This window comes from Blautia sp. MB18-30 (assembly GCF_023669475.1).
Taxonomy (GTDB): domain Bacteria; phylum Bacillota; class Clostridia; order Lachnospirales; family Lachnospiraceae; genus Blautia_A; species Blautia_A fusiformis.
In genome coordinates, this window is record NZ_JAMOYY010000008.1 from 1 (window position 1) to 115,343 (window position 115,343).

100 protein-coding genes, 1 tRNA gene, 1 rRNA gene, 1 pseudogene and 1 other annotated feature (1 of these 104 running past the window's edge) are annotated in these 115,343 nt (G+C 45.1%); of the genes and pseudogenes, 91 read left to right on the forward strand and 12 right to left on the reverse strand.

What is annotated here, in order from left to right:
* The 11 genes and pseudogenes from NCY57_RS05260 to pgeF form a co-directional block, all read left to right on the forward strand.
* Window positions 1–110 (forward strand): 23S ribosomal RNA (locus NCY57_RS05260); the annotation flags it as partial.
* A 324-nt stretch (window positions 111–434) separates the two neighbouring features.
* Window positions 435–1,133 (forward strand): energy-coupled thiamine transporter ThiT, encoded by a 699-nt coding sequence (locus NCY57_RS05265; protein ID WP_022427325.1) that lies wholly within the window; start codon window positions 435–437, stop codon window positions 1,131–1,133.
* A gap of 404 nt (window positions 1,134–1,537) precedes the next feature.
* Window positions 1,538–2,069, forward strand: a pseudogene (locus NCY57_RS05270) (IS607 family transposase).
* On the forward strand, window positions 1,999–3,162 hold the full coding sequence (locus tag NCY57_RS05275) for an RNA-guided endonuclease InsQ/TnpB family protein (RefSeq protein WP_227945600.1): 1,164 nt from the start codon (window positions 1,999–2,001) through the stop codon (window positions 3,160–3,162). The pseudogene NCY57_RS05270 and the gene NCY57_RS05275 overlap by 71 nt, the downstream one beginning before the upstream one ends.
* A gap of 196 nt (window positions 3,163–3,358) precedes the next feature.
* Window positions 3,359–4,234: a methionyl aminopeptidase gene (locus tag NCY57_RS05280; protein WP_250789534.1), complete on the forward strand. Its 876-nt coding sequence runs from the start codon at window positions 3,359–3,361 to the stop codon at window positions 4,232–4,234.
* Between the two features lie 138 nt (window positions 4,235–4,372).
* Window positions 4,373–4,720 carry a 50S ribosomal protein L19 gene (gene rplS / locus NCY57_RS05285; RefSeq protein WP_015525316.1) on the forward strand — a complete coding sequence of 116 codons (348 nt, stop codon included), beginning with the start codon at window positions 4,373–4,375 and terminating at the stop codon, window positions 4,718–4,720.
* Between the two features lie 96 nt (window positions 4,721–4,816).
* Window positions 4,817–5,425 (forward strand): signal peptidase I, encoded by a 609-nt coding sequence (gene lepB, locus NCY57_RS05290; RefSeq protein ID WP_110103289.1) that lies wholly within the window; start codon window positions 4,817–4,819, stop codon window positions 5,423–5,425.
* A 42-nt stretch (window positions 5,426–5,467) separates the two neighbouring features.
* A complete protein-coding gene (gene ylqF, locus NCY57_RS05295) occupies window positions 5,468–6,325 on the forward strand; it encodes a ribosome biogenesis GTPase YlqF (protein ID WP_015525314.1) in 858 nt (285 codons plus the stop codon).
* Window positions 6,325–7,080, forward strand: a complete 756-nt coding sequence (locus NCY57_RS05300) for a ribonuclease HII (protein ID WP_129975006.1) — start codon at window positions 6,325–6,327, stop codon at window positions 7,078–7,080. Before ylqF ends, NCY57_RS05300 begins: the two co-directional genes overlap by 1 nt.
* Before the next feature lie 45 nt (window positions 7,081–7,125).
* Window positions 7,126–7,485 carry a YraN family protein gene (locus NCY57_RS05305; protein WP_059085938.1) on the forward strand — a complete coding sequence of 120 codons (360 nt, stop codon included), beginning with the start codon at window positions 7,126–7,128 and terminating at the stop codon, window positions 7,483–7,485.
* Between the two features lie 18 nt (window positions 7,486–7,503).
* Window positions 7,504–8,349 (forward strand): peptidoglycan editing factor PgeF, encoded by an 846-nt coding sequence (gene pgeF / locus NCY57_RS05310; RefSeq protein WP_173732703.1) that lies wholly within the window; start codon window positions 7,504–7,506, stop codon window positions 8,347–8,349.
* On the opposite strand, the gene NCY57_RS05315 is transcribed toward pgeF, so the two are convergent.
* On the reverse strand, window positions 8,336–9,508 hold the full coding sequence (locus NCY57_RS05315; RefSeq protein WP_250789535.1) for a ribose-phosphate pyrophosphokinase: 1,173 nt from the start codon (window positions 9,506–9,508) through the stop codon (window positions 8,336–8,338). The two genes, pgeF and NCY57_RS05315, sit on opposite strands and share 14 nt — an antisense overlap.
* A gap of 144 nt (window positions 9,509–9,652) precedes the next feature.
* Here NCY57_RS05315 and NCY57_RS05320 point away from each other — a divergent pair, with 144 nt between their 5' ends.
* Genes NCY57_RS05320 through NCY57_RS05335 form a run of 4 tightly spaced genes read left to right on the forward strand, consistent with a single transcriptional unit; the run spans window position 9,653 to window position 14,007 of the window.
* Window positions 9,653–11,038, forward strand: a complete 1,386-nt coding sequence (locus NCY57_RS05320; protein WP_118753224.1) for a DUF512 domain-containing protein — start codon at window positions 9,653–9,655, stop codon at window positions 11,036–11,038.
* Entirely contained in the window at window positions 11,001–12,326 is a 1,326-nt protein-coding gene (gene der, locus NCY57_RS05325; protein ID WP_015525309.1) for a ribosome biogenesis GTPase Der, read from the forward strand. Before NCY57_RS05320 ends, der begins: the two co-directional genes overlap by 38 nt.
* 4 nt (window positions 12,327–12,330) lie before the next feature.
* A complete protein-coding gene (gene plsY, locus NCY57_RS05330) occupies window positions 12,331–12,978 on the forward strand; it encodes a glycerol-3-phosphate 1-O-acyltransferase PlsY (protein WP_118753225.1) in 648 nt (215 codons plus the stop codon).
* Window positions 12,979–12,990: 12 nt separating this feature from the next.
* Window positions 12,991–14,007 carry an NAD(P)H-dependent glycerol-3-phosphate dehydrogenase gene (locus tag NCY57_RS05335; RefSeq protein ID WP_059085933.1) on the forward strand — a complete coding sequence of 339 codons (1,017 nt, stop codon included), beginning with the start codon at window positions 12,991–12,993 and terminating at the stop codon, window positions 14,005–14,007.
* A gap of 154 nt (window positions 14,008–14,161) precedes the next feature.
* Here NCY57_RS05335 and NCY57_RS05340 read toward each other — a convergent pair whose 3' ends face one another.
* Complete coding sequence (locus tag NCY57_RS05340; RefSeq protein WP_022426672.1) at window positions 14,162–14,989, reverse strand: aldo/keto reductase; 828 nt, start codon at window positions 14,987–14,989, stop codon at window positions 14,162–14,164.
* Window positions 14,990–15,335: 346 nt separating this feature from the next.
* On the opposite strand from NCY57_RS05340, the gene NCY57_RS05345 reads away from it, so the two are divergent.
* From NCY57_RS05345 to NCY57_RS05420, 16 genes are all read left to right on the forward strand, one after another.
* On the forward strand, window positions 15,336–15,728 hold the full coding sequence (locus NCY57_RS05345) for a hypothetical protein (protein ID WP_015525305.1): 393 nt from the start codon (window positions 15,336–15,338) through the stop codon (window positions 15,726–15,728).
* Window positions 15,729–15,792: 64 nt separating this feature from the next.
* The gene (locus NCY57_RS05350; protein ID WP_015525304.1) at window positions 15,793–15,975 is read left to right on the forward strand and encodes a CooT family nickel-binding protein; all 183 of its coding nucleotides are present in this window, start codon (window positions 15,793–15,795) and stop codon (window positions 15,973–15,975) included.
* A 34-nt stretch (window positions 15,976–16,009) separates the two neighbouring features.
* Window positions 16,010–16,942, forward strand: a complete 933-nt coding sequence (locus NCY57_RS05355) for a methylenetetrahydrofolate reductase (RefSeq protein WP_015525303.1) — start codon at window positions 16,010–16,012, stop codon at window positions 16,940–16,942.
* Window positions 16,943–17,054: 112 nt separating this feature from the next.
* Window positions 17,055–17,825 carry an ATP-binding protein gene (locus tag NCY57_RS05360; RefSeq protein WP_044960447.1) on the forward strand — a complete coding sequence of 257 codons (771 nt, stop codon included), beginning with the start codon at window positions 17,055–17,057 and terminating at the stop codon, window positions 17,823–17,825.
* 117 nt (window positions 17,826–17,942) lie between these two features.
* Window positions 17,943–19,835, forward strand: coding sequence for an anaerobic carbon-monoxide dehydrogenase catalytic subunit (gene cooS, locus NCY57_RS05365; protein WP_021650183.1), 1,893 nt, complete (start codon window positions 17,943–17,945; stop codon window positions 19,833–19,835).
* 44 nt (window positions 19,836–19,879) lie between these two features.
* On the forward strand, window positions 19,880–20,653 hold the full coding sequence (locus NCY57_RS05370; protein WP_118514473.1) for an ATP-binding protein: 774 nt from the start codon (window positions 19,880–19,882) through the stop codon (window positions 20,651–20,653).
* Window positions 20,654–20,670: 17 nt separating this feature from the next.
* A complete protein-coding gene (gene acsB / locus NCY57_RS05375) occupies window positions 20,671–22,800 on the forward strand; it encodes an acetyl-CoA decarbonylase/synthase complex subunit alpha/beta (RefSeq protein ID WP_250789536.1) in 2,130 nt (709 codons plus the stop codon).
* Between the two features lie 172 nt (window positions 22,801–22,972).
* Entirely contained in the window at window positions 22,973–23,914 is a 942-nt protein-coding gene (acsD, locus tag NCY57_RS05380) for an acetyl-CoA decarbonylase/synthase complex subunit delta (RefSeq protein ID WP_015525297.1), read from the forward strand.
* Window positions 23,915–23,935: 21 nt separating this feature from the next.
* Window positions 23,936–25,282, forward strand: coding sequence for an acetyl-CoA decarbonylase/synthase complex subunit gamma (gene acsC, locus NCY57_RS05385; protein WP_015525296.1), 1,347 nt, complete (start codon window positions 23,936–23,938; stop codon window positions 25,280–25,282).
* Window positions 25,283–25,392: 110 nt separating this feature from the next.
* Window positions 25,393–26,178, forward strand: coding sequence for a carbon monoxide dehydrogenase/acetyl-CoA synthase methytransferase subunit (acsE, locus tag NCY57_RS05390; RefSeq protein WP_015525295.1), 786 nt, complete (start codon window positions 25,393–25,395; stop codon window positions 26,176–26,178).
* A 148-nt stretch (window positions 26,179–26,326) separates the two neighbouring features.
* Window positions 26,327–28,267: a corrinoid activation/regeneration protein AcsV gene (gene acsV, locus NCY57_RS05395; RefSeq protein ID WP_250789537.1), complete on the forward strand. Its 1,941-nt coding sequence runs from the start codon at window positions 26,327–26,329 to the stop codon at window positions 28,265–28,267.
* A 27-nt stretch (window positions 28,268–28,294) separates the two neighbouring features.
* Complete coding sequence (locus NCY57_RS05400) at window positions 28,295–28,957, forward strand: DUF3786 domain-containing protein (protein WP_022427073.1); 663 nt, start codon at window positions 28,295–28,297, stop codon at window positions 28,955–28,957.
* A gap of 98 nt (window positions 28,958–29,055) precedes the next feature.
* On the forward strand, window positions 29,056–30,741 hold the full coding sequence (locus tag NCY57_RS05405; RefSeq protein WP_250789538.1) for a formate--tetrahydrofolate ligase: 1,686 nt from the start codon (window positions 29,056–29,058) through the stop codon (window positions 30,739–30,741).
* 99 nt (window positions 30,742–30,840) lie between these two features.
* Window positions 30,841–31,470: a cyclodeaminase/cyclohydrolase family protein gene (locus NCY57_RS05410; protein ID WP_021977714.1), complete on the forward strand. Its 630-nt coding sequence runs from the start codon at window positions 30,841–30,843 to the stop codon at window positions 31,468–31,470.
* Between the two features lie 14 nt (window positions 31,471–31,484).
* On the forward strand, window positions 31,485–32,336 hold the full coding sequence (locus tag NCY57_RS05415) for a bifunctional 5,10-methylenetetrahydrofolate dehydrogenase/5,10-methenyltetrahydrofolate cyclohydrolase (protein ID WP_250789539.1): 852 nt from the start codon (window positions 31,485–31,487) through the stop codon (window positions 32,334–32,336).
* Window positions 32,337–32,366: 30 nt separating this feature from the next.
* Window positions 32,367–33,128 carry a glucosaminidase domain-containing protein gene (locus NCY57_RS05420; RefSeq protein ID WP_330638976.1) on the forward strand — a complete coding sequence of 254 codons (762 nt, stop codon included), beginning with the start codon at window positions 32,367–32,369 and terminating at the stop codon, window positions 33,126–33,128.
* 455 nt (window positions 33,129–33,583) lie between these two features.
* Here the strand turns inward: NCY57_RS05420 and NCY57_RS05425 are convergent, their stop codons facing one another.
* Entirely contained in the window at window positions 33,584–35,092 is a 1,509-nt protein-coding gene (locus tag NCY57_RS05425; RefSeq protein ID WP_250789540.1) for a 4Fe-4S dicluster domain-containing protein, read from the reverse strand.
* Between the two features lie 399 nt (window positions 35,093–35,491).
* Here NCY57_RS05425 and NCY57_RS05430 point away from each other — a divergent pair, with 399 nt between their 5' ends.
* The 4 genes from NCY57_RS05430 (at window position 35,492) to spoIVA (ending at window position 41,166) form a co-directional block, all read left to right on the forward strand.
* Window positions 35,492–35,971 carry a complex I 24 kDa subunit family protein gene (locus NCY57_RS05430; RefSeq protein ID WP_021977710.1) on the forward strand — a complete coding sequence of 160 codons (480 nt, stop codon included), beginning with the start codon at window positions 35,492–35,494 and terminating at the stop codon, window positions 35,969–35,971.
* Window positions 35,968–37,839 (forward strand): NADH-quinone oxidoreductase subunit NuoF, encoded by a 1,872-nt coding sequence (locus NCY57_RS05435; RefSeq protein WP_021977709.1) that lies wholly within the window; start codon window positions 35,968–35,970, stop codon window positions 37,837–37,839. The genes NCY57_RS05430 and NCY57_RS05435 overlap by 4 nt, the downstream gene beginning before the upstream one ends.
* A gap of 15 nt (window positions 37,840–37,854) precedes the next feature.
* Window positions 37,855–39,552, forward strand: coding sequence for a [FeFe] hydrogenase, group A (locus NCY57_RS05440; RefSeq protein ID WP_015525283.1), 1,698 nt, complete (start codon window positions 37,855–37,857; stop codon window positions 39,550–39,552).
* 144 nt (window positions 39,553–39,696) lie between these two features.
* The gene (gene spoIVA / locus NCY57_RS05445; RefSeq protein WP_015525282.1) at window positions 39,697–41,166 is read left to right on the forward strand and encodes a stage IV sporulation protein A; all 1,470 of its coding nucleotides are present in this window, start codon (window positions 39,697–39,699) and stop codon (window positions 41,164–41,166) included.
* A 36-nt stretch (window positions 41,167–41,202) separates the two neighbouring features.
* On the opposite strand, the gene NCY57_RS05450 is transcribed toward spoIVA, so the two are convergent.
* Window positions 41,203–41,364 (reverse strand): hypothetical protein, encoded by a 162-nt coding sequence (locus tag NCY57_RS05450; protein ID WP_015525281.1) that lies wholly within the window; start codon window positions 41,362–41,364, stop codon window positions 41,203–41,205.
* A 140-nt stretch (window positions 41,365–41,504) separates the two neighbouring features.
* On the opposite strand from NCY57_RS05450, the gene NCY57_RS05455 reads away from it, so the two are divergent.
* The 8 genes from NCY57_RS05455 (at window position 41,505) to NCY57_RS05490 (ending at window position 50,191) form a co-directional block, all read left to right on the forward strand.
* A complete protein-coding gene (locus NCY57_RS05455) occupies window positions 41,505–42,335 on the forward strand; it encodes a transglutaminase domain-containing protein (protein WP_158526449.1) in 831 nt (276 codons plus the stop codon).
* 16 nt (window positions 42,336–42,351) lie between these two features.
* Window positions 42,352–43,014 (forward strand): hypothetical protein, encoded by a 663-nt coding sequence (locus NCY57_RS05460; protein WP_129975026.1) that lies wholly within the window; start codon window positions 42,352–42,354, stop codon window positions 43,012–43,014.
* A 132-nt stretch (window positions 43,015–43,146) separates the two neighbouring features.
* On the forward strand, window positions 43,147–44,439 hold the full coding sequence (locus tag NCY57_RS05465) for an MBOAT family O-acyltransferase (protein WP_330383065.1): 1,293 nt from the start codon (window positions 43,147–43,149) through the stop codon (window positions 44,437–44,439).
* A gap of 15 nt (window positions 44,440–44,454) precedes the next feature.
* The gene (locus tag NCY57_RS05470) at window positions 44,455–45,852 is read left to right on the forward strand and encodes an alginate O-acetyltransferase AlgX-related protein (protein WP_173739429.1); all 1,398 of its coding nucleotides are present in this window, start codon (window positions 44,455–44,457) and stop codon (window positions 45,850–45,852) included.
* Window positions 45,853–45,867: 15 nt separating this feature from the next.
* On the forward strand, window positions 45,868–46,857 hold the full coding sequence (locus NCY57_RS05475) for an SH3 domain-containing protein (protein WP_059085919.1): 990 nt from the start codon (window positions 45,868–45,870) through the stop codon (window positions 46,855–46,857).
* A 28-nt stretch (window positions 46,858–46,885) separates the two neighbouring features.
* Window positions 46,886–47,845 (forward strand): transglutaminase-like domain-containing protein, encoded by a 960-nt coding sequence (locus NCY57_RS05480; RefSeq protein WP_021653022.1) that lies wholly within the window; start codon window positions 46,886–46,888, stop codon window positions 47,843–47,845.
* 146 nt (window positions 47,846–47,991) lie between these two features.
* On the forward strand, window positions 47,992–48,816 hold the full coding sequence (locus tag NCY57_RS05485; protein ID WP_015525272.1) for a S8 family peptidase: 825 nt from the start codon (window positions 47,992–47,994) through the stop codon (window positions 48,814–48,816).
* Window positions 48,817–48,979: 163 nt separating this feature from the next.
* On the forward strand, window positions 48,980–50,191 hold the full coding sequence (locus tag NCY57_RS05490; protein ID WP_059085918.1) for an NADP-dependent isocitrate dehydrogenase: 1,212 nt from the start codon (window positions 48,980–48,982) through the stop codon (window positions 50,189–50,191).
* 122 nt (window positions 50,192–50,313) lie between these two features.
* Here the strand turns inward: NCY57_RS05490 and NCY57_RS05495 are convergent, their stop codons facing one another.
* Window positions 50,314–51,111 carry a sirohydrochlorin cobaltochelatase gene (locus tag NCY57_RS05495; protein WP_110103277.1) on the reverse strand — a complete coding sequence of 266 codons (798 nt, stop codon included), beginning with the start codon at window positions 51,109–51,111 and terminating at the stop codon, window positions 50,314–50,316.
* Between the two features lie 201 nt (window positions 51,112–51,312).
* On the opposite strand from NCY57_RS05495, the gene hemA reads away from it, so the two are divergent.
* The 7 genes from hemA to NCY57_RS05530 all read left to right on the forward strand — a co-directional run bounded on the left by hemA (window position 51,313) and on the right by NCY57_RS05530 (window position 58,942).
* The gene (hemA, locus tag NCY57_RS05500) at window positions 51,313–52,542 is read left to right on the forward strand and encodes a glutamyl-tRNA reductase (RefSeq protein WP_173739430.1); all 1,230 of its coding nucleotides are present in this window, start codon (window positions 51,313–51,315) and stop codon (window positions 52,540–52,542) included.
* A complete protein-coding gene (locus NCY57_RS05505; RefSeq protein ID WP_173739431.1) occupies window positions 52,532–53,023 on the forward strand; it encodes a precorrin-2 dehydrogenase/sirohydrochlorin ferrochelatase family protein in 492 nt (163 codons plus the stop codon). Before hemA ends, NCY57_RS05505 begins: the two co-directional genes overlap by 11 nt.
* Window positions 53,010–53,903 carry a hydroxymethylbilane synthase gene (gene hemC, locus NCY57_RS05510; RefSeq protein WP_334297613.1) on the forward strand — a complete coding sequence of 298 codons (894 nt, stop codon included), beginning with the start codon at window positions 53,010–53,012 and terminating at the stop codon, window positions 53,901–53,903. The genes NCY57_RS05505 and hemC overlap by 14 nt, the downstream gene beginning before the upstream one ends.
* Window positions 53,900–55,405, forward strand: coding sequence for a uroporphyrinogen-III C-methyltransferase (gene cobA / locus NCY57_RS05515; protein ID WP_110103275.1), 1,506 nt, complete (start codon window positions 53,900–53,902; stop codon window positions 55,403–55,405). Before hemC ends, cobA begins: the two co-directional genes overlap by 4 nt.
* Before the next feature lie 2 nt (window positions 55,406–55,407).
* Complete coding sequence (gene hemB / locus NCY57_RS05520) at window positions 55,408–56,391, forward strand: porphobilinogen synthase (protein WP_022426908.1); 984 nt, start codon at window positions 55,408–55,410, stop codon at window positions 56,389–56,391.
* A complete protein-coding gene (hemL, locus tag NCY57_RS05525; RefSeq protein WP_015525262.1) occupies window positions 56,391–57,671 on the forward strand; it encodes a glutamate-1-semialdehyde 2,1-aminomutase in 1,281 nt (426 codons plus the stop codon). The genes hemB and hemL overlap by 1 nt, the downstream gene beginning before the upstream one ends.
* Window positions 57,672–57,859: 188 nt before the next feature.
* Window positions 57,860–58,942: a lactonase family protein gene (locus tag NCY57_RS05530; protein ID WP_022426906.1), complete on the forward strand. Its 1,083-nt coding sequence runs from the start codon at window positions 57,860–57,862 to the stop codon at window positions 58,940–58,942.
* A 128-nt stretch (window positions 58,943–59,070) separates the two neighbouring features.
* Here NCY57_RS05530 and aroC read toward each other — a convergent pair whose 3' ends face one another.
* Window positions 59,071–60,165: a chorismate synthase gene (aroC, locus tag NCY57_RS05535; protein ID WP_022426905.1), complete on the reverse strand. Its 1,095-nt coding sequence runs from the start codon at window positions 60,163–60,165 to the stop codon at window positions 59,071–59,073.
* A 226-nt stretch (window positions 60,166–60,391) separates the two neighbouring features.
* Between aroC and NCY57_RS05540 the strand changes: the two genes are divergently transcribed.
* From NCY57_RS05540 to NCY57_RS05555, 4 genes are read left to right on the forward strand one after another with little or no spacing between them, the layout of a single operon-like run.
* Window positions 60,392–61,333: a magnesium transporter CorA family protein gene (locus tag NCY57_RS05540; RefSeq protein WP_022426904.1), complete on the forward strand. Its 942-nt coding sequence runs from the start codon at window positions 60,392–60,394 to the stop codon at window positions 61,331–61,333.
* A 30-nt stretch (window positions 61,334–61,363) separates the two neighbouring features.
* Window positions 61,364–62,254: a hypothetical protein gene (locus NCY57_RS05545; RefSeq protein WP_059085913.1), complete on the forward strand. Its 891-nt coding sequence runs from the start codon at window positions 61,364–61,366 to the stop codon at window positions 62,252–62,254.
* 27 nt (window positions 62,255–62,281) lie between these two features.
* Complete coding sequence (gene pyk / locus NCY57_RS05550) at window positions 62,282–63,718, forward strand: pyruvate kinase (protein WP_059085912.1); 1,437 nt, start codon at window positions 62,282–62,284, stop codon at window positions 63,716–63,718.
* Between the two features lie 52 nt (window positions 63,719–63,770).
* Window positions 63,771–65,060 (forward strand): diaminopimelate decarboxylase, encoded by a 1,290-nt coding sequence (locus NCY57_RS05555; protein ID WP_059085911.1) that lies wholly within the window; start codon window positions 63,771–63,773, stop codon window positions 65,058–65,060.
* Window positions 65,061–65,186: 126 nt separating this feature from the next.
* On the opposite strand, the gene NCY57_RS05560 is transcribed toward NCY57_RS05555, so the two are convergent.
* Together NCY57_RS05560 and NCY57_RS05565 are read right to left on the reverse strand one after the other, a co-directional pair.
* Window positions 65,187–66,563: an MATE family efflux transporter gene (locus NCY57_RS05560; RefSeq protein WP_114002555.1), complete on the reverse strand. Its 1,377-nt coding sequence runs from the start codon at window positions 66,561–66,563 to the stop codon at window positions 65,187–65,189.
* A 77-nt stretch (window positions 66,564–66,640) separates the two neighbouring features.
* A tRNA-Leu gene (locus NCY57_RS05565) sits at window positions 66,641–66,722 on the reverse strand.
* Between the two features lie 221 nt (window positions 66,723–66,943).
* Here NCY57_RS05565 and ftsH point away from each other — a divergent pair.
* Window positions 66,944–68,809, forward strand: a complete 1,866-nt coding sequence (ftsH, locus tag NCY57_RS05570; protein ID WP_015525255.1) for an ATP-dependent zinc metalloprotease FtsH — start codon at window positions 66,944–66,946, stop codon at window positions 68,807–68,809.
* A 278-nt stretch (window positions 68,810–69,087) separates the two neighbouring features.
* On the opposite strand, the gene NCY57_RS05575 is transcribed toward ftsH, so the two are convergent.
* On the reverse strand, window positions 69,088–69,957 hold the full coding sequence (locus NCY57_RS05575) for a DegV family protein (RefSeq protein WP_044962134.1): 870 nt from the start codon (window positions 69,955–69,957) through the stop codon (window positions 69,088–69,090).
* 194 nt (window positions 69,958–70,151) lie between these two features.
* Between NCY57_RS05575 and NCY57_RS05580 the strand changes: the two genes are divergently transcribed.
* From NCY57_RS05580 to NCY57_RS05625, 10 genes are all read left to right on the forward strand, one after another.
* Window positions 70,152–70,535, forward strand: a complete 384-nt coding sequence (locus NCY57_RS05580; protein WP_021652535.1) for an anti-sigma factor family protein — start codon at window positions 70,152–70,154, stop codon at window positions 70,533–70,535.
* Window positions 70,536–70,537: 2 nt separating this feature from the next.
* Window positions 70,538–73,177: a DNA polymerase I gene (polA, locus tag NCY57_RS05585; protein ID WP_250789541.1), complete on the forward strand. Its 2,640-nt coding sequence runs from the start codon at window positions 70,538–70,540 to the stop codon at window positions 73,175–73,177.
* A complete protein-coding gene (gene coaE, locus NCY57_RS05590; protein WP_015525251.1) occupies window positions 73,178–73,777 on the forward strand; it encodes a dephospho-CoA kinase in 600 nt (199 codons plus the stop codon).
* Window positions 73,764–74,561 carry an MBL fold metallo-hydrolase gene (locus NCY57_RS05595; RefSeq protein ID WP_015525250.1) on the forward strand — a complete coding sequence of 266 codons (798 nt, stop codon included), beginning with the start codon at window positions 73,764–73,766 and terminating at the stop codon, window positions 74,559–74,561. Before coaE ends, NCY57_RS05595 begins: the two co-directional genes overlap by 14 nt.
* Window positions 74,562–74,574: 13 nt before the next feature.
* Entirely contained in the window at window positions 74,575–74,847 is a 273-nt protein-coding gene (locus NCY57_RS05600; protein WP_015525249.1) for an ACT domain-containing protein, read from the forward strand.
* 70 nt (window positions 74,848–74,917) lie between these two features.
* The gene (locus NCY57_RS05605; protein ID WP_015525248.1) at window positions 74,918–76,282 is read left to right on the forward strand and encodes a PFL family protein; all 1,365 of its coding nucleotides are present in this window, start codon (window positions 74,918–74,920) and stop codon (window positions 76,280–76,282) included.
* A 58-nt stretch (window positions 76,283–76,340) separates the two neighbouring features.
* Window positions 76,341–76,591: a binding site (T-box leader), on the forward strand.
* Between the two features lie 132 nt (window positions 76,592–76,723).
* Complete coding sequence (locus tag NCY57_RS05610) at window positions 76,724–77,752, forward strand: ABC transporter substrate-binding protein (RefSeq protein WP_021652537.1); 1,029 nt, start codon at window positions 76,724–76,726, stop codon at window positions 77,750–77,752.
* A gap of 72 nt (window positions 77,753–77,824) precedes the next feature.
* Window positions 77,825–78,736: an ABC transporter permease gene (locus NCY57_RS05615; RefSeq protein WP_110103268.1), complete on the forward strand. Its 912-nt coding sequence runs from the start codon at window positions 77,825–77,827 to the stop codon at window positions 78,734–78,736.
* A 3-nt stretch (window positions 78,737–78,739) separates the two neighbouring features.
* Entirely contained in the window at window positions 78,740–79,528 is a 789-nt protein-coding gene (locus NCY57_RS05620; protein ID WP_015525247.1) for an ABC transporter ATP-binding protein, read from the forward strand.
* Window positions 79,529–79,746: 218 nt separating this feature from the next.
* Window positions 79,747–80,907, forward strand: coding sequence for a pyridoxal phosphate-dependent aminotransferase (locus NCY57_RS05625; protein ID WP_110103264.1), 1,161 nt, complete (start codon window positions 79,747–79,749; stop codon window positions 80,905–80,907).
* A 75-nt stretch (window positions 80,908–80,982) separates the two neighbouring features.
* On the opposite strand, the gene NCY57_RS05630 is transcribed toward NCY57_RS05625, so the two are convergent.
* Window positions 80,983–82,257 carry a tRNA(Met) cytidine acetate ligase gene (locus NCY57_RS05630; protein ID WP_129975052.1) on the reverse strand — a complete coding sequence of 425 codons (1,275 nt, stop codon included), beginning with the start codon at window positions 82,255–82,257 and terminating at the stop codon, window positions 80,983–80,985.
* 399 nt (window positions 82,258–82,656) lie between these two features.
* Here NCY57_RS05630 and pta point away from each other — a divergent pair, with 399 nt between their 5' ends.
* The 7 genes from pta to NCY57_RS16905 all read left to right on the forward strand — a co-directional run bounded on the left by pta (window position 82,657) and on the right by NCY57_RS16905 (window position 90,058).
* Window positions 82,657–83,664: a phosphate acetyltransferase gene (pta, locus tag NCY57_RS05635; RefSeq protein ID WP_015525244.1), complete on the forward strand. Its 1,008-nt coding sequence runs from the start codon at window positions 82,657–82,659 to the stop codon at window positions 83,662–83,664.
* A gap of 27 nt (window positions 83,665–83,691) precedes the next feature.
* Window positions 83,692–84,882, forward strand: coding sequence for an acetate/propionate family kinase (locus NCY57_RS05640; RefSeq protein ID WP_118369303.1), 1,191 nt, complete (start codon window positions 83,692–83,694; stop codon window positions 84,880–84,882).
* Between the two features lie 251 nt (window positions 84,883–85,133).
* On the forward strand, window positions 85,134–85,661 hold the full coding sequence (locus NCY57_RS05645) for a YceD family protein (protein ID WP_129975054.1): 528 nt from the start codon (window positions 85,134–85,136) through the stop codon (window positions 85,659–85,661).
* Between the two features lie 3 nt (window positions 85,662–85,664).
* Entirely contained in the window at window positions 85,665–85,847 is a 183-nt protein-coding gene (rpmF, locus tag NCY57_RS05650; RefSeq protein ID WP_015525241.1) for a 50S ribosomal protein L32, read from the forward strand.
* Window positions 85,848–85,943: 96 nt separating this feature from the next.
* Window positions 85,944–87,311, forward strand: coding sequence for an MATE family efflux transporter (locus tag NCY57_RS05655; RefSeq protein WP_250789542.1), 1,368 nt, complete (start codon window positions 85,944–85,946; stop codon window positions 87,309–87,311).
* Between the two features lie 163 nt (window positions 87,312–87,474).
* Window positions 87,475–88,149 (forward strand): hypothetical protein, encoded by a 675-nt coding sequence (locus NCY57_RS05660; protein ID WP_173739435.1) that lies wholly within the window; start codon window positions 87,475–87,477, stop codon window positions 88,147–88,149.
* On the forward strand, window positions 88,124–90,058 hold the full coding sequence (locus tag NCY57_RS16905) for a sensor histidine kinase (protein ID WP_173739436.1): 1,935 nt from the start codon (window positions 88,124–88,126) through the stop codon (window positions 90,056–90,058). The genes NCY57_RS05660 and NCY57_RS16905 overlap by 26 nt, the downstream gene beginning before the upstream one ends.
* On the opposite strand, the gene NCY57_RS05670 is transcribed toward NCY57_RS16905, so the two are convergent.
* Window positions 89,997–90,725 carry a LytR/AlgR family response regulator transcription factor gene (locus tag NCY57_RS05670; protein WP_129975062.1) on the reverse strand — a complete coding sequence of 243 codons (729 nt, stop codon included), beginning with the start codon at window positions 90,723–90,725 and terminating at the stop codon, window positions 89,997–89,999. The two genes, NCY57_RS16905 and NCY57_RS05670, sit on opposite strands and share 62 nt — an antisense overlap.
* 497 nt (window positions 90,726–91,222) lie before the next feature.
* On the opposite strand from NCY57_RS05670, the gene NCY57_RS05675 reads away from it, so the two are divergent.
* From NCY57_RS05675 to NCY57_RS05730, 12 genes are all read left to right on the forward strand, one after another.
* Entirely contained in the window at window positions 91,223–93,058 is a 1,836-nt protein-coding gene (locus NCY57_RS05675) for an ABC-F family ATP-binding cassette domain-containing protein (RefSeq protein ID WP_250789543.1), read from the forward strand.
* A gap of 230 nt (window positions 93,059–93,288) precedes the next feature.
* On the forward strand, window positions 93,289–94,335 hold the full coding sequence (plsX, locus tag NCY57_RS05680; RefSeq protein ID WP_173739437.1) for a phosphate acyltransferase PlsX: 1,047 nt from the start codon (window positions 93,289–93,291) through the stop codon (window positions 94,333–94,335).
* A gap of 48 nt (window positions 94,336–94,383) precedes the next feature.
* Complete coding sequence (locus NCY57_RS05685; protein ID WP_021652554.1) at window positions 94,384–94,632, forward strand: acyl carrier protein; 249 nt, start codon at window positions 94,384–94,386, stop codon at window positions 94,630–94,632.
* Window positions 94,622–95,302, forward strand: a complete 681-nt coding sequence (gene rnc, locus NCY57_RS05690) for a ribonuclease III (protein WP_173739438.1) — start codon at window positions 94,622–94,624, stop codon at window positions 95,300–95,302. The genes NCY57_RS05685 and rnc overlap by 11 nt, the downstream gene beginning before the upstream one ends.
* Window positions 95,303–95,315: 13 nt before the next feature.
* Window positions 95,316–98,876 (forward strand): chromosome segregation protein SMC, encoded by a 3,561-nt coding sequence (gene smc / locus NCY57_RS05695; RefSeq protein WP_173739439.1) that lies wholly within the window; start codon window positions 95,316–95,318, stop codon window positions 98,874–98,876.
* Between the two features lie 18 nt (window positions 98,877–98,894).
* Window positions 98,895–99,833, forward strand: a complete 939-nt coding sequence (gene ftsY, locus NCY57_RS05700) for a signal recognition particle-docking protein FtsY (RefSeq protein ID WP_015525230.1) — start codon at window positions 98,895–98,897, stop codon at window positions 99,831–99,833.
* A gap of 6 nt (window positions 99,834–99,839) precedes the next feature.
* Window positions 99,840–101,051, forward strand: a complete 1,212-nt coding sequence (gene ilvA / locus NCY57_RS05705; RefSeq protein ID WP_015525229.1) for a threonine ammonia-lyase — start codon at window positions 99,840–99,842, stop codon at window positions 101,049–101,051.
* A gap of 107 nt (window positions 101,052–101,158) precedes the next feature.
* Window positions 101,159–102,997, forward strand: a complete 1,839-nt coding sequence (glmS, locus tag NCY57_RS05710) for a glutamine--fructose-6-phosphate transaminase (isomerizing) (RefSeq protein ID WP_114002546.1) — start codon at window positions 101,159–101,161, stop codon at window positions 102,995–102,997.
* A gap of 383 nt (window positions 102,998–103,380) precedes the next feature.
* A complete protein-coding gene (locus NCY57_RS05715; RefSeq protein WP_173739440.1) occupies window positions 103,381–105,234 on the forward strand; it encodes a DNA cytosine methyltransferase in 1,854 nt (617 codons plus the stop codon).
* 252 nt (window positions 105,235–105,486) lie between these two features.
* A complete protein-coding gene (locus NCY57_RS05720) occupies window positions 105,487–107,295 on the forward strand; it encodes a Na/Pi cotransporter family protein (RefSeq protein WP_173739441.1) in 1,809 nt (602 codons plus the stop codon).
* 315 nt (window positions 107,296–107,610) lie between these two features.
* Entirely contained in the window at window positions 107,611–108,417 is an 807-nt protein-coding gene (locus NCY57_RS05725) for an alpha/beta hydrolase (protein WP_173739442.1), read from the forward strand.
* A 131-nt stretch (window positions 108,418–108,548) separates the two neighbouring features.
* Window positions 108,549–109,373: a TrmH family RNA methyltransferase gene (locus tag NCY57_RS05730; protein WP_022426508.1), complete on the forward strand. Its 825-nt coding sequence runs from the start codon at window positions 108,549–108,551 to the stop codon at window positions 109,371–109,373.
* A 23-nt stretch (window positions 109,374–109,396) separates the two neighbouring features.
* On the opposite strand, the gene NCY57_RS05735 is transcribed toward NCY57_RS05730, so the two are convergent.
* Window positions 109,397–110,935 (reverse strand): PucR family transcriptional regulator, encoded by a 1,539-nt coding sequence (locus tag NCY57_RS05735; RefSeq protein ID WP_022426507.1) that lies wholly within the window; start codon window positions 110,933–110,935, stop codon window positions 109,397–109,399.
* 200 nt (window positions 110,936–111,135) lie between these two features.
* Here NCY57_RS05735 and NCY57_RS05740 point away from each other — a divergent pair, with 200 nt between their 5' ends.
* The 7 genes from NCY57_RS05740 to trmD form a co-directional block, all read left to right on the forward strand.
* Window positions 111,136–112,131 carry a uroporphyrinogen decarboxylase family protein gene (locus NCY57_RS05740; protein WP_021652564.1) on the forward strand — a complete coding sequence of 332 codons (996 nt, stop codon included), beginning with the start codon at window positions 111,136–111,138 and terminating at the stop codon, window positions 112,129–112,131.
* 183 nt (window positions 112,132–112,314) lie between these two features.
* Window positions 112,315–112,638 (forward strand): YlxM family DNA-binding protein, encoded by a 324-nt coding sequence (gene ylxM / locus NCY57_RS05745; RefSeq protein ID WP_015525222.1) that lies wholly within the window; start codon window positions 112,315–112,317, stop codon window positions 112,636–112,638.
* A gap of 3 nt (window positions 112,639–112,641) precedes the next feature.
* Complete coding sequence (gene ffh / locus NCY57_RS05750; protein WP_015525221.1) at window positions 112,642–113,994, forward strand: signal recognition particle protein; 1,353 nt, start codon at window positions 112,642–112,644, stop codon at window positions 113,992–113,994.
* Window positions 113,995–114,039: 45 nt separating this feature from the next.
* A complete protein-coding gene (gene rpsP / locus NCY57_RS05755) occupies window positions 114,040–114,285 on the forward strand; it encodes a 30S ribosomal protein S16 (protein WP_015525220.1) in 246 nt (81 codons plus the stop codon).
* Window positions 114,286–114,340: 55 nt separating this feature from the next.
* A complete protein-coding gene (locus NCY57_RS05760; RefSeq protein WP_015525219.1) occupies window positions 114,341–114,571 on the forward strand; it encodes a KH domain-containing protein in 231 nt (76 codons plus the stop codon).
* A 59-nt stretch (window positions 114,572–114,630) separates the two neighbouring features.
* Complete coding sequence (gene rimM, locus NCY57_RS05765) at window positions 114,631–115,137, forward strand: ribosome maturation factor RimM (RefSeq protein WP_022426506.1); 507 nt, start codon at window positions 114,631–114,633, stop codon at window positions 115,135–115,137.
* A protein-coding gene (trmD, locus tag NCY57_RS05770; RefSeq protein WP_173739443.1) for a tRNA (guanosine(37)-N1)-methyltransferase TrmD crosses the window boundary here: on the forward strand, window positions 115,138–115,343 show its start. The gene runs 547 nt beyond the window's last position; the window shows 206 of its 753 coding nt (coding positions 1–206); the start codon lies at window positions 115,138–115,140; the stop codon falls past the right edge of the window.

The following is a 115,343-nucleotide window of genomic DNA, read 5'->3' on the forward strand; positions in this document are numbered from 1 at the left end:
CCATTCTTATGAAGTAAACCCCCTTGAAGACGACGAGGTAGATAGGGCAGAGGTGGAAGTGTGGTAACACATGGAGCTGACTGTTACTAATCGGGTGAGGGCTTGACCAACCAGCCGAGGAAGCGGGGATACCCCCCGCTGTAGTATCGGTACGCAGGTTAAATTTGATTCAAAAAGTTTGATTAACCATCAACAAAGCATGTATGTAGTTTTTAAGGTACAAAGGGAAAGAGGAAAGCAGGAGAAAAATCAGTACATGGATTTTTCTCCTGTTTTTATTATATATAATCATACATCTCCCACCATTTACATCTCTTTTTCCATATGCTACAATAGGTAAGACCAAAGGAGCCTGACCAGGCTGTGAGGAGGTGCAGGCTTTGACCTTTGAACTTGATTTGGGCAATTTCATCGTAAGGAGGAAAGAAAAGAGTATGTTTAATTTTCTTGTGACTGCCGAAGGCGGTCTCACAACGGCAGGATATGCCGTATCTGTTATTGCAGTCCTGATTTTGATAATTCTGGTAGCAGTATTACTTCAGAAAAACACATCTGCATTAAAATTTACCACACAGCAGCTGGTTACCTGTGCAGTAGCATTGGCACTTGCATATGTAACTTCCTACATTAAGATATTTAAACTGCCATTTGGCGGATCTGTGACCTTGTTCAGTATGTTGTTTATTGTTCTGATCGGTTACTGGTATGGCATTAAGGTAGGAATTCTTACCGGTCTTGTATATGGGATTTTTCAGTTCCTCCAGGAGCCATATGTCCTTTCATTTTTTCAGGTATGCTGTGATTACATTCTGGCATTTGGAGCCATGGGGCTTTCCGGATTATTTACAAAATCCAGAAAACATGGTCTTCTTAAAGCATACATACTAGCAATTCTGGCAAGAGGGGCATTCCATGCACTTGGCGGATATCTTTATTGGATGGATTATATGCCGGATAATTTCCCGAAGTCTCTGACAGCTTTGTATCCGATTATTTACAATTACAGTTATATTCTTCTGGAAGGTGTACTGACGATCGTAGTAATTTCTATTCCGGCAGTATCCCGTGCACTTGGGCGAATGCGAATAATGGCAACTGGTGGAAACCGACAATCTGCAGCCACCGAAAAATAATTAATACAGACACATAAATAAAAATAGATCGTTCAAGCTACTACGATCTTTTTTTATTGAAAAATCACAAAAAGTTATATAAAACAAACCAAAAACACAAAGAATACTTTTCACCTAAAGAAAGTTGTGCTATGATAATCAGGCGGAATAATTTCCCATTCAAACGGATGAAGGCAAGTCCCCACCTACAGTTTATTGCTTTTCGCAACCACATAGGAGACTTCTTTGATTCGGTTAAAATATTTCAGACAGATATAACATATCTGAACATATAAAATACAAAAGAAAAAGCAGCCATACAGTTGCGAAAAGGAGAATATCTTAAGTAATCAAATTTGTTGACTAATGTGATCAAATGTGTTTAAAAGTACTCAAAAGAGTAAATTATTATGAACACATCAAATATCACAAATTACAAGCCAAAAGATTTTGCTGAACTGTTAGGTGTATCTGTAAAAACATTACAGCGTTGGGATAGAGACGGAACTCTAAAGGCAAACCGAACTCCAACTGATAGACGTTATTACACTTATGACCAATATCTGCAATTCAAAGGAATAAGTACTGAAGATGACCAACGTCAGGTAGTTATTTATGCCAGGGTATCTACAAGAAATCAAAAAGATGATTTACAAAACTAGGTTGCATTTTTACGACAGTTTTGTAATGCCAAAGGTATTATTGTAGACCAGTGTATTGAAGATTATGGAAGTGGCCTTAATTACAATCGTAAAAGTGGAACGAATTATTAGATGAAGTGATGGAACAAAAAATCAAAACCTCGTGCAGGATATTGTTTCAATACTCCATGTGTTCTCTTGCAGGTTGTACGGACTTCGTAAGTATAAAAAACAAATAGAAAGGGATGTGGAAATTGCTAAAGAGCTTCAAGACGGAAATAAATCCGTCAGAGGAACAGAAAGTCAAGATTCATAAGACGATAGGAACTTGTAGATTTATTTATAATTTCTATCTTGCCCATAATAAAGAACTTTACAACAACGGTGAAAAGTTTATGAGCAGTAACAGGTTTAGAGTCTGGCTTAACAATGAATATCTTTCTGAGCATCCGGAGTATTCGTGGATCAAGGAAGCTTATTCAAAAGCAGTAACACAGTCAGTAAATAATGGACAAACTGCTTTTACAAGATTTTTCAATCACGAGAGTGCTTTTCCTAAGTTCAAAAAGAAAGGCAGATCTGATGTAAAGATGTATTTTGTAAAGAATAATCCAAAGGATTGTCGTTGCGAAAGGCATAGAATCAATATTCCGTCACTTGGTTGGGTCCGTATCAAAGAAAAAGGATATATTCCAACAACTAAAGACGGATATGTGGTTAAAAGTGGCACGGTCTCAATGAAAGCTGACAGATACTATGTTTCAGTTCTTGTAGAAATTTCTGATAACAAGATTGCTGATAATTCCAATGCAGGAATTGGCATAGACTTGGGATTAAAGGATTTTGCCATTGTTTCTAATGGTAAGACTTATAAGAACATCAACAAGTCAGCAAGACTGAAAAAGCTTGAGAAACAACTTATTCGGGAACAGAGATGTCTCTCCCATAAGTATGAAAATCTAAAGAAAGGAGAAGTCACTCAAAGGGCGAATATACAAAAACAAAAACTCAAGGTACAGAAACTTCATCATAAGATAGATAATATCCGTACTGATTACATTAACAAGACAATCACTGAGATAGTGAAAACCAAGCCATCTTATATAACGATCGAGGACTTAAATGTAAATGGTATGATGAAGAATCGACATCTTTCAAAAGCAGTTGCATCACAAAAGTTTTATGAATTTAGAACAAAGCTGCAAATCAAATGCAATGAAAATGGGATCGAACTTCGAATAGTAGATAGATGGTATCCATCATCTAAAACCTGTCACTGCTGTGGCGCTATCAAAAAAGATTTAAAGCTTTCAGATAGAATATTCAAATGCAGTTGCGGTTATGTCGAAGACAGAGATCTCAATGCTGCACTTAATTTGAGAGATGCAATAACTTACGAAGTTGCATAACTAAAACGCAAACGTAAGTATGTACCGAAGGCTATTTTCGGGAATTTACGACTGCGGAGTGTACAAGAACTTGTGAGTAGATATGATTTCGGTCAATCAAAAACATACACGGTGAAGCAGTAAGTAGAACTCGTGAGAGTCTACGTTATCTCGATGTGAGTATATTTACACATATTTTGAGTGGCAGAAGAAAAAGATGTCTAAAAAAATTGAACGAAATGATCCCTGCTGGTGTGGAAGCGGAAAAAAATATAAAAAATGTCATGAAGCATTTGATGAAAAAATAGAACTCATGAAAAAGAAGGGGTATGCAGTTCTTGACCATGATCTGATCAAGACACCTGCACAGATCGAGAAGATCAAAGAGAGCTGCAAGATCAATGTTGCAGTTCTTGATTATGTTGCAGAGCATATCGGACCAGGCGTGACGACACAGCAGATTGATGACTGGGTACATGAAGAAACAGTACGTCATGGCGGAATTCCGGCACCACTTAATTATGAAGGTTTTCCAAAAAGCGTATGTACATCTATCAACGAGGTAGTATGCCACGGAATCCCGGATGAAGAAATTGTCTTAAAAGAAGGTGATATTGTCAATGTAGATGTATCCACCATTTATCAGGGATATTTTTCTGATTCCTCCCGTATGTTCTGTATTGGACAGGTAAGTCCGGAGAAGGAGAAGCTTGTCCGTGTGACAAAAGAATGCATAGAGCTTGGCCTTGAACAGGTAAAACCATGGACACCGATCGGAAATATGGGAAGTGCTGTACACAAACATGCAGTGGAAAACGGCTATACAGTTGTGAGAGAAATTGGCGGACATGGTGTAGGTCTTGAGTTTCATGAAGATCCATGGGTAAGCTACACATCTAAGGAAGATTCAGGTGTACTCATGGTACCAGGAATGATCTTTACTATTGAACCAATGGTCAATATGGGATCTGATGAAATCTATACAGATGAGATCGATGACTGGACAGTGAGGACAGAGGATGGTCTGCCATCGGCACAGTGGGAGATCATGGTCCTTGTCACAGAAACAGGACATGAGGTCCTTTGCTGGTAAAATCCATCGAAAATCCGGAAAAAAAGTCCTTGCAATGAGAAGTTATCTAGTGTATAATCACATATGTTGTGAAAAAAGATGGTCCTCTGTTACAATATGTGTATTAAGAACATCCAGTATAATTAAGGAGAGAAAGAAATGAACGAAATTATTAAGAACATTGAGTCCGCTCAGCTGAAAGCTGAAGTACCGCAGTTCCGCGTAGGAGACACAGTAAGAGTACACGCACTGATCAAAGAGGGAACACGTGAGCGTGTTCAGATCTTCGAGGGTACAGTACTTAAGAGACAGGGTGGAAGCACAAGAGAGACTTTCACAGTAAGAAAGAGCTCCAACGGTGTTGGTGTTGAGAAAACATGGCCGCTTCATTCCCCACATGTAGTTAAGGTTGAGGTTATCCGTCATGGTAAAGTACGCCGTGCGAAACTGAACTACCTGAGAGATCGTGTAGGTAAAGCAGCTAAGGTTAAAGAGCTTGTAAAATAATTTCATAAGTAAAGAGGCAGGGACAATAACATTTGCTATTGTCCCTCTTTTTACATCAGTGCGTATGCGTGTAAAGACACATACAGGGGATAGAATATGGGATTAAATAAGAAGATTAATATCGAAAATCTGAAGGAAAACAGAGCTGTTTCCGAAGCAAGGGAGAAGCTTCGTGATGACAGGACAAGAGGAATCGTGAAATGGGTGTTTGAAATTATTGTGACCCTGGTTTTTGCTGTGCTGGTTGCGATCTCTGCATTTCAGACTGTGACATTGCAGGAAAGTGCCATGGAACCCACGTATTCTGTAAGTGAAAAGTTTTTTGTAAACAGGGCTTTATATAAGATCAGTTCACCAAAACGTGGAGATGTGATCGTTTTTAAAACAAGCGCCAGTGACTCGGCAGCCCTGCATATCCGACGTGTGATCGGACTTCCCGGGGAGACTGTTCAGGTTAAAGACGGGAAGATCTATATCAACGGCAAGGTTTATGAAGAAAACGGAGCTTATCAGGATATGACAGATGGAGGACTTGCAAATAGTGCTATAACTCTGGAAAGCGGGGAATATTTTGTCCTTGGTGATAATCGCAATAACAGTGAGGACAGCCGCTTCAGCGATATCGGAAATATCAGTAAGAAGTACATTGTCGGGAAAGTTTGGTTTACAGTTTCTCCGAAAAATAAAATAGGTTTTATAAAATAGATTAAAGTAAACAGATTAAAGTATAGATAAATGAGGTGAATTATGAACGTACAGTGGTATCCAGGCCATATGACGAAGGCGAAGCGTCAGATGCAGGAAGATATCAAGCTGATCGATCTGATCATTGAGCTTGTAGATGCAAGAGTTCCTCTTTCCAGCCGAAATCCGGATATTGATGAGCTGGGAAAAAACAAGGCGCGTATGATCCTTCTCAACAAAGCAGATCTTGCCGATGAGAGACAGAACCGTGCCTGGATGGAATATTTCAAAGAAAAAGGAATCTATGCGGTAAGTATTGATTCCCGCAATAAGGGATCTATGAAGGCCGTTTCTGCGGCAATCACAGAGGCATGTAAGGAAAAGACAGAGAGAGACCGGAGACGAGGAATCAAAAACCGTCCGGTACGTGCGATGGTTGCAGGAATCCCTAATGTTGGAAAATCAACATTTATCAATACCTTTGCAGGAAAAGCCTGTGCCAAGACCGGTAATAAACCAGGAGTTACAAAAGGAAAACAGTGGATACGTCTGAATAAAAGTGTGGAGCTTCTGGATACCCCTGGAATTCTCTGGCCGAAATTTGAAGATCAGGAAGTTGGAATGCGTCTTGCCTATATCGGTTCGATCAAGGACGATATTCTGAACATCGAAGAACTTGCCCTGGGTCTGATCGGATATCTGCAGGAGTTTTATCCGGCAGCGATCAGAGAGAGATACAATGTAGAAGAAGAGCTGAAACCGCTGGATATTCTTACTGCAGTTGCGAAAGCAAGAGGATGTCTGAAAAAGGGCGAAGAGCTTGATTATGAGAAAGCATCCCGCCTTTTGCTGGAAGAATTTCGTTCCGGAAAACTGGGAAAAGTGACTCTGGAGTTTCCAAAAGGACCGGAGGAAGCGTAATGGAAACAATGAAAGATATCAAGGCGCGTTTTGCGTCAGCGAAGGAGGGCGAATATAACGCCCTTTTTCGTCATTATGAAAATGATGAGAGAAGCGGTGTACAGAAACTGATCCAGCAGTATCACAAAAAGCTTCAGGCTCTGGAGGATGAGCGTGTACGTACAGAGAGCATGAAGAAATATGAACATGAATATGAGCATCTTGGATATCTTTGCGGGATCGATGAGGTGGGAAGAGGCCCTCTTGCCGGACCGGTAGTCGCCTGTGCGGTGATCCTTCCGAAAGACTGCGATATTTTATGGCTGAATGATTCTAAGAAGCTTACAGCTAAGAAGAGAGAAGAATTGTACGATGTGATCCTGGAGAGGGCAGTTTCTGTTGGAATCGGAATGGCCAGCCCGGAGAGGATTGATGAGATCAATATCCTGCAGGCAACCTATGAGGCAATGCGCCAGGCAGTGAGCAGGCTTTCTGTACAGCCACAGCTGCTTTTGAACGATGCGGTTACCATACCGGAAATCCAGATTCCGCAGGTACCCATCATCAAAGGTGATGCAAAAAGTGTATCCATTGCGGCAGCAAGTATTGTTGCCAAAGTGACCAGAGACCGGATGATGGAAGAATATGATAAGGTTCTTCCGGAATACGGATTTGCTTCCAATAAAGGATATGGTTCTGCAGCGCATATTGAAGCACTGAAGAAATATGGACCAAGTCCGATACATAGAAAAACGTTTATCACACATTTTGTATAAAAATACTTAAGATACCGACATCAAAAACAGAAAGGTTTTGTTTATCTGAAGGAAAATAGAAGACAGAAGGGCAGCTATTATGAAGGAATTGCTGCAGCGTTCCTGGAAGAAAAGGGGCTGCAGATCAAGGAAAGAAATTTTCGCTGCCGAAGTGGTGAGATCGATCTTGTTGCGCAGGATGGAAGATATCTGGTGTTTGTTGAAGTGAAATACAGAAAGAACGGAAAGAGTGGAAGTCCTTTTTCAGCGGTAGGGAGAGAAAAACAGAGGATCATTAGCAAAGTGGCAATGTTTTATCTGATTGCACATGGATACCGGGAGCTGCCTCCCTGCCGTTTTGACGTAGTAGGAATTGATGGAGAGAACATCCACTGGATAAAAAATGCTTTTGATTTTTGCAGTTGAAAGGACTGGTCACATAAGATGAAAATAAAATGGTATAAAGATAAACAGCTAATGAATATAAATCAGAAGAACAAGGTTACCTGGCTTACATATCCTGCTTTTGAGAAATTTCCCGGGATCGTACATGGCTTCAGTACCCGCCTGGGAGGAGTAAGCCAGGGGATTTATGAATCTATGAACTTAAGCTTCACAAGAGGGGATGAAGAGTCTGCGGTGCGGGAAAATTACCGCAGACTTTCTGCTGCTATGGGATTTTCCATGGAAGATATCGTAACCTCTGATCAGACACACACCACCAATGTACGTGTGGTCACGGAAGAAGACAGAGGAAATGGGATTACAAAACCAAGACCTTATACAGATGTGGATGGAATGATCACCAATGTGCCGGGACTGGTGCTGGCAACGTTTTATGCGGACTGTGTACCACTTTTCTTTATAGATCCGGTACATAGAGCTGTGGGATTATCTCATTCCGGCTGGAGAGGTACTGTAGGAAAGATCGGAAAAGTGACGGTGGAGAAGATGACTGAGGAATTTCAGACAGATCCTTCAGAGCTTTATGCAGCCATTGGTCCTTCTATCTGTCAAGATTGCTATGAAGTCAGTGAAGATGTGATCGATCAGTTTAGAGAGGCGTTTGAAGAAAAATACTGGGATGTGCTTTTTTACAGAAAACCAGATGGGAAATACCAGCTGAATCTGTGGGAGGCGAACCGAAGGATCTTTCTGGATGCAGGCATAAAAGAAGAGCGGATCTCAATGCCGGGCATCTGCACCTGCTGTAATCCGCTCTTTCTTTACTCACACAGGGCTTCTCACGGGAAACGTGGAAACCTGGGAGCATTTATTACTGTTCGTTGACTTTTTTCATGAGATCCATGATCTTTTCGTTGCTGGAACGAACCTTCTCGACAGATACATCATGATTGATGATATCGATGATACTTGCAAGATATTTGCTCATATTTGCTTCGATATAGTATGGACGGTCAAGAAGCTCAGGAATACGATAGTTAAGGTTGGTTGTGATGACTCTGTCCAGCCAGCCTTTTTCGTAATATTCATCAAATTTGGCTACGCCATCTGTAAACAGACCGTAGGTTGTGCAGACGAATACACGTCCGGCTTTACGCTCTTTGAGCTGACGGGCAACATCCAGCATGCTTTCTCCGGAAGAGATCATATCGTCGATGATGACAACGTCTTTGCCCTCTACGGAATCTCCGAGGAATTCGTGAGCAACGATCGGGTTCTTTCCGTTGACAACGGTGGAGTAATCACGGCGTTTGTAGAACATACCCATATCGACTCCAAGGATATTGGAGAAGTATACAGCACGGGACATGGCACCTTCATCCGGGCTGATGATCATGAGATGATCATTGTCAAGCTTGAAATCAGGGACATTTTTGACCAATGCTTTCAGGAACTGGTATGTGGGGAAAAAGTTATCAAAGCCCTTCAGCGGAATAGAGTTCTGTACACGTGGGTCATGAGCATCAAAAGTAATGATGTTGGAAACACCCATGGCACTTAACTCGCGAAGTGCAAGTGCACAGTCAAGAGATTCTCTCTTGGTGCGTCTGTGCTGACGTCCCTCGTAAAGGAATGGCATGATAACGTTGATACGGTGTGCTTTACCGGTGGCAGCGGAGATGATTCTCTTCAGATCCTGGTAATGGTCATCCGGAGACATGTGGTTCTTATGACCGCATACGCTGTAAGTAAGGCTGTAATTGGTCACATCTACCATGATATAAAGGTCTGTTCCGCGGACAGATTCCTTGATATAACCCTTACCCTCACCGGTTCCGAAACGTGGGCATTCGCAGTCTACAAGGAAAGATTTTTCTGCATATCCCTGTGGGATGATGGTGGATTTCTTGGCGGCTACAAGTTCTTTACGGAATTTAACCAGCTTTTTGTCAACCTCCTCGGCCAGTTCGCGGCATCCGGCAAGTGCGGCGATTCGGATCGGGGCAACAGGCATAGACTTTTCCAGCAATTCTATGTTTGGCATAATATTCCTCCTAAGTGTATGTCATTAAAAATTCTCAGTCTATTTATAACATCAGACCCACGTGTCAGTCAAGGTGTTTTCTCAAAGTGTTGATTTTTAAGAGCAAAGTTGTTATTATATACGGGATAGAAAAGGGAGATAATGATGAAAGTAAGAAAGCATATGATTTCCAGGGTGCTGCCCGACAGTATTGCCGAGGAGCTGGGGCTGGAGCCGGGAGACAGACTTGTGTCTGTAAACGGACAGCCTGTGGAAGATGTCTTCGATTACCGGTATCTCATGAATGAAGAGCTCGTGGTGCTTCTGGTAGAGAAGCCTGATGGCGAAGAGTGGGAGCTGGAGGTAGAGAAGGAATATGAGGAAGACCTTGGAATAGAATTTGAGAACGGAGGACTGATGGATGACTATCGCTCCTGTTCAAATAAGTGTATGTTCTGTTTTATTGACCAGATGCCGCCAGGTATGCGTGAGACGCTGTATTTTAAGGATGATGATTCTAGGCTTTCCTTTCTTCAGGGAAATTATGTTACGCTTACCAATATGAGCGAGAAGGATATTGAGCGTGTGATCCGCTATCATTTGGAACCGATCAACATTTCGTTTCAGGCAATGAATCCGGAACTCCGGTGTAAAATGCTGCATAACCGTTTTGCAGGAAAGGCTCTGGATAAGGTGGATATGCTGTACAATGCAGGAATCACCATGAATGGACAGATTGTACTGTGTAAGGGTGTCAATGACGGAGACGAGCTGGAATACAGCCTTGAAAAGCTTTCCGCTTATGCGCCGGTCCTTCAGAGCGTTTCTGTTGTACCGGTAGGACTTACCAAATACAGAAAAGGTCTCTATCCTCTGGAGCCTTTTAATAAGGAAGATGCTGAAAAAGTCCTGGGGCAGATCGAACGCTGGCAGAAGATCATGATGGAGAAATACGGGATCCATTTTATCCATGCTTCAGATGAATGGTATATTCTGGCAGACAGGGAGCTTCCCTGTGAGGATGAATATGATGGATATCTGCAGCTTGAGAATGGCGTGGGAATGCTCAGACTTCTGGAAACGGAAGTAAAAGAAACGCTGGAGGGGCTTTCCGGTGACGACCGTAAGGTGACAGGCAGGATCGCCACAGGAAAACTGGCAGCGCCTTTTATCGCACGCTATATAAAAGAAATCCAGAAGAAATATCCCAATGTGCAGATTTCGGTCACAACCATCGAGAATCGTTTTTTCGGTGAAAAGATCACAGTGTCCGGTTTGATCACAGGGCAGGATCTGAAAGAGCAGCTTTCCGGTCTTGACCTTGGAGAGAAGCTTCTGATCCCATGCAGCATGCTGAAAGGTGATGAGGAGATTTTTCTGGATGACATGACGCTGGAAGAGCTTTCGGAAGCACTGAACACAGAAATTGTAATCGTAGACACAGGAGGACGTGATCTGGTGAAAGCTGTGATCAACCCTCCGGAACATAAACAAACAAGAAGGAGACAGATTTATGAGCAAACCAGTAGTAGCGATAGTGGGAAGGCCTAATGTAGGCAAATCCACTCTGTTTAACGCTCTGGCAGGTGACAATATTTCCATAGTAAAGGATACACCAGGAGTAACCCGTGACAGGATTTATGCAGATGTCACATGGCTTGACAGGACATTTACTCTGATCGATACAGGCGGAATCGAGCCGGACAGCAGCGATATCATCCTCTCCAGAATGAGAGAGCAGGCACAGATCGCCATTGATACGGCAGACGTGATCATTTTTATCACAGATGTCCGCCAGGGTCTTGTGGATTCCGATGCCAAGGTGGCAGATATGCTCCGCCGCAGCGGCAAGCCGGTACGTCTTGTAGTTAACAAGGTAGACAGCCACCAGAAATATATGATGGACGTATATGAGTTTTACAATCTTGGAATCGGAGAACCGATCCCGATTTCCGCAGCTAACAGACAAGGCCTTGGAGATATGCTGGATGAGGTGATCAAAGAGTTCCCGGATAAGAGTGAAGAGGAAGATCAGGATGATATTCCGAAGATCGCCATTGTAGGAAAGCCGAACGTGGGAAAATCTTCTCTGATCAACAAGCTTCTTGGAGAGGAGCGTGTGATCGTATCCAATATTGCAGGAACCACACGTGATGCTATTGACACAAAGGTTACCTGGAACAAAAAAGATTATATTTTTATCGATACTGCAGGACTTCGACGCAAGGGTAAGGTAAAAGAAGAGATCGAGCGCTATAGTGTTATCCGTACTGTGACAGCTGTAGAGCGTGCAGATGTGGTTGTAGTTGTGATCGATGCCTCCGAGGGCGTTACCGAGCAGGATGCTAAGATCGCAGGAATCGCTCATGACAGAGGAAAGGGTATCATCGTAGCGGTAAATAAATGGGATGCCATTGAGAAAAATGACAAGACCATCTACAAGCATACGGAAAAGATCCGTCAGATCCTTTCCTTTATGCCATATGCACAGATCATCTTTATCTCTGCAAAAACAGGTCAGAGACTTCCAAAGCTTTTCGAAAATATCGATACAGTTATCGAAAATCAGACACTTCGTATCCAGACAGGTGTTCTTAATGAGATCCTTTCTGAGGCAGTCGCTCTTCAGCAGCCGCCGTCTGACAGAGGAAGAAGACTGAAGATCTTCTATATGACACAGGTTGCGGTAAAACCGCCGACATTTGTTATCTTTGTCAATGACAAGGAACTGATGCATTTTTCCTATGTAAGATATCTGGAGAACAAGATCAGGGATGCATTTGGATTTTCCGGAACTTCCCTGAAATTTATCATCCGCGAACGCGGGGAAAAGGAATAAAAGTATGGAACGTATTATTTGTCTTGTTATCGGTTATGTATGCGGGCTTTTTCAGACAGGCTATATTATTGGAAAAGTCCACAAGACAGATATCAGAGATCATGGCAGCGGGAATGCGGGTACTACGAATGCCTTCCGGACCTTTGGAAAGAAAGCGGGAGCGATCACCCTGCTGGGAGACTGCCTGAAGTGTGTACTGGCTATTGTGATCGTGAGAATGGTTTATGGAAATTCCATGAATAGTATCCTTCCGCTCCTTACCCTTTATGCAGCATTGGGATGTATCCTTGGCCACAATTTTCCGATTTCTATGGAATTTCGCGGTGGAAAGGGAATTGCTGCTTCTGTAGGCATGATCATTGCTTTTGACTGGCGGATATTTATTGTATGTGCAGTTGTCTTTTTTGCACTGTTCTTTACAACTCATTATGTATCGCTTTGCTCTCTCAGTGCATATGCGGTGGCTTTTATCCTGGTCCTGGTTTTTGGACATATGGGAAAATATGGGATGGATCAGGCGCATACTGTTGAGCTTTATATCGTGATGGTAGTTCTTACAGCAATGGCGTTCTACAGACACAGGGCAAACATTGTAAGATTGTTTCATGGAACAGAGAATAAGGTGTTTTTAAGCAGTAAGAATAAAAAATAAGAGGTAAGATTTATGGCAAAAATCAGCGTACTGGGTTCGGGGAGCTGGGGATTAGCCCTGGCACTCCTGTTGCATAATAATGGCCATGAAGTCCTTCTTTGGTCAGCAAGACCGGAGAATGCCCGGAAACTCCGGGAAAAAAGAGAAAATCCTGACAGGCTTCCGGGGGTGCGGCTTCCGGATGAAATCGATGTCCTGACAGATCTGGAGCGTGCGCTTAAGGATGTGGATGTAACAGTTCTGGCAGTAGCTTCCCCGTATATCCGGAGTACTGCACACAAGATGGCATCGTTTGTATGCAGGGACCAGAAGATCGTCAATGTTGCAAAAGGTATTGAGGAAAAGACACTGAAAACACTCAGCGAGGTGATCGAAGAAGAAATCCCGCAGGGTAATGTAGCTGTACTTTCCGGTCCAAGCCATGCGGAAGAAGTAGGACGCGGACTTCCTACAACCTGCGTGATCAGCGCACATACACAGGAAACTGCGGAATACCTTCAGAGTATTTTTATGAGCCCTGTGTTCCGCGTGTATACAACACCGGATATCCTTGGGGTGGAACTTGGCGGAGCACTGAAAAATGTGATCGCACTGGCAGCAGGTACTGCCGACGGCCTTGGATATGGAGATAATACCAAGGCGGCACTGATCACCAGGGGAATCACGGAAATAGGAAGACTTGGTAAAAAAATGGGGGCGCAGATGGAAACCTTTTACGGCCTGTCCGGGATCGGCGACCTGATCGTGACTTGTGCAAGTAAGCATAGCCGTAATCGAAAGGCCGGATATCTGATCGGCCAGGGATATACGATGGAAGAAGCTATGAAAGAAGTGCAGATGGTTGTGGAAGGCGTTTATTCTGCAAGAGCTGCAAGAGAGCTTGCGGAGAAATATGAGGTGGAGATGCCTATCATAACGGAAGTGAACCGCGTACTGTTTGAAGGAAAATCAGCAGCGGAAGCAGTAATGGACCTGATGCTGCGTGATAAAAAAGTGGAAACGCCCATGCTCCCGTGGGAAAATGCGTGAGCGGATCAGTTAAATATTTCCGGGTTTCAGATATGTGAAATGCTAAGCTGGGAATAACAGGATCGCCGTATCAACTGAAAAGAAAAAATAAAAAGATATCTGCCAGAAGATCACTTATGCTCTGACAGATATCTTTTTTGCATTATTATGGAAATTAAAACTGAATATCACGGAGATCTTCTGGAACATGAGAAGTATGCAGATCTTCGTTCAGTGTATCGATGATCGCCATATCTTCATCCTCGATATTGAAGTCAAAGATGTTTCCATTGCTGCGGATTCGTTCCGGGTTGATGGATTTCGGAATGACAGAAATTCCCTTCTGTATTGCCCAGCGAAGCCCGATCTGTGCAGGAGTCCTGGCATATTTGGTCCCCAGAACACACATTACATCATTATCAAAATATGCACCTCTTGCCAGAGGAGCATAAGCCTGTACCTGAATACCGAAAGCCTTGCAGTATTCGATCAGTTCAGCAGGGTAACACAAAGGATGGCACTCAATCTGGTTTACAGCAGGAATAACCCCGGATATCTTACGAAGTTCTTCCAGATGCCGGATATCAAAATTACTGACGCCGATACTTAAAGCACGTCCAGATTCCAGAATGGATTCCAGCTCTTTCCAGGTGCTCAAATAGCAGCCGGGAACCGGCCAGTGTATCAGATAGAGATCTACATAACTGACTTTCAGACGGTCGAGACTACGGGAAAAAGCTCCCTGGACATCGCCGAGACGCTGCGCATTGTTCCAGATTTTGCTGGTGATGAAAAGATCCTTTCTGGGAACTCCGCATTTGGCAATGGCACGTCCAACGCTTTCTTCATTTTTATAAACAGAAGCGGTATCGATCATGCGGTAGCCGGCGGAAATAGCAGAAGTGACTGCTGCTTCGGCCTGTACGTCATCGGGCAACTTGTATACGCCAAGCCCCAGAAGAGGCATTTCTCTGTCGTTGTTCAGAAAAACAGTTTCTTTCAAAATAATTCCTCCTTGTATGTTCTGCTTTCCATGCTTTTGCTATTATAGCACAAAAATATGAAAGAATCACATCAATTATATTACAAAAGTGATAAAGCTTAGAGTTGGACAGACGCGCAGACTGGGTAATAAGTTGTGGTTTGAAGAGACTAACTTCGTTAAAAATGAAACAATCGAGTTAATTTACTGTCAAAGTTTTTGGAAAAATAGGAAAAACAGCATATAATTTTGGCTATATTTTATAATTATTTTCTTGATAATAACAGTGAAAAGATGTATAATAAATTTAATTGATAAATTCTTGTCATGAGAGTGTCCGCCCGGCGGATACAGGAAAGGGGTATTTATGCATTTAATCAAAGATGAGAATGGCAATCTTGTTCAGCATGGACATGCAGACAGCCATGAACATACACATGAGCACACCCATGAGGACGGTGTGACTCACAGCCATACACACAGCCATGCGGAAGGAGATAACCATTGTCATACACACGGTGATGGACACTGCGGTTCCTGCGAGAGCGGTGACTGCAAGAATGAGACTGTAGCACTTCTTACCTACATGCTGCAGCATAATGAGCATCATGCCGCAGAACTTGATCAGATGGCTGACAATCTTAAGAAGCTTAACATGGATGCAGCTGCGAAGACGATCAAAGAGGCAGTTGCAGATTTTCAGAAAGGCAATATGAGACTTGGACTTGCCCTTACACTTGTTAAGGAAGAGTTGAAATAAAAACCGACAGAATAGTTTTGACAGCATAGTGGTTAAATGATGCCACTTATTTGGAGGAATGATTATGTGTCTTGCAACAGTATATAAGGAAGAAGATAATTCTGTGATCTTTAAGAATGTAAGCCGGATCGATGTGGACGGAAATAAATTGATCCTTCGAGATATCATGGGAGATGAGCGCGTGGTAGAAGGCAGTATCCTTATGGTGGATCTTGCAAACAGCATCGTGAAACTGCAGTGTAACTGATATGATTAAAACGTAAGATGTGGAGGGACGATCGATGAAATTATCTGAAGCAATGAGAGAAAAAATGTTGCTTTCCTTTGAACTTTTTCCGCCAAAGACAGAAAAAGGCATGGCAAATCTGCCGGGAACCATTGAACATCTCATGAAGTATAGACCGGAGTATATTTCCTGTACATACGGTGCCGGCGGCGGAAATGTCGGAGCCAACAGGGAAGTATGCCAGATGATCAGGAATGCAGGAACTATTCCTGTAACACACTTCACAGTGATCAAGAACACAAAAGAAGGAATCAGACAGCAGTTGGAACGGTATCTGGCAGATGGCGTTGACCATATGCTGGCGCTTCGCGGAGATATTCCGCTTGGTGAGACAACGACCTGCGGAGACTTCAATTATGCGACAGACCTTGTTAAATTTGTCCGTAATGAATTTGGCGATAAGTTTGAGATCGCAGTAGCCGGTTCACCGGAAGGCCATATCGCATGCAGAAGCTTGGAGGCTGATATTGCTGTTTTGAGACAGAAACAGGACAATGGTGCTGATTATATCATGACTCAGCTCTGCTGGGATATGGAACAGTTTAAATACTGGTTGGACGCTATCCGCGAGGCTGGGGTGACAATGCCTGTAGATGTTGGCGTGATGCCGATCTTGGACCAGGCAGCTACCATTAATATGGCTCTTTCACGTAACGGCTGTGTAATGGACAGTGAGCTTTGCAGGCTGATCTCCAGGAACTGGCTGTTCCCGAATCCGTTTAACGCTAAAGATGCTGATGGTAAACCATTTGACATGTTCTATGAGGACAAGGTTAAACGATTCAAAGAAGAAGGAATCGAATACACCATCAGACAGATCGATGAGTATCGCGCTCTTGGTGTTGACGGTATCCATCTTTATGCATTAAACAAATGGAAAGACGTATCCGAGATCATTGACAGATCCGGACTTCGTACACTTATCTAATCATCAACGAAATAAATAAGAATTCCGGCACGATGCGGAGGTGCCAGAACAGTATCAGGCACCTCCCTTATGCGCCGGCATAACAGATATAAAATCAGGAGGTGCCCGTTTTATGGCACATGTTATTGCAGTCGCCGGAAAAGGCGGCGTTGGAAAAACTACATTATGCGGAATGCTGATCCAGTATCTCTGCGAAAAGAAAAAAGGACCTGTACTGGCGGTAGATGCAGATGCCAATTCAAATCTGAACGAGGTTCTTGGCGTAGAAGTAGATACAACTCTTGGCGATGTACGTGAGGAGATCGCACATGCTGAGATGACAGAGAAAAGCCCGATCCCCAAAGGAATGTCCAAGGCAGATTATGCAGAGGTACGTTTCGAGGATGCTCTTGCTGAGGAAGATGATTACGATCTTCTTGTAATGGGAAGAACCCAGGGAAAAGGATGCTATTGCTTTGTAAACGGTCTGCTTCAGGCACAGCTTGCCAAATACCAGAAGAATTATCCATATATTGTTGTGGACAATGAAGCAGGGATGGAACATATCAGCAGAGGAATCCTTCCGAGCATGGAGACAGCAATCCTTGTAAGTGACTGTTCCAGAAGAGGTGTACAGGCAGTTGGCAGGATCGCAGAACTTATTAAGGAATGCGATATGAAGCCTTCCAGAGTGGGTCTTATTATCAACCGCGCGCCAAAAGCAGAACTGAATCCAGGAATCCTTGAGGAGATCCGGAATCAGGGTCTCGATCTGATCGGTGTGGTACCACAGGATGAGGCAGTTTATGAATATGACTGCGATGGTAAACCAACCGTTACTCTTCCTGAGGATAATCCGATGAGAAAAGCAGCTTTTGAAATTTTTGATAAATTAGGTTTATAATGGAATATAAACCTTTTTTTATAAAAGAGAATAACCCATGGGTGGGGATGGGTTCCTGCCCTGGGCTTATTATAAAAAGAAAAATAAAAATAGATGTGCTATTAAAGGAGGTCTATAATGAGTGAATTCAAATTAACTACAGTGGAGGAATTTGAAGCCGCTACAGCCCGTCTTCTCGAGACAGGTGCAAAGGTAGGAGCAGATGCATGGCAGATCCGTGCAAAGAACCAGACTCCGCACTGTAAATTCGGTGAGCAGGGTATCTGCTGCCGTATCTGTGCAATGGGACCGTGTCGTATTACACCGAAGGCTCCGAGAGGAATCTGTGGATGTGATGCTCATGGTATCGTAGGAAGAAACTTCCTTAAATTTACAGCCGGTGGTGCAGCTACTCACTCCGATCATGGTCGTGAGATCTGCCATACACTGTACTGTGCAAAAGAGGGCGGAAATTATCAGGTAAAAGATCCTGAGAAACTGCTTCGCATCGCCAAAGAGTGGGGCGTGGAAACAGAAGGCAAGGATATCTATGATCTGGCTCATGAGATGGCTGAGATCGGTCTTATGGAATATGGTAAACCGTTCGGATATCAGAGATTCCTTGACAGAATGCCAGCAGGACAGAAAGAAAAACTGATCGAGAACGAAGTCGCACCACGTGCTATCGACCGTGAGGTTGCAAGTTCTCTGCATATGAGTCATATGGGATGTTCTTCTCTTCCGGAAGCACTTGTAAAACAGTCTATTCGTTGCGGCATGGCTGATGGATGGGGCGGTTCCATGATGGGAACAGAGTTCTCTGATGTATTATTCGGAACTCCGAAGCCGATTGATACAGAGGCTAACCTTGGAGTAATGGTTGAAGAGAACGTAAATATTGTTGTACATGGACATGATCCGAGTCTTTCTGAGATGATCTGTGAGTATGCAGACAGCAAAGAAATGATCGATTATGCAAAATCTGTAGGAGCAAAAGGAATCACAGTTTCCGGTGTGTGCTGTACTTCTAACGAGGTAGCTATGCGTCGTGGTGTTCCGATGGCTGGTAACTTCCTGCAGCAGGAGAACGTAGTGCTGACAGGTGCCTGCGAGGCGATCGTAGTTGATGTTCAGTGTATCTTCCCTGCATTAGGACCTCTGAGCAAATGCTTCCATACTAAATTTGTTACAACTTCTCCGATCGCTCAGATGCCGGATTCTGAATTTATCAGATTCAACGCTGAGACAGCAGGAGAAAATGCAAAAGCAATCGTTAAGATGGCTATCGATAACTTCAAGAACAGAAAACCTGAGCTTGTACATATCCCACAGCTGAAACAGAAAGCTACTGTTGGTTATTCAGTAGAAGCGATCGTTAAAGTTCTTGATGGTGTTACAAACTCTCAGGTTGATGTAACAGGAACAACCAAACCATTACTTGAGTGCATCACTTCCGGTGTTATCCGTGGTGCTGTTGCTATGGTTGGATGTAACAATCCTAAGATCCGTCCTGACTATGCACATATCGAACTGATGAAGAAGTGTATCGCAAATGATATCATTATCATCGCTTCCGGATGTTCCGCACAGGCAGCTGCTAAAGCTGGTCTGATGGACAAATCCGCAAGAGATCTCTGCGGTGCAGGTCTGAAACGTGTCTGTGAGCTGGCTGATATCCCACCAGTACTTCATATGGGATCCTGCGTAGATATCTCCCGTATGATGATCCTGGCTGCTGAACTTGCAAAAGATGCAGGACTTCAGATCAATCAGCTTCCTGTAGTAGGATGTGCTCCTGAGTGGATGTCTGAAAAAGCTGTATCCATCGGTAACTACGTAGTTGGTACTGGTATTGATACATTCCTTGGTGTTGATCCATATGTTTCCGGTTCTTCAGAAATGTGCGAGCTTCTTACAGAGGGAACAAGAAAATGGACAGGTGCTGCTTACACAGTAGAGACAGACATCGAGAAATTAGTTGATCTTATGATCGAGAGAATTGAAGAGAAGAGAACAGCATTAGGAATCTAATCCGTTGCGATCTTTAAAATGTTATAAAAGGTGGAAGACGTAAAATGAAAATAGCAGTAACCGGTAAAGGCGGAGTAGGAAAGACAACTTTCGCAGCAACACTTGCAAGACTATACGCAGATGAGGGAAAAAAAGTCCTTGCGGCGGATGTGGATCCGGATGCGAACCTGGGTCTTGCCCTTGGATTTGACGAGGAAACCTTGGATTCTATTGTTCCAATCTCAAAAATGCGTAAGCTCATAGAAGAACGCACCGGAGCCAACAGCCAGAATCAGTTTTATAAACTGAACCCAAAGGTAGACGATATTCCGGATACTTATGGAAAAACCTGTAATGGCGTAAAGCTGCTTGTCCTTGGAACTGTGGAAACAGGTGGAGGCGGATGCGTCTGTCCTGAACATGTGATGCTTAAAAGAGTGATCAATAACCTTGTGATCCACAGAGATGATGTGGTGATCATGGATATGGAAGCCGGCCTGGAACATCTGGGCCGGGGCACCACGGAGAGCATGGATGAATTTATTGTAGTGATCGAACCAGGGGCAAGAAGCGTACAGACATATAAGAATGTTAAACGTCTTGCAAAGGATCTGGGAGTTTCTCAGGTTAAGGTCGTGGCCAATAAGGTAAGAAATCCGGAGGACGAGGAATTTATCCGGAATAAGATCCCGGCGGAGGATCTGCTTGGAATGATCCACTACAATACAGAAGTTATAGATGCTGATCGTCAGGGAAAATCTCCCTACGATTTCAGTGAAACTGTAACAGCTGAAATCAGAAAAATCAAAGACAAAATTGATCAGAATTCAATTCTGTAAAAATAGGAGGTATTACAGTGACTTTATTTGATAGAGTATTCGGCGGAAACGATGCTGTATATGGTTTAACAGAGGGTGCTATTGACGGCGCGATCGCTCAGTATGGCGAAGACAAAGCTGTCAGCTTCCCGAATACCGCTTACAGCCTTCCTTGCTACTATGCTGTAACAGGAACAAAAGTTACAACATTAAAAGAATTAAAAGAAGCTCTTGGCGTTGTGAAAACACTTATGACAAGAGAGAAAAGACTGAACGATGCATTCATGTCCGGTGTTGCTACAGCACTTTGTGCAGAGTTCATCGAAGTTCTGAAATACATCGACGGAGCAACTCCTTACGAGGAGCCTTGCTATGGACATCTTGGTGATGCAGTGATCCGTGAGCTCGGTGTACCGCTTGTAACAGGCGATATCCCAGGCGTTGCTGTTATCCTTGGTGCTGCTCCTACTACAGAAGAGGGTGTTGCCCTTGTAAAGAGCTATCAGGCACAGGGTATCCTGGTAACACTGGTTGGCGGAATCATTGATCAGGTCGCTGAGGCTGGAATGAAGACAGGCGCTAACGTTCGTGTTATCCCGCTTGGAAAAGATGTTACATCTGTTGTCCATGTAGTTTCCGTTGCAATCCGTGCAGCTCTGATCTTCGGTAATGTAACACCTGGAGATGCTGGAACACTTATGAAATACACAATGGATCGTGTACCGGCATTCGTTAACGCATTCAAACCTCTGGATGATGTGATCGTAGCTTGTGGTGCAGGTGCGATCGCACTTGGATTCCCGGTTGTTACAAATGAGACAGAGAACATCTTCCGTGTACCGAAGAGCCTTATCGTTCAGGAGGATGTAAGCAAATTCAACGCTACTTCTCTTGAGGCACGTGACATTAAGATCAAGATCACAAATATCGATATCCCGGTTGCTTTCGCATCTGCATTCGAGGGTGAGATCATCCGTCGTAAAGACATGCAGGTTGAGTTCGATGGTTCCCGTGTAGACTGTGCAGAGCTTGTACATACCTGTGATGCTTCTGAGATCGAAGACCACAAGATCACAGTCGTTGGACCGGAAGTAGATGAGATGGAATTCGGCAGCAAGAACAGCATCGCATATGTTGTTAAAGTTGCTGGTAAGAATATGCAGGCTGACTTTGAGCCGGTTATCGAGCGTAAATTCCATAACTACATCAACTGTATCGAGGGTGTATACCATACAGGACAGCGTGATATGCAGCGTATCCGTATCAGCATTGATGCATTTAATGCAGGATTCCGCATCAAACATATCGGTGAAGTTCTTTATGCATCTGTTAAGAATGAGTTCGATGCAGTTGTTGATAAATGTGAGGTTGTTATTTATACAGATCCTGCTGAGTGTACAAGAATCCGTCATGAGGTTGCAATCCCGATCTTTGACAAACGTGATGAGCGTCTTGATACTCTGACAGATGAGTCTGTTGACGTATATTACAGCTGTATCCTCTGCCAGGCATTCGCACCAAGCCATGTATGTGTAGTAACACCAGAGAGACTTGGACTTTGCGGTGCGGTTTCATGGCTGGATGCAAAAGCTACACATCAGCTTGATCCGAACGGACCATGCCAGATCATCACAAAAGAGCGTCCGATCGATGAGAACCTTGGTTCTTATGAGGATGTAGATGAGGCAGTTCAGAAATTCTCCCAGGGTGCTCTGGAGCACGTTACACTGTACTCCATTATGCAGGATCCGATGACTTCCTGCGGATGCTTCGAGTGTATCTGCGGTATCGAGCCATTCTCCAACGGTGTTGTTATTGCCAACCGTGAGTACGCAGGCATGACACCACTTGGAATGACCTTCCCTGAGATGGCATCCATGACAGGTGGTGGAGTTCAGACACCTGGATTCATGGGACATGGTAAACATTTCATTTCTTCCAAGAAGTTCATGAAGGCTGAGGGCGGTATCGAGCGTATCGTATGGATGCCAAAAGAACTGAAAGAATTCGTAGCTGACAGACTTAATAAGACTGCAAAAGAGCTTTACGGAATCGATAACTTTACAGACATGATCGGTGATGAGACGATCGCAGAAGATCCAGAGACACTGGTTGCATTCCTTACAGAAAAAGGACATCCGGCTCTCGGACTTGATCCGATGATGTAATTTATCCGGGAGAAAGGATGTGCGGACATCCTTTCTCTTGTAAACTGTTAAAAAGTTTGTTGATTTTTTAACAGAAATATAGTGCTGCATCTTGCCAATAACTGGTGCTATGTAGTATAATATAAGAAGCTCTGTAGTTTTTAATTATTATTTTTAAGGAGGCTAACGAAAAATGCCGTTTAATCAGAAACCACAAAAGTTCAATGCAAAGATTAATGCTGTCACAATCGGAAGCGGAGATAAGACTGTGACAATTGGTGGGGATTGTACATTCCCATTTTATTCCTTTGACGCAGAGTCAGAGAACTGCCCGAAGATCGGTGTAGAGATCTCTGATATGGGTCTTGAGGGCGTATCTGAAGGTATCAAAGCTTACTATGAAGGCGCTACTACAATGGCTGACATTGCTAAGAAAGCTGCAGCTATGGAGGGTGCTGACTTTGTTGCACTTATTCTTGAGGGCGGCGACCCGAACGGTGTTAACAAATCTATCGATGAGCTGATCGCAGTTGTTAAAGAAGTTGCAGATGCAGTTGACTGTCCACTGGTTGTAGAGGGCTGCAAGAATGTTGAGAAGGATGCAGAGCTCCTTCCGAAGGTTGCAGAGGCTCTTCAGGGCAGAAATGCACTGATCCTTTCCGAGAAAGAGGAGAACTACAAAGCGATCGGTGCAGCAGCAGGTCTTGCTTACAATCAGATCGTAGGCGCTGAGTCTGCCGTTGATATCAACCTTGCTAAACAGCTTAACGTTGTTACTACACAGCTTGGTGTAGATGCTAAGAAGATCGTTATGAATATCGGTAGTGCAGCAGTTGGTTATGGATATGAGTACGTAGTATCTACTATGGACCGTATCAAAGGTGCCGCTTTAGGGCAGAATGATAACATGCTGCAGATGCCTATTATTACACCTGTATCCGCTGAGACATGGAATGTTAAAGAGGCAATGGCTTCTGAAGCAGACATGCCGGCATGGGGACCACAGGACGAGCGTGGAATCGACATGGAAGTTGAGACAGCAGCAGCTGATCTTGCAGCTGGTTCTGATGCAGTTATCTTAAGACATCCGGAATCTGTTAAGACAATTTCCAAGCTGATCAAAGCACTTGCGTAATAAATAGGAGGATAAAGAGCTATGGCACTGAATGGTATTCAGATCTTTAAATTAACACCAAAGAAAAACTGTAAGGAATGTGGATGCCCTACATGTATGGCTTTCTCTATGAAAGTTGCACAGGGCGCTATGAAAATTGAGCAGTGTCCGCATATGTCAGAGGATGCATTAGCATCTCTTTCTGAGGCAACTGCACCGCCAATGAAAACTATCAAGATCGGAACAGGCGATGGAGAGTTTACACTTGGTGGAGAGACTGTTCTTTTCAGACATGAGAAGACATTTGTAAGCAAAACAAGATATGCCGTATCACTTTGCACATGCATGAGTGATGAAGAAGTAGAAGCAAAACTTGCAGAGATCCCACACGTTGACTATGATCGTATCGGTGAGAGAATGCATGTAGAGCTTGTGTATGTAAACTGCGATGAGAATGCAGATGCTGCAAAATTTACAGCACTTGTAGAGAAGGCTAAAGGTCTTGGAAGAACACTGATCCTTGGCTGTACAGATCCTGAGATCGCAAAAGCTGCCCTTGAAGTATGTAAGGACGGCAAACCGGTTCTTAACGGAGCAAACGCTTCCAACTACGAGGCAATGAGCAAGGTTGCTACAGATGCAGGCGTAGTTCTCGGTGTATCCGGTAAGGACATCAATGAGTTATATGATACTACAGCAGCTATTGAGAAACTTGGCAACAAGAATCTCGTACTTGATACAACAGGAGCTGACATCAAAGAGACCTTTGCAAATACTGTACAGGTTCGTCGTGCAGCTCTTAAGAATCAGGACAGAACATTTGGTTATCCTTCTATCGTTAACCTTGTTAAACTTGCGAAGGGTGACAAACATTTACAGGCAGCACTTGCTTCCATGTTTACTATGAAATATGGTTCTATCATCGTTATGGAGCAGATGACATATGCAGAGGCACTTCCGCTGTTCGGTCTTCGTCAGAACGTATTTACAGACCCGCAGAAGCCAATGAAGGTAGAACCGGGCATTTATCCTCTGAACGGGGCAGACGAGAATTCTCTCGTTGTAACAACAGTAGACTTTGCTCTTACATATTTCGTAGTATCTGGCGAGCTGGAGCGTTCCGGTGTTCCGCTTAACCTGGTGATTAATGATGCAGGCGGACTTTCCGTACTTACATCCTGGGCAGCAGGTAAATTTTCCGGAAACAGCATCTCCGAGTACATCAAAGAGAATGTTGAGCCGAAGGTTAAATGCAGAAGACTGGTTATTCCTGGTAAAGTAGCAGTTCTTAAGGGCGATCTTGAGGCTAAGCTTCCTGGATGGGAGATCATCGTAGGACCAAGAGAAGCAGTACAGCTTGTGAAATTCTTAAAAGACCTTGATGCATAAACTTAAGGTTTAAGAAATCAGCTGTCCGGCAATATCGCCGGCAGTTATAAACGGCTGTGTAGGTTTGCTGCACAGCCATATCCTACTAATATGTAAAGGAGAACACGAGTATGGCAAAATTTGTAACAATTGGGGAGAGACTTTCAACAACAGCACCGGCAGTAAATAAAGCATTTACTGAGAGAGATCCTGAGCCGATCATCAAAAGAGCAAAACAGCAGCTTGATGCAGGCGCTACATATCTTGACGTAAACATCGGACCTGCTGAGAACGATGGCGAGGACCTTATGAAATGGGCAGTACAGCTCCTTCAGTCTGAGTTTGACAATGTTCCGCTTGCTCTGGATACTACAAACCAGAAAGCTATTGAGGCTGGTATTTCCGTATACAACAGAAGCAAAGGTAAACCGATCGTAAACTCTGCAGATGCTGGAGACAGAATTTCCAATATCGACCTTGCAGCAGCTAACGATGCGATCTGTATCGCACTTTGCTCTTCCGGTATGGTTGCATCAGACAATGACGAGCGTATGATGCACTGCCAGAACATGCTTGAGAGAGGTCTTGGCCTTGGTATGGAAGCAGAGGATCTCTGGTTTGATCCGCTTTTCCTTGTTGTAAAAGGAATGCAGGACAAACAGATGGAAGTTCTTGAGGCAATCAAGATGTTCTCCGAGATGGGTCTGAACTCCACAGGTGGTCTTTCCAACAACAGTAACGGTATGCCAAAACATATCCGTCCGATCATGGACTCTGCTCTTGTAGCTATGGCTATGATGAATGGTCTTACATCTGCGATCGTTAACCCTAACGACCTTCGTCTTATGGAGACAATCAAATCCTGTGACGTATTCAAGGGTAACACACTTTACGCAGATTCTTACCTTGAGATCTAATTTGGCGTGTGAACAAAACAGGAGCGCTGTTTCAGAGGCTGGGGGCTTCGGCCTTCAGCCTCTTTTTTACTAATATAGTTTAGTCTAACTCCCAACGCCACAGGTGGAAGACGAATAACTTTTACGAGGCGAGAAAGGTGGTTGCCGAATGTTTAAGGTGACTTTTGCTTTTGAAAATGGCAGTATGGTAGAAGCATTTGCCAATGCGGGGGATAATTTACTGGAGGTTGCTCGTAGTGCCAATGTGGCTATCGATGCACCATGTTCCGGAAACGGAGCCTGTGGAAAATGTCGGGTACAGTTAAAAAGCGGAGAACTGGACTCAAAGAAAACTCTTCATATTTCGGATGAAGAATATGGCGCAGGTTGGCGTCTGGCCTGTATGAGCAAGATCAGTGCAGATGTGGAGGTTCTTGTTCCGGATATTGCATCCGCATATAAGAGCCGAATGAAAGTGGCTGATTTGAGCTCAAAAGAAGAAATCGCTATTTTTGAAAATGCCAAGCATGAAGTTGAGATGGCTGGCATAGAACTTACAAACAGTCTTGATGTTGTGGAACTTCAGATGGATATTCCATCACTGGATGATACCATGCCGGATAATGAAAGACTGACCCGTGCACTTCAGAAGTTTATGAACCTGAAGCGTGTCAGAATTCCGTATGCGGTGCTTAAGAAGCTTCCAGATGTACTTCGTGAGAGTAAATTTTCTGTGAAGTGCGTGGTTCGTACAGCACCAAATGACATGTATGTTTATGATATTTTTGACAGTAAGAAAGATGTTGTGATCGGTGGTCTTGCTGTAGATATCGGTACCACAACCGTTTCGGCAGTCCTGATCAATATGGAAACAGGAGAGATCCTGGCCAAGAGTTCTTCCGGAAACGGACAAATCCGTTTTGGTGCGGATGTTATCAACCGTATCATCGAATCTCAGAAACCTGGCGGAAAGAAGAAACTTCAGGATGCGGTGATCAAAGAGACCATTAACCCGATGATCCATGAGATGTGCAGAAGTATTCATTTCCCGGAGAAACAGATCTACCGGATGTGTGTTGCTTCTAATACAACCATGAATCATCTGTTTGCAGGGATCAATGCGGATCCGCTTCGTATGGAACCGTATATTCCTACGTTTTTCAAAACAAATTCCTTGTTTGCATCGGATGTGGGAATTGAGATCAATCCGGATGCACATATTATCATGGCTCCGAATATCGGAAGCTATGTAGGTGGAGATATCACTGCCGGTACACTGGTAAGTATGATCTGGAACAGACCGGAATTTTCTCTGTTTATCGACCTTGGTACTAACGGAGAGCTTGTGTTCGGTAATTCCGATTTTATGATGAGCTGTGCATGTTCCGCAGGTCCTGCCTTTGAGGGTGGAGATATCAGCTGCGGTATGCGTGCTACAGACGGTGCTATTGAGGCATGTACCATTGATAAAGAAACTATGGAGCCGACATATAAGGTTGTAGGTGAACCTGGAACCAAACCGGTAGGACTTTGCGGTTCCGGTATCATTGATGTGATCAGTGAACTTTTTATGACAGGAATCATCAATCCGAAGGGAAAATTTGTCCGTGAGGGCAAAAGAATCCGTCACGATCATTATGGCATGGGAAGCTATGTGATCGCGTTTGAAGAGGAAGCCGGTTCTGCCAAGGATGTTGAGATCACAGAAGTAGATATTGATAATTTTATCCGTGCCAAAGGTGCTATTTTCTCTGCAATCCGTACTATGCTGAATTCTCTTGATTTCGATGTTTCCATGATCGATGACGTATATGTTGCCGGTGGAATCGGAAGCGGGATCAATATGGCTAATGCAGTACATATCGGAATGTTCCCGGATATCCCTCTTGAGAAGTTCCATTACATTGGTAACTCTTCTCTGACGGGTGCTTATCTGATGCTTCATTCCACATCAGCAGAGAAGAAAACCTATGAACTGGCTTCAAATATGACTTACCTGGAGCTTTCTACAGTTCCTACCTATATGGATGAGTTTGTAGGTGCATGCTTTATTCCGCATACGGACACAAATCTGTTTCCGTCTGTTATGGAAGAACAGCAGAAGAGATAAAGCAGACTAAAACAGCAGAGGTAAAACATGGCTTTTAGTATAAATGACTTGAATTATGAAAAAGACAGCAAAGAAAGAATGCCCTGGGAGCATTATACAGAGGAGTTCGCTAAGGCAGACCCGGCAGAAATTGCCGGACGTCTTTCACTTCCTTATGACGAAGAGAAGAAAGAACTGACTCTGAAATTCCTGGGAAGCGTTTATTATATTTCCTGGCCGGATTTTCAGGTAACTCATGAGGAAGATGATGCGGGATTTTATCCTCTTGAGGAAATGCATTATGCAAAGATCCTTGCTATCCGTTTTCTGCTGAACGGGAATGTATCTCAGGGAAGCGGAAGGTTTAAAACATACAGGGAAATGCCCTGGGGAGAGGTTTATCTCCGTCAGTTTGATGGCAGGTGCATCAAACGCCTGGCTTTCACATACGGAAACAGACTTAAGGATTTCAAGGAAATTATGGAACACATCCATGCGGTTCCCGTGGATCATGGAGATATTGCATACCAGGTGGAGATCTTTCCAGGATATGTAGTTCAGATGATCCTCTGGGAGGGCGATGATGAGTTCCCGCCGTCCTCACAGATCTTGTTTTCTGATAATTTTCCGGTTTCCTTTGCGGCTGAGGATATGGCCGTTATGGGAGACGTTATCATTGGGTCTTTAAAGGCATTTCTGAAATGTCTTTAAAAATAAAAAATAGTTAAGAACAGGATGGGACCTGTTTTTATAGAAATGCAGTTTTAAGGGATTAAAAACTGTAAAAATACCTAAAGGGAGGTAACATTATGGGATTTAAAAGTGACATCGAAATTGCACAGGAGTGCGAAATGCTTCCAATCACACAGATTGCAGAGAAGGCAGGTATTGATGACAAATATCTGGAGCAGTACGGAAAGTACAAAGCAAAAATTGATTACAATCTGTTAAAAGAGAGTGACAAGAAAGATGGTAAGCTGATCCTCGTAACAGCTATCAACCCAACACCAGCAGGAGAGGGAAAAACAACAACAACCGTTGGTCTTGCAGATGCAATGCAGAAAATGGGCAAAAAAGTGATGGTTGCTCTTCGTGAGCCATCCCTCGGACCGGTATTCGGTGTAAAAGGTGGTGCAGCAGGCGGCGGTTATGCACAGGTAGTTCCGATGGAGGATATCAACCTTCACTTTACCGGTGACTTCCATGCGATCGGTGCGGCAAACAACCTTCTTGCAGCAATGATCGACAACCATATCTTCCAGGGTAATGACCTGAACATTGACCCGAGAAAGATCACATGGAGACGTTGCGTGGACATGAACGACCGTCAGCTTCGTAATGTAGTAGATGGTCTTGGCGGAAGAACAAACGGTATGCCACGTGAAGACGGATACGACATTACAGTTGCATCTGAGATCATGGCAGTTCTCTGTCTTGCAAGCGACATCAAAGACCTGAAAGAGAGACTTTCCAGAATTATCATCGGATATACCTATGGTAAAGTTTCCGAGCAGAAACCGGTAACAGCTGGTGATCTTCATGCAGAGGGTGCTATGACAGCACTTCTGAAAGATGCCCTGAAACCAAACCTTGTACAGACACTGGAGCATGTTCCGGCAATCGTTCACGGTGGACCATTCGCAAACATCGCTCATGGATGTAACTCCGTAACAGCTACCAAGATGGCTATGAAACTTGCAGATTATGCTATCACAGAGGCTGGATTCGGTGCAGACCTTGGTGCTGAGAAATTCCTTGACATCAAGTGCCGTATGGCAGGCCTTCATCCAAGCGCAGTTGTTATCGTAGCTACTGTTCGTGCACTGAAATACAACGGTGGTGTTCCGAAGGCAGATCTGAACAACGAGAACCTTGAGGCTCTTGAGAAAGGTCTTCCAAACCTTCTGAAACATGTAAGCAATATCAAGAATGTATACAAACTTCCATGTGTAGTTGCTATCAATGCATTCCCGACCGATACCAAGGCAGAGCTTGACCTGGTTGAGGCAAAATGTAAAGAGCTTGGCGTTAACGTTGCACTTTCCGAGGTATGGACAAAAGGCGGCGAAGGCGGCATGAAGCTTGCTGAGGAAGTGATCCGTCTTGTTGAGGAGCCGAATGACTTCACATATGCTTATGAGCTTGAGGGATCTATCGAGGATAAACTGAATAACATCGTACAGAAAGTTTACGGTGGTAAGAAAGTTGTTCTTACAGCAAATGCTCAGAAACAGGCAAAACAGCTGGAAGCTCTTGGATTTGGCAACTGCCCGATCTGTGTAGCTAAGACACAGTACAGTCTGACAGATGATCAGACAAAACTTGGCGCACCGACAGACTTTGAGGTAACAGTACGTAACCTGAAGATTTCCGCAGGTGCAGGATTTATCGTTGCCCTGACAGGTGAGATCATGACTATGCCAGGTCTCCCGAAAGTTCCGGCAGCAACCAAGATCGATGTAGATGAGACAGGTAAGATCACAGGCCTCTTCTAATCGGAACATAAGATCAAAAACTACCGGAGGGGGCTTTTTATAAAAGCCCCCAATGGGCTCTAAAGAGTGCTAAAATAAGAATATAAGGAGGAGAGTCCTATGGGATTTTCTACCAGTACATGTACTGAATTTGTTGAGGTATTAAGCTCCAAGGCACCGGTTCCTGGCGGCGGCGGCGCTTCTGCTCTTGTAGGTGCGGTTGGTACAGCTCTTGGAAACATGGTTGGAAGCCTTACTGTTGGCAAGAAAAAATATGCAGATGTTGAGGACGAGATGTGGGAGCTGAAAAAGAAATGTGATCAGCTTCAGAAAGATTTCCTTCATCTGATCGAGAGAGACGCAGAAGTATTTGAGCCTCTTTCCAAAGCTTACGGAATGCCAAGAGAGACAGAGGAAGAAAAAGCAGAGAAAGCCCGCGTTATGGAGGCTGCTCTGAAAGAAGCCTGCTCTGTTCCGATGGAGATCATGGAGAAATGCTGTGAGGCCATTGAACTTATCGTTGAGTTCGGCGCAAAAGGTTCCAAGCTTGCGATCAGTGATGCTGGCGTAGGTGCTGCATTCTGCAAAGCTGCTCTTAAGGGAGCAAGCCTGAATGTATACATCAATACAAAGTCTATGGCAGATCGTGCGTATGCAGAGGAATTAAACAAAAAAGCAGACGCTATGCTTGAGAAATATACAAAGATCGCAGACGAGACATTTGACAGTGTTCTCGGAAGACTGAAATAGGAGGAACCAGACAAATGGCAAAGCAGTTATTAGGTAAAGAAGTAACAGCAGCTCTTAACGAGAAGATCAAAGCTAACGTTGCAGAGCTTCAGGCAAAAGGTGTAAATCCTACACTTTGCATTATCCGTGTTGGTGAGAATCCAAGCGATATTTCCTATGAGAGAGGAGCAACCAAACGTTGCGAGACTCTTGGGGTTGCATGTGAGAAGATTCTTCTTCCGGAGGACGTTTCCCAGGATGAGCTTCTTGCAACTATCGATAAAGTAAACAAAGATGACAAGATCCACGGCGTTCTTCTGTTCCGTCCGCTTCCGAAACATCTGGATCAGACAGTGATCGAGAATGCTCTTGCAGCAGAAAAAGACGTTGACTGTATGACAGATCTTTCCATGTCCGGTGTATTCACAGGCAAAAAGATCGGATTCCCGCCATGTACACCACAGGCATGCATGGAGATCCTGGATCATTACGGAATCGACTGCACAGGCAAAAAAGCTGTTGTGATCGGAAGAAGCCTTGTAGTTGGTAAACCAGCTGCAATGATGCTTGTTAAGAAAAATGCGACAGTTACCATCTGCCACACAAGAACCGTTGATATGCCATCCGTTGCAAAAGAGGCTGATATTGTTATCGTTGCAGCTGGCCGTGCTGGTGTTGTTGGGGCTGACTATGTCAGAGAGGGACAGACAATCATCGATGTTGGTATCAATGTAAACGCTGAGGGTAAACTTTGCGGTGATGTTGATTATGCGGCAGTTGAGCCGATCGTTGATGCGATTACACCGGTTCCTGGCGGAGTTGGAAGTGTTACAACTTCTGTTCTTGTAGGTCATGTAGTTGAAGCTGCAATGAGAAAAGCGCAGTAATAGCAGTAATAAAGGATTGATTATTTATATATGTACAGATTCCGAAATTGTTTTTGTTTACGGATGATGGTGCTTGCAGGCGTTCTGGTGTTCGGAACGCCTGCAGGTGTTTTGGCAGAGGATGTGGATCATTCCATGGAAGGGCAGATTTCGAAGCCGCAGTCATCCGGAGAGAGTGATACAGATAGTTTTGTGGATGATTCCACAGATAATACTTATGGATATTATACGATCATGGGGTGTACCACAGTGGATGTGGAGGATATGGTGGCGCAGTATGAGGCGCAGAATGTGGAGTATCCTTCGGATGTCCTGACAGAGGGTGGTGCACCGGATATTGATACGTTTTGCACGATTGTGATAGAGGAAGCGGATGCGGAGGGCGTCCGTGGAGAGGTTGTTTTTGAGCAGGCCATGCTTGAGACCGGATGGCTTCAGTTTGGTGGGGATGCCAGTGCGGTGCAGTTTAATTTTTCGGGGCTGGGAACTACCGGTGGTGGTGTTGCCGGTAATTCTTTTCCTGATGTAAGGACGGGGATCCGGGCGCAGGTGCAGCATCTGAAGGCTTATGCTTCTTCGGAGGAGCTGAACCAGGCTTGTGTGGATAACCGTTTTCAGTATGTGACTCGGGAGAGTGCACCTTATGTGGAATGGCTTGGGATTCAGGAGAATCCTTACGGCGGTGGTTGGGCCGCCGGGAGAAGTTATGGATATAAGCTTAGGAGTCTTCTGGCGGAGCTGAAGGGGGAGGAGTATACCTGGCCGGAGAGTACGGAGACGGTGGAGAAGTAGTGGTGGTGGCGAACGGGACGGTAGTGGCAGATGGGACGGCCCGGAAGGGAGTGCGGTTCTGTCCGCGGCCGGGCTTCGTCGGCGGCTAGATCTAAGGCGCCGGGATTCTGCTAAAACCATTTTCCAAAAGCCAGAACTCGCGGCTTTTTGCCGCTCAGACAGCTGGCTTTTGAAAAATAACGCAGAAGTCCCGCCGCCTAAGATCCAGCACACCTCCTGCAGAGTCGTCCGCAGACAGAACCGCACTCCCTTCCGGGCCTGTGCGTTGGTTGGGGTAAGTTGTCTGGCTAAACGATAGGATGTGGATGAGGGATGGAGGCGGGCTTTGCCCTGTCCTGGTTGATAAAATAATGGAGATGCAACCTTGAAGATTAAAGATCTAGGTTGCATCTCCGTTTTTTATTCAATCAAATTGAAATATTGGGGGAATTATATAGTGGAATATTTTGAGGTAGTTAGTTCAACTCCAGGTTTTCCAGTTCCTGTGAGGGGAGTTTTGGTTCTGAGCTGTCTACGTATTTTTTGAGGGCTTTGGAGGTTTTTGCGAAGCCGGCGTTGGTTCCGGCGCCTCCGATGCAGCCTCCGGGGCAGGCCATTCCTTCGATCATGCAGTTTTTGATCTTGCCGGCTTTTGCCAGAGTGAGGACTTTTTTGCATTCGGCAAGGCTTTCTGCGTGTTCGATGTGGACTGGTACATCGGGATAGTATTCCTTCAGACAGTTTTCGATGGCTCCGGCTACGCCGCCTGCAATGGCGTAGCCTCGTCCTGCTGCGGTTGCGGCCTGGGTTTCTTCCGGGAGCTCTTCGCAGGTGGATGGGGTGATGCTTTTGGCGTCGAACAGGCCCCAGAGTTCCTCGAAGGTGATCACGAAGTCTACATCACTTCTTACGGAATGTCGCATGGCTTCCAGTTTTTTGGAGGCGCATGGTCCGATGAAGACTACTTTTGCGCTGGGGTGTTCTTTTTTTACAATGCGGGCAGTTGCCACCATCGGGGTCAGCTCCTGGGAGATGTTGTCGATCATAGCCGGGAAGTATTTCTTTGCCATGACGGACCAGGACGGGCAGCAGGAAGTGAGGAGGAACGGGAGGTTGCCGGTGGCTACTTCTTTGGCGTAGTGGTGTGCCTCAGAGATGCAGCCGATGTCTGCGCCCAGTGCTACCTCGTAAATGTTTGAGAAGCCCAGCTGTTTAAGGGCGGAGCGGAATTTGCCTGGGGTGACGTCTTCGCCGAACTGATTGATATAAGCAGGTGCAACTTCTGCAATGATCTCAGTTCCTTCACGGAGGGCGTGGGAGAGCTGGAAGATCTGGGATTTATCGGAGATGGCTCCGAATGGGCAGCTGACCATACACATACCACAGGATACGCATTTGTCCTGGTTGATGGAAGCTCTTCCCTGTTCATCACTTTCGATGGCTTTTACACCGCAGGCGCGTTCACATGGACGTTCTTTATGGGCGATGGCATCGTAAGGACAGACTGCTTTGCATCTTCCGCAGTGGATGCATTTATCCTGGTCGATAAAGGATTTGCCGTCTACCATGGAGATGGCGCCTTTGGGGCAGGTGAGCATACAGGGATGGGCAACACAGCCACGGCACATGTTGCTGACTTCATATTTGTTGGATTCGCATGCGGAACATGCGGATGGGATCACCTGCATAAGAGGTGGCTCGTAATATTTCTCATCAATGTTGCTGGCTTTTACGCCGTCAGTCAGATGGACAGAGCGGTTCTCCGGACGGAGAGAAAGGCCCATGGCCAGGCGGACACGTTCGCTTGCAACAGCTCTTTCGCGGTAGATACTTTCACGGTATTTCGCACGTTCTTCTACGATGTTGTAGGGAATGGATTCAATATCGTGGATCAGGGATTCGTCCGTGGATTCAAATCCGATCTTCGCAATTTCTGTAAAAATCTTTCTTCGGATCTGTTTAACTGGTGTGTCGAGATTTCGCATAGAGTTTCTCCTTTTCAAAATAAGATTAATAAAATGTTTTCCACGCACTTTTCTTTCATATTAAAGTAAATGAGAAATAAAATCAATAACAGGAATGTTTTTTACCGGGAACATAAAGTAAATTTGTTCCTTTATTATCATAACTGTTAAAAATTGAACATTTTTTGGAGAAAATAGACACAAAACCAGTAAGCCATTGTAAACTTTTCAATATATTCTGAAAAAACCGAAAAAAGCACTTGTGGAAAATGACGATATAAGTTATAATTAAAAGCACAAAAATAGTGCAAAATAATGGTTTGCATAAACGCGCGGCACTGACAAAGTGTTAGAGTATCAACCTGTAATGGGAGCAGGCTGATCAAGTGGAAAATCTATGAGAAACAAGGAGGGAACCGAATGTTAGACCAGACGTATTACAAGAAAACGGATGAGATCATCGAGCACTACGGTCGGAAAGCTGCATCACTGATTCCGATCATGCAGGATATCCAGGCTGAGTATCGTTATCTCCCGGGAGAGCTTCTTACTTATGTTGCGGAACAGATTGGTGTAAAAGAAGCGAAGGCGTACAGCGTAGCCACTTTCTATGAGAATTTTTCCTTTGAACCGAAAGGCAAGTACATTATTAAGGTATGTGATGGTACTGCCTGTCATGTACGTAAGTCCATGCCTGTTAAGGAAGCCATGCTGAAAGAGCTTGGACTGACCCATAAGAAACATACAACGGATGATATGCTTTTTACAGTTGAGACTGTTTCCTGTCTGGGTGCATGTGGACTGGCACCGACACTGACTGTAAATGATGAAGTTCACCCGAAAATGACTCCTGAGAAGGCTGTTGAGCTTTTAAATGAATTGAGAGGTGAGAGCGTATGAGTATAACCAGTATGGAAGATCTGAAAAACAAACAGGCTGAGGTTAAGAAGAATCTTGATGGCTATACCTGCCGTGTTCTCGTCTGTTCCGGTACCGGATGTATCGCTTCCGGTGCTCAGAAGATTTACGAAGAAATGTCAAGACTCTGTGAAGGTATCGAGGGTGTTGCGGTTGAGATGCAGAAGGATGTTCCTCATGTAGGTATCGTTAAGACCGGATGCCAGGGATTATGTGAACTTGGACCTCTTATGAGAATTGAGCCATATGATTATCAGTATGTTCATGTTCAGGTAGATGACTGCCGCGAGATCGTAGAGAAAACCGTGATCTGCGGACTGCCGGTTGACCGTCTGTTCTATCGTCATAATGATGAGGCCTGTCCACATCCAAGCGATATTCCGTTCCTGAACCAGCAGACAAGGATCGTTCTTGAGAACTGTGGTAAGATCGATGCAGAGTCTATTGATGAATATATTTCCGTAGGTGGATTTTCCGCTATGGCGAAGGCTTTCTTTGAGATGACCCCGCAGGGCGTTATTGATGAGATCACAAAATCCGGTCTCCGTGGCCGTGGTGGTGCAGGTTTCCCTGCTGGCAAGAAATGGTCACAGGTAGCACGCCAGCCGGAGAAAGTACGCTATGTAGTATGTAATGGTGATGAGGGTGACCCGGGAGCTTTCATGGATGGTTCCGTAATGGAAGGTGATCCGTATAAGATGATCGAGGGTATGGTGATCGCCGCTTATGCAGTAGGCGCAGAAGACGGTTACATTTATGTACGTGCCGAGTATCCTCTTTCTGTACAGAGACTTCGAATGGCCATTGAGCAGGCAGAGTCTTATGGCCTTCTTGGTGATAATATCCTTGGTTCCGGTATTAATTTTCACTTACATATCAACCGTGGTGCCGGAGCGTTCGTATGTGGTGAAGGTTCTGCCCTGACTGCATCCATCGAGGGTAACAGAGGCATGCCTCGAGTAAAACCTCCGAGAACTGTTGAGCAGGGTCTGTGGGGCAAACCTACGGTTCTTAATAACGTAGAGACTTATGCCAACGTACCGAAGATCATCCTTCAGGGTGCTGACTGGTTCCACACCATCGGTACAGAGGGAAGCCCTGGAACCAAGACCTTCTCACTTACCGGTTCCATTGAGAACACCGGTCTTATCGAGGTTCCAATGGGAACAAGCCTCCGTCATATCATTTATGATATCGGTGGTGGCCTTAAGAGTGGTGCTGCATTTAAGGGTGTACAGATCGGCGGTCCTTCCGGCGGATGTCTGATCGATGATCAGATCGATCATCCTCTTGATTTTGATTCTGTTAAAAAACTGGATGCCATCATGGGCTCCGGCGGACTTGTTGTTATGGATGAGAATACCTGTATGGTAGAGGTTGCACGTTTCTTCATGAGCTTTACACAGCGTGAGAGCTGCGGTAAATGTGTTCCTTGCCGTGAGGGTACCAAACGTATGCTTGAGATCCTGGAGAAGATCGTTGCAGGTAAAGGTGAGCTTTCCGATCTGGATGAGCTGGAAGAACTTGCAAACATGGTTCAGAGTATGGCTCTGTGCGGTCTTGGTAAGAGTGCGCCGCTTCCGGTCATCAGTACTCTGAAGCGTTTCCGTGACGAATATGTAGAGCATATCGTAGATAAGAAATGCCGCGCGAAGGTCTGCACGGCGCTCCGTCAATTCCATATCAATCCTGAGTTCTGTATCGGCTGTGGCAAGTGTGCGAAGAACTGTCCGGCAGGTGCGATTTCAGGAAAGATCAAGCATCCACATGTAATCAACAACGACGTATGTATCAAATGCGGTTCCTGTAAGGATAACTGTAACTTTGATGCGGTTTATGTGGAAGCATAGAAGGGAGGATATCTTATGGGTACAATGACAATTGACGGAAGAAAAGTAGAATTTACCGACGAAAAAAATGTCCTGACAGTCATCAGGAATGCCGGTATCAATATCCCCACACTGTGCTATCATTCAGAGGTTTCCACCTTTGGTGCCTGTCGTCTCTGTACAGTTGAGGATGACAGAGGCAAAACATTTGCCTCCTGTTCCGAGCAGCCGAGAGACGGAATGGTTATCTATACCAACTCCGGTCGTATTAAGAAATATCGTAAACTGATCGTGGAGCTGCTTCTTGCAGCACATTGCCGTGACTGTACAACCTGTGTAAAGAGCGGCGAATGTATCCTGCAGGAGCTGGCACATCGCCTTGGCGTGCGGGATATCCGTTTTGAAAATACAAGAGAACAGCACGAGATCGATGACAGTTCACCGTCCATCATCCGTGATCCGAACAAATGTATCCTCTGCGGCAACTGTGTACGTGCCTGCGAGGAACTTCAGGGAATCGGAGCTCTTGGATTCGCATTCCGTGGAACAGAGGCCATGGTTATGCCTGCATTCAATAAAAAGATTGCTGAGACACAGTGTGTAAACTGTGGTCAGTGCCGTGTTTACTGTCCGACAGGAGCCATCTCCATTCGTACACATATGGATGAGGTTTGGGATGCACTTGCGGACAAGGATACCCGTGTGGTTGCCCAGATCGCGCCGGCAGTCCGTGTAGCAGTTGGTGATCACTACGGCCTCACAAAGGGCAGGAGCGTTATGGGCAAGATCGTCAACGCACTCCACAGAATGGGCTTTGATGAAGTATACGATACCACATTCAGTGCCGATCTTACTATTATGGAAGAGACCAAGGAGTTCTTAAACAGAGTAGAGAAGGGTGAGAACCTTCCGCTTCTGACCTCCTGCTGTCCTGCATGGGTGAAGTTCATCACAGATCAGTATAAGGAATATGTTCCGAACATTTCTACCTGCCGTTCCCCACAGGGAATGATGTCTGCGGTTATCAAGGAATACTTCCGTGATCCGGAGCATGCAGCAGGCAAGAAGACCGTTATGGTTTCCATTATGCCATGTACAGCCAAGAAGGCAGAGGCAATCCGCCCCAACAGCTTTACCGATGGCGAGCAGGATACCGATATCGTTATCACAACCACAGAGCTTCTCCGCATGATCGATAACTTTGGTCTTGATTTTGCAACACTGGATCCGGAAGCATGCGATATGCCGTTTGGATTTGGTTCCGGCGGTGGCGTTATCTTCGGTGTTACCGGTGGTGTTACCGAGGCAGTTCTTCGAAGACTGAGCCCGGATCACAGCAAGGAAGCCATGCATGAGATTGCAGAGTGCGGTGTTCGTGGTGAAGAGGGAATCAAGGAATTTACCGTACCGTACAAGGGAATGGATATCAATGTATGCGTAGCCAGTGGCCTTGCAAATGCAAGAACCGTTATGGAACGTGTAAAGAACGGCGAGGCAAACTATCATCTGATCGAGGTTATGGCATGCCGCCGTGGATGTATCATGGGTGGTGGTCAGCCGACCAGATCCGGTGACAGGACCAAGGCAGCCAGAGCAAGAGGTCTGTACAATGCAGACAATACCATGATCATCAAGAAATCCGATGAGAACCCGCTGGTTCTGGAGCTTTATGAGGGACTTCTCAAGGGCAAGGAGCATCATCTGCTTCATAATGAGTTCTATATCAAAGACTGATGTGAGGAATACAAAGGGCTGCTGTTCCTGATGAACAGCAGCATATAAGAAGCCTTCCGGGCATATACTGTGATATGCGGGAATTATCTTTTGCAGATGGTTTCCGGAGCTTACAGGCCAGTATATGCAGGGAGGCTTTTTTATATGGAAAACTTTCAGGTTTACCGTGATATCCAGGCGCGGACGGGCGGGGATATCTACATAGGGGTTGTGGGACCGGTCCGTACAGGAAAATCCACATTCATCCGGAGATTTATGGAGCTGATAGCACTGCCATCGATCAGCGAGGGAAAAAGAGCAGAACTTCAGGATGAACTGCCATTAAGCGGTGCCGGAAAAATGATCACCACCGTAGAACCCAAATTTATTCCAAAAGAAGCAGTGGAAGTATCCATAGGGGAAAACCAGAAAATCCGGGTAAAACTCATTGACTGTGTAGGCTTTCTGGTAAAGGATGCATCCGGAAATGTGGAAGAAGGCAGGGAGCGGATGGTCAAAACTCCCTGGCAGGAAAAAGCAATCCCGTTCCATGATGCAGCCCGCATTGGAACGGAAAAAGTGATCAGCCAGCATTCCACCATTGGGATTGTAGTCACAACAGACGGAAGTTTTGGGGAGATTCCCAGAGAAAATTTTATTCCGGCAGAGGAACAGACCATAAAAGAACTGAAAGTCCAGGGAAAACCCTTTCTGATCCTGGTAAACTCCCAGACTCCCTACAGTGAGGAAACCGGAAAAACTGTAAAACATCTGGAAGAGAAATTTGGAGTATCCGTTCTGGCAGTCAACTGTGAACAGCTTCGAAAAGAGGATGTGACCAGAATCCTGGAGAAGATCCTTTATGAATTCCCGGTCAGTGAGATAGAGCTTTTTGTTCCCAGATGGGTGGAGATGCTTTCTCCGGAACATGAGGTAAAGGCGGCTCTGTTAAATGAGATTCGGGAAAAGATGACCAGACTTACTCATGTGCGTGATGTAAGCAGAGAATCAGTATATCTGGAAAGTCCATATGTGGAAGATACATTGCTTGAGCAGGTCAGTCTTTCCGATGGAAAAGTCCGTATCCGGATCGCAGTAAAAGACATTTATTATTATCAGATGCTCAGTGAAATGAGCGGGATATCCATGGAAAGCGAATATGAACTGATCCAGACCATAAAAGAGCTTGCCTGTATGAAGGAACAATTTGTAAAAGTCCAGGCTGCCCTGGAAGCGGTAAAAGGAACAGGGTATGGGGTTGTGGTGCCTGAGCTTTCCGAGATCACTATTGAGGAACCTGAGGTGATCCGTCAGGGAAATAAATTCGGAGTAAAGATCCGGTCAAAAAGTCCGTCCATTCATATGATCCGGGCGGGAATCGAAACGGAGATCGCTCCGATCGTTGGTACAGAACAGCAGGCGGAGGACCTGATAAAGTATATCAGAGAAAGCCCGGAGCGAGGGGAAAGTATCTGGGAGACCAATATTTTCGGAAAATCCATCCAGCAGCTGGTGGAAGACGGAATCCGGAACAAGCTGGCCATGATCAGCGAAGAAAGTCAGGTGAAGCTTCAGGATACTATGAAGAAGATCGTAAATGACAGCAAAGGCGGACTGGTGTGTATCATCATATGAATGGAGAATAGAATTGCAAAGCAAAAAGGACGTTCTTCAGCAGACGTCCTTTTTTTGATGTTGTTTTTTCCATTCTGCGATAAACTGAAGCTGTTCCTGGTCAGATAGTTCCTGGGAAGCGGCGTCATTTCCTGCAGCGGCACAGCAGAAAAGAACAAAGATCTGGAGTCCGAAGAATACAAGAAAAAAGAGAAGCATAGAAAAACCTCCTTTATTTTTCAGATATGTTAAGTATTGGAGGAGATAATGTATTTTATACATTATATTGCAAGAAAATCAGAGCAATGCTATAATTATCACCGGGTATGAAGATTTTTAAAACAGGAGGAAAAGAAACCATGAAAAAGAGAAGATTCGCACAGCTTGTTCTTATGATCACAATGCTGTTTTGCCTGACATTTGGCACAGTGTGTGCGCAGGCGGCAACAACAGCAACCACAACAACCGCAAAAGCAGCTGTTAAAAATGGCTGGAAAAAAGAGGGCGGTCAGTATTATTACTACATCAAAGGTAAAAAAGTTACTAACAAATTAAAAAAGATCAATGGTGCGATATATTATTTAGGCTCGAATGGTGCAAGAAAGACCGGATGGTATACAGTAAAATCCGGAAATACCTACAAAACTATGCAGTTTGCTTCCAACGGAAAATACACTGGGAAATCCAAAAAAGCAAATGCAGAACTGATCAAGATGACAGATTCAGTGCTTCGCAGCCAGAAGATTTCTGCAAGTCTGACTACAACTGCGCAGAAAAAAACGGCTCTTCAGAAATTGTTTAACTGTTCCAAAAAATACGGATATATGAGAATGAAGGGCTTTGACGGAAAACCTTTGCAGTTTACAAAAGGTAAAAGCCAGATGTTTGCATATCTGACCATGGGAATGAAAAAAGGAAACTGCTACGGTGTTGCATCAGCCTTTGCAGTACAGGCTAAACGTGCAACAGGACTTCCGGTCCGTGTATGCTGGGGAAAAAGTAATGTATTTAATAAAAATAAATGGCAGCCACATGGATGGACAGAGATCAAGATTGGAAATACCTGGTATACATTTGATGCAAATGCAGCAGGAAACAAATCCAGAAAAGATGTTAAATATTATATGCAGAAATCTTCATCCATGAAAAAATACTATAAAACTGAAGGAAGAGAAGATATCGTTCTCTAAAGAACAGGAGCAGATTATGAAAAAGTGGACAAAGAAGATCCTGGCAGCAGTACTTTGTCTGATGATGCTCCAGATGCCGGCAGCTGAACCACTTATTGCGGTTCAGACTGTACAGGCAGCATCTACAGCCAAGGCAGCCAAGGTAAAAAACGGTCTCAAAAAAGAGGGCGGACAATACTACTATTATGTGAAGGGAAAAAAAGTAAAGAATACATGGAAAACCGTGACTGTCGCTAATAAGACTACCGGCAAAAAAATGACATACAGATACTATTTTTCCAACACCGGAAAGGCTTATAAAGGTGGAACATTCTTCGGGGAGAACTATCTCCTTGTAAAAAAGATCGGCGGGAAATACTATGGATTTAACCGGTATGCACAGATGGTAAAAGGCGTTTATTATTCCGCATATGGACAGTCCAGAGCCGGATTTTATGCTTTTAATACAAAAACCGGTGTATACGATGCCAGAACATCTTCAAGATTAAGGAAAGCATTTGTAAGAGAAAAGAGTTCTGCAGCACTGCGGAAAGCCCTTGGCAGACCTCTTCGTACCAGAAAGACAGATGGCTGTTATGGTGACGGACAGGAATATCTGTTGGAATACACAAGATTCTGGGTCAATACATACAAAGACAAAAAAGGGAAGGAAATCGTACTGGACGTGATCAGCAAATAAGATTCGCCAGACCGATAAATAAATATAATTATGGTTTTCAGTTCAATGGTATTTCTGTGTGTATTTCTTCCGGCTGCTTTTTGTCTGCATCTCCTTTTACCTGGGATGCGGGCCAAAAATTTTTTGCTTGTAGTGGCAAGTCTGGTCTTTTATGCATACGGAGAACCGATTTATGTAATATTACTGGTTGCTTCATCGGCGGGCAACTATATTTTAGCGCGCCTGACAGGGGAATGTCCGAAGATCCGTAAGCTCACAATGACATTGGCTGTGGTGATAAATCTCGGTCTTCTTGTGATCTTTAAATATTCCGGATTTCTGGTGGATACATTTAATTCTGTTACCGGTGCCGGAATTCCGGTTCCGCAGGTCCGGATGCCGATCGGAATATCGTTTTTTACTTTTCAGGCACTTTCCTACGTGATCGATGTTTATCGGGGAGATGCTTCGGTTCAGAAGAATTTCGGAAAGGTGCTTCTGTATATCTCATTTTTCCCACAGCTGATCGCGGGACCTATCGTCAAGTATCATGATGTGGAGGCGGAGATCAATAATCGTAAGCAGACGCCGGAGGAAATCGGAAAAGGAATCCGGCGTTTCATTGCAGGTTTGAGCAAAAAGGTTCTTATCGCCAATACAATGGGACTTGTGGCGGATAATCTCTTTGGTGCGGCAGCAACCGGAATCACCGGTCCGGGTGCTTGGCTGGGCGCAGTTTCCTATATGCTGCAGATCTATTTTGATTTCAGCGGCTACAGTGATATGGCGCTGGGACTCGGAATGATGTTTGGATTTCATTTCCATGAGAATTTTGATTATCCTTATATTTCTGCCAGTATCCGTGAATTCTGGAGAAGATGGCATATGTCTCTTTCAGGATGGTTTAAGGAATATCTGTATATTCCGTTAGGGGGAAACCGCAGAGGGAAATTCCGTACAGTGGTCAATAAAATGATCGTTTTTGTGTGTACAGGTATCTGGCATGGTGCCTCCTTTAATTTTCTGTTCTGGGGAATTTATCATGGCTTTTTCCTGATGCTGGAAGAGTATATCCCATTTATCGGGAAAAAGGGCGGAAAACTCAAGAGCTTTTTTCAGCATGTCTATGCACTTCTGGTAGTTTGTGTTGGCTTTGTGTTTTTCCGTGCGGACACTATGAAGCAGGGATGCTTCTGGATCAGAGAAATGTTTACGGATTTTGGATGGAAGGCTTCCGCAATGAGCCTTACACTGCAGCAGCTGACACCGGTATATCTTGTAACGCTGGCAGCGGCACTGGTCGCAGCAGTTCCGGTAAACAGCATGCTGAAAAAGTATAAATGGTATGAAGGCTTTACCTATGTATTAAGTCTGGCTGGTTTTGCGCTTTGTGTATTGAGCCTTGCCGGCGGAACCTATAATCCGTTCATCTATTTTCGATTTTAAGAGGAGGCAGAAAACATGAAAAAATTGCAGGTGCTTTATATTACTGCATTTTTTGCAGCTTGTCTTGTGCCATCTCTGGGGATGGCGGTGACAAAGCAGGAAGCATCGTCTGAAAACCGAAGACTGGCTGAGTTTCCTGAACTGAAAAAAGAAAACGAGATCAATACCCGTTGGCTGCCGGAAGCAGGCGAATATTTTCAGGAACATTTTGCGTTTCGAAATGAGCTGGTAACGGCAAATTCTCTTCTGAACGGGAAGATTTTCGGAGTATCTACTGCAGATGGTGTGATCCAGGGAACCGATAACTGGCTTTATTATAAGGATTCGCTGGAGGATTATCTTGGAGAGGAGCTTCTTTCCGAGAGAAGCCTTTTTAATATTGCACATACACTGGCCATGATGCAGGAGACATTGAATGAAAAAGGCGTGCAGTTTCTTTTTACTGTGGCACCTAATAAAAACTCACTCTATGGAGAGAACATGCCGTACTATGACAGCCTGAAGGTATCATCGGACAAAAACCTTGTTAATCTTCAGAAATATCTCAGACAGGAACAGGTTTCTTACGGAGATCTGTATGAGACTCTTTCAGAAGAGAAAGAAGTTCTTTATCACAAAAGAGATTCACACTGGAACAACAAGGGTGCTGCAGTTGCGGCGGAAACATTGCTGTCTTCTCTGAAAAAGGAGCATGTTTCCTATAAGAAGGAACCCTATACTATAAAAACAGATTTCACAGGAGATCTGGATGAGATGCTGTATCCTCTTGCAACGACACCGGAAGAGGAAGTTTATTATGACAGACAGACAACATTTGCCTATGTGGGAGAAGTGGGAAGTAATTTTGATCCGAAGATCACAACGGTAAATCCTGTGAAGGAAGGAAGTCTGGTCATGTTCCGTGATTCTTTTGGTAATGCACTGCTTCCGTTTATGGCAGATGCTTATTCCAGTGCGTATTTTTCCAGAGGAGTACCTTACCAGATGAGTGAAGTGGATGAGAAGAATGCAGATACTGTGATCGTGGAACGGGCAGAGCGTTTTCTCCCGGAAATGGCACAGTCACCGCCGATCATGGAAGGACCGGAGTGTCAGGTGAATGTTACGGAAGAAGATACGGTTCCTGCCGGTGCCGGAGCAGTTCAGTGCGAGATCCAGGGAAATCTGGAAAAGATCACAGGTTGTATTGAAGAAAAATATCTGGATACAGACAGCAGGATTTATATAAGATTGAACCATGATAAGATTTATGAAGCATTTCCGATGGATGTTTCCACAGAAGATGGAAAAACGGACAGCAGCGGTTTTTGCTTATATCTGGACCGTTCACTTCTTGCAGCAGACGGAAATCAGATCGAAATTCTTACAGGCAACAAAGATTCAGCCCGTATAATAGGCGGACTGACACTATAAAGGAGGATATAAGAAATGAGAAAAAAAACAGTACAGGTGCTTTTAGGGGCAGCATTGATCGCAGCGATGTGTCTGGGGGCACCGACAGCTGCTTTTGCAGACGAGACAACGACAAAGGAGGAAACCGCAGAGAAAACTGGCGATAAAGATTCCGCAGAAGAAAAAGAGACCGCAGAGGATTTTCAGATCGGAGAGCTTACAGTAAAAAATCAGAGCGGACTTGAGGTGAAATCCGCAGAGCTTCAGGATGCAAAAGAGGATGACAGCAAAAAGAAAGACTCCAAGGATGCGGCAGGTCAGGATCTAGTGATCACCATGAAAGATGGTACAGAGCATACCTTCCGGAATGTGACACCGGATGACTGGAAAGAACCTGTTTTTTATAATGAGTATGAGATCCTTTATATTTCCTACACGGATGAAAAAGGAAAATCTCAGGAAGCGCTGGAAGATGCGAAGGAGACTGAGCTGGAAGAAGCTGCCACTACCTATGCAAAATCCAATGTAAATATCCGTGAAAAAGCGGATACAAAATCAAAATCCCTGAAAGTAACATCTCTTGGAACCGAGTTCAAGGTAACCGGTGTATGCCCTGGATGGCTGAAGGTTGAAGGAGATGGTGTTAAGGGATATGCGGCACATACATACTTCACTTCCAATAAAGATGAGATCGACAAGCTGGTAGCAGAGCAGAAAGCAGCTGAAGAGAAAAAAGTGGCAGAGGCAAAAGCGGCATCAGAGGCACAGGCAGCAGCAGACGCGCAGGCAGCGGCAGACGCGCAGGCAGCAGCGGACGCACAGGCAGCGGCAGACGCACAAGCAGCGGCAGACGCACAGGCAGCGGCAGAGGCACAGGCAGCATCAGAGGCACAGGCAGCAGCAGAGGCAGCAGCATCAGAACCTACCGAAGTTAGCCGTCAGGCCTATGATGACTGTGACGGAAGTGGTCATGGCTACTATGAGATCACCTATTCTGACGGAAGTGTGAGATACGAAGAGTATTGATTAGAATGAACGATAAGGAAAGATACGTATGAAAAGATTAAAATTGTTTTTTATGGCGATGGTCATGCTTTTTGCGGTGCAGATCTGCACGGTTTCCGTAACCTGTGAGACGCAGGCAGCAACTACTACGGCAACTGTAAAGAAGAAAACCGGTCTCTACAGAGAAAAAGGAAAATATTACTACTACACCAAGGGCAGAAAGATCAGAAACCAATGGAAGACCGTAAAGGGAAAACGGTATTATTTCGGGCCTAAATATTATGCGTTAACTTACCATAACAAGATCGGTTCCAGGATCTATGTGTTTGATACTGCAGGACGCCTTTTGAACGGAAAGACGTCACGTATCGTAAATGTAGGAAAATATTCCTATTACGTAAATAAATATGGAAATCCTTCAAAGGGTTGGCTGTGCCTTCCGGATAGAAATCTTTACTATGCGGATTCCTGGGGACGTTTTTACAAAAACCGTACTCTGGAGGGAATCCGGTTTAACGGAAAGGGGCAGGCTGTAAAAAATGATATGCGCAGTCTGAAGCTGCATTGTATAGGCGTGGTCCAAAATATTACAAGAAGTGGAATGTCCAAAAGCCAGAAGCTACAGGCGTGCTGGAGTTATGTGATAAATAATACCTATTATTCATCGGCCTATTATCCGAATTTAAATCAGAATGACTGGTGGAGAATGACTGCGTGGAGAACGCTTGCTACAGGAAAGGGAAACTGTTATGGCTATGCCTGTGCATTTGCCGCACTGGCAAGAGAGATCGGATATGATCCATATGTGGTATGCGGTCGTGTTCCGGGAACCAGAGATGGAGCCGGGGATGGCTTTACAAGACATAGCTGGGTGATCATAAACGGACTTCATTATGACCCGGAAGGACAGGCTAAGGGCTGGCATACCGGTGTTTATGGAAGCTACAGCTACGGAATGGATAATCAGATCCAGAAAACAGTTAATTTCCGTACAGGAAGAGGAAACTAAATAAAATATACAGCAAAGATCCCGGGGATTCAGATGTAAGATCCCGGGGTCTTTTTATATAAAACGAGTAGCGGGAAAGATGTCCGCAGAATAAGCTAAAGAAAGGTCAGCTGTCCGACGGGAGAGCTTTGGAAAGGTATAAAAGGATGTATACAGGAAAAGGGATAGGCGTGGCGGTTCTGGACACCGGTATTTTTCCTCATATAGATTTTGGCAGCCGTATTTCCGTGTTTCGTGATTTTACAGGAGTCAGACGCAGCCCATATGATGATAACGGACATGGGACTCATGTCAGCGGGATCCTTGCAGGGGACGGAACTGCATCAGGTGGAAAATATAAAGGGGCTGCACCTGGCTGCAGTATCGCTGCTCTGAAGGTTCTGGATCGTTTCGGGAACGGAAGCAGGGAGGATGTGATGCGGGCATTTCGGTGGATCATGGAGTTTGGAAGCATTTATCATATCCGTATCGTTAATATTTCAGTGGGAACAACATCCCGGGATCATAAGGAACAGACAGATCTTCTTGAAGGAGTGGAAAAACTTTGGGATCTGGGATTTGTGGTGGTAGCTGCAGCAGGAAATCAGGGACCGGGGGCCGGCACGGTAACAGCACCGGGAAGCAGCCGGAAGATCATTACCGTAGGCTCCAGTGATATGCTGAATGGCAGAAAGGCAGTTTCCGGAAGAGGCCCTACTTTTGACTGTGTGTGCAAACCGGATCTGGTAGCGCCGGGAAGCCAGGTCATTGCCTGTGCACCGGGACTGCCGTACTCATATGGGCTCAAAAGCGGAACCTCCATGTCGACGCCTCTGGTGTCAGGAGGGATCGCCTGCCTTCTGGAAAAAGATCCCCGGCTTTCTAATGTAGAGGTAAAGATGTTGTTAAGAGAAAATGCAGAAGATATGGGACTTCCCAGAAATCAGCAGGGATGGGGAAAATTTAACTGTGAAAAACTGTTGGCAGGCTGAATTATTATACAATTCTTATAAACATAGTGTGGTAAAGCACAAAAGCGTTGACGGAACCGGAAAATATGAGTACAATGTACAGTAAAAGTGCTGAAGAAAGATTCTAAAGGAAAGAGCACCTGGAATCCGAACAGGAGAATAAACCTCAAAAGGAGAAAATAATATGGAAAAAATCAAAATGCAGACACCTTTAGTTGAGATGGACGGAGACGAGATGACACGTATCCTGTGGCAGATCATCAAGGATGAACTTCTCACACCGTATCTGGAACTGAATACAGAATATTATGATCTTGGTCTTGAGCACAGAAATGAGACAGATGATCAGGTTACCATTGATGCAGCAGAAGCAACCAAGAAATACGGAGTAGCCGTAAAATGTGCCACGATCACGCCAAACGCAGCCAGAATGGAAGAGTATGACCTGAAAAAAATGTACAAGAGTCCAAACGGAACGATCCGTGCTATTCTTGATGGAACTGTATTCCGTGCGCCGATCGTTGTAAAGGGAATCGAGCCATGTGTAAAGAATTGGGTGAAACCGATCACACTTGCACGTCATGCATATGGAGATATCTATAAGAATACAGAATTTTATATTGACAAGCCGGGAGATGCATATCTTGTATTTGAGGGCGAAGACGGAGAAGAGCGTAAGGAGCTGATCCAGCATTTTGATGGAGCAGGTGTTCTCCGTGGCATGCATAATCTTGATGATTCCGTAAAGAGCTTTGCGAGAAGCTGCTTTAATTATGCACTGGACACAAAGCAGGATGTATGGTTCGGAAGCAAGGATACCATTTCCAAAACATACGATGGAAGATTTAAAGAGATTTTCCAGCAGATCTTTGATGCAGAGTTTAAGGATAAATTTGAGGAAGCCGGCCTGACCTATTTTTACAGTCTGATTGATGATATCGTAGCCCGTGTTATGAAGGCAGATGGCGGTTTTATCTGGGCATGCAAGAACTATGACGGAGATGTTATGAGCGACATGGTATCTTCCGCATTTGGCTCTCTTGCCATGATGACCTCTGTACTGGTATCCCCGAAGGGATATTTTGAGTATGAGGCTGCCCACGGAACAGTTCAGAGACACTATTATCGTCATCTTGAGGGAAAAGAAACATCCACAAACTCCGTTGCAACGATCTTTGCATGGACAGGAGCTCTCCGCAAGAGAGGCGAGCTGGACGGAAATGAAGCACTTGCTGATTTTGCAGGAAAACTGGAAAAAGCAACACTGGATACCATTGAAAGCGGAAAGATGACCAAGGATCTTGCACTGATCACTTCCCTGAAAGAGGTACAGGTATTGAACAGCAAAGAGTTTATCCTTGCTGTAAAGACAAAACTGGATGAACTGATGGCATAAATAACAGGAATTTCAGAATTTCAAGTAATTTCATAAAAAATAAAAAACTGCACCGGAAGATCCAGGGATGGATCACGGTGCAGTTTTTTTATGAGGGATATATATGGATCATCTGATCTCTGTCAGATCGAAGCGTTCATGGCCTGCTGTACATGTTCCACAAGGATCTGCCGGACCTGGGGATATTCGCCAAGTCCCTTCAGTACAGGGGTGACTTCATATCCTTCGGAAGAAAGACGGTTCATCCAGGAGTCCGGATCTGCACCGGCCAGATCGTTCTGTGCATGGTCGCCGGCTACGATCATGAAAGGCGCCAGCACGATCTTTTTCGGATGAAAGCTGTCGGCAGCCCGGAGAAGGGAGTCCAGGGCCGGATAGGCTTCTACAGTTCCAAGAAAAATATTTTTATGTCCGGTATCTTTAAAACGGTAATCCAAAGCAGCGTAAACCGTGTTTGCGTAGTGTTCTGTTCCATGTCCCATCAGTACAAGTGCAGTGTCCGGATCCATGTCCCGGAATTCATCTGCAACTACCCGGACGATCGCCTGGTTATCTTCTTCTGTTGTGAGAAGAGGATTTCCGAAAACAATACTGGAAAAACGGTCACGAAAAGAAAGCGCATCGGCTTTCATCTGATCATTTTCGATACCGTTGATCACATGAGTCGGCTGTACGATCACATCGGTGATACCATCCAGAAGCATCTGTTCCAGAGCTTCCTTTACCGTGTGGATCGTAAGACCGTCCCGCTTTTTTAGTTTGGCAATGATCATTTTGCTTGTCCATGCACGGTAGGTGGGACAGGCCGGGAATGCATCGGCAATATCGTGCTCGATGGCCTCGATGGTAAGCTTACGGGTGTTTTCATAGCTTGTGCCGAAACTTACTACTAGGATCGCTTTTTTTGAAGCTGAGTTCATACGGGGATTTCCTCCATCCTGATAATTATGGTGATTATGATAAATTCTTTATATTTCTCCGCTGGAATATAAAGATGATCCGCAATTTCTACCATAAGATATTATAAAAGGGAGGGCTGACATTGTCAATCGTAGTTGACTTTCCTTACGGAAATGTTTATCATTATAAAAGATTGTGGAAACAAAGGAGAAACGTAGGACATGAGTATATTCATGATTGGAATCGATCATAATATGGCACCTGTAGATGTCAGAGCGCAGTTTGCTTTTACCCGTAAAAATACCGGAGAGGCGCTGCGCAGGCTGAAAGAAGAAGCTGGGATCTGCGGGTGTATTATTCTGTCGACCTGTAACCGGCTGGAACTGTGGGTAAGTACTGCAGATGAGGAGAAGCCGGACCTGTATCAGTGGCTCTGCTCGTTGAAAGGTGTGCAGGGAGAACAATACCAGAAGTATTTTACCAGCAGAGAAAACGAAGAGGCGGTGGAACACCTTTTTTATCTTACCAGCGGACTGAAATCCCAGATCCTGGGGGAAGATCAGATCCTGACCCAGGTAAAAGAGGCGTTGAGTATGTCAAGGGATGAGTTTACCACAGACAGTGTTCTGGAGGTGCTTTTCCGTATGGCGGTAACTGCAGGCAAGAAGATCAAAACGGAAGTGCCGTTTTCTCATGGAAATCCTTCTGTGATCCATCAGGCCATCCGTTTTCTGGAAGAGGGCGGTTATCATGTTCGCAATAAAGTCTGTATGGTGATCGGAAACGGTGAGATGGGGAAGATGGCTGCCCAGACACTGCGTGAAGCAGGAGCGGATGTGACGGTTACGATCCGTCAGTACAGAAGTGGTGTTGTGAGCATTCCTGTTGGATGCAGCAGGATCAATTATGGTGAGAGAATGGATTATCTGCCGGAGTGTGACCTGGTGGTCAGCGCAACAGCAAGCCCCAATTATACACTGACGGAAGAACTGTTTGAGGATGTACGTGTGGAACGACCTATGATCCTTATCGATCTGGCAGTTCCAAGAGATATTGATCCGGAGATCCGAAAAAAAGATAACATCACACTTTATGATATGGACAGCTTCCGAACCGGCGAGACACCGAAGGAACTTGCAGATAACCTGGAAGCAGCAGGATCCATTGTGAAGGCCCAGATGAACGAATTTTTCCAGTGGCTGGAAGGTCGTGATATCATCCCGCGCATCCAGGAGATCAAAGCGGATGCTGTGGAAGATCTGAATCTGAGGATCGAAAAAATCTTCCGGAAAACTCCTATGGAGGATTCAGACAGAGAAAACCTGAAAAAAGCAGTGGATACTGCAGCCGGAAAGGTTGTGAACAAGCTGATCTTCGGGCTTCGGGACAGTCTGAACCAGGATGCTTTTCTGGAATGTGTGGAAGGACTGGAGAAACTTTATGAAGAATAAACCTTATTTCCCCATGTTTATAGACCTGTCCGATAAAAATATCGTTGTGGCAGGTGGTGGTAATATTGCTACCAGAAGAATAAAAACTCTTCTGAAATTTACAAGAAATATCACGGTAGTGGCTACAAAAGTGACCCAGGAGCTTATGGATATCGGGAAAGCAGGAACCGTGACTCTGTATATCCGTCCCGTGAAACGTTCTGATTTTGCCAATGCATATATGGTGATCGCAGCCACCAATGACTGGAAACTGAATGATGAGATCCACCGTGTCTGTAAGGAGGAGGGCATTTATGTTAATGTAGCCTCCGACCGGGAAGCCTGTGATTTTTATTTTCCGGGCGTATATATGCGGGATGAAATGGTAGTTGGAGTTACAGCCAGCGGACTGGATCACAAAAAAGCAAAGCGTGTAAGGGAAGAGATTCAGAATGCGCTGGAAAAAGTATTGGGAGAGCAGGATGAAGATGAAGAGAGATAAGATCGTGATCGGCAGCAGAGAGAGTAAGCTTGCAGTGCTGCAGAGCGAAATGGTCCGTGACTACATAAAAGGAAAAAATCCGGATCTGGAAGTGGAAATCCTCACTATGAAAACTACCGGGGATATCATTCTGGACCGTACACTGGATAAGGTTGGCGGAAAAGGGCTTTTTGTAAAGGAGCTGGATAAAGCACTGATAGATGGAAGAAGTATTCTTTCTGTACACAGCCTGAAAGATATGCCTATGGAGGTTCCGGAGGAGCTGCCGCTTCTGGCTTTTTCCAAAAGAGAAGATCCGAGAGACGTACTGGTTCTTCCTGAGGGAGCTTCTGAACTTGATAAAAGCAAGCCCCTTGGATGCTCCAGCTTAAGGAGAACCTTACAGCTTAAAAAACTGTATCCGGATATGGATGTCAGAAGTATCCGCGGAAATCTTCAGACAAGACTCCGGAAGCTGGATGAAGGACAGTACAGTGCATTGATCCTGGCTGCTGCCGGCCTTAAGAGACTCGGACTGGGATCCAGGATCAACCGGTATTTTACAGCAGATGAGATCATTCCGGCTGCTGGTCAGGGAATCCTTGCTGTACAGGGAAGAAAAGGGGAAACTTATGATTTCCTGGAGGGCTACTGTGATAAGGATGCCTGGACCGCGGGAAGTGCGGAGCGTGCTTTTGTAAAGCTCCTGGATGGAGGATGCTCTTCTCCGGTGGCTGCCCATGCGGAAATTCTCGGGGATGAGATCTATCTCAGAGGGCTTTATTATAATGAAAAAGACGGTTCCTATGTAACAGGAACACTGCGTGGCAATAAGGCAGATGCGGAAAGCTTAGGCAGGGAACTGGCAGAAACTCTTCGGAAAAAAGGAGAAAACAGATGAAAACAGGAAAAGTATGGCTGGTAGGAGCGGGTCCTGGCGATATCGGCCTTTTTACATTAAAAGGCCTCAAAGTGCTGGAACAGGCAGATGTGGTCGTCTATGACAGTCTGGTAGGTCAGGGAGTTCTGTCAAGAATCCCGGAAAATGCCAGGCTGATCAATGTAGGCAAACGTGCCAGTCACCATATCATGCGTCAGGAAAATATCAATCAGGTACTTCTTGAGGAGGCACAGCGGGGTCTTCGTGTGGTGCGCCTGAAAGGCGGAGATCCATTCCTCTTTGGAAGAGGAGGAGAGGAGCTGGAGCTTCTTCGGGAGAATGGGATCCCTTATGAGGTTGTTCCGGGTGTTACTTCCTCCATTGCAGTACCGGCATATAACGGGGTTCCGGTAACACACAGGGATTTCTGTTCTTCAGTCCACATCATTACAGGACACAAGAAAGCCGGAGAAGAATATGATATAGACTTCCGGGCACTTGTTGATACAAAGGGAACGCTTGTATTTCTGATGGGCGTGTCCGCACTTCCGGATATCTGCGAGGGTCTGATAGGTGCAGGAATGGAAAAGGACATGCCTGCGGCGATCCTGCAGAAGGGAACTACAGCAGGTCAGAAACGGATCGTAGCAACAGTTTCTACCCTGGAAGAAGAGGTGAAACGCCAGGGGATCGAGACACCGGCGATCATTGTGGTGGGTAAGGTATGTACACTGGCAGAGAAGTTTGGCTGGTATGAAGAACTGCCGCTTTCAGGATGGAAGGTCCTTGTCACAAGACCGAAGGAGCTTGTTTCCAGAACTGCGGACATGCTTCGTGAAAAAGGCGCGGAGGTTCTGGAGCTTCCGGCGATCCGTACTGTCCCCATGGAAGACCAGAGCCGTCTCTATAAAGCGCTGGATCACCTGGAGGAATATCAGTGGCTTGTATTTACCAGCCCTACAGGTGTAAGGGTATTTTTTGAAGAACTGATCCGCCATGGAAAAGATATCCGTGCCATGGGAAATGCCCGTCTGGCCGTGATCGGGGAAGGAACAAAAAAGGCCCTGAAGGAAAGAGGTCTGCTGGCAGATTTTGTGCCGTCGGTATATGACGGGGATACTCTTGGAAAGGAACTTTCAGAGCTTCTTTCCGGTGGAGAAAAGATACTTATCCCGCGGGCAGAAAAGGGTAATGAAAAGCTCACCGCATTTCTTGCACAGGCAGGCGCTGTGGTCGAGGATGTTCCGACTTATCAGACTCTTTACGAAAAGAGCCAGCTCATCGATGAGAAGAAGGAATTTGAAACAGGACAGATCAGCTGTGCGGTGTTTACAAGTGCCTCCACTGTGAAGGGATTTGTAGAGGGAACAAAAGGACTGGATTATTCAAAGGTTAAGGCGGCCTGCATCGGCAGACAGACGAAGGCGGCTGCTGAGAGCTTTGGAATGAAAGCATATATGTCAGAAAAAGCCACCATTGACAGTCTTGTCAAGCTGGTGGAGGATATGAAAAGGAGCGAATGATCATGGAACTGACAAAAAGACCAAGAAGATTAAGAGGTAGCGAAAACCTTCGTAAGATGGTACGTGAGACAAGAATGGATAAATCTTCTCTTATGTATCCTATGTTCGTAATGGAAGGAGAAAATAAGGAAGAAGAAATTCCGTCCATGACCGGGCAGTACCGTTACAGCCTGGACCGTCTTCCGTATAAACTGGAACAGCTTTCCAAAGCCGGTGTAGGCAGTGTGATGTTTTTTGGTATTCCTGACCATAAGGATGAAGTGGGCAGCGGTGCCTATGATCCGGAGGGGATCGTTCAGAGAGCTCTTCGCATTGCAAAAGAGAAATTTCCGGAGCTTTATTATGTAACAGATGTATGTATGTGTGAGTACACTTCCCATGGCCATTGCGGCGTTCTCTGCGGTCATGATGTGGACAATGACAAGACGCTGGAGCTTCTTGCAAAAACAGCACTTTCCCACGTGGAGGCAGGTGCAGATATGGTTGCTCCGTCTGATATGATGGATGGTCGTGTTGCAGCGATCCGTCAGTGTCTGGACAAGGCCGGACATTATACAACACCGATCATGTCCTATGCAGTAAAATATGCTTCTGCATTTTATGGCCCGTTCCGTGAGGCAGCAGATTCTGCTCCGTCTTTTGGGGACAGAAAAAGCTACCAGATGGATCCTCACAACAGCAGAGAAGGGCTGAAAGAGGCACTTGCAGATGTGGAAGAGGGTGCAGATATCATCATGGTAAAACCGGCTCTTGCATACCAGGACATGATCTGGCAGGTAAAGGAGATCACAAACGTTCCGGTTGCCGCATACAGTGTCAGTGGTGAGTATGCAATGGTAAAAGCAGCAGCTGCAAACGGCTGGATCGACGAAGAAAGGATCGTGGGTGAGATGGCTACAGGAGCATTCCGTTCCGGTGCGCAGATCTATCTTACCTATTATGCGGAGCTTCTGGCAAGACTTATGGATGAAGGGAGGATCGGCTGATGACAAGATCAGAACAGTTATTTGAGCGTGCGGTAAAAAGAATCCCGGGAGGCGTAAACAGCCCGGTAAGATCTTACGGAGCCATCGGTGAGGCACCTCGTTTTATTGAAAAAGCAGATAAATGCTACATCTATGATGTAGATGGAAACCGTTATGTGGATTACATTGATTCCTGGGGCCCGATGATCCTGGGACATAATTTCCCGGAGATCCGCGAGAGTGTGATCAAGGCCTGCGAAAATGGCCTGAGCTTTGGCTGTGCTACAGGAATCGAAGTAGAGATCGCAGAATTTATCTGTGAACATATTCCACATGTAGATATGATCCGTATGGTAAACTCAGGAACAGAAGCTGTTATGAGTGCCATCCGTGCAGCAAGAGGTTTTACCGGAAAAGACAAGATCATCAAATTTGCAGGTTGCTATCACGGACACAGTGACTGCCTTCTGGTAAGTGCCGGCTCCGGTGTCATGGCAAGTGGTATTCCGGACAGCGCCGGTGTTCCGAAGGGCTGTACACAGGATACCATGACGGCTACCTACAATGATGCCGCCAGTGTGGAAGCACTTCTCAAACAGGAAGAGGGAAATGTGGCAGCCGTGATCGTGGAGGCAGTAGGAGCAAACATGGGTGTGGTTCCTCCGAAACCAGGCTTCTTAAAGCGGCTTCGTGAGCTTTGCGATGAGCACAATTGTCTGCTGATCTTTGATGAAGTGATCACAGGCTTCCGACTTGCCTTTGGCGGAGCAGCAGAGTATTTTGGTATCCGTCCGGATCTTGTCACCTACGGGAAAATAATCGGCGCAGGAATGCCGGTAGGCGCTTATGGCGGACGTAAGGAGATCATGGATCTGATCTCACCGTGTGGTCCTGTATACCAGGCAGGTACCTTAAGCGGAAACCCGGTTGCCATGGCTGCAGGTTTCACACAGCTGAAATATCTCTATGAGCATCAGGAAATCTACAAAGATCTGGCTGCCAAAGGTGAGAAGCTTTACGGCGGCTTGAAGAAGATCGTGGAGGAAAAAGGTCTTCCATATCAGGTAAACTATGATTCTTCTCTGGCAAGTATTTTCTTTACAGACCAGGAGGTAAAAGACTATGTTTCTGCAAAAACATCCAACCTGGAGCTTTTTGCAAAATATTTCAAGGGAATGCTGAAACGAGGCATTCATCTTGCACCTTCCCAGTTTGAGGCGATGTTCCTTTCCACAGCGCATACAGATGAAGTAATTGATGAAACTCTGGAAGCAATGAGAGGCGCTTTGGGAGATCTGTAAAGAGGCGTAATGGATGCGCAGGAGCCGATCCATTTGCGTGGATTATGTGTGAACGCCATAGTGAACGGTAGCTTTGCATAAAAAATTGCACAAAAGATAACAGGATGGTAACTTGTTCTTGCAGAAGCTTTGTGATAAAATAAACACAAAAATACGTAACCAATGTAAAAAGCAGGAGGCCAGAACTTATGGGAAAAAAGAAGTACGTGGCTTACGTGGGAACATATACCCATGGAACCAGTAAGGGAATTCAGGTATACGATGTAGATGTAGAAAAAGGAACACTCACAGAACGAAGCGAAGTGGAAGTTAGCAATGCTTCTCATCTGGCAGTATCAAAAAACGGTAAATATCTGTATTCCATTGAGGATGAGGGTGTAGCTGTATTTGAAAGAGACAAGAACGGTGATCTTACCCGCCTCAACAGTGTGGATATCAACGGAATGCGAGGCTGCTATCTTGCAACAGATGTGGACGGAAGATATCTTTATGTGGCAGGGTACCATGATGGTAAGGTAACGGTTGTACATACACATAAAGACGGCCGTCTGGGAAGTGTTATGGACGGCGTTTTCCACAAGGGACTTGGAAGCGTGGCAGAGCGTAATTTCCGTCCGCATGTTAATTGTGTACGTCCGACACCGGATAATAAGTATCTCTGTGCGGTAGATAATGGTATCGATCAGGTTAAGATCTATCGTATCAATAAGAAGAAAGACAAACTGGAGCTGGTTGACATTCTTCGCTGCCCGAGAGAGAGCGGCCCTCGTATCATCCGTTTCAGTGATGACGGAAGATTTGCGTATCTTCTTTTTGAGCTCAGCAATGAGGTGAAGGTATACAGCTATGACGGAAGCGGTAAGAACCCGGAATTTCAGCTGCTTCAGAGCATTACCACTCTTGGAAAAGAGGATTCCAATGATGCGCTCCATAACGCAGCTTCCGGTATGTCTCTTTCTGCGGACGGTAAATATCTTTTCTGTACAACAGCAGGGGAAAATACTGTGACTATGTATGCAGTAGACCAGGAAACAGGCCTTCTGACCAAGAAATTTACACTTCCGATCAGTGGTGATTACCCGAAGGATCTTATGATCTTCCCGGATAATAAGCATATTGCTGTTGCCAATCATGCCAGCAACAGTATTACCGTTTTCACTGTGGATTATGAAAAGAATATCATCATGATGAATGAAAAACCAAGAAAGATCGAGACACCGAACTGTATCCATATCTGGCCGGTACCGGATACATGGGAGCAGTTGGATTAAGAACAGGATTGATCAAAGTAAGTCTTGTACAGGCAGACAAAAACAGACTCAGGGACGAGTAGGAACTTTCCCTGAGTCTGTTTTTTTGCGCATTTATAATTTTTTATCTGACAGGTCAAAATGTGAAATTACCGCTGATAAAATTCGTGGATACGATCCATCCGTGCACTCATATTGTTAAAAAGTGCATCTGTAATGGTAAGTGCTGCCATAGCTTCCACAACGACTACTGCACGCGGTACGATCACCGGATCATGCCGGCCCTTGATCTCAAGCTCCAGGTTTTCTCCGGTGTTGGTCACAGTAGACTGAGACTGACTGATGGAAGGAGTAGGTTTGATATGTGCACGGAGAATGATATCGCTGCCGTCACTCATACCGCCCATAATACCACCTGCGTGGTTGGAAGTTTTGGAAATAATGCCGTCTTTTTGTACAAAACCGTCGTTGTCTTCGGAACCGGTAAGACGTGTCACGTTGATGCCGTCACCGATCTCAACAGCTTTTACAGCACCAATGGACATGATCGCATGAGCGAGGGTAGCATCCAGCTTGTCAAAAACCGTATCGCCCAGACCGGCAGGAACGTTTTTGATGCGGCATTCGATCACACCGCCGGCACTGTCCTGACTGTTCAGACATTGTTCGAGATAGGCAGATGCCTTTGCGGCTGCGTCGGCATCTGGCATGCAGAGTGCATTATTTCGGATCTCTTCTTCTGAGAAGGACCGGATCTCTACAGGACCGATGGATCTTGCGTAGGTAGTAAATGTAATGCCAAGTTCGTTTAACAGCTTGATGGCAATGGCACCGGCTGCCACACGTCCGGCGGTTTCTCTTCCGGAGGAGCGTCCACCTCCACGGTAATCACGGAATCCGTATTTCTGGTCAAAGGTAAAGTCTGCGTGACCGGGACGATAGGAGTATGCGATATTTCCGTAATCTCTGGAACGCTGATCTGTATTGCGGATCAGAAGAGAAATTGGAGTACCGGTAGTCTTTCCTTCAAAAACTCCGGAAAGGATTTCCACCAGATCTCCTTCCTTACGGGCAGTTGTATAACGGCTCTGACCGGGCTTTCTCCGGTCAAGAAAAACCTGGATATCTTCTTCGCAGAGAGAAAGACCTGCGGGACAGCCGTCGAGAACGGCACCGATAGCCTTGCCGTGAGATTCTCCCCAGGTGGTAACCACGAATTTTTTTCCGAATGATGACTGACTCATTTGTATAACTTCCTTTCGTTGGAATTCTGGAATCATTATATAGGAAGCCGGAAAAAATGTAAAGAACGTGGAAGGCAGAATGAATTTTTATGTAAAGATCATGTGAAATTATTTAAAAGCTCTTTTAAAAAGAAAAGGTATGAATTGACAAAGCTATTTTGACTATTTATAATAAAAAAGAATTTTGCCCTGGCAAAAGAAAAGCAAGAGAAGGGAAGTGGGAATCGTGGTAAGGATTTACAAGACAATAGACGGAGCCATCCACCAGATACAGGAACCGGAGGAAGGCTGCTGGATTGCGCTGACGAATCCGACGGCAACAGAGATTTTTGAATTTTCCGAGAAGTTTGATATAGAGGTTGACGATTTACGATCCCCTTTGGATGAGGAAGAACGGTCACGTATCGAAGTTGAGGATAATTATACACTGATCCTGGTTGATGTTCCTATGATCGAGGAACGTAATGACAAGGATTGGTATGGGACAATACCGCTTGGCATTATTGTGACGGGGTCTATGATCTTTACCATCTGTCTGGAGGACACACCGGTTCTTACCAGATTTATGGAGGGAAGAGTCCGGAGCTTTTTTACCTATATGAAGACCCGTTTTATCTTTCAGATCCTTTACAGAAATGCGAGCATGTACCTGCGTTATCTGCGTATCATTGACAAAAAAAGTGAGCAGGTGGAAGAAAAACTGCATCTTTCCACAAGAAATGAAGAGCTGATCGAGCTTCTGGAGCTGCAGAAATCCCTGACTTATTTTATCACATCACTCCGGTCCAATGAGGTTGTGCTGGAGAAGCTTCTGAAGATAGACAGCATCAAGAAATATCCGGAGGACACCGATCTTCTGGAGGATGTCATCACTGAGAATAAGCAGGCGATCGAAATGGCCAATGTGTACAGCGGTATCCTGAACGGAACTATGGATGCTTTTGCATCGATCATCTCCAATAATATGAATATCGTTATGAAGGTACTGGCAATCATTACTATTGTCATGAGTATTCCGACTATTGTGTTCAGTGCTTACGGAATGAATGTGGCTGGTTCCGGTATGCCCTTATCAAGGAGTCCATTGGGATTTCTGATCATTATCCTGATTTCTGTGGCAATCAGTGTTGTGGCAGCGATCATTCTTTCCAAGAAGCGATTTTTCTGATTTTCAAAAGTTTTCTGAAAGGAGATTTTAATGAAATTTATTGACAAACTGGAACGTAAATTCGGAAGATTCGGGGTTCCGAATCTGACTGTTTACATCATCGGATGTTATGTGTTGGGGTATTTTCTGGCTATGTTTGCTCCGGGAGTTTTGAACATGCTGAGTCTTGATATGTCCATGGTCATGAAGGGACAGATCTGGAGACTGGTGACATGGGTGATCTATCCGCCGTCCAGTGTGGGAGGAACTGGCAATCTTGTGATGTTCCTTCTCGCAATCTTTTTTTTCTATTATCCGATCGGTACTTCACTGGAACGTACCTGGGGAACTTTCCGGTACACATTGTATATTTTTTCAGGTGTTTTGTTTACTGTGATCGCAGCAGTGCTTTTACATGTATTTACAGGTGGTTATGTGGTTATGAACGGGATCGCCTATTCTCTTGGCGGAAATATTTTTACCACATATTATATCAGTCTTTCTATTTTCCTTGCCTATGCAGTCACATATCCGGATCTTCAGCTGCTTCTTATGTTTGTGATCCCGATCAGGATGAAATGGATGGCCTTTGTATACGGACTGTTCATTGCGTGGGATATCGTATCTTATCTTCGAGTCGGGCTTTGGGTAGGTGTAGTACCGATCGTAGCATCACTTTTAAACTTTGTGATCTTTTATTTCAGTACCCGTGATATGAACCGATACAATCCGAAGGAGATCCACAGGAGGCAGCAGTTTAAGAAGGCTGTGGCTCCTTCCAGAACAGGGTCCGGTCCGAATGGGATCGCCAAGCATAAATGTGCGATCTGCGGACGTACCGAAAAGGATGACCCAAACCTGGAGTTTCGTTTCTGCTCAAAGTGCAACGGAAATTATGAATATTGTCAGGATCATTTATTTACACATAAACACGTACAGTAAAACGCACAAACGAAGGAGAACATTATTATGAAAAAAACTAAGATTATTTGTACACTTGGACCTGCCAGCAATAACAGGGAAACTCTGAAGGCTCTTATGGAGAATGGAATGGATATTGCCAGATTCAACTTTTCTCACGGAGACCACGAGGAGCAGAAGGGCCGTGTGGATATGATCAAGGAGCTTCGTGAGGAGCTTGATATGCCTATTGCCATGCTTCTTGACACAAAGGGACCGGAGATCCGTACCAGACTTTTAAAGGACGGACAGAAGGTTAAGCTAGAAGCGGGAAAACAGTTTGTACTTGGAATTGGCGATTTTGAAGGCGACAGCACAAAGGTTGCTATCACATATGAGACACTTTACAAGGATGTAAAACCGGGAAACAGAATCCTGATTGATGATGGTCTGATCGAGTTGGAGGTTAAGGCGATCAAGGGAACCGATATTGTCTGTGATATCTTAAACGGTGGTGAGCTGGGAGAGAAGAAGGGGGTAAATGTTCCCTATGTAAAAGTAAATCTTCCGGGAATCACAGAGCAGGATAAAAAAGATATTATCTTTGGTATCGAGCAGAAATTTGATTTCATCGCGGCATCTTTTGTCCGTTCCGCAGAGGTGATCCGTGAGATCCGTAAGCTTCTGAATGATAATGGTGGAAAGGATATCGGTATTATCGCGAAGATCGAGAATGCAGAGGGTGTTGAGAATATTGATTCCATAATTGAAGCATCTGACGGTATCATGGTTGCCAGAGGAGATCTCGGTGTGGAAATTCCTGCAAGTCAGGTACCTCACATCCAGAAGGCGATCATCCGTAAGTGTAACGAACATTATACACCGGTTATCACAGCAACACAGATGCTTGATTCCATGATCCGTAATCCGCGTCCTACACGTGCAGAGGTAGCTGATGTTGCCAATGCGATCTACGACGGAACCGATGCGATCATGCTTTCCGGAGAGACAGCAGCTGGTAAATATCCGGTTGATGCTCTTAAGATGATGGCAGATATCGCAGAGATGACAGAGCCGCATCTGGATTATAAAGTGTTTATTGAACATCGTTCCATGGATGGAAGAGAGAAGATCTCCAGTGCAGTGGCGCTTGCAACGGTGCGTACTGCAAAGAACCTGAAGGCGAACGCTATCGTAACACCGACAATGAGTGGAAATACAGCCAGACTGATCTCCAATTTCCGCCCGAAGGTTCCAATCTATGCGATCACACCAAACTCAACCATCCAGCATAAACTTCAGCTGATCTGGGGTGTAACACCTCTGAAAGGATATCAGAGAGATACCACGGACCATATCATGTCTCAGGCCATGAATGTTGTCCGCAGCCGTCATCTGATACATAAAGGAGACCTTGTTGTATTTACAGCAGGAGACCCTGCGACCAACATGACAAACGGTCGTGGTGCAGTGACAAATATGATGCACGTGATCGAGGCAGAATAAGACTGAGTTTTCTTCGGGAACAGCAGTCGGAAAAACAGGAGATGCAGTTATTATGAAAAAAGAACCATTTGTGACACTTGAGAAACTTAACGAAATTACTGAAAAGTTTCCGACACCCTTCCATCTCTATGATGAGAAGGGGATCCGTGAGAATGCAAAAGCCCTGAAAGAGGCCTTTGCATGGAACAAAGGATTCAAGGAATTTTTTGCGGTAAAGGCAACACCGAATCCATATCTGATCAATATTCTGCAGGAGTATGGCTGTGGCTGCGACTGCTCCTCAGAAACAGAGCTTATGATGGCCAAGGCAGTAGGCTGCAAAAAGGGCGATATCATGTTTTCTTCCAATGACACACCGGAGAAAGAGTTCAGATATGCAGATGAGATCGGTGGGATCATCAACCTTGATGACATCACACATATTGAGAGCGTAGAGAAAGCTCTCGGAAAAATCCCGGAAGTGATCAGCTGCCGTTACAATCCAGGTGGAGTATTTAAGATCAGTAACGGTATCATGGATAATCCCGGAGATGCAAAATACGGAATGACTACCGAGCAGATCTTTGACGCATTCCGTATCCTGAAATCCAAAGGTGCCAAAGAGTTTGGAATCCATGCATTCCTTGCAAGCAACACAGTGACCAATGATTATTATCCAATGCTTGCAAAGGTTATGTTTGAGCTTGCCGTGAAGCTTCAGAAGGAGACAGGTGCACACATTAAATTCATCAACCTTTCCGGTGGTATCGGAATTCCTTATAAACCGGATCAGGAGCCAAATGATATCCGTGTGATCGGTGAGGGTGTCCGCAAGGTTTATGAAGAAGTACTTGTTCCGGAAGGAATGGGTGATGTTGCGATCTATACAGAGCTTGGCCGTTTCATGATGGGACCGTATGGCTGCCTTGTCACAAAAGCAATCCATGAGAAGCATACACATAAAGAGTATATCGGCGTAGATGCCTGTGCAGTAAATCTGATGCGTCCGGCTATGTATGGTGCTTATCATCACATTACGGTTATGGGTAAGGAGAACGAGCCGTGCGATCATAAATATGATGTGACAGGTTCCCTCTGTGAGAATAATGATAAATTTGCCATTGACCGTATGCTTCCGAAAATCGACAAGGGAGATCTTCTTGTGATCCATGATACAGGTGCTCATGGTTTTGCAATGGGTTATAACTACAATGGTAAACTGAAATCTGCAGAGATCCTTCTTCATGAGGACGGCAGCTTTGAGATGATCCGTCGTGCCGAGACACCGAGAGATTATTTTGCAACCTTTGACTGCTTCCCTGTTTTTGAGAAACTTCTTCAGGATGAAGACGAACTGAAATAAAATAGCGGAAATATATAAAAACAGCCCTCTATGCATCTTGGTAATGATGCATAGAGGGCTGTTTTATGTTTAAGTATCTGGTAGGCATAAGATCGCGAGCAGGGCGGAAGGTGGTCAAATGCAGGGTTACAGCTTCCGGCTGTCGGAGATTTCTGCCAGGGCTTTTCTAAACTCAAAGAAAAACAGGATGGCAGTAAATGTAACGGCCAAGATATCCGCAACCGGCTCGGCCATATAAACTGCATTTGTCCGGTCAGCACGGAAAATATTGGGCAGGATATAGATCAGCGGGATGACCAGAATAAATTTCCGGACAATAGCCACAATGATGGAATCTTTGGCTCTGCCAAGGGAGATAAAGGTCATCTGGCAGGCAATCTGGATACCAAAGATAAACACAACTGCCATATAGATCCGGAGCGCTGTTTTTGTGAAAGCAAGTAATGTACTGTCCGAAGTAAACATTCCGGCAAAGATCTGCGGGAAGATCATAATGATCAGCCACAGGATCACGGAATAAGAAACACTTGTTTTTATAAGAAGCTTAAATGTAGAACGTACACGTTTTTCGTTACGTGCACCATAGTTGTAGCTGATGATAGGCTGTGCACCCTGACCAAGTCCCTGAAGAGGAAGCATGGCAAACTGCATGACGCTGGTAAGGATAGTCATGGCTCCTACTGCAACATCCCCGCCGTATTTTAAGAGTGAGGAGTTGTAGCAGACAGAGATAACGCTTTCACTGAGCTGCATGACAAAGAGAGAAGAGCCAAGAGCCATACAGGGCAGAATGATATCGGCTTTCAGTTTCATGGTGCTTTTCCGAAGCTTCAGGAAGGTCTTTTTTCCAAAGAGGAAGGAGAGGACCCAGATGCAGGAAAATGCCTGGGAGATCACTGTTGCCAGAGCAGCGCCCCGGACACCCATGTGGAATCCGAAAATAAAAACCGGATCCAGAATAATGTTGGAGATCGCACCGATCAGTACAGAGAGCATTCCGGTTTTTGCGAATCCCTGGGCTGTGATGAAATTATTCATGCCAAGAGTCAGCTGTACAAAGATAGTTCCTACTGCATAGATATTCATGTAACCCACCGCATAGTCGATGGTGTTTGCACTGGCGCCGAATGCAAGGAGAAGGCTGCGGTTTCCGAGAAACAGGATAACAGTCAGGATCAGGGAGATGATGATCTGCATGGTGAAGCAGTTTCCGAGAGTCTGTTCGGCTTTCGACGTGTCATTTTTACCCATAAAGATGCTGGCTCTGGGAGCGCCTCCGTTTCCGACAAGAGCAGCGAAGGCAGATACGACCATAATAAGCGGCATACATACACCTACACCGGTAAGGGCAAGAGCACCCTCTCCGGGAATATGACCAATATAGATACGATCGACGATATTGTAGAGCATATTGATGAGCTGTGCGGCAACGGTAGGAAGTGCAAGCTGCAGAAGAAGCTTTCCGACGGACTCGGTTCCTAAAAAGCTTTTGTCTTTTTCCATTTTTTTATTCCTTTCGTGTTTTTGGGTAGTATATAATAAAGACCTGACAGATTTCTCCGTCAGGTCTTTTATGCGAATGCCGCTGGCCGGACTCGAACCGGCACGGATTGCTCCGCTTGATTTTGAGTCAAGTGCGTCTGCCAATTCCGCCACAGCGGCATAACCATTTATTATAATAGCACAGTATCAGGTGGCTTGCAAGGATTTTTTCAGAATAAAGGTATTATTTGGAAATATTTTTAATTCTAAAAAGTTTATGAAATCGGATGAGGCATCCTTGAAATTGACTGAAAAAAGTGGTAGAGTGTACTACAAGGCTGTACCACCTGATATAGCACTGTGGATATAGCAATATACTATAAGATAACGGAGGAGACTGCATGAATCTGAATTCAAAAAAACCAGAGAAGCGGCCGCTGTATGTATATTACATTATTGCGGTCGTAATTATTGTTCTGCTGAATGTTTTTGCTCTTCCTGCTCTTTCTGAGAGAAGTGTAAAAGAGACCGATTACACCACCTTCCTGAAAGCTGTAGACAGAGGAAAAGTATATGAAGCAACTATTAATTCTGATTATATCTATTATACGATGAAGGTAGATGGAAATGATGTCTATTGTAAGACGGTATCTGTAGAGGATCAGGATCTTGTATCCCATCTTTACGATGCGGGCGTAAGTATAGAGGGTACTGCACCGCAGAGACAGTCCCTGCTTTTATCTCTGATCCTGGGATATGTACTCCCGATCGCAATTTTTATTCTCCTGGGACGCTGGCTCAGCAAGAAGATGATGAGTTCCATGGGAAACGGAGGACCGGGAGGAATGATGTCCTTTGGCAAAAGCAATGCCAAGGTTTATGTGAAATCCTCTACGGGAATCAAATTTTCAGATGTTGCCGGTGAGGATGAAGCCAAGGAGCTTTTGACGGAAATTGTAGATTTCCTTCATAATCCGGAGAAATACAGAGAAATCGGTGCTTCCATGCCGAAGGGTGCCCTTCTTGTAGGCCCTCCCGGAACCGGTAAAACTCTTCTTGCCAAGGCAGTTGCCGGTGAGGCGGAGGTTCCGTTTTTCTCAATTTCCGGTTCGGAATTTGTGGAGATGTTTGTGGGTATGGGTGCTGCCAAGGTCCGTGATCTTTTTAAACAGGCCAATGAGAAGGCACCATGTATCGTATTTATTGATGAGATCGATACGATCGGTAAGAAACGTGACGGCTCCGGAATGGGCGGCGGAAACGATGAGCGTGAGCAGACATTGAACCAGCTTTTGACAGAGATGGACGGTTTTGACGGTTCCAAGGGTGTTGTGATCCTGGCAGCTACCAACCGACCGGATTCCCTTGACCCTGCACTTCTTCGTCCGGGACGTTTTGACAGAAGGATCCCGGTTGAGCTTCCGGATCTTCAGGGGCGTGAGGAAATCCTGAAGGTTCATGCCAAGAAGATCAAAATTGCGGATACAGTCCGGTTTGATGAAATTGCCAAGGCGGCAGTCGGTGCCTCCGGTGCGGAGCTTGCCAATATTGTCAACGAGGCAGCTCTCCGTGCAGTCCGCGACGGACGGAAATTTGCCACACAGGCGGATTTTGAAGAAAGCATCGAAGTTGTTATTGCCGGATATCAGAAAAAGAACCGTGTACTTTCCAATAAGGAAAAGCTGATCGTTTCCTATCATGAGGTTGGTCATGCACTGGTTGCTGCCAAGCAGACAGATTCTGCACCGGTCCATAAGATCACGATCATTCCACGTACCTCCGGTGCACTGGGATATACCATGCAGGTAGATGAGCAGGAACATTTCCTGATGACTAAGGAAGAACTGGAGAATAAGATCGCTACATTTACAGGCGGCCGTGCAGCGGAAGAGCTGATCTTCCATTCCATTACTACCGGTGCCTCCAATGATATTGAGCAGGCGACCAAGATTGCCAGAGCGATGATCAGCAGGTATGGTATGAGTGATGATTTTGACATGGTTGCCATGGAAAATGTAAGCAATCAGTATCTTGGCGGAGATGCAAGTCTAACCTGTTCCTTTGAGACGCAGACGCTTTTGGACAAGAAGGTTGTGGAGCTTGTAAGACGGGAGCATGAAAAGGCTACGAAGATCCTGACAGATAATATCGGAAAGCTCCATGAGATTGCCAAGTATCTGTATGAGCATGAGACGATCACCGGTGAGGAGTTTATGAAGATCTTGAATGAAGCGCCGGTGGAGATTGAGAATACACAGGAAAATTAAATATGTTGGCGGGAGGGACGCCGAAGGGAATACTTCTGTATGGTCTTCGGCTTCCGTTGGGCGTTAGTTCTAAGACCCTGAAAATCTGCTAAAACCATTAAAAAAAGTTCGGAACTCGCGGCTTGTTGCCGCTCAGACAGCCGAACTTTTTTTAATAACGCAGATTTAACGCAGATTTTTAGAACCTAAGGACTAGCAGCCCTCATCCAGAGACAGAGCCATACAGAAGTATTCCCTCCGGCTGTGCTCTGGCCATGTGGATTGCTTCTGACTAGTCTTTACCATATTTCCGGGTGTACCTTGGAACAGGTGAGTGCCAGACTTCCGGGGCCGATGTGGCAGGAAACGCTCAGGGAGAGAGGGAAGATGTTGACTTCACCGATATTCGGAAAGGTGGTGAGGACTTCTTTTCGGAATTCTTCGGCTGCTTCCAGGTTGTGGGAGTGGATGACATCCAGGTTGATCTTTTCTCCAAAGCGGTCTGCAATGTCATCTTTGATGGCTTTAGTCATAGTGCTTTTTGCCTGGGTCATGGTGCGGGCCTTGGAGAAGGCGTCCAGCTTTTCGCCCTGGATCTGCAGAACCGGTTTCAGACGGAGCATGGTTCCGAGGGCTGCAGCTGCAGGAGTGATGCGGCCGCCCTGTTTCAGGTACTTCAGAGTAGCTACAGTGATATAGATGCTGGAGTCGAAGCGGGTTTTTTCCAGCCAGGTTCCGATCTCATCGGCAGAGAGACCGTTTTTAGCCTGCTGGATAGCCTCGATGGCAGAGTAACGTAAGGTCCCGGAGATCCTCTGGTTGTTTACGACACGTACACGGCCATCATAGTCTTCTGCAAGCATGCGGGCAGTCTGCATGGAGCTGGAGAGACCGCTGGACATGGGGATATGTACGATCTCGTCGTAGTCTTTGAGCAGCTTGTCCCAGAGGGTAGTGACGGATTCCGGTGTAGGCTGGGATGTGGAAACTCTGCAGCCTGGATTTTGTTCAAGATGCTGAAAGAACTCTGATTGGTTCATGTCAATGTCTTCCAGATATTCCTTATCATCTATAAAAAACGGCATTGGAAGCATGTAGATGCCAAGGTCTTTTACCTGAGTGGGAGACATGCCGCAGTTACTGTCTGTAACGATTGCTATAGATTTCATAATGGTGATCCTCCTTGCCTGGATTTTCATATTTGGTCAGTTTTTCTGTTTTCTGACCGGGACATCTCAAGTATACCACAGGAAACCGCCCTTGTCATTCAACGTTTAATTCGCTATAATGATATAACATTCTGGGAAATATTTCCCCAGTCTGGGGCAAATTGTGAAGCGGGATCTCAGAAGAGGCTTATCATATGGGAGAATCCGCTGCTTTGAAAGAGAGGAAAAATATGAACTGTCGTATTGCAGAGGGAATGGTTAATAAATATATCGATCATACGTTGCCGTTGAATGATCTGGAGGATTTTCTGGAGCATATTGAGAAGTGTTCCTCCTGCTACGATGAGCTTGCCACATATTTCATTGTACATAAGGCCATGCAGCAGCTGGATGAGAAACAGGAAGATACTGTTCTGGATTTTAAGGAGCTTCTGGAAGAGGATATCCGAAAATCCAGAAGGTATATCCGAAAAAAGAAATTTCACAGAGCGATCGCTGCAGTGGCAGTCTGCGTTCTGATCGCGGCACTGGTGGTCTTTCTTGTTTTTGTGATCCTGGAACTGAAGGAGGGAATTTGATTTTGAGTGAAAAAATATTACTGATCGATGGTCACAGCATCCTGAACCGTGCGTTTTATGGTCTGCCGGATCTTACCAATGCAGAAGGACGTCATACAGGAGCGGTATATGGATTTCTGAACATTATGTTCAGGATCATGGAGGAAGAGAAGCCGGAGTATCTTACCGTTGCATTTGATCTGAGTGCACCTACGTTCCGGCATAAGAGATATGAAGCCTATAAAGGCACCCGAAAACCCATGCCGGAGGAGCTTCGGGAACAGGTTCCGCTGATCAAGGAGATGCTTTCTGCCATGGGAATCAACATCATGTCCCTGGAAGGCTATGAAGCAGATGATCTTCTTGGTACGGTCGCCAGAAGAAGTGAAGCAAAGGGTATGGATGTTACCATTCTTTCCGGAGACCGTGATCTTCTTCAGCTTGCCACAGATAAGGTGCTGATCCGGCTTCCGAAGACTGTCCGGGGAAAGACAACCATTGAAAACTACCATACAGCGGAAGTTCTTGAGAAATATCAGGTAACGCCGCCGCAGATCATAGAACTGAAAGCGCTGATGGGCGACAGCTCTGATAATATTCCGGGAATCCCGGGCGTTGGAGAGAAAACCGCGACCAAGATGGTCGTGCAGTTCGGTTCCATTGAGAATGCTCATGAGCATCTGGAAGAGGTAAAGCCTAATAAGGCGAAAGAATCTCTCCGCGAGCATTATGATCTGGCACAGCTTTCCAAAGAGCTTGCAACCATCAACACAGATAGTCCGCTGGAATTTTCCTACGAAAAAGCGAAAGTGGAAAATCCCTATACTCCGGAGGCATATGAATTGTGTAAACGCCTGGAATTTAAGAACATGCTGAACCGTTTTGATCCGGCTACGACAGCAGATTCCTCCATGGAACTGGAATTTTTTACCTGTAATGATCTTTCCGGTGTGGAGGCACTGTTTGAAAAAGCAGCGCAGAAAGATCAGGTGGGTATTTCTGTTCTTGCAGATCCGGATCAGGTGTATACCGTGGGATTGGTCCTGGATGAAAAAGAAATCTATCAGATTCCGGTAGGAGGACTTCTCACAGGGGATTACCTTTGCGGAAAACTGAAAACTCTGGCGGACAGTACGGTGCTCTGTGCTATGGATATTAAATCAGTTCTCAAACATGTTTCCCTTGATGATCCGAAGAAGGTTTTTGATGCGGGGGTTGCTGCATATCTTCTGAACCCGCTGAAATCTTCCTATTCCCATGATGACATCGCCAGAGAATATCTGGATGGTATGATGCTCCCCTCAAAGGAAGACCTTCTTGGAAAGACTTCTCTGAAAAAGGCCTGGGAAGAGGAACTGGAATGCCTTGGAAATTATGCCTGCTATCAGGCGTTTGTGCCCTGCATGGCCCGAAAGGTTCTTCTTGAAAAACTGGATGAAACAGGCATGCGTAAGGTTTATGATGAGATCGAGCTTCCTCTTGTCTTTACCCTGGATTCCATGGAAAAATGGGGGATTTCCGTTAAGGGTGAAGAGCTTAAGAGCTATGGTGAAAAACTTAAAGTCCGTATCCGGGAGCTGGAAAAAACCATCTGGCAGGAAGCAGGGGAGGAGTTTAATATCAATTCCCCGAAACAGCTGGGTGTGATCCTTTTTGAAAAGCTGGGACTTCCAGGTGGAAAGAAGACCAAGACTGGCTATTCCACAGCGGCGGATATCCTGGATAAGCTGGCGCCGGATCATGCCATCGTAAAAGATATCCTGGAGTACCGCCAGCTGACCAAGCTGAAATCCACTTATGCAGATGGTCTCGGAAATGTGATCGGAGAAGATGGAAGGATCCACTCTACTTTTAATCAGACGATCACAGCAACTGGTCGTATCAGCAGTACAGATCCGAATCTTCAAAACATACCGGTCCGCATGGAGCTGGGTAGGCTGATCCGTAAGGTTTTTGTGCCGGAGGAGGGATTTGTATTTCTGGATGCAGATTATTCCCAGATCGAGCTTCGTGTGCTGGCACATATGTCCGGTGATGAAAAACTGATCCAGGCTTATCGTGAGGCGGAGGATATCCACCGGCTCACCGCATCCCAGGTGTTTCATGTGCCGCTGGATGAAGTGACATCTCTTCAGCGAAGAAATGCCAAGGCGGTAAATTTCGGAATCGTTTATGGGATCAGTTCCTTTGGACTGAGCCAGGATCTGAGTATTACCAGAAAAGAGGCAGCTGCCTATATTGAGAAATATTTCGAGACCTATCCGAAGATCAAGGGCTTTCTGGACGGTCTGGTAAAGGATGGCAAGGAACACGGTTATGTGACAACTATGTTCGGCAGACGAAGGCCCGTGCCGGAGCTGAGATCCAGTAATTTCATGCAGCGCTCCTTCGGAGAACGTGTAGCCATGAACTCTCCGATCCAGGGTACTGCAGCAGATATCATCAAAATAGCCATGAACCATGTTTATGAACGAATGAAAAAAGAGGGACTGCGTTCAAGACTGGTGCTGCAGGTTCACGATGAGCTTCTGATCGAGACAAAGAAAGAAGAGATCGAGGAAGTTTCCCGTATTCTGGAAGAAGAGATGAAGGGAGCTGCAGACCTTGCAGTGGAACTTGACGTAGATATGCACCAGGGTGACAGCTGGTATGAGGCGAAATAAATGAGAGTGATCGGAGTAACCGGCGGAGTAGGGGCCGGAAAAAGTACAGTACTTGGAATCCTGGAAGAAGATTTCCAGGCATATGTGATCCAGGCAGACCAGCTTGGTCACATTCTGATGGAACCGGGGGAAGAATGTTACGATGCGGTGATCGCATTGTTTGGAAAAGAAATCATAAAAAAAGATAAAACTATTGACCGGAGACGGATTTCTGATGTAGTATTCACAGATAAGGATATGCTTTTGAAATTAAACGGGATCATCCATCCGGCTGTAAAGCAGAGAATCCTGGATCTTCTTGGAGAACAGAAGGAAGCCGGAAGAGAGATCTGTGTTGTGGAAGCTGCTCTTTTTCTGGAAGAGAATTATCAGGAATTCTGTGATGAAGTCTGGTATGTGTATACAGAGGAGGAAATCCGGATCCGTCGTCTGATGGAAAGCCGAGGCTATTCCAGAGAGAAATCTCTTGGCATTATCCGAAACCAGGTATCTGACCAGGTTTTCAGAGAACATACGGATTATGTGATCGAGAACAATGGAGATCTGAAGGGTACCCGGAGACAGATCAGAGAAGGGATAGAGAGAAATGAGACTTTGTAGTATTGCCAGCGGAAGCAGCGGCAACTGTATTTATGTGGGATCTGAGGAGGCACATGTTCTGGTAGATGTGGGGATCAGCGGGAAGAGTATCGAAAAGGGCCTGAATTCCCTGGATCTTACCGGGAAAGATGTGGACGGTATCCTGATCACACATGAACATTCCGACCATATCAAGGGACTGGGAGTGATCTCCAGAAAATACGGAATTCCCATCTATACCACAGGTGGAACAGCAGATGCCATGCTTCGTATGAAATCCCTTGGAAAAATGCCGGAGGGACTGATCCACGAGATCCGGGAGGATGAGCCTTTTGGGATCAAGGACCTGACGGTAAATCCTTTTACCATTCCCCATGATGCTGCACAGCCGGTGGGTTACCGCCTGGAATGTGGAGAGCATTCTGTGGGCATTGCCACAGACCTTGGAAAATATAATGATTACATTGTAAAAAATCTGGAGAATCTGGATGCAGTGCTTTTGGAAGCAAATCATGACATCCGCATGCTTCAGGTTGGAAAATACCCTTATTATCTCAAGCAGAGGATTCTGGGAGACCGTGGGCATCTCTCCAATGAGAATGCAGGACGTCTGCTCTGTCGGATCCTCCATGATAATCTGAAGGCGGTTTTTCTCGGCCATTTAAGCAGAGAAAACAACTATGAAGAACTTGCCTACGAGACTGTGTGCTCGGAGGTGACACTTGGTGACAACCCGTACCGTTCCAGGGATTTTAAGATCCAGGTAGCGAAGAGGGATCACATATCAGAAATAATCACAGTGTAGAAAGGAAAAAACGATGAAGAAGACAATTATCACAGTAGTAGGAAATGACACAGTAGGAATTATTGCAAAGGTTTGTACATATCTTGCAGAGAATCAGGTTAATATTCTGGATATTTCTCAGACCATCGTTCAGGGTTACTTCAACATGATGATGATCGCAGACACAGCAAAATGTGAAAAGGATGGCGGTGAACTTGCAAAAGAGCTTGAAAATCTGGGCAAGGAGATCGGTGTTGTGATCCACTGCCAGCATGAAGATATTTTTAACATGATGCATCGAGTATGATCAAGCAGCGAATGCGGATTGCCAATGCATATGATATCTACTTTACATCAATCATCAGGGAGAAAATAAAATGATCAATATTTTTGAGGTAAACGAGACAAATAAAATGATCGAGCAGGAGAATCTGGATGTGCGTACCATCACCATGGGGATCAGCCTTCTGGACTGTATCGATCCTGACCTGGATGCACTGAATCAGAAAATATACGAAAAGATCACCACAAAGGCCAGAAATCTGGTAGCTACCGGTGATGAGATCGCAACCGAGTACGGTATCCCGGTTGTGAATAAACGAATTTCCGTAACACCCATTGCTCTGGTTGGCGGGGCTGCATGTAAGAAACCGGAGGATTTTGTGACCATCGCAAGAACGTTGGATAAATGTGCCAAGGAAGTTGGCGTTAACTTTATCGGCGGATATTCTGCACTGGTAAGCAAAGGAATGACTCCGGCAGAGGAGCTTCTTATCCGCTCCATTCCTCAGGCAATGGCAGAAACAGAGCGCGTCTGCAGTTCTGTAAACGTTGGTTCCACCAAGACCGGTATCAACATGGATGCCGTAAAGCTGATGGGCGAGATCATCCTCGCAACAGCAGAGGCTACTAAGGACCAGGATTCTCTTGGATGTGCCAAGCTGGTAGTATTCTGTAACGCACCGGATGATAACCCGTTTATGGCAGGCGCGTTCCATGGTGTCACAGAGGCGGACTGCATCATCAACGTAGGTGTCAGTGGCCCTGGCGTTGTAAAGAAAGCTCTGGAGCAGGTTCGTGGCGAGGACTTCGGAACTCTCTGCGAGATGATCAAACGTACCGCATTCAAAGTTACACGAGTTGGACAGCTGGTTGCACGTGAGGCATCCAAGCGTCTTGACGTGCCGTTTGGTATTGTGGATCTTTCTCTTGCACCGACACCGGCTATCGGTGATTCCGTAGCTGAGATCCTGGAAGAGATCGGCCTTGAGAGAGCCGGTGCACCTGGAACAACTGCAGCGCTTGCACTTCTCAACGACCAGGTGAAGAAAGGCGGCGTTATGGCAGCAGCTGCTGTGGGCGGATTAAGTGGTGCCTTTATTCCTGTCAGCGAGGATCAGGGAATGATCGATGCGGTAAACGAGGGAGCTCTTACTCTGGAGAAGCTGGAAGCCATGACCTGTGTATGCTCTGTTGGTCTGGACATGATCGCAGTTCCGGGAGATACCAAGGCGACTACACTGGCAGGTATCATCGCAGATGAGTCTGCCATCGGTATGGTAAATCAGAAGACAACTGCAGTACGTCTCATCCCGGTTATCGGTAAGGGTGTGGGCGAAACGGTTGAGTTCGGAGGTCTTCTTGGCTATGCTCCGATCATGCCTGTAAATTCCTTCTCCTGTGATGCATTTGTACAGAGAGGTGGAAGGATCCCGGCACCGATCCACAGCTTTAAGAATTAATTTTATTTTTGGACTTGACAGACTCACGTTGATGTGCTAAAGTAAACACAACTTAAAAAACAAACCAGTGAGAAAGAGAAGTAAACATTTCAGGAAGCTTCACAGAGAGCGGTGATGGTGGAAATCCGCAGGGGACCAGATGTTGAATGGACTTTCGAGGGCGGCCCGAACTATTTATCTGTACAGTAGGCGCCGACGGGAACCGAACCCGTTACCAATGAGGAGTGTATGTTAGTACACCGGAAAGTGGACGATTCGTCAATTTGAGTGGTACCGCGATAATAAAGAACTTTTATTACCGTCTCAAGCATGATATAAGCTTGGGACGGTTTTTGTGTTACAGGAAAAGCGATTCTGTCGCATGAAAGTTGTTCCGGAAAAGCAGACCGCAAGGTGTACAAAAGGTAATCATAAGCGGAAATAAGAAGGGAGAACAAAACCATGAAAAAAAGAATGTTAGTGATCGCAGCAGCAGTAGCAGCAACAACTATGATGATGACAAGCCCGGTTATGGCGGAGGATTTTAAAGTGGGCATCTGCAATTATGTAGATGATGCTTCCCTGAACCAGATCGTAGACAACATCCAGTCCCGTCTGGAGGAGCTTGGCAAAGAAAAGGGTGTCACATTTGATGTGTCTTATGATAACTGTAATGCAGATGCCAGTGTTATGGAACAGATCATTTCAGATTTTCAGGCGGATAAGGTTGACCTGATGGTTGGTGTGGCTACACCGGTGGCAATGCGTATGCAGTCCGCTACAGAGGGAAGCGATACACCGGTTGTTTTCTCCGCAGTATCTGATCCGGTTGGCTCCGGTCTTGTAGATTCTCTGGATGCTCCTGGTGCAAATATCACAGGAACCAGCGATTACCTGGATACTTCTTCTATCATGAAGCTGATCCAGGCACAGAATCCGGATGTAAAGAAGATCGGTCTTCTCTATGATGTCGGACAGGATTCCTCCACAACAGCGATCCAGGAAGCAAAAGATTATCTGGATAAAGAGGGAATCGAATATGTAGAGCGTACCGGAACCACTACCGATGAAGTCCAGCTCGCAGCAGATGCACTGATCGCTGACGGTGTGGATGCCGTATTTACACCTACGGACAACACCATCATGACAGCAGAGCTTTCTATTTATGAAAAATTCATCGACGCAGGAATCCCGCACTACACAGGTGCCGACTCCTTTGCATTAAATGGTGCCTTTGTAGGATATGGTGTTGATTATGCAAATCTGGGACAGAAAACAGCCGATATGATCGCTGACATCCTGATAGATAATGCGGATCCGTCTAAGACAGCTGTTGAAACCTTTGACAATGGTACTGCAACAGTTAATACAGAAACCTGCAAGGCACTTGGACTTGATTTCGATACCGTAAAGAAGGCATTTGAGCCTCTCTGCACACAGGTAAATGAGATCACAACTGCAGAAAGCTTTGATGAAGTAGAATCAAAATAAATTAACCGCTCACTTTTGTGAGCAGTTATGAAATAAATCCAATTGGAGGAAATCACTGTGACGATTGCAACTATGCTCTCCCTCGGGGAGACTGCCCTGAAGCTTGGACTGATCTGTTCTCTGACAGTTCTTGCTTTGTTCCTTAGTTATTCCATGCTGAATGTCTGCGACCTTTCTACAGATGGCTGCTTTACCTTCGGGGCCGCTGTAGGAGCCGTAGTTGCTGTAAGCGGACATCCGTTTCTGTCCATTGCGGCAGCCATGGCAGCAGGTGTTACATCAGGATTTGTAACGGCTATCCTGCAGACGAAGCTGGGGGTAGACAGCCTGCTTGCAGGTATTATTGTAAATACTGCATTATATTCCGTAAATATCGCGGTCATGGGAGGGTCATCCCTGATCAATATGAATCGGACGACCACAGTATTTACCATGATGAAGGATGCGCTTGCAGGTACAGCGTTAAAAGGTAGGGAAGATATCCTCATTGCAGCTATCGCAGTGATCCTCGTGATCGTATTTCTGGTATTCTTTCTGAAAACAAGACTTGGTCTTGCGATCCGGGCAACCGGAAATAATTCCGATATGGTAAAATCTTCCTCCATCAATCCGGTCTTTACAACGGTGATCGGCCTTTGCGTGGCAAATGCATTTACCGCACTTTCCGGATGCCTTCTGTCTCAGTCACAGAAATCCGTAGATATCAACATCGGTCAGGGTATGGTCACCATCGCACTGGCATCCTTGCTGATCGGAGGTACCCTTCTCGGACATGGAGGAATTTTTGTGAGAGCGGTGGGAATGGTGCTTGGTTCCTTTATCTTCCGCCTTGTGTATACCATCGCACTTCGGTTCAATATGCCGGCATTTATGCTGAAGCTGGTATCCTCTGTGATCGTTGTTCTTGCAATTTCCGGTCCGTATCTTAAGAAACAGTGGCCGCAGATCCGAAGAAGAATGACTCATGCAAAAGGGGGAAGATGATCTATGTTAAAAATCAGCCATATTTCAAAAACATTTAATCCGGGAACCGTAAACGAAAAAAAGGCAATCACAGATCTTTCCCTGGAACTGAAAAAAGGCGACTTTGCTACGATCATCGGTTCCAATGGTGCAGGAAAATCAACACTTTTTAATGCAATCTGCGGTGATTTTCTTACAGATGCCGGTTCGATCGAGCTGGATGGCAGGGATATCACATTTATGCCGCAGCATGCACGCGCAAAAGAGATCGGACGTCTTTATCAGGATCCGATGCGTGGTACTGCACCGGGAATGACGATCGAAGAGAATCTTGCACTTGCAGCCGGCAAGGGTGGGTGGCTTTCCCGCACGACCCGGCAGGAAAAAGAACGTTTCCGGGAAGAACTGAAGAAGCTGGACATTGGACTGGAAGAGCGGATGAGTCATCCGGTAGGTCTCCTTTCCGGTGGACAGAGACAGGCGCTGACGCTTTTGATGGCAACCATGAATCCGCCGAAATTACTTCTTCTGGACGAGCATACTGCAGCCCTTGATCCGGGAACTGCTGAGAAAGTCCTTAATCTCACCAGACGGATCGTGGAAGAAAATCAGCTGACCTGTCTGATGATCACACACAATATGCAGTCAGCAATTGATCTTGGTAACCGTATCCTGATGATGGACTCCGGCAATATCGTGCTGGATATCGGAGGGGAAGAGAAGAAGGATATGACCGTGGATGGCCTTCTTGAGAAATTTAAAACGGGAGTGGGCAAGGCTTTGGATAATGACCGTATTCTTTTGTCTGAATAAACGGAATAAATAATGAAGAACCGTTACCGATCATGTGTAAAGTGGAAAATGAATAGCTGCTTTACACAGGTGATGGTTCTTTTTTTATGAAAATTCTTGAGTATGTCACGTTACCGTGATAAAATAAATGAAATCACTTTGTGATTTCATTTATGAGCAAGTAGCGAAGCGGATTGCGAATATCCGTTTGATTTTATTATGGAAGAGGGACGAATGATATGCAGTTTTCAAAAAGATTGGACCGATTTGGAGATGAAATTTTTGCTGCTCTGAACAACCGACGTATGGAGCTGGAAGCACAGGGCATGAAGATCTATAACATGAGTGTGGGAACTCCGGATTTCAAGACTCCGGAATATATCAAGAAAGCTGTAGCGGAAGCAGCTATGGATGACAACAACTGGAAATACAGTCTCCGTGATCTGCCGGAGCTTCTGGATGCAGTCTGTATTTATTATAAGAAACGTTTTGATGTGGAACTGACACCGGACATGGTAATGACTGTTTATGGAAGCCAGGAAGGAATGGGGCATCTTGGCATGGCGCTTTGTGATGAGGGAGATACAGTACTTCTTCCGGATCCGTGCTATCCCGTATTTGCAGCAGGAAGTCTGATGGCAGGAGCAGTTCCTTACTATTATCCGCTGGTTGCAGAGCATGATTTCCTTCCCTATGTAAAGGGAATTCCGGAAGAAATAGCGAATAAGGCTAAATATATGGTAGTATCCCTGCCGTCCAACCCGGTAGGAAGCATTGCCACTCCGGGACTTTACGAAGAAATCGTGGAATTTGCGAAAAAATATGATATTCTGATCATTCATGATAATGCGTACAGCGATATTATTTTTGACGGGGCATTTGGAGGAAGTTTTTTGGCCACTCCGGGAGCGAAAGATATTGGAGTGGAATTTTTCAGTCTTTCCAAATCCTTCAATGTTACAGGCGCAAGACTTAGCTTTCTGGTAGGCCGGTCGGATGTGATCGCAGCGCTCCGCAAATTGAGAAGCCAGATCGACTTCGGCATGTTCCTGCCGTTTCAGAAAGCAGCTATTGCAGCACTTCAGGGACCGCTGGACAGCGTAAAAGAACAGTGTCAGAAGTACCAGGAGAGAAGAGATGCTCTCTGCCAGGGACTTCGTGATATCGGATGGGAACTTCCAAATGGAAAAGGCACCATGTTTGTCTGGGCGAAGATCCCGGGTGGCCGCACCGACAGCATGGCATTCTGTATGGAACTGATGGAAAAGGCCGGCGTCATCGTGACTCCGGGAGCAAGCTTTGGTCCCCATGGAGAGGGCTACGTACGTTTCGCCCTGGTACTTCCGCCGGAGAAGATCCGGGAAGCAGTGGAAGCGATCCGAAAAAGCGGATTAAACTGAATAACTGAAAGTTGTTCAAAATCCGATCTCAAGCCATGAAAAGATTACTTATCAGCGTTCAAGCTGCTGTGGATCTTAAATGATCCGCAGCGGCTTTTTCATCTCGTGGATGAAAGGTTGACCTGTTTTGTGGCAGAGAAGCATTTCGTAAAGATTGGAAGCCGCACAGGTTTCATTAAAAAGTCGAAGCGCAGTTTCATCGAGGATCGCAGATGCATCGGCGGCTTTGGTGATCAGCGGGATCGAGGAGTTTTTCTTGATCTGGCTGAGAAGCGGAGCGCTGTTTTTTTGAAAGCCAAGTACCCGGGCATAGGGAATGTGTCCGGGTGCTTTTGTTTTTTGGTCAAGAAAGATCCGGACAAGGCTGCGGCAGATAGCAGAACGGGTAATATCCCGTGTTTTCAAAAGATCCGCAAACTGGGAAAAACCTTCATATTGATTTCGGGATTTCAGGATACGCCGGATCAGTGCATCCGAAAGCTCCGGATACATTTTTAAAGTTTCTTCGGATTCCAGAAGCAGTTTGTAATGCAGAGGAAGATCCAGTGCTGAGTCAGAAAGCCATGCTCCTTTTTTGAGAGAATCCAGGAATCCGGGAAGGGAAGCAGAAGGGATCAACCGGGAAAGATCAGCAGACTGCACAGTTCCTTCGGATTTTTTCATAAGGCTCCGGATGCCGGAAGCAGAGGGAAATTCTTCGTCGGAAAGAAGAGAAAAATCCGTATCATGATAACCACTTCCCTTTCTTAAAAGTGCATGAGGAAGGATATGGCTGTTAAGACGGAGAAGCGCTTTGCAGTATTCGATTCCCAGGATGTTATTGGGAGAAGAAAGAATGAGTTCAATATGTTCTGATGAAACGCCGAATGTGTTATGCACGGAAGTGGCTTTTTCTCGCATGTAACGGATCAAAGCACTGCTTCTTGCAGCAGGAAAACTCATTCCGGTACGAAGATTCTGCTGAAGGAGTTTGCGGTATTCAAACGGTTCCTTTACAAGAATCTGTGCAATATTCATAAGAGTCTCTGTATCTCCGCATTCACTTCCGAAACATAGCTCATCTACAACACCAAGCCCGTCAAGAAGGCTTACGCCACCTGCGGCAAATCCTTCCGCACTGGCCGTTGCTGTCTGTATCGGCATTTCCAGGATCAGATCGGCGCCTCCAAGAAGAGCCATCTCAGCCCGGAGATGTTTTTCCATAAGAGCAGGAGCCCCTCTTTGGACAAAATCTCCGCTCATGGCGATCACAATATAATCGGCACCAAGGATCTCCCGGGCATAGCGGATCTGGTATTCGTGACCTTTGTGAAATGGGTTATATTCTGCAATGATTCCAACAACTTTCATATAAAAAAGTACCTGCCGTTTCTGAAAATTATAATGGTGCTATTTTAACATAAGCAATGTAAAAAGTTAAGCGGCATTCGAAATCTGTTTTGCTGCCATAAAACCGAATGTTGCTGTCCGCTCTGGGCCCGGCAACACCCTTTGTGAGATACAGAAATCACGCAAATTTATGATCATGCGCCGAAATCCTCGGGCCATCTGTGATCTTTATCCACAAAAAACACATCGCAGAACATTGTCGGTAAACAGTAACAATTGCACTTCAAAAAATACGCAGTATAGCCATTTTCTGACAATGAAACGCTTGAAAAGAAAAGGGTAAGGGGGTATAATAAACATAGTGTAGTGCCCGAACAGACACTAGCGTTTTTGTTACATCAAGAAAGGAGCCATTTAATCATGGGATTTGTTGAACTGCTTAAAAAAAGAGCAAAAGAAAGCGTAAAAACAATTGTACTGCCAGAGACAGAGGATATGAGAACTCTTGAGGCAACTGACAAGATTCTGAAAGAGGGAGTTGCAAAGATCATCCTCATCGGTAATGAGGAAGAGATCAACAAGAAAGCTGCAGAGGGCGGCTTTGATATTTCCGGTGCACAGATCGTAGATCCGGAGAAATCTGACAGAACTCAGGCATATATTGATAAATTTGTAGAGCTGAGAGCAAAGAAGGGAATGACACCTGAGAAAGCGAAAGAGATCCTTCATACTCAGTACCCATACTATGGCGTAATGATGGTTAAGATGGGGGATGCAGACGGTATGGTATCCGGTGCATGCCATTCTACAGCAGATACACTTCGTCCATGCCTTCAGATCCTGAAGACAAAACCGGGAACCAAGCTTGTATCCGCATTCTTCCTGATCGTTGTTCCGGATTGCGAGTATGGTGCAAACGGTGCATTCGTATTTGCTGATTCCGGTCTGAACCAGAACCCGACTCCGGATGAGCTTTCTGCGATCGCAGCATCTTCTGCTGAGTCCTTTAAGCTTCTTGTTCAGGAGGAGCCGATCGTAGCTATGCTTTCCCACTCCACTAAGGGAAGTGCAAAGCATCCTGACGTAGATAAAGTCGTAGAGGCTACAAGAATTGCCAAAGAGGAGCATCCGGAGCTTAAACTTGACGGAGAGTTCCAGCTTGATGCAGCTATCGTTCCAAGCGTAGGCGCATCCAAAGCACCGGGAAGCGAAGTAGCAGGTAAAGCTAACGTACTGGTATTCCCTGACCTTGATGCAGGTAACATCGGATACAAGCTTGCTCAGCGTCTTGGTAAAGCAGAAGCATACGGACCTGTTACACAGGGTATCGCAAAACCTGTAAACGACCTGTCTCGCGGATGCTCTGCAGATGATATCGTAGGTGTTGTAGCGATCACAGCAGTACAGTGCCAGGCAGAGGATAAATAATTATTAAAAGATCAGGAGAGTTAAATCATGAACGTATTAGTTATCAACTGTGGAAGTTCTTCATTAAAATATCAGTTAATCGATTCTGAGACAGAGAATGTACTTGCAAAGGGTCTCTGCGAGAGAATCGGTATTGACGGAAGACTGGTATACCAGAAAGCCGGATGTGACAAAGAGATCACAGAGGCAGCTATGCCAACACATAAAGAAGCAATCCAGATGGTACTGGATGCTCTTACAAACGATAAGACAGGTGCAATCGGAAGCCTTAAAGAGGTTAATGCGATCGGACATCGTGTCGTACACGGAGGCGAGAAATTTGCTTCTTCCGCAGTGATCACAGACGAGATGATCAAAGCAGTAGAAGAGTGCAATGACCTTGCACCGCTCCACAACCCGGCTAACCTCATTGGTATCCGTGTATGTGCAGAGCTTATGCCAGGCGTACCGCAGGTAGGCGTATTTGATACCGCTTTCCATCAGACAATGCCTGCTAAAGCATATCTCTATGGACTTCCGCTTGACTTCTACAAGAAATATAAAGTAAGAAGATACGGTTTCCACGGAACATCCCACAGCTTCGTATCCAAGAGAGCTGTTGATTTCCTTGGCCTTGACAAAGACAACTCCAAAGTTATCGTCTGCCACCTTGGAAACGGATCTTCCATCAGCGCAGTTGTAAATGGCAAATGTGTAGATACAACAATGGGTCTTACACCACTTGAAGGTGTTGTTATGGGAACTCGTTCCGGTAACATCGATCCGGCTATCATGGAGTTCATTGCTAAGAAAGAGAACCTGGACATTGAGGGCGTTATGAACGTACTCAACAAGAAATCTGGTCTTCTCGGACTTTCCGGCGGACTTTCCAGCGACTTCCGTGACCTCAACGAGGCAGCTGAAGGCGGAAACGAGGATGCAGCTAATGCCATCGACGTTCTCTGCTATGGCATCGCTAAATTCGTAGGCGGATATGTTGCAGCAATGAATGGTGTTGACGCGATCGTCTTCACAGCAGGTATCGGTGAGAATGCGATCCCGGTACGTGAGAAGGTTGTCAGCTATCTCGGATACCTTGGCGTAACACTTGACAAAGATGCTAACGGACATCGTGGCGAGGAAATCGTGATCTCCACACCGGATTCCAAGGTTAAGGTTGCAGTTATCCCGACAAACGAGGAGCTTGCAATCTGCCGTGAGACTGTAGCACTGGTATAATCAGCTGTTTCAGTACCGGTACAGAACCGTTCGGGCATGATCGGTAATCAGGCAGAATTATATATTACTGTGGATCAGCAGTATACATTCGGGGGGCGGACAATTAAAGGTCCACCCCCGTAATTTACCCCGAATTTCTGATTAAGCCAACAGTAATAAAAAATTAAAAAAATGTAATATTTTCCCGAAAATAACGTTGACAAATCACAAGACCATATGTATAATGGATTGAGTGTGGATAGGAGAGACTTATGCAGATTCATTTATTAGACATTTCTTCCTGTGATGGCAAGACGATCCAGGAATCAGTTATTCCTGAACTGGAGAAGATTGATTTTCAGATGGGAAGTTTTCCGGTACTTGCGAAGGAACCGGTAGAGCTTACGATCACCAATACCGGTGATAAGGTTCTTGAGCTTACAGGAACCGGTAAGATTACAGTGGGCATTCCCTGTGACCGCTGTCTTGAGACAGTAGTCGTCGAGATACCGCTGGAATTTAAGAAGAAGCTTGATATGAAGCTTTCTGATGAAGAGCGTGTCAATGATCTGGATGAAAGCAGCTATCTCACAGGTATGAACCTGGATGTGGACCGGTTGGTCTATCTTGAGGTATTGATATGCTGGCCTTTAAAGGTCTTATGTAAAGAAGACTGTAAAGGTATCTGCAGCCGCTGCGGGAAGAACCTAAACGAAGGTCCCTGCGGATGCAAGGAGGAGCCTAAGGATCCCCGCATGGCAGCTATCAGTGATATATTCAGTAAATTTAAGGAGGTGTAACCTATGTCCATTTGTCCTAAGAACAAATCTTCCAAAGCTAGACGTGACAAGAGAAGAGCGAACTGGAAAATGAGCGCTATGAACCTTGTTAAATGTAGCAAATGTGGAGCACTTATGATGCCACACAGAGTTTGCAAAGCTTGCGGAAGCTACAATAAGAAGGAAATCATCAAAGTTGAGGACTAATTTTAATTAGACAGTCAATATATGATGCGAAAAGAGTCTGGTATGCTGAGATAAGTATACCGGCTTTTTTTATACTCTGGGGGGAAATAAAAAAATATGAAACAGAACAAGAATCAGAAAAATACCGCCGTGAACCAGATCACAGAGGGTGTGATCTGGAAGCAGCTTCTGATATTCTTTTTTCCGATTTTGTTTGGAACTCTGTTCCAGCAGATCTACAATACTGCCGATACAGTTGTAGTAGGCCGCTTTGTGGGAAAAGAAGCATTGGCAGCAGTAGGAGGCTCATCCAGTATGATCGTGAATCTCATCGTAGGTTTTTTTGTAGGTTTATGTTCCGGTGCGTCTGTAGTGATTTCTCAGTTTTACGGAGCGAAAGACCACAAAAACCTTAAAAAAGCACTTCACACATCCATGATCTTCTGCCTGGCTGCCAGTATTATTGTGGGAACAGCAGGTTTTATCCTGGCTGAGCCGATCCTTCACCTGATGAAAACACCGGCAGAAGTAATACCGGATTCTGTGTTGTACCTGCATATCTATTTTGCGGGAACATTTTTTAATCTGGTCTATAATATGGTATCCAGTATCTTAAGAGCAGTGGGGGATTCCAAAAGACCGCTCTATGTGCTGATCATTACCTGTTTGTTGAATATTTTGCTGGATGTTGTATTTGTAGTGATCTTCCATATGGGAGTCCTCGGTGTTGCACTTGCAACAGTCAGCTGCCAGGCAGTCAGTGCCATCCTTGTAACCTGGTTCCTGATGCGCGCAGAGGATATTTATCGTCTGGAATTTCATGAGATTCGTTTTGATCTCCGGTCTTTTGGGGCAGTTCTCAGGATTGGACTTCCGGCAGGACTGGAATCGGTGATGTATAATATTGCCAATCTCACCATTCAGATTTTTGTCAATGAACTGGGGACTGACACAGTTGCAGCCTGGGGAACTATGGGAAAGATTGATGCGGTGTTCTGGATGGTATGCAATGCTTTTGCCATCTCAATTACCACCTTTGTGGGACAGAATTATGGTGCCGGAAAATACCACCGCATGCGAAAAAGTGTCCGCGTCTGTATGGTGATGGCATACATTTCGGCGTTTATTGTAAGCGGAGCACTTATTCTGTTCGCAAATCCGATCTACCATTTGTTTACAACAGATCAGGTGGTTGTAGACATTGGGGTGCATATGATCCGTTTCCTGATTCCGTCCTATGCTATTTATGTTGTGATCGGAATTATTTCCGGAGCGCTGCGTGGTGCCGGAAGAGTACTGGTTCCTATGATCCTGACCTGTGGAGGAGTCTGTCTTTTACGTATCATCTGGTTGTTTGCCTTTGTAAGATCTCATCCGGGGATCGACAGTATCATGCTCAGTTATCCGGTGTCCTGGATAATTACTGCGGTACTGTTTGTCATCTATTATTTTCGGCGATTTCCAGGTATGCAGAAAAAGAAATAACGATATATGAAAAGGTGCTGATTCTGTGTAATAGCAGTGATCAGCACCTTTGTTTTGTTCGAAAGATGTCGATTTATTACGTATAGATTTGATTGCCTGAAAGCTGAAAAAGAGGTATTCTGGATGCAGATAGATGAAACATATGTAATGGGGATGACCAGATATGTATAATCTGCAAAAAACAATACGATATGGTTTTTGGTTGATACTTGAAGTTATTGCGCTGTGTGTCGGTATGATTTATAGTGCGAGAACTGTACGGGCTGAACTCGAAGTGCAGCAGCCGGCCAGAAAGGTAACAGAAGTTGTTACTGAAAAATGGACTGTGATCAGTGGAAAACGTCTGGATCTTATCCTGAAATATATGGGAGATGTAAATTTTGAAAAAGAAGGAATCAGTCTTCGTATCCCTGCTTCTGTGGCACAAAGCTGGAAGGTAGCAGAGAATGGTACAATACAGGCACTGGTACAAAAGGTTTCCAATCATTCATATGAAATAAAGATCTATAAAGGCACTCAGAAGATCACGGATATTCCGGGGAGCCGGATCATGATACCGGTAAAAGAGATGTTTCCCAACGGAGATCCGGAAACTATGGAAATTACGGATTCCAGAGGAAGAAAACTAAAGACATTCCTGGATAAAAAGCAGGATCTTCTGATCGTTGACACGGACGAGACAGGAATCTTCTGCGTAAGAGGTCGGAAAATAGATGATATAGAAGAGAATCCTTTTGCAGTGGCAGTCCTGACGACAGCAACAATGATAACAGTGCTGATCGTAGGAATCCGAAGCAGATCCGGAAAGCGAGGTGACAGTCATAAAGGAGAAAAGTAGGCAATGGATCCTGATCTTTGGACTTACTGTGGTATTATCTATGACTGCTTTTTTTATGATGTATCTCATAAATAATGAATATACAGCGAAAGGCGAGCAGCCCATTCAGGGAATCCTTTGTCTGGATGATAAAGATGCGGCGGCAAAGCTACATTATCTTGCCAGGGAATGGCAATATTTTCCGGGAAAGCTGCTTACACCTGAGATGCTGAAAAAGGATCCAGGATATTACAGTTGTTATATTTCGATCGGAGAACGTAATGAAATGGAACTGGGGAATAAAGAGGCTTCTACGTATGGATGTGGGACATACCGGATGTTTCTGATCCTGCCCGAAGAGGAAAAAATCTGGGCGATATCTATGGCGGAGGTTTTTTCCGCATACCGAATCTATATCAATGGAGAACTGGCCGGGGAAGTGGGGGATCCTGACGAAAAAACCTATATGGACCGGGTCATGAACCGTGTTTTTACGTTTCAGGGATCCGGGGTTGTAGAGATTGTCATAGCAGTAGCAGACAAAAGCCATATCAGATCCGGAATCCAGGCTATTCCGGTTTTGGGATCTCCGGTCCGTGTAAGCATACAGAGAGGACTGCGGGTACTCGGAAGCGGCTGTGCCATTGCGTTCTGTATCTGTATCATGTTTGGGACTCTTATGGTACATGTCAGAACCAGGACAAAAGAATTTGCTATTTTTAATCTGGTCTGTCTCTGTGTGGCAGGATATTCGTTATGCTCCCTGGTACATAATTTTTTTCTTCTTTCCACAAAGCCCTGGTATGCCCTGGAAACTATGATCTATTATCTGATCCTTTCCTGCATGATCCGGCTTGAGGATTGTATTATAGGAAAAAAAAGGGGCATATATCTGTTTCTTTTGATCGATCTCTGGATCGTAGTAGCTTTCTTTCTGGAGATTTTTGCGGATATACTTCCTTCAGCCAGGCTTCTTTATGATGTTGTCTGGATCAGTGAAGCAGTCAAATGGGTGGCAGCGATCTATATGCTGCTCAATACTTTTGGAGAAACAGATTGCAGATATGGAAAGATCGTTTTGGTGGGAACAACGATTTATGCCTGTTCCCTTGTGGCAGATCGGATAGGGTATCTTTATGAGCCGATTTTGGGAGGAGGTTTCCCGGAGACAGGTGGGCTGATACTGACAGCTGCGTTTGGCTGTGTTCTGTGGAGAGACCTGTCAGAAGCATATAAGATCCGTCTGACTTATGAGGTATACAGTCATCAGACTGAACTTCGTCTCCTTGCCCAGAAAAATCATTACGAACGATTAAAAGAACAGATGGAAGAAACCAGCCGTGTCCGTCATGATATGCGTCAGCACCTTCGTGTTCTGTCTGCATTACTGGAACGTGAGCAGTATGGAGAAATGCAGAAATACCTTTGCCGGTATACCCGGGAATTTCAGGAACGTTTGACCTATCATTCTTACTGTAAAAATCAGGTTGCCGATGCGATCTTACATTATTATGAAGAATTATGCAGAAAAAACGGGATCGTTTTTCAGTGTCAGGTAGAGGCACCGGAAAAAACAGGGATCCAGGATACAGATTTTTGTCGTCTCTTTGGAAATCTTCTGGAAAATGCCATAGAAGCGGCACAGCTTTGTCCGAAAGGCAGTTCCAGATTTGTCCGTGTACAGATACGTACCAGAAGTAATAAACTTCTTATAAAAGAAGAGAACAGCTGCACAGATCCCTTACGCAGAAATAAAACAGGATTTTTTTCAGGTAAGCATTCCGGACAGGGGATCGGAACTGCGTCGATCATGGAAATTGCGGCACGTTATGGAGGATTTGCGGATTTTCAGTCTGAAAATGGCATTTTTAAAGCTGAGATATTTCTTCATCTGACGCAAAGAGATACTGAAGATAGGCTTTACGGATAGCAGAAGAGCCACGTTTCCGGATCTGGACGACCTCCCCGTTGTCCAGAAGGAAGCCTTCTTCAGAAGCTTCCTGTATACGATCCATATTGACGACACAGCCACGATAACAGGAGAGAAAATTAGGACAGTCCCGGATCTGCTCCTCAAATTTGTGAAAGGTAAGATAAGAACGGACCGGACCGGCGTCGGTATGAAGGCACACTGCATTTCGGAATGTATCTGCATATAAAATACTGCGCAGAGGGACCCGGATGGGAACCCGGTCAGAAACGACTTCAATGTAACGGGATGCCAGTAAAAGCCTGGATTGAAAGGAATCCAGAATGGAACAGAGTTTTTCTGGCTGAAATGGTTTCAGAAGATAATAGGAGGCTCCTACATCATAGCTTTCCACAGCAAAATCACTGCTGGTAGTGACAAAAACAAGGATGCAGCTATCGGACTGTCTTCGGATCCTGCGCGCAGCTTCCATACCTGTCATTCCGTCCATATAAATATCCAGGAACAGGATCTGAAATTTTCCGGGCTGATAATCTTCAAAAAATTCTTCTGCGCTGAAGAAATGACAGATTTCTGCCCGGATCTGTTTTTTCTCAAAATAGGAAACAGCGATATTCTTCAGGGCTTCTGCATCCGTTGAGATGTCATCAATAATTGCAATATTCAAAACAATATAACCTCCGGTTTATAAAAGAGTAGTAAAAATAGTATATCATAATTTTGGCGCATATCCAATGTCGGTTTTTTGCCCGAAATGACGTATTATGTAGAAAATTATCAGAAATAAAAAATTGAGGATCATTTGATCAAATAGATCAAGTCACCTGTTTTTATTGAAAATATCCGTTTGACCATAAAAATGTCATATTTCATGGAAACTGTCATTTTGTCACAGGTCTGTTGTCATTTCCTGATAATTTTTTTACAATAGCGTCAAAAGATACGAAAGGCGGTGGATATACGAAAAATAAGGGCAGCAGCTGGCGACACCAGAAACTGTTGACCAAGATCCAGATAAAAAACAATCCCCCAAGAGGGCTGTACTTCTAGATTTGAGGTACAGCCCTTTCCCCTGTCATAACAGTGATTCTTGACGGAATCGTGGAAATTCGCTATCATGGAAATGATTTTTATATACTTTGGAAGAAAACGGAGAAAATGCGCATGAACATTCTTAATATAGAACATATCCACAAAATTTTTGGAGATAAGGTGATATTTGATGATATCTCCTGCGGCATCGATCAGGGAGAAAAAATAGGTATCATCGGTGTAAACGGAACCGGTAAGACTACTTTGCTCCGCGTGATCGCCGGAGAGGAAGAACCGGACGAAGGGCAGGTGATCACCCAGAACGGGATCCGGATCAGCTGGCTTCCCCAGACTCCGGAATTTCCGCAGCATATGACCATTCTGGATTATGTGGCAGAAGGCAAATGGCAGAAGGACTGGAGTACCGAAAGTGAGGCCAGACGCATGCTGAATACACTTGGTATTACCGATCAGAATATCAATATGGATAATCTTTCCGGTGGTGAAAAGAAAAGAGTGGCGCTGGCAAGGATGCTTTTAAATCCGGCTGACATTCTGATCCTGGATGAGCCTACCAACCATCTGGACGGAGAAATGGTCATATGGCTGGAAGATTTTCTCCGGAATTTTCGTGGGACGGTGATCATGGTCACTCATGACCGTTATTTCCTGGATCGTGTGGCAAACCGGATTCTGGAGATCAGCCACGGAAAATTATATTCCTATGCAGGAGATTATTCCAGATTTCTGGAGCTGAAAGCGCAGAGAGAGGAAATGGAGCTTGCCAGTGACCGGAAGCGCCGCAGTGTACTTCGGATGGAACTGGAATGGGCAGCAAGAGGCTGTCGTGCCAGAAGTACAAAACAGAGAGCAAGGCTTGACCGTTTGGAAGCACTGAAGGCGGGAAAAACCCCGCTGAAAGAGCAGAATGTGGAAATGGATTCCATTGAGACCCGTATGGGAAAGAAAACCATAGAGTTTCATCATGTAAGTAAAACCATCGAAGGTCGTCTTTTGATCAATGATTTTGATCATATTGTTCTTCGTGATCAGCGTCTCGGGATCATCGGACCAAATGGCTGCGGTAAGTCCACACTTCTTAAAATGGCAGATGGACTGATCTTGCCGGATTCCGGAGAGATTCAGATCGGAGAAACGATCCGTATCGGGTATCTTGCCCAAAACGTTCCGGATATGGATGGAAGACAGCGGGTGATCGATTATATCCGTGAGGTGGCGGAATATGTTCCGACAAAAGAAGGAAGGATCACAGCTTCCCAGATGCTTGAGAGATTTCTTTTTGATCCGGCCATGCAGTACACTCCGGTGGAGAAGCTTTCCGGAGGTGAGAAGCGAAGACTGTATCTTTTGAAGGTTCTGATGGAGGCGCCAAATGTTCTTCTTCTTGATGAGCCCGGAAATGATCTTGATATTCCCACCATGACCATTCTTGAGGACTATCTGGATTCTTTTTCCGGCATCGTGATCACGGTGTCCCATGACCGCTATTTCCTGGATAATGTGGTGAACTGTATTATGGCATTTGAGGGAGATGGCCGGCTTGTTCAGTATGAGGGCGGTTATACGGATTATCTGGAAGCAAAGGAAAGAAAGGGACAGTCTCTGGAAACGCGTTCAGATATGAATGGCGGTACAGTACAGGGAGAAACAGCTGAGCCTGAGAAAAAGAAATCCGCTGCAGATACCTGGAAACAGAACCGGAAACAGAAACTGAAATTCACCTATAAAGAACAGAAAGAATTTGACACTATTGACGATGACATTGCAGCATTGGAAGAACGTCTGGAGCAGATTGACAAAGAGATGGCTGCCAATGCCACAAATGCGGGAAAACTCCGGGAGCTTTCCGACGAGCAGCAGGAAATCCAGCAAAAGCTGGACGAAAAAATGGATCGCTGGGTATATTTAAATGATCTTGCAGAACAGATTGAAAATCAGAAAGAGTAAAAGATATTGACTTCTCAGGCAAAACTCTAGTATCATAAATAACGGTACGTTAACCGGATAAACTGCAAAGCAGTTATTCGGTTATGAGTAGGTAGCGAATGCGGATTTCGAATATCCGCTTAACTTTTGGTACTCTGCAATGAAAATCCTTATACGGATGTGTATGAGGATTTTCACTACAGTGTACCATATGCATTCCGAAAAGATTTCGGACAGAGAAAGGACAACATATGTCAGAAATGGTAAAAGTCGTTGTAGATGCAATGGGTGGTGACAATGCTCCCGAGGAACCGGTAAAAGCCGCGGTGGAAGCTGTGAAAGAAAAAGAGAACATCCAGGTCATCCTTACAGGAGTACAGGATGTGATCGAAGCAGAGCTTCGGAAATACCCGGATTATCCTAAGGACAGGATCCGTGTGGTGCATGCGTCTCAGGTGATCGAGACTGCGGAACCTCCGGTCATGGCTATCCAGAAAAAGAAAGATTCCTCTATTGTAGTGGGATTAAATCTTGTAAAAAAACAGGAGGCCGATGCCTTTGTTTCCTCTGGAAGCACCGGTGCGGTACTGGTAGGAGGCCAGGTGATCGTAGGCAGGATCAAAGGGATCCGGAGACCACCTCTTGCTCCGCTGATCCCTACGGCAAAGGGCGTTTCCCTTCTGATCGACTGTGGTGCCAATGTAGATGCGAGACCAGATCATCTGGTACAGTTTGCGCAGATGGGTTCCATCTATATGGAAAATGTAGTGGGTATTAAGAAACCAAGAGTTGCTATCGTTAATAACGGTGCTGAGGAAGAAAAGGGCAATGCGCTGGTAAAGGCTACCTTCCCTCTGTTAAAAGCATGTAAGGATATCAATTTCATCGGAAGTATTGAGGCGAGAGATATCCCGTCAGGTTATGCAGATGTAGTAGTCTGTGAAGCTTTTGTAGGAAATGTGATCCTCAAGCTTTATGAAGGTGTTGGAGCTACTCTGATATCTATGATCAAAAAAGGTATGATGACAAATATTCGCAGTAAAATGGGAGCTCTGATGGTAAAACCTGCTCTTAAGGAAACCTTAAAATCATTTGATGCCAGTGAATATGGCGGAGCACCGCTTCTTGGTCTGAAAGGTCTTGTGGTCAAAAGCCATGGAAGTGCCAGAAGCGTAGAAATCCGTCATGCGATCTTTCAGTGCGAGCAGTTTAAGGAAGAGAAGATCAATGAAAAGATCGAGGAGTTTATAGCAGCTGAGCAGAAAGCACAGGCAGAAGAAAAAAGCGAAAAAAAATAAAACCGGGATTGCCGGAAATATTACAGACAGAACAGGAGGCGAACAGTCGTGGAACTGGAAATGCTGAAGACCATCATCGAAAAAACTCTGGGAAGAAATATGGATGCCATTACAGAAAAAACTACCTTTGTGGATGATCTGGGAGTGGATTCTCTGGATTTTTTTCAGATTCTTATTGATCTGGAGGAAACTTTTGATGTTCGTATCGCCCCGGAGGAAGCCGAGGAGATCGTTACTGTCGGCGATGCAGTGGAGACTCTTCGCCGGGTAACGAAGGGAAGAAGAAATGGAAAATAATTTAAAACAGCTGGAGCAGACTATCGGATACCAGTTTACCGCAAAATCTTTACTGGAGCAGGCAATGACACACAGCTCCTATGCCAACGAAAAACACCTTGGAAAGCTTGGATGCAATGAGCGTCTGGAGTTTCTTGGAGATGCGGTGCTGGAGCTGATCAGCAGTGATTTCCTGTACAAAAAATTCCGGAATAATCAGGAAGGTGAGTTGACCAAGAAACGTGCCAGCATGGTATGTGAAAAGAGTCTTGCCTACTGTGCAAGAGAATTCGGGCTTCCGGAGTTTATCCTCCTTGGAAGAGGTGAGGAAATGATGGGCGGTCGTAAAAGAGATTCCATCGTTTCTGATGCCCTGGAATCTCTGATCGGGGCTATGTATCTGGACGGTGGATTTGAACCGGCACAGGCTTTTGTTATGAAATTTATCCTGAACGATCTGGAGGATAAGAGGATTTTTTATGACAGCAAGACAGTGCTTCAGGAAATGGTACAGGAAGGCGGAAATCATCCGGTGGAATATCGTCTTCTGAAAGAAGAGGGACCGGACCACAGCAAGAGCTTTACTGTGGAGGCGCTGATCAATGGAAAAAGTATGGGAACCGGAACCGGCCATACAAAAAAGGCAGCAGAACAGGCTGCAGCCCTAGAGGCAATACGCAGTATAAAATAACAGCAGGTGGCCAATGTATCTGAAAAATATAGAGGTGCAGGGATTTAAATCCTTTGCACAGAAAATAAATTTTGAATTTCATAACGGGATCACCGGCATCGTAGGACCTAACGGCAGCGGAAAAAGTAATGTTGGCGATGCAGTCCGCTGGGTTCTGGGAGAACAGAGCGCCAAGCAGCTTCGAGGCGGGAATATGCAGGATGTTATCTTTTCAGGAACGGAGCTTCGCAAGCCTCTGAGCTTTGCGTCCGTGGCTATTACACTTGATAACAGTGATCACAAGCTCCCGGTGGATTTTGAAGAAGTAACCGTTACCAGAAGACTGTATCGTTCCGGTGAGAGCGAATACCGCATCAACGGCAGCTCCTGTCGTTTAAAGGACATCAATGAGATGTTCTATGATACCGGTATCGGAAAAGAAGGATATTCCATCATCGGACAGGGTCAGATCGATAAGATCTTAAGTGGAAAACCCGAAGAACGCCGAGAGCTTTTTGACGAAGCAGCCGGGATCGTCAAATTTAAAAGACGAAAAAATACCACACTGAAGAAGCTTGAGGAAGAACAACAGAATCTGGTCCGTGTCACGGACATCTTAAGTGAGCTGACCAAGCAGCTGGAACCGCTGGAACGTCAGTCTGAGACTGCAAAAATATATCTGGCAAAAAGAGAAAATCTGAAAGAGCTGGATATAAATATGTTCCTCCTGGAATATGAACACACCGGAAATCTGATCCGCGAGCTGGAAGAAAAAACCAGGATCGCAGAAAATCAGTTAAAAGAAGCCCAGAATGCTCATAGTCGTACCAAGGATGAATATGAACGTCTGGAAAAAATACTGGAAGAGCTGAATGAGCGGATGGAGGCGTTGCGGGAAGAAAGCCGGGATCGTGCTATCCGTAAACAACAGCTGTCCGGTGAGATCAATGTTCTTCATGAACAGATCCTGGCAGGAGAGCAGAATGACAGTCATTATCGCAGCCGTCTTTTAGCAGTTCAGGAAGATACGGAGAAAAAATCTGCAGACCAGGAGGCTCTGGAAGAGCAAAAAGCAGATCTTCAGGCAAATTTACGGGAGATCGACAGAAAACTTGCTGACGAGCAGAAAAAAATGGACAATATCCAGAGCAGCATCGAAGAATGCACCCAGGCAGTGGAAGATGGTAAGAATGAGATCATTGAGATCCTTAATTCCCGTGCAAACACCAAAGGTAAGGCACAGCGTTTTGATGCCATGAAGGAGCAGCTGGATATCCGGAAAGCAGGAATCAGTCAGAGGATCCTTTCCCTGAAAACCCAGGAAGAGGAGCAGCAGTCAGCGATCGATCAGGCACAGAAGGAATACGACACTATCACGAAGGCCATTCAGGAAACCAGAGAAGAAGGCAGCCGTCTTACAAAAGAGATACATGCCATCCAGGAAACCCTTAAACAGCAGAATACACAGCTGGAAAAGGAACAGACGTCCTATCATAGAGAGGCATCCAGACTGGAATCCCTCCGCAATATCACAGAACGTTATGATGGATATGGAAACAGTATCCGCCGTGTCATGGAACAGAAGAATCATGTTCCTGGGATCCGTGGCGTAGTGGCGGATATCATTCACGTTGAAAAAAATTATGAGATTGCTATTGAGACAGCTCTTGGCGGAAGTATTCAGAATATCGTTACGGATAACGAGCAGACTGCTAAGCAGATGATCGAATTCCTGAAGAAAAACCGGTATGGTCGTGCGACTTTTCTCCCGTTAAACAGCATTTCTTCAAGAGGCGAGTTTAATCAGAGAGGTGCTTTGAACGAACCGGGAGCTATTGGTCTTGCCAGTGGTCTGGTAACTGCAGAGAAGGAATATGACGGTCTGATCGGGTATCTTCTTGGCAGAGTGCTGGTGGTGGATCATATCGATCATGCTATTGCCATTGCCAGAAAATACCGACACAGTATCCGTATGGTAACGTTGGAGGGAGAATCCTTAAGTCCAGGCGGTTCCATGACCGGTGGAGCTTTTAAGAACAACAGCAATCTTCTTGGGCGTCGTCGTGAGATCGAGGAACTGGAAAAGAAGGTAAAAGAGCTGGCAGCCGGGTATCATGAGATCCGACAGTCCATGGAAGATAACCGCAGCAGGAGAAATGAGATGCGTGATACTGTGGCGGCGCTGCAGCAGAAATTTCAGGAACAATCCATTCAGCAGAATACAGCCAGGTTGAACATTGAACAGCTGGAGAAAAAAGCGGAGGAGATCCGCGGCGGTTATACCAGGATCGAGAGGGAGCAGGAGGAGATCCGTCTTCAGGCAAGGGACATGCAGGCGGATAACATAAAGATCACCCAGGAACTGGAAGCATCCAAAAGGGATGAGGAAGAGCTGGAAACCTTTATCGAGACCCGACAGAAGGAGCTGGAGGACTGGAAAAAGGACGAAGCGGAGACTTCAGAGAAGCTGGAAAAGATCCGTCTTGACGCATCTGCATCCCAGCAGAAGGAAAGCTTCATAAAGGAAAACCTGCGGCGCTTGAAAGAGGAGATTGAAGTTCTTTCAAAAGAAAGGGAAGAAATCCTGGATTCTCTGGAAAAAGGCAGCCAGGAAACTGCAGAAAAGAGAAAGACTATCGACAAGGTCCGTAAGGAGATCGAAGGCTTTGCCGCAAAAGAAGAGACGGCTGCAAAACAGCTGGAAAAATGGCAGCAGGAAAAGGAAGAGCGCACAAAAAGCCATAAGGAGTTTTTTGAAAAGCGTGATGAGTTGTCCGGCCAGATCAGTCTTCTGGACAAAGAGTGCTTCCGACTGAAGACTCAGGCAGAAAAGATCGAGGAAAACCGGGAAGCAAGGATCTCCTATATGTGGGAAGAATACGAGATCACTCCGAATAATGCCCTGCAGTACAGGAAAGAAGAAATGAACGACAGGCATGTGATGAAGCAACAAATCCATAAATTAAAGGACGAGATCCGGGCTCTTGGTTCTGTTAACGTCAATGCCATTGAGGATTACAAAGAACTTCTGGAACGGCATACGTTCTTAAGCGGTCAGTACAATGATCTTTTGGAAGCGGAAAAAACGCTGGAACAGATCATCCAGGAGTTGGATGAGGGCATGCGGAAGCAGTTTAGCGAAAAATTCGGAGAGATCCAGAAAGAATTTGATAAAGCCTTCAAAGAACTGTTCGGCGGAGGCCGGGGAACTCTGGAACTTGCGGAAGACGAGGATATCCTTGAGGCAGGGATCCGGATCATTTCCCAGCCGCCCGGAAAAAAACTTCAGAACATGATGCAGCTTTCCGGTGGAGAAAAAGCACTGACAGCCATTGCACTTCTTTTTGCTATCCAGAATCTGAAGCCTTCACCATTCTGTCTTCTGGATGAGATCGAGGCTGCACTGGATGATTCCAATGTAGGACGTTTTGCGGGATATCTTCAGAAGTTGACGAAGAACACACAATTTATTATAATAACACATAGACGTGGTACCATGAATGCAGCAGACAGGCTTTATGGAATTACCATGCAGGAAAAAGGGGTATCCACGCTGGTATCCGTAGATTTAGTAGAGAACCAGCTTACCCAGTAGCAGAGGGGATGAATCAGTATGGCAGAAGAAAAAAAAGGATTTTTTAAACGTCTGGTAAGCGGACTTACCAAAACGCGAGACAATATCGTTGCCGGCTTTGATTCCATTTTCAGCGGTTTTTCCAGTATTGATGATGATTTTTATGAAGAACTGGAAGAGATCCTGATCATGGGAGATATTGGCATTAACGCAACCACCTCCATTCTGGAGCATTTAAAGGAGCAGGTTGCTGAGCAGCATATCAAGGAGCCGTCCCAGTGCAAACAGCTTCTGATCGACAGCATCAAAAAACAGATGCAGGTAGAAAGCACAGAATATGAGTTTGAGAACCGGAAATCCGTGATCCTTGTGATCGGTGTCAACGGAGTAGGTAAGACTACCTCTGTAGGCAAGCTGGCCGGTAAATTAAAGGATCAGGGAAAAAAGGTCATCCTCGGAGCAGCAGATACCTTCCGTGCGGCAGCCGGAGAGCAGCTGACACAGTGGGCTAACCGTGCAGGCGTTGAGATCATCGGCGGCCAGGACGGAGCAGATCCGGCATCTGTTGTCTATGATGCCGTGGCAGCAGCCAAAGCCAGAAATGCAGATATTCTGATCTGCGATACCGCAGGAAGACTTCATAATAAGAAAAACCTTATGGAAGAGCTTCGCAAGATTTACCGTATTCTGGAACGTGAGTATCCGGAAGCATATTTGGAAACGCTGGTAGTTCTTGACGGAACCACGGGCCAGAATGCGCTTTCCCAGGCAAGACAGTTTGCCGAGGTCGCAAACGTTACCGGAATCATTCTTACCAAACTTGATGGTACAGCCAAGGGCGGAATCGCAGTAGCGATCCAGTCTGAGCTTGACATACCAGTAAAATACATCGGAGTAGGCGAAAGTATCGATGACCTGCAGAAATTTGATGCAGACGCATTTGTAAACGCCCTCTTTGACGTAGAAGAAAGGAGCTAAATACAAATGCTTACATTAGAGAGCTTTGAGGAAGCGGCAGCAAAAGTAAAAGAAGTGACACAGGAAACAAAGCTGATATACAGCAGTTATTTCTCAGATATGACGGGAAATAAGGTTTATCTGAAGCCAGAGAATATGCAGCGTACCGGTGCATATAAGGTGCGTGGCGCATATTACAAGATCAGCACACTTTCTGACGAAGAGAGGAACAAAGGTCTGATCACTGCATCTGCAGGAAATCATGCCCAGGGTGTTGCTTATGCTGCACATAAATATGGAGTAAAAGCAGTCATTGTCATGCCAACTACCACACCACTGATCAAGGTAGAGCGCACCAAGAGTTACGGTGCGGAGGTTATCCTTCACGGCGACGTGTATGACGAAGCCTGCGCACACGCACTTGCCCTTGCAGAAGAAAAAGGATATACCTTTATCCATCCATTTGACGATCCGGCAGTAGCAACCGGTCAGGGAACTATCGCCATGGAGATCGTACAGGAACTTCCGCTTGTAGATTACATTCTGGTACCGATCGGAGGGGGCGGACTTGCTACAGGTGTCTCTACACTTGCGAAGCTTCTGAACCCACACATCAAAGTCATCGGTGTTGAGCCGGCAGGCGCAGCATGTATGAAGGCATCCCTGGAGAAAGGGGAGGTCGTAACGCTTCCTCACGTAAATACTATCGCAGATGGTACTGCAGTACAGACTCCGGGAAAAAATATCTTCCCATATATCCAGGAAAATCTGGACGATATCATTACCATCGATGATGATGAGCTGATCGTGGCTTTTTTGGATATGGTAGAAAACCACAAGATGATCGTAGAGAACTCAGGACTTCTTACTGTAGCAGCTCTCCGTCATCTGGATGTAAAGAATAAGAAGATCGTTTCCATCTTAAGCGGTGGAAATATGGATGTGATCACCATGTCATCGGTTGTACAGCACGGACTGATCCAGCGTGACCGTATCTTTACCGTATCCGTACTTATTCCGGATAAGCCAGGTGAACTGGTACGTGTTGCAAGTGTGATCGCTGAAAATCAGGGTAATGTTATCAAACTGGATCATAACCAGTTTGTAAGTACCAACCGAAATGCAGCCGTAGAACTTCGGATCACTATGGAAGCATTCGGAACAGATCATAAGAATCAGATCGTTGCAGCTCTGGAAAAAGCGGGTTGCAAACCGAGAGTGGTACGTGCTATACTGTAGGACGTGTTATATTGCAATAACTGAAACTTCTGACCGGACTGTTGCATATGATGTAACAGCCCGGTCTTTTGCGAAAATACCTGCATAGACAGAAAGGACAGATAAATATGTGTGGAATTGTAGGATTTACAGGTAGACACCAGGCAGCTCCGATCCTTTTAGATGGACTCTCCAAGCTGGAATACAGAGGATATGATTCCGCTGGAATCGCCGTACGTGACGGCGAGGACGAGACGGAAGTGATCAAAGCCAAGGGAAGACTGAAAGTTCTGTCAGAAAAGACAAACGGCGGAGAGACTGTACCGGGAACCTGTGGTATCGGTCATACCAGATGGGCAACTCATGGTGAACCTTCTGAGAACAATGCACATCCGCATATGACAGACGACGGTAATATCGTAGCAGTCCACAACGGCATCATTGAGAACTATCAGGAACTGAAAAATAAGCTCACCCGTAAAGGCTATACTTTCTATTCTGAGACCGATACCGAGGTAGCAGTCAAGCTGATCGATTATTATTACAAGAAATACGAGGGAACACCGGTGGATGCCATCACACATTCCATGGTACGTATCCGTGGTTCCTATGCCCTTGCGATCATGTTCAAGGATTATCCGGGTGAAATATATGTAGCCAGAAAAGACAGCCCCATGATCCTTGGAGTGGCAGAAGATGAATCCTTTATCGCTTCTGACGTACCGGCGATCCTGAAATACACCCGCAATGTATATTATATCGGCAATCTGGAGATGGCGCGTGTGAAAAAAGGCGAAGTCACCTTCTACAATCTTGATGGAGATGAGATCGAGAAAGAGCTGAAAACCATTGAATGGGATGCAGAAGCAGCGGAAAAAGCCGGATATGAGCATTTCATGATGAAAGAGATCCATGAACAGCCAAAGGCAGTACTGGATACGTTGAATTCCGTGCTCAAGGATGGAAAGATCGACCTCAGTGAAGTTGGCCTGGAAGAAGAAAGCATCCGGAACATCCAGCAGATCTATATCATAGCCTGCGGCTCCGCGTATCACGTAGGAATGGCAGCACAGTATGTGATCGAGGATCTTGCACAGATCCCGGTAAGGGTAGAGCTCGCTTCCGAATTCCGTTACCGAAAAATGGCCCTTAACACCAACAGCCTTGCAGTGATTATCAGCCAGTCCGGTGAAACAGCAGACAGCCTTGCAGCACTTCGTAAATGTAAGGAAAATGGCATTCATACACTGGGAATCGTTAATGTAGTGGGATCTTCCATTGCACGTGAGGCTGATAATGTATTTTATACTCTGGCCGGACCGGAGATTTCTGTAGCTACTACCAAGGCGTACAGCACACAGCTGATCGCAGCTTATACACTGGCGATCCAGTTTGCAATGGTAAGAGGAACGATCACAGAAGAAGCCTACAGCAATTATATCAGTGAACTGCAGACACTTCCGGATAAGATCTGTAAGATCCTGGAAGATAAAGAGCGTATCCAGTGGTTTGCCTCAAAACAGGCAAATGTAAAAGATGCTTTCTTTGTAGGAAGAGGAATTGATTACGCTATCAGCCTGGAGGGCAGTCTGAAGATGAAAGAGATCAGTTACATTCATTCTGAAGCCTATGCTGCCGGAGAGCTGAAACACGGAACGATCTCCCTGATCGAAGACGGGACTCTTGTGATCGGTGTGCTGACCCAGCCGGATCTCTACGAAAAAACAGTCAGCAATATGGTTGAGTGTAAGAGCCGTGGCGCCTACCTTATGGGCCTGACCACATTTGGCAATTACAATATCGAGGATACCGCAGACTTCACCGTCTACATCCCGAAAACAGACCCGCACTTTGCAACATCCCTGGCAGTGATCCCGCTTCAGCTTCTGGGCTACTACGTAAGCGTAGCCAAAGGCCTGGATGTGGATAAGCCACGAAATCTGGCGAAGAGCGTGACAGTGGAGTAAAAAATATATATGGACTATAGAGAAAGCCTCAGAGTATGTATATGCGAAAATACTCTGAGGCTTTTTTATAAAATCTTTACGCAAAAATAGTTTCATGGTATCATATAGACATATGATGCTGTGAAATTATTTTGCTTTTCAGGGGATATTAAGAAGGGGTGACGGGTACATGCTTATGCCGGTAGTGCCAGAGAGGAGATTGAACTGAAACCAGAGTGCCCGGACAGCCATAGAGCAGATAAAGGAGAAAAATTATCCGGAGTCTTTACAGAAATGTACAGGGAACATCCTGGCTTGTGGGGATCAATTATAACAAACCAATCAACAGTGGTAAGCTTTTGGAGCTGCTGTCACAGTACAAATAATAAGATAGGAAAAAATATATGAAGAATACAGTGGTGATCTTTAATGCCGGTATCGGTGCGCTGACTCTTGGTTTTCAAAATGCCGGTTATGAGATTTTGAAAGCATATGAGCCGGACAGAAAAGTGATAGAGATCTATCAGGAAAATATAAGTCAAAATGTAACTGCATGCAGCCTTTCTTCCATAGATCCTGCCACAGTTCCGGACAGTGATGTCTGGGCTTTTGATCTGACGCAGTCGAAAGCAGAAGAGGTGTTTTATAGTTTGACCCTGGTGCAAAGAAGACGACCGCCGGCCATTCTTTTTGTTATGAAAAAGCAATTATGGAAAGGGTTCATAAAGGAGCACATTTTTCAGCTGCAAGAATATGGATACCATATCACGCATAAAAATATCCAGAGTTCGGAGGTTACTGCATTTCCGCTGCGGGAAGAATTTGCATATATTGTTTCAAAAAGAGTGAATGCTTCGGATATGATCATGCCGGTGCAGGTCCATAAGAGTAGTATCCTGTTGGATGGCTGGGTGGAAATGAATCCACAGGATTCCTGGTATTACAGAATTGATTTTGTGAAAGAGAAGATTGATGCTTCGCATGCCGGTGACAGCGTTTTGTGTTGGGAAAAAGGCGGTTATCGGGAATCCGGGCAGGTTCGTCTGAATCTGATAAAAATGCCGCTGATCCGTATCCATGGCGTCTATCATAAGATCACACACAAAGAAATAGCCAGATTAAAGGGATTTCCGGAAGATTTTCCACGTTCTGTGCCAAACAAAAGCCGGATGTACAGAAGCCTGATATATGCGCCGAACATAAAAGTGACAGAACAGGTCGTTCGCAATCTCTGCGTAGAACCCTATATAAATTCAGAGGGTGATGTGCAGATGAAAAACTGGGAAAATATGGCCCGCTTTAAGCAGCTTTTTGAAAAATACCTTACATATAAAGGGGTTTCTTTCCAAAGCGATGAATGGGTCTTTATGACCAGAATGTACAGTGATTCCAAAGAAATCGCTACACTTAAACGGTTGCAGAGTTATAGCCGTCTGGTTGGAAAAGCAGTGTCAGATCAGAAAAAGGATCTGCCATTACAAAATATCTGTGTAGTGGCGAATCTGGTCTCTGATGAGACTAAGAGAAAGTACGAAGAGGCGAAGCTTGGATATGTCTGGGACATCCGAAATGTGCTGTGGCTCTTTGAGGACTATCCGGAACTGAAGAACGAACTGATCTCGATTCTGAATTATTCGGTGGAAAACATAGAACCGGAGAGACCGGAGCCTTTTATCTTTGAGGAAAGCAGCCAGATGGAGAATACGGATCCGGAATCGGTTGCTGACAGCTATATAGCGCAGTTAAAAGTGTTGGAGACCGGTAGTGCAGCTTTCAAGAAATATGAGGAACTTTGTGTTTCTATTCTGAAATATATCCTTGGAGAATATCTGACTTTGTGGGAGCAGCAGAAGACAACAGAGGAAAATCTGTATCGTTTTGACATGTGCTGTAAGATCAAAAACGGGGTGACACAGGATTTTTTTGACACGATCTGTAAGTATTTTTCTACGAAGTATATCGTGTTCGAGTTTAAAAACTATGAAAAGCCTATTACTCAGAGGGAAATTTACACTACAGAAAAATATCTGTACGAAAAAGCTCTCCGTAAAGTTGCGATCATTATTTCCAGAAAAGGAGCGGATAAACATGCGAAAATGGCTGCACGGGGAAGTCTACGGGAAAGCGGGAAACTGATCATCTGCCTGTCCGATGAAGATTTGAAAGCGATGCTCCAGATAAAAAAAGAAGGGGAAAAAACAACGGGAGGGTATTTGGAAAATATTTTGGATGATATGCTGATGCGCCTGGAAAAATAGAAAATTTTGTGAAAAATAACTCAAAAATCCCCATTTCGAAGGCAGAGTTTTGGAAGATGATCCGCTGCCTTCGATTTTTTTTATTTTCGAAATAAATCTGTTGTTGTAATATGGAAATTGATGTGGCATAATAAATGGGAAAATGTTAAAAATAAGAAAAATCCAGATTAAGGAAATGTAAAGTCGCATTTTCAGGATAACATGGCTCCTGACAGGTTATGACAGGAAGCGAGTATGACAAAGGAGAAAATTATGGCAATTTTTTCAATGATCTTATCTTTGTTGTGTGGAGTATCATTATTTTTGTTTGGTATGTCCCTAATGGGCGATGGTCTGAAGCTGGCAGCTGGTAATAAGCTGGAAGCATTTCTTTATAAGATGACCAATACTCCGCTGAAGGGTGTCGCACTTGGTACTGGTGTTACCAGTGTGATCCAGTCGTCTTCTGCGACGACAGTTATGGTGATCGGTTTTGTAAACTCCGGTATGATGAAACTGAAACAGGCGATCGGTATCATCATGGGAGCCAATATCGGAACCAGTATTACTGGCTGGATCTTATGTCTTTCTTATATTGAAGGATCCAATGGAATCGCCAGTGTTCTTTCCACAGCAACCATTTCTGCTGTTGTGGCTGTAGTTGGTATTGTTTTCCGTATGTTCTGTAAGCGTACCTTACATAAGAACGTGGGAAATATCATGCTTGGTTTTGCAATCCTGATGACAGGTATGCAGATGATGAGTGGTGCGGTATCTCCATTGCGTGAGAGTCCGATGTTTATCAAGATGCTGACTATGTTTTCCAATCCGATCGCGGGTATTCTCGTAGGTATCGCTTTTACTGCGGTACTCCAGAGTGCGTCTGCAACAGTCGGTGTGCTCCAGGCTCTTTCCGTAACCGGTATCCTGACATTTGCAAGTGCATTTCCAATCGTTCTTGGTATCGGTGTTGGTGCTGCATGTCCAGTTCTGATCTCAGCCATCGGAGCAAATAAGAACGGTAAAAGAACTGCTCTTGTATATCTGATCAATGACCTGTTTGGTCTGATCCTCTGGTCGGTGATCTTTTATACCGTGAATGCGTTTGTACATTTTACATTTATGGATATGACCATGACACCGGTAGCGATCGCGCTTTTGAATACGGTGTTCCGTCTGGCAACGGTTATCGTGCTGTTCCCGTTTATTTCAAAGATCGAGAAGCTGGTATGCTGGCTTGTGAAGGATGACAAAGAAGATCTGGAAGATGAGGCAGACTTTGATCTTCTGGAAGAGCGTCTTCTGAATTACCCGGCCCTTGCTATCGCACAGTGTCACCGTGTAATGAACGGAATGTCCAAGAAGCTCCGTAAGAATGTCAACAGAGCCATGAATCTTCTGAATGATTATCAGCAGGATAAGTATGATAAGGTTCAGCGAAAAGAGGATCTGATCGACAAGTATGAAAGTCGTCTAGGAGAGTATCTGATCCAGCTGACAAAGAGAGAGATGAATTCTGCACAGACAAGACAGACTTCACTGTATCTGCATACGATCAATGACTTTGAGCGTATCGGTGATCATGCTTCTTACATTGCTCATATGTCCAATGAAATGCATGATAACCATACGAATTTTTCACAGGAAGCCTGGGATGAGCTGAATGTTGTTATGGAGGCAGTTCGTGAGGATATCAATATAACCTGCAATGCTTTCATGAAAGATGATAAAGAAATGGCACAGAGAGTAGCACCTCTCGGAGCTGTGATCACAGGACTTTGTGATGTACTGAAGATGCGTCATGCAGAGCGACTGAGCCAGGGCAAATGCGGACTGGAAGAGGGAACGGTATTTAGTGATATCCTCAACAGTTTCTGTCGTATCGCAACTCACTGTGCAAGTGCTATGGTGGCACTTATGAAGAGCGGAGAGACAGGATCTGATCTTCATATTCACGATTCCAAGATCTATCCCACAAACAATGCGGACTACTACCAGTATTTCAAGGAATACGGACAGAAATATGATATTGGAAATCAGGAAGGCCATATGCTCAGCATGGAGCCGGAAGAAGTAGAATAAGAAATTCAGGCAGCGGAAATGTAGATATTCCGCTGCCGTTTTTGTTAGGGATTTGCCCTAACAATGAAAAAAGAAGGGGCTGTCGCACTAATTTTTTAGTGCGACAGCCCCTTTGTACTGAGGTGATTATAGTTCAGAGAACAAAATATGTCACTCCTCTATTTTTCATTACTTTTTGTAAAAATCATATAATTGCTGATAATTAGTAATAGGGGTTATCAAAATACAGATTTCATGATATGATAAACCTATCAGATAGCGTGAGACATATAATGGGGATATGTATCTCGCAGCAAGAAAAGGGAGGTTTTTATTATGGGTGAAAGTATGATCACATCGTTTGACGGAACGAAACTGTATCTGAAAAAAGAAATGGCAGCAGACAATAAAGCTGTGATCGTGATTGTCCACGGACTTTGTGAGCACCAGGGCAGGTACGATTATTTTGCGGAAAAACTTCATGAGGCGGGAATCGGAACCTATCGTTTTGATCACAGAGGACACGGACGGTCTGAGGGTGAAGAGACTTTTTATTCAGATTTCAATGAGCTTCTGGACGACACCAACGTAGTTGTGGATATGGCAATTGAAGAAAATCCGGATGTCCCGGTATTTCTTCTTGGACACAGCATGGGCGGATTTACGGTTTCTCTGTACGGAGCCAAATATCCGGACAAAAAGCTCCGGGGGATCATTACCAGTGGTGCGCTGACCGCAGATAACGGCAATCTGATACGTGGTGTGCCGGGAGAAATGGATGTACATACGCGTCTTGCCAATCAGCTGGGTTCAGGTGTATGCTCTGTACAGGAAGTGGTAGACTGGTACGGAAAAGATCCATACAATAAACAGTCCTTTACAGCGGGGTTATGCTATGCGATCTGCGACGGACTTGACTGGTTCAAAGAGAAAAAAGCAGAGTTCCATTATCCGGTCCTTATGACACACGGCGAGAAAGACGGTCTGGTAAGTGTACAGGATACCTATGATTTCTTTAGGGAAGCAGGATCAAAAGACAAGCAGATGAAGATCTACGTCGGACTTTTTCATGAGATCCTGAATGAGTATTGTAAAGATGAAGTGATCGGGGATATGATCCGGTGGATGGAAGTGAGGATCTGAATATAAACAAATTGTTTTACAAGTAGCAGCAAAGCCAGGTGGAAACATATAACACCTGGCTTTCTTTTGCAAAGAGATTCTGTTACAATAGCAGGATGAAAACAAGAAGACAGAACAGGAGAAAAATAACCATGTCAAATATCATAGAAATCACAGATTTCAACGCTCCGGAGCTGGATGTATATGCCAGGATCTCGGAGATACAGCTTTTGAACCGGGCAGAACCGGAGAAGGGGATCTTTATTGCGGAGAGCCCGAAGGTTATTGAGAGAGCTTTGGATTCCGGGTGCCAGCCGATTTCTTTTCTGGTGGAACATAAACATGTTGAGGGTGAGGCAAAAGAACTGATCCGTCGTTGTGGAGACATTCCGGTTTATACGGCAGAATTTGATGTGCTAACGCAGCTGACCGGTTTCAAGCTCACAAGAGGGATGCTCTGTGCCATGCACCGACCGGCTCTTCCTGATATAGTCGATGTATGCAAAAATGCCCGCAGGATCGCAGTTCTGGAAAATGTGGTAAATCCTACTAATATAGGCGCGATCTTTCGTTCTGCGGCGGCTCTTGGAATGGATGCGGTACTGCTGACACCGGGATGCAGCAATCCATTGTACCGCCGTGCGATCCGTGTCAGCATGGGAACTGTATTTCAGATACCATGGACTTTTTTTGATGAAAAAACAGAGTGGAAAACGGAAGGTATCCGGTCTCTGAAAGCGATGGGATTTAAGACGGCAGCCATGGCTCTTAAGGAGGATTCTTTTGATATTGATGATCCTCATCTGATGGCAGAAGAAAAACTGGCAGTAGTTCTTGGGACAGAGGGGGATGGCCTTGCTTCAGAGACCATTGCGGACTGTGATTATACAGTATGTATTCCCATGGCCCATGGAGTGGATTCACTGAATGTGGCGGCAGCCAGTGCAGTTGCATTCTGGCAGCTGGGAAAACACTAAATATTTAAGAGAGTTCCCGTTTTTTATGATCTTGCATTCTGATTTTCTTCCTCCATATCCATCAGATGAAAAGAAAGCAGCAGATACAGGATCTCGCTTCTGTCTGTAAGGTCTGAATCCAGAAAAGCTTTGATCTTATCCAGACGATAAAGAAGAGTGCTTCTATGGATAAATAAAGCGCTGGCAGTGTGAGAAATGTTCTGGTTATGCTCCAGAAAACAACGCAGTGTTTCATAGAGATGAGATTGCTTTGCCTCATCCTTGTATTTCATTGACAGAAGCTTTTCGTGACAGATCATGTAAGCAGGAAGCTTTCTGGTAGCCTGTTCCAGGATATAGGGCAGAGCAATGGAGTCAAAATAGTGGATACTTTCTGCGGGATTTTTGCGTTTGCCGACCTGCAAGGTGACAGAAGCCTGTGTGTATTGACGGTGGAAATTGAAATGTCCAAGCATCTTCCGGCTGTATCCGGCGCTTAACATGCTGCTTTTGATAAAGCCCTCGATCTTATCGGAAATCTCATGGATAGTCAGAGTGCAGAGATCCAGATTGATAAAAAGCACAGCATTGCCCTTATGTTCCGTGGCACAGCTGGCGGGAATTGTGTTTTCCAGATAGTTGCAGATGGCATTAAGGGTCAGATTTTTCTGGTCGATCAGTCCGGTCTGGATCAGGATGCATTGATACATATGGGAAGAAAGCCATCCCACATTTGTCAGCTGCTGACTGATTTTTACATAATCAGCTCCGGGATCAGTCAGAATGGACATAAAAATCTGATGCAGAGGAAAAGCTTTATCCCGGCTGTGCATGATTCCTGTAGAAAGTGCATGGGATACCATCTGGGAAAGGTACTCCAGAACAAAACCAAACGTATCATCCAGGGGAACCTCACCTTCGGAAAACATCAGCCTGTATACTGCTTTATCATTATTGGAGATATTTACGCAAAGAGAAGGAGCAGTAAGGCCATTTCCCGGATAATAAAAATATCCGGTTTTATAAAAAGCCTCTTCGTAATGAGGATCCTGCTTCAGGCTGTCCACAATAGCCCAGGAATTTTCAGTGGAACCCAAAACAGAATTGGAAAGATCACTTAGATTCCAGTCTCTGGAGGCAATGATAGTAAAATCCATACCGATCAGCATCATTGGATTGGGAATAATGGAAGCTGTAAGATCCAGAAGCTCCTGGATAGATGCGTTCCGGAGACGGGAATCCATCAGGGACTGATTCCACTGATCATAGAGGATAAAAATATCCTGAATCCTGTTAAAGACAATATTGACTGGAATATCTTCAGGGATGATACACATGTTTGGCTGAGTTAATTCGTAGTTCTGATAGATTTTTCCAATCATCAGGAACAGAATATTTTTGGGATGATGAAAAGTGAGCTGAAAATCCGGATCTGTGATAAGGTAAACACGTCCATCCTGAAGAACGGTGTTCTTTTCAAAGCAGGAAGGGCAGGAAAGGGTGGGGGATGTATCCAGCCTGGATGTATGCATGGAAAATGATTTCTGCAGGTGATAGCATATGAGTTTTGCACTGAGTTTCAAGGAAAATCCTCCTTCCTATATTTTGTAGGAAAAAACAGGAATAATAGCCATATTATGTGGAATTGTGATTCTTTTGATTTACAGTATAATAGAATCATAAGGAAAAAACAAGTGCAGAAACAAGCCTTTTATGTTGGGGTGTGGCAAAACAAGTGCGGAAAAAAGGCTTTCCTGCATAATAACGTAGAGGAGGTGCGTTTATGTTAACAAAAAGACAAAATATGCTGGAAGTGATCCGCGGAGGAAATCCGGATCGTTTTGTAAAACAGTATGAGGGACTGACATTTGTTCTGAATACTCCATATCAGACGAAGTATCCTATGATGCCGGAAGGACCTGGTGCACCAACAGTAAAATGCGGATGGGGATATTATAATTCCTGGCCTGCAGGAACACCGGGAGCGTTTCCGCTCCATGATCCGGAGCATCTGGTATGTCCGGACGTCGCAGAGTGGAAAAAATATGTAAAGGCACCGGACATCAACTACACGGCAGAGGACTGGAAAGAATGCCAGGAGACAGTTGCCGGAATTGACCGGAATGAAACCATGGTTACTGCAATGGTTGCACCTGGAGTTTTTGAGATGTGCCATTATCTCTGTGAGATCCAGAATACCATGATCAATTTCTACGAAGAGCCGGAAGCCATGCATGAACTGATCGAATATATTACAGAGTGGGAACTGAAATGGGCAGAGCAGGTCTGCACCTATATGAAACCGGATGTTGTCTTCCATCATGATGACTGGGGAACACAGAAGTCTACATTTATCAGTGTGGATATGTTCCGTGAGTTCTTTATGGATTCTTACAAACGTATTTACGGATATTACCATGATCATGGTGTTGAACTGATCATCCACCATAATGACAGCTACAGTGCAACACTGGTTCCGACAATGATCGAGATGGGAATTGATGTATGGCAGGGCTGTATGTCTGTTAATGATCTTCCGAAGCTGATCAAAGAATATGGAAAAGATATCACATTTATGGGTGGTATCGATAACGGTAAAGTAGATCGCTTTGATTGGAATCAGGAAATGATCGAAGAGTCAACAGATCAGCTTTGCAGAGACTGTGGTAAGCTTTATTTTATTCCGTGCACCACTCATGGCCTGAATTTCTCATGTATCCCAGGTGTATATGAGGCAGTGGATAAGGAAATCGATAAAATGACAAAGGAAATGTTTTGATCGAAGCATAAGACTTATTAATAAGAAGTAAATAGAATAACAAAGGTCGGAAAAGCCTGCAAAACCCAGCAGAAAAGTGCTTTTCCGGCCTTTTTTTGTGAAATTCAGGAAAAAATAAAATTGTAAAGCAAAAACCCTTGACAGGTGTGCCGGAATCGTGTATGATAGCCAAGGTGATTACAGATGGAGAAATTTGTAGAGCAGACATTTTTATTTGATTTTTATGGAGAGCTTCTGACAGAGAGGCAGCGGCAGGTGTACACCAGTGTGGTATTTGAGGATTATTCCTTAAGTGAGGTTGCTGAGGAACTTGGCATCAGCAGACAGGGTGTGCATGATATGATCAGACGGTGCAATCGGACGTTGGAAGAATATGAAGAGAAGCTTCATCTGGTCGAGAAATTCCTGAACATCCGCAGTCAGGTCATAAAGATCCATGAACTGGCTGACAAGTACCACGCCGAAGATATTGCGGCGATTTCCAATGTGATATTAGAGGAGTTATGATCAATGGCATTTGAGAGTTTAACAGATAAACTGCAGAATGTATTTAAGAAGCTGAAGGGCAAGGGCCGTCTCACAGAGGCTGATGTCAAGGTAGCACTGAAGGAAGTTAAGATGGCGCTTCTGGAAGCGGATGTTAACTTTAAGGTCGTTAAGCAGTTTACGAAATCCGTTCAGGAAAAGGCTATCGGACAGGATGTTATGAATGGTCTGAATCCGGGACAGATGGTGATCAAGATCGTAAATGATGAGCTGGTCAACCTGATGGGAAGTGAGACAACAGAGCTTCCGATCAAACCGGGAATGGATCTTACCGTTCTTATGATGGTCGGTCTTCAGGGTGCAGGTAAGACAACGACGGTTGCCAAGCTGGCAGGCAAACTGAAATCCAAGGGAAAGAGACCACTGCTTGTGGCCTGTGATGTTTACCGTCCGGCAGCGATCACACAGTTGCAGGTAAACGGTGAGAAACAGGGCGTCGAGGTCTTTTCCATGGGAGATAAGCAGAATCCCGTGGATATTGCAAAAGCAGCTATCGAGCATGCGAAATCCAATCAGCAGAATGTTGTGCTCATCGATACAGCAGGACGTCTTCACATTGATGAGGATATGATGCAGGAGCTTGAGGATATCAAAGCGAATGTGAATGTAGATGCTACAGTGCTTGTAGTTGATGCCATGACAGGACAGGATGCAGTAAATGTGGCGCAGAACTTTTCTGATAAAGTCGGCATTGATGGTGTGATCCTGACTAAGATGGACGGTGATACACGAGGCGGCGCTGCGCTTTCCATTAAAGCCGTGACCGGCAAACCGATCTTCTATGTTGGTATGGGAGAGAAGCTTTCAGATCTGGAACAGTTTTATCCAGAACGTATGGCTTCCAGGATCCTTGGAATGGGCGATGTAATGAGTCTGATCGAGAAGGTGGAAGCATCTGTGGATCAGGAACAGGCTCAGGAGATGCAAAAGAAGCTGAAGAAAATGGACTTCGACTTCAATGATTATCTTACCAGCATGGAGCAGATGAACAAGATGGGTGGTATTTCCAGTATCCTGAACATGCTTCCCGGAATGGGCGGTAAGATGAAGGATATCGAGGGTATGATCGATGAGAAGGCTATGGACCGTACCAAGTCCATCATTCTTTCCATGACACCTCAGGAGAGAAGTAACCCCAACATTTTGAACATCTCACGCAAGAACCGTATCGCCAGAGGCGCCGGAGTGGATATTACAGAAGTAAATCGTCTTGTGAAGCAGTTTGAGCAGAGCAAGAAGATGATGAAACAGATGCCGGGATTAACAGGCGGCAAGATGAATATGGGAAAAAGAGGCGGCTTTAAGCTTCCCTTTTAATAAATAACAATAAATTTTCAGAAAGATAATTGGAGGAAAACAAAAATGGCAGTTAAGATCAGATTAAGAAGAATGGGACAGAAGAAAGCACCTTTCTATAGAATCGTAGTAGCAGATTCTCGCTGCAAACGTGACGGAAGATGCATCGCAGAGATCGGAACATATGATCCGAACCTTGACCCAAGCGTATACAAAATCGATGAAGAGGCAGCAAAAAAATGGCTTGCAGCTGGTGCTCAGCCTACAGAGGTAGTTGCTAAGCTTCTTAAACTTGCCGGAATCGAGAAATAATACCTGACAGATTTGGATCTGTGGCCTCAATGAGGTAGGAGCAAGGAGGTATGTAATGAAACAACTTGTAGAAGTAATTGCAAAATCTCTTGTTGAAAATCCGGATGAAGTAGTCGTTACTGAGACTGAAAAAGACGACGCGATTGTTGTTGAACTGAAGGTCGGACCGGCCGATATGGGTAAGGTTATCGGAAGACAGGGCAGAATTGCCAAGGCAATCCGTACTGTTGTGAAAGCGGCTTCTTCAAAAAGCAGCAAAAAAGTGATTGTAGATATTCTGCAATGAAAAAGAGACAGGAGCTGTGGATTCCATGGCTCCTGTTTTTACTCTGAAAGGGAGCAAAAATGGAAGATTTATTAAAGGTAGGAGTTATTACAACGACCCATGGCGTCCGTGGTGAAGTAAAAGTTTTTCCGACAACGGATGACGCAGAGCGTTTTCTTGATATTGAATATGTGCTTCTGGATACAGGAAAAGAGCTTCGCAGACTGAATATTCAGAATGTAAAGTTTTTTAAAAACCTTGCGATCCTGAAGTTTGAAGGCATTGACAACATCAATGATATTGAAATGTACAAGGGCCGTGAGCTTTGGATCCCACGTGAAGAGGCACAGGAGCTTGGCGAGGACGAATATTATGTAGCGGATCTTATCGGAATGGATGTACTTCTGGAGAATGGGGAGAAATTCGGAGTGCTCCGTGATGTGATGGAGACCGGCGCCAATGATGTTTATATTGTAGATCGTGTGGATGGCGAGGAAATCCTGCTTCCTGCGATCCATGACTGTGTTCTTGATGTGGATGTGGAAAAAAATACCATGACTGTACATTTGATGAAAGGGCTTGTTTAAATGAATTATCATGTACTTACATTATTTCCGGAAATGATCGAGAACGGAATGAACACAAGTATTACAGGCCGTGCCATTACAAAGGGACTGTTATCACTGGAAGCGATCAATATACGGGATTTTGCATTCAATAAGCACCAGAAGGTAGATGATTATCCTTATGGCGGTGGAGCCGGAATGCTGATGCAGGCGGAGCCGGTATATCT

Coding starts and splice junctions, on each gene's coding strand:
- aroC (WP_022426905.1), bottom strand. CDS start 60,165: ATGAGTCAGTCATCATTCGGAAAAAAATTCGTGGTTACCACCTGGGGA.
- NCY57_RS05345 (WP_015525305.1), top strand. CDS start 15,336: ATGCATTTAATCAAAGATGAGAATGGCAATCTTGTTCAGCATGGACAT.
- NCY57_RS05580 (WP_021652535.1), top strand. CDS start 70,152: ATGGGAGAATCCGCTGCTTTGAAAGAGAGGAAAAATATGAACTGTCGT.
- smc (WP_173739439.1), top strand. CDS start 95,316: ATGTATCTGAAAAATATAGAGGTGCAGGGATTTAAATCCTTTGCACAG.
- NCY57_RS05435 (WP_021977709.1), top strand. CDS start 35,968: ATGAGTATAACCAGTATGGAAGATCTGAAAAACAAACAGGCTGAGGTT.
- NCY57_RS05430 (WP_021977710.1), top strand. CDS start 35,492: ATGTTAGACCAGACGTATTACAAGAAAACGGATGAGATCATCGAGCAC.
- acsD (WP_015525297.1), top strand. CDS start 22,973: ATGCCGTTTAATCAGAAACCACAAAAGTTCAATGCAAAGATTAATGCT.
- NCY57_RS05460 (WP_129975026.1), top strand. CDS start 42,352: ATGAAAAAGTGGACAAAGAAGATCCTGGCAGCAGTACTTTGTCTGATG.
- NCY57_RS05620 (WP_015525247.1), top strand. CDS start 78,740: ATGTTAAAAATCAGCCATATTTCAAAAACATTTAATCCGGGAACCGTA.
- NCY57_RS05470 (WP_173739429.1), top strand. CDS start 44,455: ATGAAAAAATTGCAGGTGCTTTATATTACTGCATTTTTTGCAGCTTGT.
- rplS (WP_015525316.1), top strand. CDS start 4,373: ATGAACGAAATTATTAAGAACATTGAGTCCGCTCAGCTGAAAGCTGAA.
- hemB (WP_022426908.1), top strand. CDS start 55,408: ATGGAACTGACAAAAAGACCAAGAAGATTAAGAGGTAGCGAAAACCTT.
- hemL (WP_015525262.1), top strand. CDS start 56,391: ATGACAAGATCAGAACAGTTATTTGAGCGTGCGGTAAAAAGAATCCCG.
- rnc (WP_173739438.1), top strand. CDS start 94,622: ATGGAAAATAATTTAAAACAGCTGGAGCAGACTATCGGATACCAGTTT.
- NCY57_RS05485 (WP_015525272.1), top strand. CDS start 47,992: ATGTATACAGGAAAAGGGATAGGCGTGGCGGTTCTGGACACCGGTATT.
- NCY57_RS05605 (WP_015525248.1), top strand. CDS start 74,918: ATGATCAATATTTTTGAGGTAAACGAGACAAATAAAATGATCGAGCAG.
- lepB (WP_110103289.1), top strand. CDS start 4,817: ATGGGATTAAATAAGAAGATTAATATCGAAAATCTGAAGGAAAACAGA.
- hemC (WP_334297613.1), top strand. CDS start 53,010: ATGAAGAGAGATAAGATCGTGATCGGCAGCAGAGAGAGTAAGCTTGCA.
- NCY57_RS05280 (WP_250789534.1), top strand. CDS start 3,359: ATGTCTAAAAAAATTGAACGAAATGATCCCTGCTGGTGTGGAAGCGGA.
- NCY57_RS05415 (WP_250789539.1), top strand. CDS start 31,485: ATGGCAAAGCAGTTATTAGGTAAAGAAGTAACAGCAGCTCTTAACGAG.
- NCY57_RS05610 (WP_021652537.1), top strand. CDS start 76,724: ATGAAAAAAAGAATGTTAGTGATCGCAGCAGCAGTAGCAGCAACAACT.
- NCY57_RS05760 (WP_015525219.1), top strand. CDS start 114,341: ATGAAACAACTTGTAGAAGTAATTGCAAAATCTCTTGTTGAAAATCCG.
- pyk (WP_059085912.1), top strand. CDS start 62,282: ATGAAAAAAACTAAGATTATTTGTACACTTGGACCTGCCAGCAATAAC.
- NCY57_RS05725 (WP_173739442.1), top strand. CDS start 107,611: ATGGGTGAAAGTATGATCACATCGTTTGACGGAACGAAACTGTATCTG.
- NCY57_RS05495 (WP_110103277.1), bottom strand. CDS start 51,111: ATGAACTCAGCTTCAAAAAAAGCGATCCTAGTAGTAAGTTTCGGCACA.
- NCY57_RS05655 (WP_250789542.1), top strand. CDS start 85,944: ATGAAACAGAACAAGAATCAGAAAAATACCGCCGTGAACCAGATCACA.
- NCY57_RS05355 (WP_015525303.1), top strand. CDS start 16,010: ATGAAATTATCTGAAGCAATGAGAGAAAAAATGTTGCTTTCCTTTGAA.
- NCY57_RS05545 (WP_059085913.1), top strand. CDS start 61,364: ATGAAATTTATTGACAAACTGGAACGTAAATTCGGAAGATTCGGGGTT.
- NCY57_RS05595 (WP_015525250.1), top strand. CDS start 73,764: ATGAGACTTTGTAGTATTGCCAGCGGAAGCAGCGGCAACTGTATTTAT.
- NCY57_RS05615 (WP_110103268.1), top strand. CDS start 77,825: ATGCTCTCCCTCGGGGAGACTGCCCTGAAGCTTGGACTGATCTGTTCT.
- NCY57_RS05265 (WP_022427325.1), top strand. CDS start 435: ATGTTTAATTTTCTTGTGACTGCCGAAGGCGGTCTCACAACGGCAGGA.
- acsE (WP_015525295.1), top strand. CDS start 25,393: ATGGCAAAATTTGTAACAATTGGGGAGAGACTTTCAACAACAGCACCG.
- rpsP (WP_015525220.1), top strand. CDS start 114,040: ATGGCAGTTAAGATCAGATTAAGAAGAATGGGACAGAAGAAAGCACCT.
- NCY57_RS05315 (WP_250789535.1), bottom strand. CDS start 9,508: ATGCCAAACATAGAATTGCTGGAAAAGTCTATGCCTGTTGCCCCGATC.
- NCY57_RS05740 (WP_021652564.1), top strand. CDS start 111,136: ATGTTAACAAAAAGACAAAATATGCTGGAAGTGATCCGCGGAGGAAAT.
- NCY57_RS05420 (WP_330638976.1), top strand. CDS start 32,367: ATGTACAGATTCCGAAATTGTTTTTGTTTACGGATGATGGTGCTTGCA.
- NCY57_RS05300 (WP_129975006.1), top strand. CDS start 6,325: ATGGAAACAATGAAAGATATCAAGGCGCGTTTTGCGTCAGCGAAGGAG.
- plsY (WP_118753225.1), top strand. CDS start 12,331: ATGGAACGTATTATTTGTCTTGTTATCGGTTATGTATGCGGGCTTTTT.
- NCY57_RS05400 (WP_022427073.1), top strand. CDS start 28,295: ATGGCTTTTAGTATAAATGACTTGAATTATGAAAAAGACAGCAAAGAA.
- NCY57_RS05625 (WP_110103264.1), top strand. CDS start 79,747: ATGCAGTTTTCAAAAAGATTGGACCGATTTGGAGATGAAATTTTTGCT.
- pgeF (WP_173732703.1), top strand. CDS start 7,504: ATGAAAATAAAATGGTATAAAGATAAACAGCTAATGAATATAAATCAG.
- NCY57_RS05410 (WP_021977714.1), top strand. CDS start 30,841: ATGGGATTTTCTACCAGTACATGTACTGAATTTGTTGAGGTATTAAGC.
- NCY57_RS05640 (WP_118369303.1), top strand. CDS start 83,692: ATGAACGTATTAGTTATCAACTGTGGAAGTTCTTCATTAAAATATCAG.
- NCY57_RS05480 (WP_021653022.1), top strand. CDS start 46,886: ATGAAAAGATTAAAATTGTTTTTTATGGCGATGGTCATGCTTTTTGCG.
- NCY57_RS05335 (WP_059085933.1), top strand. CDS start 12,991: ATGGCAAAAATCAGCGTACTGGGTTCGGGGAGCTGGGGATTAGCCCTG.
- acsV (WP_250789537.1), top strand. CDS start 26,327: ATGTTTAAGGTGACTTTTGCTTTTGAAAATGGCAGTATGGTAGAAGCA.
- rimM (WP_022426506.1), top strand. CDS start 114,631: ATGGAAGATTTATTAAAGGTAGGAGTTATTACAACGACCCATGGCGTC.
- acsC (WP_015525296.1), top strand. CDS start 23,936: ATGGCACTGAATGGTATTCAGATCTTTAAATTAACACCAAAGAAAAAC.
- NCY57_RS05555 (WP_059085911.1), top strand. CDS start 63,771: ATGAAAAAAGAACCATTTGTGACACTTGAGAAACTTAACGAAATTACT.
- NCY57_RS05455 (WP_158526449.1), top strand. CDS start 41,505: ATGAAAAAGAGAAGATTCGCACAGCTTGTTCTTATGATCACAATGCTG.
- NCY57_RS05475 (WP_059085919.1), top strand. CDS start 45,868: ATGAGAAAAAAAACAGTACAGGTGCTTTTAGGGGCAGCATTGATCGCA.
- NCY57_RS05405 (WP_250789538.1), top strand. CDS start 29,056: ATGGGATTTAAAAGTGACATCGAAATTGCACAGGAGTGCGAAATGCTT.
- NCY57_RS05715 (WP_173739440.1), top strand. CDS start 103,381: ATGAAGAATACAGTGGTGATCTTTAATGCCGGTATCGGTGCGCTGACT.
- plsX (WP_173739437.1), top strand. CDS start 93,289: ATGTCAGAAATGGTAAAAGTCGTTGTAGATGCAATGGGTGGTGACAAT.
- NCY57_RS05730 (WP_022426508.1), top strand. CDS start 108,549: ATGTCAAATATCATAGAAATCACAGATTTCAACGCTCCGGAGCTGGAT.
- rpmF (WP_015525241.1), top strand. CDS start 85,665: ATGTCCATTTGTCCTAAGAACAAATCTTCCAAAGCTAGACGTGACAAG.
- NCY57_RS05275 (WP_227945600.1), top strand. CDS start 1,999: ATGTGGAAATTGCTAAAGAGCTTCAAGACGGAAATAAATCCGTCAGAG.
- NCY57_RS05600 (WP_015525249.1), top strand. CDS start 74,575: ATGAAGAAGACAATTATCACAGTAGTAGGAAATGACACAGTAGGAATT.
- NCY57_RS05720 (WP_173739441.1), top strand. CDS start 105,487: ATGGCAATTTTTTCAATGATCTTATCTTTGTTGTGTGGAGTATCATTA.
- NCY57_RS05490 (WP_059085918.1), top strand. CDS start 48,980: ATGGAAAAAATCAAAATGCAGACACCTTTAGTTGAGATGGACGGAGAC.
- ylqF (WP_015525314.1), top strand. CDS start 5,468: ATGAACGTACAGTGGTATCCAGGCCATATGACGAAGGCGAAGCGTCAG.
- pta (WP_015525244.1), top strand. CDS start 82,657: ATGGGATTTGTTGAACTGCTTAAAAAAAGAGCAAAAGAAAGCGTAAAA.
- NCY57_RS05320 (WP_118753224.1), top strand. CDS start 9,653: ATGAAAGTAAGAAAGCATATGATTTCCAGGGTGCTGCCCGACAGTATT.
- NCY57_RS05560 (WP_114002555.1), bottom strand. CDS start 66,563: ATGGAAAAAGACAAAAGCTTTTTAGGAACCGAGTCCGTCGGAAAGCTT.
- ylxM (WP_015525222.1), top strand. CDS start 112,315: ATGGAGAAATTTGTAGAGCAGACATTTTTATTTGATTTTTATGGAGAG.
- ftsH (WP_015525255.1), top strand. CDS start 66,944: ATGAATCTGAATTCAAAAAAACCAGAGAAGCGGCCGCTGTATGTATAT.
- ffh (WP_015525221.1), top strand. CDS start 112,642: ATGGCATTTGAGAGTTTAACAGATAAACTGCAGAATGTATTTAAGAAG.
- NCY57_RS05370 (WP_118514473.1), top strand. CDS start 19,880: ATGAAAATAGCAGTAACCGGTAAAGGCGGAGTAGGAAAGACAACTTTC.
- NCY57_RS05505 (WP_173739431.1), top strand. CDS start 52,532: ATGAAGAATAAACCTTATTTCCCCATGTTTATAGACCTGTCCGATAAA.
- cobA (WP_110103275.1), top strand. CDS start 53,900: ATGAAAACAGGAAAAGTATGGCTGGTAGGAGCGGGTCCTGGCGATATC.
- der (WP_015525309.1), top strand. CDS start 11,001: ATGAGCAAACCAGTAGTAGCGATAGTGGGAAGGCCTAATGTAGGCAAA.
- glmS (WP_114002546.1), top strand. CDS start 101,159: ATGTGTGGAATTGTAGGATTTACAGGTAGACACCAGGCAGCTCCGATC.
- spoIVA (WP_015525282.1), top strand. CDS start 39,697: ATGGAAAACTTTCAGGTTTACCGTGATATCCAGGCGCGGACGGGCGGG.
- NCY57_RS05360 (WP_044960447.1), top strand. CDS start 17,055: ATGGCACATGTTATTGCAGTCGCCGGAAAAGGCGGCGTTGGAAAAACT.
- NCY57_RS05575 (WP_044962134.1), bottom strand. CDS start 69,957: ATGAAATCTATAGCAATCGTTACAGACAGTAACTGCGGCATGTCTCCC.
- cooS (WP_021650183.1), top strand. CDS start 17,943: ATGAGTGAATTCAAATTAACTACAGTGGAGGAATTTGAAGCCGCTACA.
- NCY57_RS05675 (WP_250789543.1), top strand. CDS start 91,223: ATGAACATTCTTAATATAGAACATATCCACAAAATTTTTGGAGATAAG.
- NCY57_RS05645 (WP_129975054.1), top strand. CDS start 85,134: ATGCAGATTCATTTATTAGACATTTCTTCCTGTGATGGCAAGACGATC.
- ilvA (WP_015525229.1), top strand. CDS start 99,840: ATGCTTACATTAGAGAGCTTTGAGGAAGCGGCAGCAAAAGTAAAAGAA.
- NCY57_RS05630 (WP_129975052.1), bottom strand. CDS start 82,257: ATGAAAGTTGTTGGAATCATTGCAGAATATAACCCATTTCACAAAGGT.
- NCY57_RS05530 (WP_022426906.1), top strand. CDS start 57,860: ATGGGAAAAAAGAAGTACGTGGCTTACGTGGGAACATATACCCATGGA.
- coaE (WP_015525251.1), top strand. CDS start 73,178: ATGAGAGTGATCGGAGTAACCGGCGGAGTAGGGGCCGGAAAAAGTACA.
- NCY57_RS05350 (WP_015525304.1), top strand. CDS start 15,793: ATGTGTCTTGCAACAGTATATAAGGAAGAAGATAATTCTGTGATCTTT.
- NCY57_RS05425 (WP_250789540.1), bottom strand. CDS start 35,092: ATGCGAAATCTCGACACACCAGTTAAACAGATCCGAAGAAAGATTTTT.
- NCY57_RS05660 (WP_173739435.1), top strand. CDS start 87,475: ATGTATAATCTGCAAAAAACAATACGATATGGTTTTTGGTTGATACTT.
- hemA (WP_173739430.1), top strand. CDS start 51,313: ATGAGTATATTCATGATTGGAATCGATCATAATATGGCACCTGTAGAT.
- NCY57_RS05440 (WP_015525283.1), top strand. CDS start 37,855: ATGGGTACAATGACAATTGACGGAAGAAAAGTAGAATTTACCGACGAA.
- NCY57_RS05450 (WP_015525281.1), bottom strand. CDS start 41,364: ATGCTTCTCTTTTTTCTTGTATTCTTCGGACTCCAGATCTTTGTTCTT.
- ftsY (WP_015525230.1), top strand. CDS start 98,895: ATGGCAGAAGAAAAAAAAGGATTTTTTAAACGTCTGGTAAGCGGACTT.